Genomic DNA, 112768 nt, shown 5'->3' with positions numbered 1-112768 from the left:
GAAGGTGAGGTCGAGTCGCACCCACCCGAGCACGGCCGCGAAGAGGATGCCGAGGGCGACGAGCACCGGCGGCACGAGCCAGGCCGCGACCAGCAGGCCGACGACGCGCTTCGCGGGCCGCAGGGGCCACATCCCGAGGAAGCGCGCGCGGACGCCCTTCTCCGGCACGCCCGTGGTGAGCATGACGACGAGCACCGCGGCCGCCGGGGTGAACATCATCACGGGAAGGATCGCCCCCGCGAAGGGCTCGGCGAGGCCGTCGCCGAGCCAGAGGGGCAGGCAGACGAGAGCGGCGAGCCCGCAGGCCGTGAGGGTGAAGATGAGGACGGCGCGCCACGGGACGCGCGTCGGTGTCGTGGTGGTCATCGCTCCGTCCTCTCCGTCTCCCCGGAGACTGCAGGCCCCGCAGACCGGTCCACGTACGTCTGCAGGAGCGCTGCCGCCTCCTCCGCGCCGTCGATCGTGATGACGAAGGGACCGTGGTCGCGGCGATGCACCTCGATCGCCGGCCCCTGCCGCATCACGATCCCGCTGCGGCCGTCCGGGGCGAGACGCCAGCCCCAGCCGCCGAACTCCCCGAAGGGCGAGATGCGCACGGCCCGGACCGAGACGATCTCCGCCACCGGGATGGTCCTGCGAGGCCACCCGATCACGGCGCGGGCGTCGATGCCGTCCGGCGTGACACGCACCCGGAACGACGTGGTCGCCGCCAGCGCGAATCCGACGACGAGCGCCACCAGGGCCGAGACCCAGGCCATCGGGGTTCGGGTGACGACCATGATCACGGCGAGCGCCACGAGCCCGAGCAGCACGAGCAGCAGGAAGACGAGAGCACCGGTGGGCATGGTCGTCGTCCCCACCCACACGACGCGCTCCCCCTCGCCGACCCGCACGTCGTGTCGCGGCGTGAGGGCGGCGCCGGGGATCGCACGGACGCGCGGCTGCACGAACCACGCCATCGCGCCCACGCCGAGCAGGGCCGCGAAGGCCAGCCCCATCACCCCCGCGATGCCAGGGACGTCACCGGCGGGCGGCAGGTCGCGCTGGATCGCGAGGGAACCCAGGCAGATCACGGCCGCGAACGCCGACATGCCGGCTGCGGTCGCCCCGAGCAGCCGGGCGGTGGCGCCCCAGTGCGCCCCGACGGCGACGAGCGTCGTGATGGTCAGGAGCACCGGGATGCCGAGACCGACCCCGAGGAGCACCCAGAGGTAGGTGGTTGCCGGGCCGAACCCGTCCGCCCCGTCGGCGCCCCAGTGGATCGCGACGTCGGCGGGGAATGACGGGAGCCAGGTCATCAGCACGAGAGCGGAGATCGCGACGATGAGCACGGGGAGGACCGACGCCACGAGGACGAAGGCCCGTCGCGCGCGGCGCAGGGTGGCCGGAGGGGTGCGAGTGGGGTCAGGCGTCGTCATCGGGGGCCTCCTGGGGAGTCGCGGCGGGAGTGGGCGGTTCGGCTTCTGCGCGGTGCGTGCGGACGATTCCGGCGAGAGTGTCGGCGGAGACCCCCAGGGCGGCGGCCCGTCGGATCAGCCCGTCGATCTCGTGCGAGAGCTCCGCGAGGGGCGCGGCGGAGGCGGCGATCACGGCGCCCCTGCCCCGCCGGAGGTCGACCAGGCCCTCGTCGCGCAGGCGCTGGTAGGCGTGCAGGACGGTGTGCTGGTTGATGTCGAGCGCAGCCGCCACGTCGCGGGCGGCCGGCAGACGGTCGCCGGGCGCGAGGGCTCCGGAGAGGATGTCGGCGCGCACCGAGGCGGCGACCTGGTCGTAGAGCGCGTGCGGGCTGTCGACATCGACGCGGATGAGCATGGCGCCTCCCTTCCCTAGTTATTCTATGTGAACTAGAACAACTGTGCCAACCCTCCAGTCGTCTTCGTCGCAGCCGCGCGCATCCTCCACACTGACCTCATGCGCATCACGCCCCGCCGCCTCGCCCTCGGCATGAGCCTCTGGATCCCCAACCTGTGCAGCGGCATCCGTGTCCGCCGGTTCAGCGACGACTGGACGCGCGCGACCGTGGAGCTGCACGTGAACCTCCTCACCCGCAACTATGTGAAGACCGCGTTCGGCGGGTCGATGTCGGCGATGACCGACCCCTACTTCTTCATGCTCGTCATGCACCAGCTCGGGCGGGACTACGTCGTATGGGACACGCGCGGCGAGATCGAGTTCCTCAAGCCGGGGCGTGGGGTGCTGACCGCGGAGTTCGAGGTGACGCGGGAGAAGGCCGAGGAGTTGCGACAGCGTGCCCACGGCGGGGCCAAGGTGCTCGAGTGGTTCGAGACCGTCATCACCGATCGCCACGGGGACGTCGTGGCGAAGGTGCGCCGCGAGGTCTACATCCGCGAGAAGAAGCGCGTCACCGCCGCGCGGGGATGACCCGTCACCCGCCGTTCACCCCGGCGTGGGACGATGACCGGATGCCCCTCGCCCGCCGCCTGACGCTGCCGGACGCCGTAGCGATCGGCCTCGGATCGATGATCGGCGCCGGCGTGTTCGCGGTCTGGGGTCCGGCCGTCGACGTCGCCGGAAACGCGACGCTCGTCGCCCTCGCGATCGCCGCCGCGGTCGCCTACGCGAACGCCACCGCCTCCGCGCAGCTCGCCGCTGTGCACCCGGTCGCCGGCGGCACGTACGCGTATGCGCGGGCGGAGATCGGACCGTGGTGGGGCTTCGTCGCCGGATGGAGCTTCGTGATCGGCAAGATCGCGAGCTGCGCCGCCATGGCCATGACCTTCGCCGCCTACGCCGCGCCGGCGGGATGGCAGACCCCCGTCGCCGTGATCGCCGTCGCCGCCCTCGCGGTCGTGAACTGCCTGGGCGTGACCCGGACGGCGCTGGCGACCCGCATCCTCGTGGCGTGCTCCCTCCTCGGGCTCGCGGTCGTGGTGGCGGTCGGCTTCGGCGCCGCCCCGACCGCCTCGCCCGCACCGCTGCCTGACGCGACCGTCTACGGGGTGCTGCAGGGCGCCGGGCTGCTCTTCTTCGCCTTCGCGGGCTACGCCCGGATCGCCACGATGGGCGAGGAGGTGGTGGACCCCGCGCGGACGATCCCGCGCGCGATCGTGCTCGCTCTCGGCGGCGCCGTCGTCGTCTACGCGCTCGTGGGCCTCGTGGTGCTCCTCGTCCTCGGCGGCGACGCGCGGGGAGCGGCCGCGCCCCTGGCCGACGTCCTGACCGCGGCCGGCTGGTCGGCGTTCGCCCCCGTGGTGCGGATCGCCGCGGCGGCCGCTTCCCTCGGCGCGCTGCTCGCCCTGCTCACCGGCATCGGCCGCACGACGCTCGCCATGGCGCGGGAAGGCGATCTCCCTCGGGTCCTCGCCCGTATCGACGACCGGCACCAGGTGCCGCGCCGTGCCGAGATCACCCTCGCCGTCATCGTGATCGGGCTGGTGCTCGTGGGAGACCTCCGGGAGGTGATCGGGTTCTCGTCCTTCGGCGTGCTGCTGTACTACCTCATCGCGAACGCCGCCGCGTTCCGCCAGCAGGGGGCCGCCCGACGCTACCCGCGGATGCTGCAGGTGGGAGGAGCGCTCGGCTGTCTCGTGCTGGTGAGCACGCTCCCCGTCCTCGCCTCGCTCCTCGGCACAGGCGTTGTGCTGCTCGGCATCGCCGGACGGGCCCTGCGGATGCGGTGGCCGCAGCGCGGGCGGCCCTGATCGGTCTCAGCCGGAGACACCCGCGCGATAGTCGCGGGGTGGCAGACCGAGGACGGCCGCGAAGTCGCGCGTGAGATGGGCGTGGTCGGCGTACCCCAGCGCGGCGGCGAGCGACGTCAGATCCGTCTCCGGCTCCTCGCGGAGACGCTGTGCCGCCTCCTGCAACCGGCGGCGGCGGATGATCGCGCCCGGCGAGAGCCCGACGGTGCGGTGCGTGAGCCGCTGCAGCGTGCGCACCGAGACCGCGAGTCGGGTCGCCGCCTCCTCCGGAGTCAGCGCCGCCCCCTCCCCCAGCAGCACGTCGAGCATCGCGTTGGCCTGCCGCCCCACCGCGCCGACCGGGCCGACGCGCTGAGACAGCCACGCGGAGAAGACCGCGACGGCGCGCTCCCGTCGCCCGGGCTGTGACCGCATCGCCGCCGTCACCCCCTCGTGCAGATCGGGGGCGTCGAAGGACCGCTCCGCGTCGACCAGACCCGGCGCGTCGTCGGTGAGGGCCACGACGGCCGCCGGGCGCAGGAGAGCGCCGACAGCCCACCCCGACCCCCGCAGCTCCCTGGTCGACGCCCGTGTCGTGGCGCCCGAGATCGACACGCCCTCGGGGGCGACGACGAGGTTGACGGCCGGATACGAGACGATCTCCTGCCGGGATACCTCGCCCTCCGGGAGGCTCCACTCCGGGATCCAGAACCAGGCGACGAGCGCGGCGGCGTCTTCGGGCGGGGGCAGCCGATGGAACGCGGGCAACCGCGCGGGGTAGAGCACTCCGCGCGTCCGGTCCACCATGGCCCCCAGCGTAGAGCGCGCCACCGACGTGTCGTCGAGGACGTGTCGCGGATCTTCAAGCGGCTGTCGCCCTCCCCGTCCTACCGTGGCGACATGACGGATCAGACACCTCCGGCCGGCGTGACCGGCGCGCACACGACCGACGGCCGCCCCCACAGCGCGACCTCGCTGACCCCCTTCCTCGCGATTCCCGACGCCGCTCGCGCCGTGGAGTTCTACCGGGACGTCTTCGGCGCCCGCGTGGTCGACGTCACGGAGTTCGGCGGCACCGTCGCGCACGCCGACCTCGACTTCGGACTCGGTCGGCTCCAGCTCGGCGAGCCCAGTCCCGAATATCACCTCGTGCCCGCTCCCTCCGGCGACGACGACTGCTATTCGATGGGCCTCTACGTCCCGGATGTGGACGCCGTGGTCGCGCGCGCCGTCGAGGCGGGGGCGACCGTCCGCGAGGCGCCGTCCCTGTTCGTCTCCGGCGACCGCTACGCGAGCATCCGCGACCCGTTCGGCGTGCGGTGGTCGATCATGACGCGCGTGGAGGATCTGTCCGACGAGGAGAGCGCCCGACGGGTGGCCGCGTGGGCTGCCTCCTTCACTGCGGCACCGCAGGGCGCCGAGAGCTGAAAGCGGCCACGGCGGCGCGCTCGACCGCGGGCAGCAGCGCCTCCGCGGTGCGGCGGTAGCCGAGGGCGCTCGGATGGAAGCGGTCGAGGCTGAACATCTCCTCGGGCTCGTCGAAGAACATCGGCCCCACGGCGCGCCGCAGGTCGACCGTCTCCGCGCCCTCTCGGCCTGCCGCCTCCGCCTGCACCTCGGCCAGCCGCCGGGACAGACCGGAGGCGATGCGGCGCAGCGGCTGGGGCACGGCACGCAGGGCGCCGAGGTCGGGGCAGGTGCCGACGACGACGCGGGCGCCGAGCGCGTGCAGGCGGACGATGGCCTCGCGCAGATGCCGTGCCGACTCCGCGGGCGGGAGGCGGTGGGTGACGTCGTTTCCGCCGACCACGATCACGGCGACGTCGGGGCGATAGTCCGTGGGGAGCCGGGAGATCTGCCCGGCGAGATCCCGCGACTCCGCGCCCACGACCGCGGCGGTGCGCAGCCGCACCGGACGCCCGAGTCGGCGTGCCGTCGCCTTCGCGAGCCGCGCCCCGAGGGTCTCCTTCCGCCGTGCCGCTCCCAGGCCGGCGGCGAGGGAGTCGCCCAGCAGCAGGAGGTCGAGCGGCTCGCCCTCGAGCCCTGGGCGCCAGACACGGTCGGCGTCGAGCGACTGCTCCCCCAGCGGCTTCCCGATGCGCCGGCGCGCGACGGCGGCCTGCCGGTCGAGGACCGTGCGGGCGCCCACGAGCAGGGCCGCGGCGAGCGCGATGACGGTGAGGAGAGGCAGGCGGCGCACGGCCCGATTCGAGCCGACCGCCGTGAACGTCCGGTGAACGCGTCTTCCGACGGGGGCGACTCAGGCCAGCGTCTTGATCTCGAGCTCGTCGTCTCCCGGTCGCACGCTCGCGAAGTGCGTGTACCCGTCCGCTGCCGACCGTTCCAGCAGCGCCTTGAAATTCTTCGTCCGCTGCTCGAGTCGCACCCGCGCGCCCTTGGCGACGAGAGCCGTCTTGTGCGCCACGAGCTCCGCCACGGGGACGGCGGCGTCGTGGACGAGCACGATGGCCTGCGCGGCGGTCGCCGGATCCGTCGAGACGAGGTCGACCAGGCGCTCGAAGCCGAGGGAGAAGCCCACCGCGGGGACCTCCTGCTGCAGGAACCGGCCGATCATGCCGTCGTACCGTCCACCGCCGCCGAGCGAGTACGTCACGGAGGGGTGCGCGAGCTCGAAGATGGTCCCCGTGTAATAGCCCATGCCCCGCACGAGGAAGGGGTCGAACACGAGAGGGATGTCGTCCTGCCCGCGCCCCGCCGCGACCGCCTCGCCGATGCCGACGAGGTGGGCGACGAGCTCGTCCGGCGCGCCGTCCGGGAGCGCCTTGCGGATCTGGCGGTCGCCGAACGGGTGGTACTCGAGCGTCTGCGGGCGACCGAGGAAGGCCTGGAACGCGTCGACCGCCGTGGCCGTCGCCCCCCGCTCGCGGAGCTCGGCGGCCACGCCCTCCGGTCCGATCTTGTCGAGCTTGTCGATCGTGATCAGCACCTGCGGGCGCTCGTCCTCGGTGAAGCCGAAGTGCTCGAGCATCCACTCCAGGACGCGGCGGTCGTTGATCCGCACGCTCGCGCCCTCCAGACCCAGCGCGTCGACGGTGTCGAGCGAGGCCGCCAGCAGCTCGGCCTCCGCGCGCGCCGACGCGTCGCCGATGATGTCGATGTCGCACTGGACGAACTGGCGGTAGCGCCCCTTCTGCGGGCGCTCGGCCCGCCACACGGGCCCGATCTGGATGGACCGGAAGACACCGGGGAGCTGCCCGCGGTTGCTCGCGTAGAAGCGGGCGAGCGGCACCGTCAGGTCGTAGCGCAGGCCGAGATCGGAGAGCTCGGCGGGGTCATCGGCAGCGGCGCGGATGGCCTCCGCATCCAGGCCGCGGCGCAGGATGTTGAACGACAGCTTCTCGTTGTCGCCGCCGATGCCGGCATGCAGCCGGTCGTACTCCTCGACCACGGGGGTCTCGATCTCATCGAATCCGTGCGCGCGATAGCGGTCGCGGATGACGGAGAGCACCCGCTCACGGCGGGCCTTGTCGGCGGGGAGGAAGTCGCGCATGCCGCGCGGCGCGTTCACGGTAGCCACCCGTCCATCTTCCCAGGTCGGCGGCGGTGTCCGCGTCGCGTCAGCCGGCCTCGGCGGCGCGGACCTCGTCCTCCAGGCGCGTCAGCCGTTCCCGGAGCGCGCGCTCCGCGTCCCAGCCCTCGGCCCTGGCGGTGTCCACGAGGGCGAGGAGGGCATCGCCGAGTTCCTCCTCCGAAGACGGGCGCAGGGCGGACGGATGCGTGGGCGCCACGCCGGCACCGGCGGCACGGCCCGACATCTTCTGGGCGCGGGCGAGGGCCGGCATCGCGCGCGGGATCCCGTCGAGCACGCTGCGGCGGGTGCGCTTCTCCGCCGCCTTCGCCGCGTTCCAGTGCACGAGCACCTCCTCCGGCGTCTCCGCGACCTCGTCGCCGAACACGTGCGGGTGCCGCCGCACCATCTTCTCGGTGAGCGTGCGGGCCACATCGTCGATGTCGAAGGGGTCGTCCGGATCCTGCGCCGCGATGGCGGCGTGGAAGAGCACCTGCCACAGCAGATCGCCGAGTTCCTCGCGGAGGTCGGCGCGAGACCCGTCCTCGACCGCGTCGATCACCTCGTGGGACTCCTCGATGAGGTACGGCACGAGATCGCGATGTGTGATGCGCTGCGACCACACGCACCGCGCCCGCACCGTGCGCATAGTCTCCGCGGCCGCACGCAGCGGATCATCGATGCCGTCGGGGCCTCGCTGCTCGCTGGTCATGCTTCCTCCGGACTCCGGCTCACGCGGGGATGGGCGCAGCGCGACGGTACCACCGGGCGCGCAGGGTGACGACGATGCCGGACAGGATCAGCGCGAGCAGCGAGCCCACGAGGACGCCGAGGATCGCCTGGTCCCGGATGACCGCATCGCCCTCGAACGCGAGGTTCGCGAGCAGGAGCGAGACGGTGAACCCGATACCGCCCAGGGCGCCAGCGGCGACGATGTCCGCGAAGGGCAGCGCCGGGTCGGCGTCCTTCGGCCGGATGCGCATGGCGAGCCAGCCGAACAGGGAGATGCCGATGATCTTCCCGACCGGCAGCGCCACGACGATCGCCCAGAACGCCGGGGACAAGGCCGTCGGCGAGACCGCCGGGATCACGACGAACGCCGCCACGAACGCGAACAGCGGCAGGATCGCCCCGTTCACGGTCGGCTCCAGCGCATGCCGGGTGCGTCCGGCGGGTACCGGCGCCATGACGAGGCCGAGCATCACGCCGGCGATGGTCGCGTGGATGCCGGACGAGGCGACGAGGCCCCACGTGACGACGCCGACGACGGCCATCGCGACCGCGACGAGTGTGTGGCCGGTCGCATGCAGCAGGCGGCTCAGCAACCAGAACACGGCCACCCCGACGATCGCGAGACCGAAGAGGAGCCACTGCACGTCGTGCGCGAAGAGCACCGCGATGAAGATGATGCCGATGATGTCGTCGAGGATCGCAAGGGCCAGCAGGAACACCCGCACCCGGGAGGGCAGTCCGCGACCGAACATCGCCAGCACGCCGAGTGCGAAGGCGATGTCGGTGGCGGTCGGGATCGGCCAGCCCGACGCCGTCTCCGGCCCGCCCGCGATCAGCAGGTACACGAGGATCGGCACGAGCACGCCGCCGGTCGCCGCGATGGCCGGCTGCACAGCCTTCCGCGGGGAGTCGAGCTCGCCGTGGGTGAGCTCGTGCCGCAGCTCGATCGCCACGACGAGGAAGAAGATCGCGAGCAGGCCGTCCGACACCCAGTGCGCGATCGAGAGGTCCAGCGCCGTCCCTGGGACCGCGAGATGCGTGTCCAGCAGTCCGGCGATCGCGTCGTGCGTGGGCAGGTTCGCGAAGAGGAGGCCGAGGCCGGCGGCCACGAGCAGGAGGACGGCGGGGAACTGCTGCCCGCGGAGGGGGTTCGCTGTGATGCGCATCCCGTCCATCGTAGGCCGGGATGTCACACGGTCGTCATGCGTGCGGGACACCCCGATCCACCCGGCTACTCTCGGAGGGTGACCCCCGATTCCCCCGCTTTCTCCGAGCCGACGCCCACCGAGGCCATCCGCGTGATCGGTCGTTTCGAAGCCGGTCGCGGCATCCCCGATGCCATGCGCTCCGACGTGCGGATGCTGGGCCAGCTCCTCGGCCAGGTGCTCCGCGAAGCCGGCGGCGACGACCTCTTCGAGGACGTCGAGCGCCTGCGCCTCGCGACGATCCAGGCCTACGAGGACCACAGCTCCGACGCGTTCGACCGCGCCGCGGCGATCGCCGACTCCTTCACGATCGCCCGCGCCGACGAGGTCGCCAGGGCGTTCACCTGCTACTTCCACCTCGTGAACCTCGCCGAGGAGCACCAGCGCGTGCGCGTGCTCCGGGAGCGGGCGGGACAGCCGAGCCCTTCGACAGGCTCAGGCCCTTCGACAGGCTCAGGGACCCAGGGGGGCACGGGCCCTTCGACAGGCTCAGGGACCCAGGGGGGCACGGGCCCTTCGACAGGCTCAGGGACCCAGGGGGGCACGGGCCCTTCGACAGGCTCGGGCCCTTCGACAGGCTCAGGGACCCAGGCGACGGACACGGTCGCGGGGGCGTACGCGCGGTTGCGCGAGGAGGTCGGCGACGACGAGGCCCGCCGGCGTCTGGACGGCCTGCGCTTCCACCCGGTCTTCACGGCGCACCCGACCGAGGCCCGTCGACGCGCCGTATCGTCGAGCATCCGCCGCCTCTCCGAGCTGCTCACCCAGCACGACGCGGCGAGCGTCGGCGGCTCCGAGGAGCACCGGGCCCGCCGCCGGATGCTCGAGGAGATCGACACCCTCTGGCGGACGGCGCCGCTGCGGGCACAGAAGCCCTCCCCGACCGACGAGGTGCGCACCGTCATGGGCGTCTTCGACGAGACGCTGTTCACCACGGTCCCGCATGTCTACCGCCGCATCGACGACGCCCTCCGCGGTGAGGAGTCCGGCGCCAGCGCTCCGGTCGTCCCCGCGTTCGTGCGTATCGGCTCCTGGGTCGGCGGCGACCGCGACGGCAACCCGTTCGTCACGGCCGCCGTGACCCGTGAGGCGTCGCAGATCGCCTCCGACCACGTGCTCCGTGGGCTCGAGCGGGCACTCGACCGGATCGGCCGCACCCTCACGCTCGCCGCCGACGACACCCCGCCCAGCACCGACGTCATCGCGCTCTGGGAGCGTTTCGCGGCCGCAGAGCCGGCGGTCGCCGACGAACTCGCAGCCCGCTCGCCCGACGAGCCGCACCGCCGCGTCGTCCTCGTCATGGCCCGCCGCGTGGCGGCCACCCGCCGCGGAGACGACGAGGGCTACACCGGTCCGGAAGAGCTGCTCGCGGAGCTGAGCGCCGTGCAGTCCTCCCTCGTCGCCGCCGGAGCCCGCCGCCACGCCTTCGGGGGCGTGCAGCACCTGATCTGGCAGGTCGAGACCTACGGCTTCCACCTCACGGAGCTCGAGGTGCGCCAGCACTCCCAGGTGCACGCGAAGGCTCTGGCCGAGTTGGAGGCCGGCGGGGCGATCAGCACGCAGACGGAGGAGGTGCTGGAGGTGTTCCGCGCGATCGCGGACATCCAGCGCGACCGGGGGCTTCGCGCCGCGGGCCGCTACGTCGTCTCCTTCACACAGGCGGCCTCCGACCTCGCGAACGTGCACCGCCTCGCCCGCCACGCGCTCGGCGACGACGCCCCGGTGCTCGACGTCGTGCCCCTGTTCGAGACCTTCGCCGACCTCCAGGCCGCCCCGGAGATCCTCGCCGAGGCCGTCACCTTCCCCGAGTTCCGCGAGCGGATGGCCGCAACAGGGAACCGGCTGGAGGTCATGCTCGGCTACTCCGACTCCTCCAAGGACGTCGGGCCCGTCGCCGCGAACCTGGCGCTGTACACGGCGCAGGAGAAGATCGCCCGCTGGGCGCAGGAGTCCGGCATCGAACTGACCCTCTTCCACGGCCGCGGCGGTGCGCTCGGCCGCGGCGGCGGTCCCGCGAACTCGGCGATCCTCGCGCAGCCCCCGCACTCGGTCGACGGCCGGTTCAAGCTCACCGAGCAGGGCGAGGTCATCTTCGCCCGCTACGGCGAGCCCGCGATCGCGATGCGGCACATCGACCAGGTCGCCGCGGCGACGCTGCTCGCCTCGTCCCCCACGGTCGAGGAACGCACCAGCAGCGCAGCAGCCCGCTACGCCGATGTCGCCGCGACCATGGACGCCGCCTCGCGCGAGCGGTTCTTCGCGCTCGTCAAGGCCGAGGGCTTCGCCCCGTGGTTCGCCACCGTGACCCCGATGGAGGAGATCGGCCTGCTCGCGCTCGGCTCGCGACCCGCCCGCCGCGGCCTCTCGGTCGAGTCGCTGGAGGACCTCCGGGCCATCCCCTGGGTGTTCGCGTGGACGCAGGCCCGCATCAACCTCGCGGGCTGGTTCGGGCTCGGCACCGCGCTCGAGGCCGTCGGCGACGAGGAGCTGCTGGCGGAGGCCTACCGCGAGTGGCCGCTGCTGCGCACGATGGTCGACAACGTCGCGATGAGCCTCGCCAAGACCGACGAGCGCATCGCCCGGCAGTACCTCGCCCTCGGCGACCGCGACGACCTCGCCGCCCTGGTGCTCGACGAGCTCGCGCTCACCCGCCGCTGGGTCATCCGCCTCACCGGTGGCGAGGGCCTGCTGGAGAACAAGCCCGTGCTGCAGCGGGCCGTGCAGCTGCGCAGCCCGTACGTCGACGCCCTCTCGCTCCTGCAGCTGCGGGCGCTCCGCGCTCTCCGGTCGGCGCCGGAGCAGCCGGAGGGATCGGGGGCCGACGCCGAACAGCAGCGCCTGCTCCTCCTGTCCGTCAGCGGGGTCGCCGCCGGCCTGCAGAACACCGGGTGACCCGAGCCCTCCCGCCGCGTGCGCGGAGGCCCTCGTCGCCGACGCTAGAGTGAAACCTCCGCCTCACCCGGCTCTGCTTTCGCGCGCGACACGATCGCCCGCACCCCATCCCCCATCAGAAAGCCCTCCCGCGTGACCGTCACCACCCCCACCGACTTCCACCCGCTCGCCGACTCCGTGCAGCCCGTCTTCGACACGGTGCTGGCACGCAGCCCGCACGAGCCGGAGTTCCACCAGGCCGTCCACGAGGTGCTGCACTCCATCGCCCCGGTGCTGGAGCGCCACCCGGAATACGTGGACGGCGGGATCCTGGAGCGCCTGGTCGAGCCGGAGCGGCAGATCATGTTCCGCGTGCCGTGGGTCGACGATGCCGGAAAGCTGCAGGTCAACCGCGGGTACCGCATCCAGTTCTCCTCCGTGCTCGGCCCGTACAAGGGCGGCCTGCGGTTCCACCCGTCGGTCAACCTCTCGATCATCAAGTTCCTCGGCTTCGAGCAGATCTTCAAGAACGCGCTCACCGGTCAGGGCATCGGCGGCGGCAAGGGCGGCTCCGACTTCGACCCGCACGGGAAGTCCGACGCCGAGGTCATGCGGTTCTGCCAGTCCTTCATGAACGAGCTCTACCGGCACCTCGGCGAGCACACCGACGTCCCCGCGGGTGACATCGGCGTCGGCGGCCGCGAGATCGGCTACCTCTTCGGCCAGTACCGCAAGGTCACCAACCGCCACGAGTCCGGCATGTTCACGGGCAAGGGCACCGGCTGGGGCGGCGCCGAGGTGCGGACGGAGGCCACGGGCTACGGCGCGGTGTTCTTCGCGCAGGAGATGCTCGGCGTGCACGGCGACTCCCTCGACGGCAAGCGGGTCGGCATCTCGGGCTCCGGCAACGTGGCGATCTACGCGATCCAGAAGGCCGCCCAGCTCGGCGCGACCGCGGTCACGGCGTCCGACTCCTCCGGCTACGTCGTCGACGACGCGGGCATCGATCTCGACCTGCTGCGTCAGCTCAAGGAGGTCGAGCGCGCCCGCATCGTCGAGTACGCCAACCGCCGCCCCAGCGCCCGCTTCGTGGAGAGCGGCAGCGTGTGGGAGGTGCCCGTGGACATCGCGGTGCCCTCCGCCACGCAGAACGAGGTCAGCCTCGCCGACGCGGAGGCCCTCATCGCGAACGGCGTGCGTGCCGTGTCCGAGGGCGCCAACATGCCGTGCGTCCCCGAGGCGGTCGAGGCCTTCCAGAAGGCGGGCGTGCTGTTCGCCCCGGGCAAGGCAGCGAACGCGGGCGGTGTCGCGACCTCCGCGCTGGAGATGAGCCAGAACGCCTCGCGGCAGCGCTGGAGCTTCGGCGACAGTGAGAACAAGCTCCGCGAGATCATGGGCGACATCCACCGTGCCGCCTTCGAGGCCGCCGAGCGTCACGGAGTCCCCGGCGACTACGTGGCCGGCGCCAACATCGCCGGCTTCGAGCGCGTCGCTGCGGCGATGCTCGCCCAGGGCGTCATCTGACCCGGTTCGAATCGCCTGATTGGTCGTGAATCCGGCCGGAATGCGACCAATCGGACGATTCGAAGGGTGTGCGGTCAGACCTGGCGGTCGTCGGCGTGCCGCGCGAGGGAGCTGCCGTAGCGCTCCGTGAGCTGGACCATGAGGTCGGGAGTGTCCCGGTCGACGCCGAAGACGTGTCCGGGGAAGTCGAGCTCGGGCTGTGCCGCCGCGATCTCCGCGTCCCTGTCGGGCGAGAGCAGCTGCACGGGATCCCCCACCGCGACCCAGCCGATCGGCACCACCGTCCCCGACGGCAGCACGGCCCGGCGATGCACGATGGCGTTGACCCGCACCTCGCAGCGGTCCCCGACGAGCGCCCCGTTGAAGACCCGGGCCCCGGACGCGAAGAACACCTCCTCGCCCACGGTGGCCCCCGCGATGCTCGCCAGCGTGCCGACGAGGGTGTGCGCCCCGATGTGGACGGCGTTGGCCGCGGTCGCCCTGATCAGCGCGTTCTCCATGACGATGACGTGCGCCCCGAGGGTGATGGGGCCGCCCTCCGCGGTGATGACGGCGCCGTGCAGCACCTGGCAGCCGGGCCCGAGCTCCACGTCGCCGGAGATGACGGCGGTGGGAGCGACGACGGCGGTGTCGTGGATGCGGGGGCGAGCCCCGAGGTGCTCGTACAACATGCGGCCAGACTAGCCCCCGGCGTCTGCGGCGTGCACGACTTCGGAGATCACCACCGACACGCCGGACCCGAGCCGCCGGCGACGGCGTGTCGTCCGCGGGCTCCGCAGTCGTGCACGGCGGAGGCGGCCGCGACCGCCGGCCGGGTCACTCGGGCTTGGCGGGCTCGGGGAAGATGGCGGTGAACAGCTGGTCGACCCAGGCGAGCAGCTCCGCGTCGGGCAGCGGCTCCACGCCCACGCCGACCGCGGCGGGCACCGTGGGCATCGGCACGACGAGAGCCTCCCCGCCGGAGACGAGCTTCGCCTTCGGATAGAGCCGCTGCAGCCGGACCTTGATCGAGTCCTCGAGGCGGGCGGGCGCGAGGCGCAGGTTCGAGCCCATGGCCACGACATCGGTGAGCCCGGCCCTGGCCGCCCGGCGCCGCAGTCGCGCGATCGACACGAGTCCGGTGACCTCGTCCGGCGGCGTGCCGTACCGGTCGACGAGCTCCTCCACCACGAGGTCGATGGCGTCGTCCTTCGCGGTCGCGGCCGAGGCGGCGGAGAGCTTCTGGTACGCCTCGAGCCGGAGGCGTTCGCTGTCGATGTAGTCCTCCGGGATGCGGGCGTCGAGCGGCAGCTCGAGTCGGAGCTCCTGCCCGGTCTCGACCTCCTCGCCCCGGAAGGTCGCGACGGCCTCGCCGATCATGCGCAGGTAGAGGTCGAAGCCGACCCCCGCGATGTGTCCGGCCTGCTCGGCGCCGAGGAGGTTGCCCGCACCGCGCAGCTCGAGGTCCTTGAGGGCGACCTGCATACCGGAGCCGAGGTCGTTGTTGACCGCGATGGTCTGCAGCCGGTCGGCCGCGGTCTCGCTCAGCGGCTTCATGTCGTCGTAGAGGAAGTACGCGTAGGCGCGCTCCCGTCCGCGACCCACGCGTCCGCGGAGCTGGTGGAGCTGGCTCAGACCGTACTTGTCGGCGCGGTCGATGATGATCGTGTTCGCGTTGGAGATGTCGAGGCCGGTCTCGATGATCGTGGTCGACACCAGGACGTCGAACTTGCGCTCCCAGAAGTCGTCGACGACCTGCTCCAGCGCGTGCTCGCCCATCTGGCCGTGCGCGACGGCGATCCGCGCCTCGGGGACCAGCTCGGCGAGCTCCGCGGCGACGCGCTGGATCGACTGCACGCGGTTGTGCACGAAGAAGACCTGGCCTTCGCGAAGGATCTCGCGGCGGATGGCGGCGGCGATCTGCTTGTCGCTGCGGGGGCCGACGAACGAGAGGATCGGGTGCCGATCCTCCGGCGGCGTGGCGAGGGTCGACATCTCGCGGATGCCGGTGACCGCCATCTCCAGGGTGCGCGGGATCGGGGTGGCGCTCATGGCGAGGATGTCGACGTTGGTCTTCATCTTCTTCAGCGCGTCCTTATGCTCGACGCCGAACCGCTGCTCCTCGTCGATGATCATGAGGCCGAGGTCCTTGAACAGCACCTGGTCCGTGAGGATGCGGTGCGTGCCGATCACCATGTCCACGGAGCCGTCGAGCAGGCCCTGCAGGGTGAGCCGCGCCTCCTTGTCGGTCTGGAACCGCGACAGCGGCCGCACCTTGACCGGGAACCCGGCGAAGCGCTCCGTGAACGTCTCGAGGTGCTGCTTCACGAGCAGGGTCGTCGGGACGAGCATGGCCACCTGCTTGCCGTCCTGGATGGCCTTGAACGCCGCCCGGACCGCGACCTCGGTCTTGCCGAAGCCGACGTCGCCCGAGAGCAGCCGGTCCATCGGGATCGGCCGCTCCATGTCGGCCTTGATCTCGTCGATGGTCTGCAGCTGGTCGTGGGTCTCCGCGAACGGGAACGCCTCCTCCAGCTCGCGCTGCCAGGGGGTGTCAGGGCCGAAGGCGTACCCCTTGGCGCTCATCCTGGCGGAGTAGAGCTTGACGAGCTCGACGGCGATGTCGCGGACCGCCTTGCGCGCCTTGCCCTTGGCCTGCGCCCAGTCGCTGCCGCCCATCTTCGACAGCGTCGGGGCCTCGCCGCCGACGTACTTCGACAGGAGGTCGAGCTGGTCGGTGGGCACGTACAGCTTGTCGCCGGGGTAGCCGCGCTTGGACGGCGCGTACTCCAGCACGAGGTAGTCGCGGATCGACTTCGCGGCGTTGCGGCCGCCGGTGGAGACCTCGCGCTGGGTCATCTCGACGAACCGGCCGATGCCGTGCGTGGCGTGCACCACGAAGTCGCCCTGCTTGAGCTGCAGCGGGTCGACGACGTTCTTCCGACGGGACGCGAGCTTCTTGACGACGCGCTGGTCGCCGCCGATCGTGCGGCCGTAGAACTCGTTGTCGGTGAGGACGGCGAGCTTCGCCTCGGGCACCTGGAAGCCGGCCTCGACCCCGCCCACCGTGAGGGTCGCGACCCCCGGGTCCGGTGCGTCCGCGATGGTCTCGACGACCCGGGCCGCGATGCCGCGGTCGGAGAGCACGTCGCGGGCGCGGTCGACGAGGCCGTGACCGGTCGCGAGGACGACCACCCGCCAGCCGTCGGCGACCTTCGCCTCCACGAAGGCGATCGCGCCGTCGACGTTGCCGTGGAAGGAGGGGATGACGGTGGCCGCCTCGACGCTCTCCGCGGTCGCGTCGCCGATCCCGAAAGGGCTCAGGCGCCACCACACGCCGCCGCGGTCGCGGACGACCTCGCGCAGATCGGCGATGGTGAGGAAGTCGCCGGCGCCGAGGTCGATGGGGGCCGAGGCTCCCGAGGTCGCCGCGCTCCAGGCGGCGTCGAGGAACTCGCGGTTCGTCTCGCCGAGGGTGAGGGCGCGGGCGGTCGAGCGCTCCGGGTCGATGACGGCGGTCACCGTGCCGTCGGGCAGGTACTCGACGAGCGACTTGAGGGGGCCGGCGACCGCGGGCAGCAGCGACTCCATGCCCTCGACCGGGATACCCTCGGCCATCTTCTCGAGCATGCCGCTGATGGCGGGGAAGCCCCCGATGAGCGCCCTGGCCCGCTCCCGCACCTCGGCGGTGAGCAGGAGCTCGCGGCTGGGCGGGAGGTCGACGCCTGGCACGTCGCCGGGCAGCGAGCGCTGGTCCGCCACGGAGAACGCGCGGATCTGATCGATCTCGTCGCCGAAGAACTCCACGCGGTACGGGTGTTCGGACGTGGGAGGGAAGACGTCGAGGATGCCGCCGCGGACGGCGAACTCGCCCCGTCGCGACACCATGTCGACGCGGGAGTAGGCCCGTTCCACGAGCTGTTCGGCGACGTGGTCGAGCTCGTTGCCGCGGCTGCCCACCGTCAGCTCCAGCGGCACGATGTCGCCGAGGTTCCCGGCGATGGGCTGGAGCGCGGCGCGCACGGAGGCGACGACCACGAGAGGGCGCTCGCCTCTCCATTCGGCGACGCGGCGCAGGGTCTGCAGTCGCAGGCCGACCGTGTCCGGGCTGGGGCTGAGGCGCTCGTGCGGCAGCGTCTCCCAGGCCGGGAAGGTGAGCACCTCGGCATCCGGGACGTAGGTCTCCAGGGCCTGCGCGACCGATTCCGCGCGGCGCCCCGTGGGCACCACGGCCAGCAGCGCCGCCGGGTGGCCGGCCGCCGCACGCTTGGCGAGCAGACCGGCGAGAACGGGCGCGTCGAGCCCGTCGACCAGGCCGAGGTCGGCGTCGGTGTGCGCCCAGGCGAGAGCGTCACGATACAGAGACGCCTCTTCCAAGGCGCGCAGAATCCCCGGAACAGTCACCGGACAAGCCTAATCGCGCCCACGGACACTGCGGTCGACTCTCCCTGTCCCACCCCTTTCCGTGCCTCCCACCCCGTTACGGACGCGCGGAAGGGGCCGGGGCGGACCGAAGGGGCCGGGTCGGGCGTCTTAGGCTGGAGGGATGCCTCCGGTCACCCTCACCACCGCACGACTCGTCCTCCACGCTCCGACGGAGGCCGACGTCGACGCGATCACCGAGGCCTGCCAGGACCCCGAGATCGGGCGGTGGACGACGGTGCCCTCCCCCTACTTCCGCCAGGACGCGGAGGACTTCGTCGCCCTCGTGGAGCAGTGGTGGGAGGACGGCTCGCAGACCGTCTGGGGTGTCTACGCCGACGACGTCCTCGTGGGCATGGTCGGCCTCCACCACATCGGGGAGCATCCGGCCGGCGGTCATGCCGAGCTCGGCTACTGGGTCGTCGCCGACGCACGCGGCCGCGGCTACCTCGTCGAGGCCGCGCGCGCGGTGCTCGACTGGGGTTTCGCGGAGTTCGGCCTCGCCCGAATCCGCTGGCAGGCCGTCGTGGGCAACGTCCCCTCCGCCCGCGCCGCCCGCGCCCTCGGCTTCCGCTTCGAGGGCACCATGCGTCAGGGCCTCACCAGCCAGCGCGGTCGGGACGACGGCTGGCTCGCGGGGCTGCTGCGCGACGACGACCGGACGCCGGTGGAGTGGCCGGTGCTCTGAGCGCACGCCACGCGTGACAGCGTCGGACCCCGGTGACAGGATGGCTGCATGCCTGAGATGCCGGAGGTCGAAGGACTCGTCGCGTTCCTCAGCGAGCGCACCACCGGACGCACGATCACCCGTGCCTCCGTGGCCGCGATCGCCGCGCTGAAGACCTACGACCCGCCGATCTCGGCGCTGGAAGGCGCGTCGATCACCGGGGCGGAGCGCCGCGGCAAGTTCGTCGTGCTGTCCTGCGGGCCCGAGCTGCACCTCGTCTTCCACCTGGCGAAGGCGGGATGGCTGCGCTGGTACGACACCCTGCCCACCACGCTCCTCAAGCCGGGCAAGTCGCCCATCGCGCTGCGGATCGCCCTCGACGACGGCAGCGGCTTCGACCTGACCGAGGCCGGGACGAAGAAGTCGCTCGCCGTGTACGTCGTCCGCGACCCCGCCGAGGTGCCGGGTATCGCCCGCCTCGGCCCCGATCCGCTCGACCCGTCCTTCACCCGCGACGCCTTCGCCGCGCTGCTCGACGACCGCCGGATGCAGATCAAGGGGCTGCTCCGCGACCAGGGCGTCATCGCGGGTATCGGCAACGCCTACTCCGACGAGATCCTGCATGCAGCCCGCATGTCGCCGTATGCCATCGCCGGCACGCTGGACGACGCCGAGATCGACCGGCTGTTCGCGGCGATGCAGGAGACCCTCGCCGAGGCCGTCGCTGCTGCCGCGGGCAAACCTCCGGCCGACCTCAAGGACGCCAAGCGCCGCGGCATGCGGGTGCACGCCCGCCGGGGCGAGGCGTGTCCGGTCTGCGGCGACGAGGTGCGCAGCGTCTTCTTCGCCGACCGCTCGCTGGAGTACTGCCCCACCTGTCAGACCGGCGGCAAGATCCTCGCCGACCGGCGGCTGTCCCGCCTGCTCAAGTGAGGGCCGGGCACGGCCCCTGCCACGGAATGAAACGGGCGCAGACGCGTTGAGTACACTCAGAGCAGCAACGTGCTCCGGGGTCGGTGGGAATCCGAACCGGCGGTGACAGTCCGCGAGCGTTCCGAGTGATCGGGATGCCGATCCGGTGGAATTCCGGAACCGACGGTGATGCGAGGGACACCTCGCTAGTCCGGAAGGGAGGCAGCACGAGGCGCACGCGCGTGCGTCCGTTCCGCCAGCCTGCAGCGACCCCGAGCCGCAGAGAGGACGACGACGGATGGCAGTGACCGCGACAGAGCGCCGTGCGATGGATCGTGCGCTCGCCCTCGCGACCCGCGGCCCGCGCGGGGTCAACCCGCAGGTGGGCGCCGTGATCCTCTCCCCCGACGGCGAGGTGCTGGCCGAGGGCTGGCATCGGGGCTCCGGCACCCCGCACGCCGAGGTCGACGCCCTCTCGAAGCTCGCGCCGGGCGCTGCACGGGGCGCGACGGCGATCGTGACGCTGGAACCCTGCAATCACACCGGTCGCACCGGCCCCTGCGCGCTCGCGCTCATCGAGGCCGGCGTGACGCGGGTCGTCTACGCGCTCGACGACCCCGGTGAGGTCTCCGGCGGCGGCGCGGAGCGGCTGCGCGCCGCGGGCGTGAGCGTGGAGTCCGGCGAGCGCGCCACCGAGGCCCGCGCCGTGATCGGCGACTGGCTCACCGCGTCGCGCCTCGGCCGTCCGCACGTGACCGTCAAGTGGGCGCAGAGCCTCGACGGCAGGGCTGCGGCGGACGACGGTTCCAGTCAGTGGATCACCGGCCCGGAGGCCCGCGCCGACGTGCACCGGCGACGCGCCCAGGCCGACGCGATCGCGGTGGGTACCGGCACCGTGCTCGCCGACGACCCCGCGCTCACCGCCCGCGCCGGCGACGACCTCCTGCCGCACCAGCCCGTCCCGGTCGTGATCGGCACCAGCGCCACCCCTGCGGATGCGGCGGTGCATCGTCATCCGCACACGCCGCTGTTCTTCGACACGCACGACCTGTCGGCGGTCCTCGCCGAGCTGCACGCGCGCGGCATCCAGACGCTGTTCGTGGAGGGCGGCCCGACGCTCGCCAGCGCGTTCCTCTCCGCCGGGCTCGCGGACCGCGTGCTCGCATACGTCGCCCCCGTCCTGCTCGGCGGGAGCCGCCTGGCCGTGACCGACATCGGTGTCCGCTCGATCGACCAGGCACATCGCCTCGTCGTGGACGAGTGGCTGCCGTTGGGTGCAGACCTGCTCGCGATCGCGCATCCTGCGGACGACCCGGACCGCACCGGCCCGGAGAAGGAGGGAACCCTCTGATGTTCACCGGAATCATCGAGGAGATCGGCGAGATCACCGCCATCGCGGAGTCGGGCGAGGGCTGGCGCCTCACGGTGCGCGCCCCGATGGCCGCTGCCGACGCCGTGCACGGCGAGTCGATCGCGGTCTCCGGCGTCTGCCTGACCGTCGTCGGCTCCACCGCCGAGACCTTCGACGCCGACGTCATGAAGCAGACGCTCGACGTCGCGGCCCTCGGCGCGGCGACCGTCGGCACCAGGGTCAACATCGAGAAGGCGATGCCCGTGGGGGCGCGGCTCGGCGGGCACATCGTGCAGGGCCACGTCGACGGCACCGGCACCGTGCTCGAGGTGCGCCCCGGCGCGCAGTGGAGCGTCCTGCGCATCAGCCTTCCCGACGACCTCGCGCCGCTCGTCGTCGACAAGGGCTCCATCTCCGTCGACGGCACGTCGCTGACGGTGAGCGCAGTGAGCCCTCCGACCCCTTCGACAGGCTCAGGGACCCAGGAGGGCTCAGGAACCCGGGAGGGCTCAGGGACCCAGGAGGGCTCGGGCACCGGGGGCGGGCACTGGTTCGAGGTGTCGCTCATCCCGGAGACCCTGGCGGCGACCACCCTCGGCACCCGCGCGGTCGGCGACCGCGTGAACCTCGAGACCGACATCCTCGCGCGGCACGTCGAGCGACTGCTCGCATTCCGCGCCGCACCGGAAGGGGGCTCGCGATGAGCCTGGCAACCATCCCCGAAGCCCTGGAGGCGCTGCGCGCAGGACGCCCCGTGCTCGTGGCCGACGACGAGAATCGGGAGAACGAGGGCGACGTCGTCCTCTCCGCCGAACTCGCCACACCCGAGTGGGTCGCCTGGACCGTGCGCTGGTCCTCCGGGTTCATCTGCGCGCCGATGCCCACCGACCTCGCGGACAGCCTCAACCTCCCGCCGATGGTCGCGGCCAGCGAAGACGCGCGCTCCACCGCATACACCGTCAGCGTCGACGCCGCGGAAGGGGTGACGACCGGGATCAGCGCCAGCGACCGCGCCCGCACCCTCAACGTGCTGGCGAACCCCGACTCGACGGCGACGAGCATCATCCGCCCCGGCCATGTGCTCCCGCTCCGGGCCGTGGACGGCGGCGTGCGCGAGCGCAGCGGTCACACCGAGGCCGCGGTCGAGCTCATGAAGCTCGCCGGCCTCCGGCCCGTCGGCGCGATCGCGGAGGTCGTCGCCGAGGACGGCAGCATGATGCGGCTTCCCGGGCTCCTCGAACTCGGCGCCCGCGACGGCGTGCCGGTCATCACGATCGAGCAGCTCATCGCACACCTCAACGAGATCGACCCGGAGGGGGCGACCCCGGCCGCCCAGCGCGGTCGCCGGGTGAGCCTCCGTGCTGACGCCACCGTGCCCACCGACCACGGCACGTTCCGCTTCCTGGCCTACAAGGACCGCGTCACCGGCACCGACCACATCGCGGTCGTATCGGGCGAGCCGACCGAGACCGCCCTCGTGCGCGTGCACTCGGAGTGCCTGACCGGCGAGGCGTTCGGGTCCCAGAAGTGCGAGTGCGGCCCGCAGCTGGATGCCGCGCTGGACGCCATCGACCGCGAAGGCGGCATCGTCATCTACATGCGGGGACACGAGGGCCGGGGCATCGGTCTCATCAACAAGCTGCGCGCCTACAGCCTGCAGGAGGACGGCCTGGACACCGTCGATGCGAACCTGGCACTGGGCCTCCCGGCGGACGCCCGCGACTACGCGGCAGCGGCCGGGATCCTCACCGATCTGGGGGTCTCGAAGGTCCGTTTGCTCACCAACAACACCGACAAGGTGAACAAGCTGCGTGAGCTCGGCCTCGACGTCGTCGAGCAGGTGCCGCTGATCGTGGGCGTGGGTCCGAACAACCACCAGTACCTGGAGACCAAGCGCGACCGCATGGGCCACATCATCGGCGAAGCAGAGCTCGCCGAGGCCCTCGCGGCAGGAAAGGACGAGGAATGAGCGGCGCCGGAGCACCCAAGACGGGGAACATCGACGGGCGAGGGCTGGAGGTCGTCGTGATCGCCGGCACCTGGCACGAGGTGATCTCGAACGGCCTGATCGCCGGCGCCCAGCGGGTGCTCGACGAGGCCGGAGCGACGCATCGCCTGGTGCGGGTGCCCGGCTCGTTCGAGCTCGCCGTGGCCGCGCAGGCCGCCTTCGCGGGCGGTGCGGACGCGGTGGTCGCCCTCGGGGTCATCATCCGCGGCGGCACGCCGCACTTCGAGTACGTCTCGGCCGCGGCGACCGACGGCCTCACCCGTGTCTCCCTCGATGCCGGCAAGCCGGTCGGGTTCGGGCTGCTCACGCTCGACGACGAGAAGCAGGGACTGGACCGCGCAGGCCTGGAGGGCTCGAAGGAGGACAAGGGCGCGGAGGCCGCGGACGCGGCGCTGCGCACCGCCCTCGTGATCCGCGAGCTCCGCGGCTGATTCCCTCCGCCTCGCGCCCGATCGCGGGCGCGAGGTCAGGCGTGCCTTGGTGGCGCGGAATGCCGCGCTCTCGTACGGTGAGGGCATGGAGACCCTGCGCCACATCGTGCTCTTCGTCCACCTCATCGGCTTCGCCCTGCTCTTCGGGGCCTGGGCGGCGCAGGCGTTCGGCGGCAAGCGGGTGTTCACGCGTCTGATGACCATCGGCATGACGATCGCCGCGGTCGCCGGCCTCGCCCTCTCCGCCCCGTGGGGCCTCCCGGAGGGCGTCGAGATGAACTACGCCAAGATCGGCACGAAGCTCGTCATCCTCCTCGTGATCGGCGCCCTGCTCGGCATCGGCACGGCGCGCCAGAAGCGCGACCAGGTCGTGCCGCCCGCGATCTTCTGGCTCGTGGGCATCCTCACGGCCGTGAACGCCGCCATCGCCGCGATCTGGCGCTGACGCGCGGATCAGCGCCGGCTGCGCTCCCAGAGCGCGGATGACTGCTCCCCGGCCCCATCCGTACGGATGCGCTGGCCGTTGCGTCCCCCGCGGGCGAACGTGGCGGTGACGCCCGGCGGGACGTCGGAAGCCGCCACCGGGCTCGACGACCAGGTGCAGGCGCGCACGTGCACGAGGTCTGCCGCCACCGCGGCCGGATCGTCGTCGTAGCGCCACGGTCCCGTCAGCCGCCCGAGCCAGAAGAGTCCGTCGACGTCCCTGGTCCAGACGAGGGTTCCCGTCGGAAGCGCCGCGAAGCGCTCCAGCCGCCGCGCGGCCCGCTCTCCATGGCGGGCGTCGACGGCGGCGAGCGCCGCAGTCAGAGAGCCGGGCGTGCTGTCGAGCCGCCCACCCATGCCGCAGACGCCCTCGGCGAGCGCACGCTCGACCGCGACTCCCGGCGCGACGGCATCGTCGCGAGAGCGCATCGGTGCGCGGTAGGCGAGCGGTTCGCCGGGGCCATCGTCCGTCATGGGAGCGGCACGAGGGTCGCCTCGACATCGCGCCCGTCGACCACGACGCGCATCATCGTGTGCACGGGCTGTCGACGCCGGTCGGTCGGAGAGCCCGGGTTGAGCAGCCGCAGACCGTTCGGCGTGACGGTGTCCCAGGGGATGTGCGAGTGTCCGAAGATCAGCACGTCGACATCGGGGAAGGCGAGATCCATCCGCTTCTCCCGCCCGGTCGCGGCGCCCGTCTCGTGGATGACGGCGACGGCGGTGTCCTCCACGGTGAACCGCGCGATCTCCGGCAGCACCCGGCGGATCTCGGGGCCGTCGTTGTTGCCGTGCACACCGTGGAGCACGCGCGCGCGGGACTGGAGCAGCTCGACGGTGGGGAGATCGACCCAGTCCCCCGCGTGCACGACGACGTCGGCCTCGTCGATGGCCTGCAGCACCGCGTCCGGCAGCCGCTTCGCCCGCTTCGGGACGTGCGTATCGGCGAGGAGCAGCATCCGTGTCGTCATGATCCCCCTCCGGCCGGTCTCCCCCGACTCTACGCGCGGGCACCGACGCCCTCGACCCGGTCCGTCATCAACGTCCAGGGAACTCCCAGGAAGGCGTAGACTCGCCCGAGTCCGTCGGTATACCGGCGGAGGATCGGAGACCCCTTGAGCACCGCCACCACCCCCGCGAACCCCCGCTCGCGCGTCATCACCGCGAGCCTCGTCGGCACCACCATCGAGTTCTACGACTTCTACGTCTATGCGACGGCAGCCGTGCTCGTCTTCCCCACACTCTTCTTCCCGAGCACGAACGACACCGCGTCGCTGCTGTCGTCGTTCGCCGTCTTCGGCGCGGCCATGGTCGCCCGCCCGATCGGCGCCGTCGTCTTCGGGCACTTCGGCGACAAGTTCGGGCGCAAGGCGACCCTCGTCGCCTCGCTCCTCACCATGGGCATCGCGACGTTCGTGATCGGCCTCCTGCCCACGTTCCAGCAGATCGGCTGGGTCGCCCCGCTGCTCCTGCTGATCCTCCGTCTCGCCCAGGGCTTCGCGCTGGGCGGCGAGTGGTCGGGCGCGGCGCTCGTGGCCACCGAGAACGCCCCGAAGGGCAAGCGCGCCTGGTACGGCTCGTTCCCGCAGCTCGGCGCACCGCTCGGCTTCATCATCGCGAACGGCATCTTCCTCGCTATCAACTTCGCCCTCCCGCACCCGGAGGACTCGGCGCTGAAGTCGGAGGCCTTCCTCTCCTGGGGCTGGCGCGTGCCGTTCCTGTTCTCCGCCGTCATGGTCATCATCGGTCTGTGGGTGCGGCTCCGCCTCGTCGAGTCGGACACGTTCAAGAAGGCGGAGAAGACCGGCGCGATCCGCAAGCTCCCGCTCGCGACCGTGTTCCGGCACCACTGGAAGCAGCTCATCCTCGGCACGTTCATCATGCTGGCGACGTACGTGCTGTTCTACCTGATGACGAACTTCACGCTCACCTACGGCACGAAGGCCGCCGACCTCGAGACCGCGTCGGCCGCCGCCCGCGCTGCGGCCGAGGCGACCGGCAAGGACTTCGACCCGAGTGTGTTCGCGGCGCAGTTCTACCCGGGCCTCGGCTTCGGCTACACCGACTTCGTACTCATGCAGATCATCGGCGTCGTGTTCTTCGGCATCTTCACATTGCTGTCCGGACCGATCGCCGACGCCATCGGGCGCCGCAAGCTGCTGCTGTGGGTCACCGGACTCATCGTCGTCTTCGGTCTGTCGTTCAACCTCTTCCTGCTGCCGCAGGCCGACCCGAAGTTCACCGGGGCCCTCACCCAGGCTTTCCTCGTGTTCGGCTTCATGCTCATGGGCACGACGTTCGGGCCGATGGGGGCGCTCCTGCCGGAGCTGTTCCCGACGAACGTGCGTTACTCCGGTTCGGCGATCGCGTACAACGTGTCGTCGATCCTCGGTGCGGCCGTGGCGCCGTTCATCGCGGTGGCCCTGTGGGCGGCGGTCGGCGGCGAGCCCTGGCTCGTGGGACTGTACCTGTCGTCGATGGCGGTGCTGACCTTCATCGCGCTCATCTTCACTCCCGAGACGAAGGACCACGACTACGAGGACGACCTCGGTCTCGCCTCCGCCGTCGAGCTCTAGAACCGACCGAGCGGAACGGCTGCACTCCCTCGGGGGTGCAGCCGTTCTCGTCTTCCTGGTCAGACGCTCACAGCACCACGACATCGCAGTACCGGGTCGCCGTCTTCGCCAGCCGGCGATCGGCCGTGAGCAGTGGGACGTCGAGGGCCTCCGCGAGCGCGACATAACCGGCGTCGTACGCGGAGACGTCCTCGCGCAGCGACCAGATCCGCGGGATGAGCCGACGCAGCGGATGGCGGGTGATCTGCAGCGCCGCGAACGCCTCGAGGGCCTCACGAGCAGCATGCGCCGGCACCGAATTCCGCATCGTGAGGCGTCGGAGCACGGAGAGGACCTCGATGTCGAGGCCCGCGTGCGCATGGAACCCCTCGCCGTGCGTCCAGACCTCCTCGCCGAGCAGTGCCTCGATCGCCGCCGAGGCATCGAGCACGACCGCCTCGGACGTCCCGCTCACTCCCGCTCGTCCCGTTCACGATCACGGGCGGCGAGGATGCTCTCGCGCGTCAGAGAGACGCCGGCCGCGCGCGCTCGTGCTCGCGACGCCTCGAGGATCTCGGCATTGCTGCGGTAGCGGACGAGGTCTTCCAACTCGCGCGCTACGTAGTCCGACAGGCTCATGCGCTCCGCCGCGGCACGCTCCTTGAGCCGGGCATGCACGTCATCGGGCAGGTTCCTCACTTGCAGCATGCGAGCCATCCTGTCAGCATCGCATGCGCCACACATGCGGACAAGGGCGCCCCTGTGGACAACGCGCACGTCAACACTTCTTGACACCGGCCCAAGCGTCAACGAACATTGACGCGAAGGAGGTCTCCATGTCTCACCCCACCACCATCGCCGCGGCCGAGGGCGGCGAACCCCTCGCCGAGCTCCACCGCCTGGCGGCGCTGCGCAAGGAACTCGCGCGCGCCGAAGAGGCCCAGGTCCGTCGCGCTCGCACGAGCGGCTACTCGTGGCAGGCGATCGCGAGTGCGCTCGGTGTCACCAAGCAGGCGGCACATCGCCGTTTCGGTCGCACCTGAGCCCATACAGCCACCCCATAGGAAATGACCGCGCCCCGAGTACGGTCGAAGTACCATCTCCAGATCGAGGTCCCCCATGTCCCGCACGGCGACAGCACGCCGACGCGGACGGGGCGCACCGGCCGACGGGCCGCGCGCCACCTTCCGCCAGCTCCTCCCCTTCCTCTTCGAGCACAAGCGCACGCTCGTCGTCGTCGCCGTCCTCAGCGTGTTCGGCGCCGCGACCTCGCTCGTGCAGCCCCTCCTCGTAGGACAGGTCATCGAGGCCGTGCAAGCCGACGGCACGATCGGCGTCCTCGTGTGGCTGCTCGTCGGTTTCGTGATCGTGTCGTCGATCATCTCCGGGTTCCAGCACTATCTGCTGCAGCGCACCGGCACCGCGGTCGTCTACTCGAGCCGCCGCAAGCTCATCGCCCGCATCCTGCACCTGCCGACGTCCGAGTTCGACGCACGGCGCACCGGCGATCTCGTCTCCCGCGTCGGCACCGACACCACGCTCCTCTACGCCGTCCTCACGCAGGGGCTCGCCGACGCCGTCGGCAACGTCGTGCTCTTCGCGGGCGCGCTCATCGCGATGCTGCTCATCGACCCCGTTCTGCTCCTGCTCATCGTCCTGGTCATCGGCGTCTCCGTCGTGGTCGTCGTCGCCCTCAGCGGCCGGATCCGGACGGCGTCCACGGCCCAGCAGGAGAAGGTCGGCGAGCTGGCCTCGGGCGTGGAGCGGGCCGTCGGCTCCATCCGCACCATCCGCGCCTCCGGTGCGACCGAACGCGAGACCGCGGCGGTGACGGAGCGGGCCTCCGAGGCGTACGGCATCGGCGTGCGGATCGCGAAGATCTCCTCGCTCGTGGTGCCGGTCGCCGGCATCGCCCTCCAGCTCTCCCTCCTCGTCGTGCTCGGCGTGGGCGGCTTCCGCGTCGCGGCCGGAGCCATCTCGATCGCGGCCCTCATCTCGTTCGTGATGTTCCTCTTCCTGCTGGTGATGCCGCTCGCCTCGACGTTCGGCGCGATCACCTCCGTCAACCAGGCCCTCGGCGCGCTCGGCCGCATCCAGGAGGTGCTCGACCTGCCCACCGAGACCCGGGACGACGCGGCCACCGCCGCGGCCCTGCCCCGTGACGAGGAACCGGCTCCGGACGCCCCCGCTCTGGAGTTCCGCGACGTGCGCTTCCGCTACCCGGAGAACGTCGTCGCCGCCCGCCGTGCCGCCGCGAGGGAGGCGCAGACCCTGCTCGCCGATGCGCACCTGGAGCAGGCCGAGGCCGCACCCGACCCCCAGGACCACGAGGTGCTCCGCGGGGTGTCGTTCGCGGTCCCTCGTGGGGCACGCGTGGCGCTGGTCGGTCCGAGCGGAGCGGGGAAGAGCACGATCCTCTCCCTCATCGAGCGCTTCTACGACCCGACGGGCGGATCCATCCGGTTGAAGGGGCACGACACCCGCACCTATCCGCGGGACGAGCTCCGCGCCCACTTCGGCTACGTCGAGCAGGACGCTCCGACGCTGGCCGGCACCCTCGCCGAGAACCTGCGGCTCGCCTCCCCCGACGCCACGGACGCGGACTGCGAGCGCGTGCTCCGCGCCGTGAACCTCGGCGACGTGCTGGAACGGAACCCGCTCGGCGTCGACGCTCCCGTCGGCGAGGACGGCGTGATGCTCTCCGGCGGCGAGCGGCAGCGGCTCGCGATCGCCCGGGCGCTCCTCACCGACGCCCCGATCCTGCTGCTGGACGAGTCGACCTCCTCGCTCGACGGCGTGAACGAGCAGCGCATGCGCGAGGCCATCGATGCGGTCGCCACAGACCGCACGCTCGTCGTGATCGCCCATCGTCTGTCCACCGTCGTCGACAGCGACCTCATCGTGGTGCTGCAGGACGGCGTGGTCGTGGGACAGGGCACCCACGCCGAGCTCGTGGAGTCGACCCCGCTCTACCGCGACCTCGCCCGCCACCAGCTCCTCGCCTGACCCTCCCTGTACACCGCCGAGACCCCGGCTTTCTGCCGAGACCCCGCCTTCCGCACGTATGCGGGGCGGGGTCTCGACGCGAAACCGGGGTCTCGGCGGGAGTGGGCACACGAAGGCGGGGCGTCGGAGACCACTCAGCCATGGGTTCGTCTCTGATGCCCCGCCTTCGCGGGTAGGGCTCGGCCTGAGGCCGAGGGTGCCGGCTCCCCCGAACCGGCACCGGTCTGGGGGCTACGCCTTCGCGAGGCGGTAGCGCAGCGACGCGAGCTCCGTGCGGAGGGCCGCGGGCACCCGGTCGCCGAAGGTGTCGTAGAACTCCTCCGTGAGGTCGGCCTCGGCCTTCCACGCCTCGGGGTCGACGGAGAAGAGCTCGTCGAGGTCTTCCGCGGGGATGTCGAGCCCGTCGAGGTTGAGGTCCTCCACGCGCGGCAGGCGTCCGATCGGGCTGTCCACCGCCGGCACGTCACCGGCCACGCGGCGGATGATCCAGTCGACGACGCGGGAGTTGTCGCCGAACCCGGGCCAGAGGAACCGGCCGTCCGCTCCGCGACGGAACCAGTTCACCTGGAAGATGCGCGGCGCGCGGTCGAAGCGCAGGCCCCGGCCGACCTTGAGCCAGTGACCGAAGTAGTCGGCCATGTTGTAGCCGCAGAACGGCAGCATCGCGAAGGGGTCGCGGCGCAGCTCGCCGACCGTGCCCTCGGCCGCCGCCGTGCGCTCGGAGGAGATGTTCGAGCCGAGGAAGACGCCGTGCGTCCAGTCGGTGGCCTCGACCACGAGCGGCACGTTGCTCGCGCGGCGTCCGCCGAAGAGGATGATGTCGAGCGGCACAGCCTCCTCCCAGTCCTCGGAGATCTGCGGGCACTGAGCCGCCGACACGGTGAAGCGCGAGTTGGGGTGCGCCGCGGGACGACCGGAGTCGGGCGTCCAGTCGTTGCCCTCCCAGTCGATGAGGTTCGCGGGCGCCTCGTCGGTCAGGCCCTCCCACCACACGTCGCCGTCCGGGCGGAGCGCCACGTTCGTGAAGATGGTGTTGCCCCAGAGCGTCTCGACCGCGGTGACGTTGGTCGACTCACCCGTGCCGGGCGCGACGCCGAAGAAGCCGGCCTCGGGGTTGATCGCCCAGAGGCGTCCGTCCTCGCCGGGGCGGATCCAGGCGATGTCGTCGCCGAGGGTCTCGACCTTCCAGCCCGGGATCGTCGGGCGGAGCATCGCGAGGTTGGTCTTGCCGCAGGCCGATGGGAACGCGGCAGCCACATGGTACGCCGTGCCCTGCGGGTCGATCACGCGGATGAGGAGCATGTGCTCGGCGAGCCAGCCCTCATCACGCGCGATCACGGAGGCGATGCGCAGCGCGAAGCACTTCTTCGCCAGGATGGCGTTGCCACCGTAGCCCGAGCCGTACGAGTAGACCTCGAGCGTCTCCGGGAAGTGCACGATGTACTTGTCGTCGTTGCAGGGCCACTCGACGTCCGGTTCGCCGGCCTCCAGCGGAGCACCGACGGAGTGCACCGTCTTGACCCACGGCGCGCCCTCGGCGATCTGGCGGGTGACCTCGTCGCCCACGCGGGTCATGATGCCGATCGACGCGACGGCGTAGGCGCTGTCGGTGATCTGCACGCCGATGTGCGACAGGGGGCCGCCGACGCGACCCATCGAGAACGGCACGACGTACATCGTGCGGCCGCGCATCGAGCCCTCGAAGATCTCGTCCATCTTCGCGTGCATCTCTTCCGGGTCGCCCCAGTTGTTGGTGGGCCCGGCGTCGTCCTCGCGCTCCGAGGCGATGAAGGTGCGGGCTTCGGTGCGGGCGACGTCGCTGGGGTGCGAGCGCGCCAGGTACGAGCCGGGGCGCCACTCGGGGTTCAGCTTGATGAGCTTGCCCTCGTCGACGAGTCCGCGCAGCAGCCAGTCGTTCTCGGCGCGCGAGCCGTCCACCCAGTGCACGGCGTCCGGCTGCGTGAGCACGCGGATCTCTTCCACCCAGGCGGCGAGCTCGGCCATTGCGGGGGTGTCGTAGGAGGGGGCGGTGCCGAACGTGCGCGTCGGGGTGACAGGGGACGTGCGAGGGGTGAGGACTTCGGCCATGGCCATGACTGCTCCTTCGAAGTGTGGGGCGTTGCTTCCATCTTCTTCGCCCTTGACGCGGACTTTCGGCCAAATCGAACGATAAGAATCACGGTTCTTTCGCTAGACTCAAACAATGGCGTCCTCCGGCATCCACCTCACGACCCTCGGCCACCGCATCCGGCACCGCCGCCTGGAGAAGGGGTACACGCTCGACGAGCTCGGCGCCCTCGTCGGCGTCGCCGGCTCCCAGCTCAGCCTCATCGAGAACGGCAAGCGCGAGCCCAAGCTCTCCCTCCTCCAGGCGATCGCGCAGGCCACCGGCACCGAGGTGACCGACCTCATCTCCGGCGAGCCGCCGAACCGGCGCGCGGCCCTGGAGATCGAGCTGGAGCGGGCCCAGGAGAGCCCGGTGTTCCGTCAGCTCGGGGTCTCCCCGGTCCGCGTCACGAAGGGCATGAGCGACGAGACCATCGAGTCCATCCTCGGGCTGCACCGCGAGCTGCAGCGCCGCGAGCGCGAGGCCATCGCGACACCGGAGGAGGCCCGTCGCGCCAACACGGAGCTGCGCCTGCGGATGCGCGCGCAGAGCAACTACCTCCCCGACATCGAGAAGCTCGCGGAGAAGCAGCTCAAGGCGGCGGGCCATTCGCAGGGTGCCCTGACCCACCGCACCGTGAGCATCATGGCCGAGAAGCTCGGCTTCGAGCTCATCTACGTCAACGATCTGCCGCACTCGACGCGCTCGGTCACCGATCTCGAGAACGGCCGCATCTACCTGCCCCCCGCCTCGATCCCCGGTGGACACGGCCTGCGGTCGATGGCACTGCAGGCCATGGCGCATCGACTGCTCGGGCACACGCCGCCGACGGACTACGCCGACTTCCTGCAGCAGCGGTTGGAGATCAACTACTTCGCCGCGTGCTGCCTGATGCCGGAGACCGCCGCGGTGGCCTTCCTGCAGCAGGCGAAGAAGGACCGCAACCTCGCGGTGGAGGACTTCCGCGACGGGTTCGGCGTGACGCACGAAGCGGCCGGCATGCGCATGACGAACCTGCTCACGCAGCACCTCGGCATGTCGCTGCACTTCCTGCGCGTCGACTCGACCGGAGCCATCACGCGCGTCTACGAGAACGACGACCTGCCCCTGCCGATGGACGTGACGGGAGCGGTGGAGGGGCAGCGCGTGTGCCGGAAGTTCCAGGCCCGCTCCGCCTTCACGGAGCAGAACCGCACCGTCGAGCACCACCAGTACACGGACACCCCGTCCGGCACGTTCTGGTGCTCCACGCAGACCGGGTCGTCGAGCGAGGGCGAGTTCTCCGTCACGGTCGGCGTGCCGTTCGACGACGCCCGGTGGTGGCGGGGACGCGAGACGAACGACAGGGCGGTGTCGACCTGCCCCGACGAGGCGTGCTGCCGCCGCCCGTCGGCCGAGCTCACGGAGCGCTGGAAGGGACGGGCGTGGCCGAGCGCCCGCGTGCACACCCACATGTTCTCGCCGCTCCCCCGCGGCATGTTCCCCGGCGTGGACGACAACGAGGTCTACAACTTCCTCGGCCGCCACGCCAGTGAGTGACCCGCCGACCCACCCCCTTGCGTGCGCCCCGGCCCGCTACGCGCGGGCGTAGGGGGCCGGGAGGCACGGAAAGGGGTGGGTCGACGAGGGGCTCAGGCGATGAAGGCCGCGAAGCGGGCGAGTGCGGCGGTGACGGCGGCGGGGTCTTCGGGGGGCTCGAAGAGAGTGGGAGGAGTGGTGTGGGCGGCGGCGGCGTGGGTCCAGCAGCCGATCACGCGGCCGTGCTCCACCACGGTCGCCCGGACCATCCCGTTCTTCCCCGGTCCCACGGCGGCGAGGTGTTCCGGAGCGCACACGACGGTGCGGTCGGCATAGGAGATGTAGAACTCGTCGAAGGCACCGAGGGCGAAGACGGACGGCCGGCCCGCCGCACGTCGAGGCGTGGTACTCCCGACGAAGACCCCCTCCTCGACCTCGGTCACCCGGGTCGCCGCGCGCTCCGCCGCCTCCCGGGACCGCCCGAGCGTCAGGCCCGACCACCACGCGAAGTCCGCGACCCCGGCGGGCCCGTGTCCTTCGACGTAGCGGACGAACAGCTCGGCCAGCGGGTCGTCCGGGCGGGCGTGGTCGCGGATGTGGTCCGCTGCGAGCACGAACCGCTGCTCCCGCGTGATGCCCTCCCGCGGCACGACCGGCCCCTGCACGAGCACGCCGGAGACCGTCATCGCGAACAGCAGGTGGATGCCGCGCTGCCCCGAGGGGTCGATGCCGATGCCCTCGAGCACCGCGAAGATCTCGCTCCGGGTGAGGCCGCCGTCACGGAGCCGCGGCGTGAGCTCCCGGACGACCGCGTCGATCATGGCGTCGTCGATGCCGAGCTGCCGCTGTCGGGAGGCCGCCTGCTGCTGCTGTCGTGCGGCCGTGACCTCCAGCACCCACCCGAGATCGCGCGCGGGGATCGTGTGGAGCGTCCCCCGCATGGTCCAGGCCCGGACGAGGTCCCCGCGGTCGAACGCGGCATCGACGTCGCGGAGGCGTACGTCGCCCTTCGTCCGCACAGCCAGCGCCCACCGTCCGGCGGTGAGATCCTGGCTCTGCACCGCGAGCAGCCGTCCCGCTGCCCCCGCCACGTCCGCCTCCGGCGCGGTCAGCCCCTGCCACCGCAGCCGCTCCTCCCGCCACTGTGAGGTCTTCATGCCCCTCATCATGCCGCGACCCACCCCCTTTCGCGTGCCCCGGCCCCGTGCGTGCGGACGCAGGGGGCCGGGTCGAGCGGAAGGGGGTGGGTCGACGGGAGAGGTCAGAGGGTGACTTCGCGGCGGGTGGGGAGGACGACGGGATGCGAGCCCGCCATGGTCTCCAGCACCCGGATGACCTGGCAGGAGTATCCGAACTCGTTGTCGTACCAGACGTAGAGGATGAGGGTGTCCTCGTCGGCGATCGTGGCCAGACCGTCGACGATGCCGGCGCGGTGCGAGCCGACGAAGTCCGTCGAGACCACCTCGGGGCTCTCCACGTAGTCGATCTGCTGCCGGAGCTTCGAGTGCAGCGACACCCGGCGCAGGTAGTCGTTGACCTGGTCCTTGGTGGCGGGGCGCTCCAGCGTGAGGTGCAGCACCGCGAGCGAGACGTCCGGCGTGGGGACGCGGATCGCACTGCCCGTGAGCTTGCCCTCCAGCTGCGGGAGGGCCTTGGCCACGGCCTTCGCCGCCCCGGTCTCGGTGATCACCATGTTCAGCACGGCGGAGCGGCCGCGGCGGTCGCCCTTGTGGAAGTTGTCGATGAGGTTCTGGTCGTTCGTGAACGAGTGCACGGTCTCGACGTGGCCCTTCACGACGCCGTAGGCCTCGTCGATCGCGGCGAGCACCGGGGTGATGGCGTTGGTCGTGCACGACGCCGCGGAGACGATGCGGTCTTCCTCGGTGATCGTGTCGTCATTGATGCCCTGCACGATGTTCTTCAGCGGGCCCTTACCGGGGGCGGTCAGCAGCACGCGGGCGACGCCCTTCGCACGGAGGTGCTGGGAGAGTCCGGCCTCGTCGCGCCAGCGGCCCGTGTTGTCGACGACGATCGCGTCATCGATGCCGTAGGCGGTGTAGTCGACCGCCGCCGGGTCGTCGGAGTAGATGACCTGGATGCGCGTGCCGTTCGCGATGATCTGCTCGGCCTCTTCATCCACCGTGACCGAGCCCGCGAAGCGGCCGTGCACCGAGTCCCGCAGCAGCAGCGACGCGCGCTTGACGAGGTCGTTCTCGGAGCCGCGGCGCACGACGATGGCGCGGAGCCGGAGTCCGCTCCCGCCGCCGGTGTGCGCGATGAGGATGCGGGCCAGCAGCCGGCCGATGCGCCCGAAGCCGTAGAGCACCACGTCGGTCGGCGGCGCCGGGACCGCGCCGACGGCCGGGGCCAGGGTCTCGGCCAGGTACTCCTCGAGCGGGCGGCCGCTCTCCGCGTGCCCCTCCACGAGGCGGGCCACGTCGATCGACGAGGCGCCGGGGGCGAGAGCGTGGATGCCTTCGAGCACCGCCAGGCTGTCCTCGACCTCGAGGCGCTCGTGGCCGAGCTGGGCCACGCGCTCGTGCACCTCGACGAGGCCGGTGGCCGAGAGGCCGAGCAGGCGGTGGCCGTGCAGCGAGGTGACCACGTCGCGCTCGCGCTTGAGAGCCCCGATGAGCGGGATCATCCGCTCCGCCAGCTCTTCGCTCGCCGTCCATTCGTCGCGGTGTGCCGCGGAATCGTTCATCTGCGTCCTTGCATGTGTGAGCGCGCGCCGAGGTCGCCGGCGCGCGCGAGGTTGCCGGGGTGTTCGGGGGATGACTCCAGGGTACAAGCCGCGGAACCGCGCGCCGAATCGGTCGGCGCGGGACATCCCGAGTGCGCGGGTTTTACGTCTACACTGGTGGAATAATGAGCAGCGCACTCCTCGGCGACGACGCCGACCTCCTCCTCCGCGGTGGCCGCATCCACACCGTCGACGCCACCGATTCCGTCGCCACCGCGATCGCCGTCCGCGACGGTATGATCGTCGCCACCGATGCCGCGGCCGAAGCCCTCCGAGCCCGCGAGATCGTGCAGCTCGACGGCCGCACCGCGATCCCCGGCCTCAACGACGCGCACCTCCACGCCGCGTGGCTGGGCGCACGCTGGCCGCACCTCTTCTTCTCCGACACCCCACCCGAGGAGCAGCCGACCGACCGTCTCGTGACCACAGCCGGTGAGCGACGCAGCGCCCTGCGCCGCGCCTGGGTTCTGCTCGCGGAACTCGGCATCACGAGCTACACGGAGCCGGGTATCGGCCCCGGGGAGGACGACGGGGAGACCGGCTGCTTCGGCACCGACATGCTCGAGTCCTATGTGGAGCTGCACCGCGAGGGAGCCCAGACCTCGCGCGTCACGCTGCTGCGCCTGTTCGGGACGATCGACGGGGAGAGCTCCCTGGAGGACTTCGCCGCCGGTCTCCCGGTGCCGCCGCCGACGACCGACCCGCGCTGGCTCGCGATCCCCGGCGTGAAGATCTTCGCAGACGGCATCCCGCCGATGGCCACCGCATGGACGTCCGACCCGTACCCCGACGGGACGACCGGGCACCTGCTCACCCGCGGCGACGCCGATCCGCTCAGCGCCTTCCAGCAGATGATCGCCCTGGCCGCCGGTCGCGGACTCCAGATCGCCGTGCACGCCACCGGCGATCGCTCGATCGAAGAGTTCCTCACCGCACTGGAACGCGCCGGCGAGACTCCCCCGCCGCCGGCACCCCACCACGTCGTGCACGGCGACCTCGCGACGCCGGCGCAGATCCGCCGCGCGGAGCGTCTCGGCGTCGGGTTCGCCGTGCAGCCCCTCATCGCCGCGCACACGCACTCCTGGGCGGCCGTGCAGCTCGGAGAAGCCCGCGTCGCCGCCGCCTGGCCGCTGGCCGAGATGCTCTCCTCGGGGGCGCTGACCACGCTGACCAGCGACGCGCCGATCGCCACGCCGGACTGGCGCCCCAGCCTCGACGCCTCCCTCGCCCTCCTCGCCGCCGACGGTCGGGCGGACGACGCCGCGACTCGGCGCCGGCTGCTGCGCACCATGACGGCGGACGCCGCGATCCAGGACGGTGCCGCGACCTGGAAGGGAACCCTCGAACTCGGCAGGGTCGCGGACATCACGGTGCTCGACGAGGATCCGTGCACCCCGGGGCGCCCGTTCGCCGCCCTCCAGGTCGAGCGCACGATCGTCGACGGCCGCACGGTGTTCGCGCGCGGCTGACCACCCGCCCCACGAAAACGGCGGGCGGCATGTTCACGCATGCCGCCCGCCTCTGATCCCCCTCGGACCAGTCTCGGACCGCGGTCGTCAGACCGCGGTGGCCAGGAGCACGCGCGGGCTCCCCGGCAGGGCGACGGTGTCGCGCACCGCCCACCCGGCATCCGACAGCCAACCGCGAACCTCGGACTCGGGGTACACCACGGTGCCGTCGATCACGAGGTACTCCCCCGCGTGCAGGGCATCCAGGGCGCGCTGCTCGTCGTCGTCATCGAGGAAGAAGTCGAGCACCGTCAGCGTCGCCCCGTCGGCCGCCGCCGCACGGAGTCGGCGGAAGATCTGCGCGTTCTCCTCCGCGGAGAACCGGTGGATGACGTGGTTGGCGAACACCGCGTCGTACGCGCCCTCGGGAGCCGTGGTCGCCGTGTCCCCGACCTCGACGGCGGCCCGGTCGGCGACGCCCGCCGCTGCGACCGCCTCGGCCACGCCGTCCTCGAATCCCGGGGCGTAGACGAACGTCGTGTGCAGCTCGGGGTTGCGCGCCATGACGGCGAGGGCGAACTCGGCGGACAGACCACCGAAGTCGAGGGCCCTCGTCGCGCCGGCGAGGTCGACGAGCTGGCCGAACTCCTGCGCGTGCAGGCGGTTGTACGTCATGACGCCGGCCATGAACGTCCCCCACCGCGCGTCGTCCATCTGCAGGTCGCCCGGTTGGGTGGTGTCGACCGTGTGGGCGAACTGCAGCCAGTGCGGGTAGCTGATCTCGTCGAGGAACGTGAGGAAGGGGGCGAGGTCGATCACCGCGTCCTCCCCCGTGAGGTAGGCGGACGCGTCGGGGCCCAGCGCGTAGCGCCCCTCGGTGCGGAGGAGGAGACCCTTCGCGGCGAGGGCGTCGGCGAGCAGCCGGGCGATCCGCTCGCTCACCCCGCAGCGCTCGGCGATCGCCACGGCCGTGTCGGCGCCGGCGGCGACGGCGGCGAACAGACCGATGCGGCTGGCCTGGAAGAGCTGCTTCGCGGCCATGTAGCCGGTGGCGATGTCGAGGATGCGGGCGGCGTCGGGAGTGGGGGTGTCGGTCATGGCGGATGCCTTTCGATATGTCTACGAACGTTGGAAATAAAGGACAGGAGGGGGCCGGGCGTCGATCGGGCGGGTCAGTCCGCGAGGAACCCGCGCACAGCGTCGCGGAACGCGGCGGTGTGCAGCGCCGCGAGATGATCCCCGGGGACGCGTCGCACCCGGACGTCGGGCAGCCGCGCGGCGAGCTCGTCGATGCCCGCGGCCATCGGGTCATCGGTACCGCCCAGGAGCAGCACGGGCATCGCCGGGGCAGCAGCCTCGGGCGAGAACGGCTCGGTCGCGAGCCCCTCGATGAGGTCGAGCAGATCGTCCGGGCGGTTGCCGGGCAGGCTCACCATGTGCACGATCATTCCGGTCAGCGGATCGACGGGAGCCGGTCCGCCGGCGATCGCGGCCCGAGCGGCGGAGAGGTCGACGAGCGCGAAGGGCTCCCCCGCACTGAGGCCGCCGAGCACGAGACGCCGCACCGCGACACCCGGGTGCCGGGCGAGGTCCCACGCGAGCCGGGCACCGAGCGAGTACCCGACGAGGTCGATCTCGTCCGGGCCGATCGCTGCGGCGAGCGCGTCGAGCACCGCGGAGGTCGGCACGGCTCCGAGCCCGGGGGCGTCGCCGTGCGCCGGCAGGTCGAGGACGCGGCGCGGTCGGTCGCCGAGCACCGCCGCCCACTCGCTCTCCGGCCAGTCCTGCGTGCCGCGCGAGGCGGGGCCGTGCAAGAACACCACGGGTCGTTCAGGGGGAAGGGTCATGACGGGCCGTCCTCTCGGGACCGGCCCCTCGCCCTCAGCGCAGCCGCGCGAGGAACCGGTCGATGTAGTTCTCGTAGTCGGCGATGCGGTCGCCGTCCGGGTACATGAGGTTGATGACCGTCGCCCCGACCGCCGCGGAGATGTACTCGTCGGCGAGCGGGCCGTAGTCCTGATCGCGGATCGATCCCTCGTCGCGGGCCGCCTCCATGCGCGCGATGAGCGAGGATCGCCACGAACCCAGGTGTCCGCGGTAGAGCTCGGCCAGCGACTCGTTCGCCATCGCGTACTCCCAGAGCGCCAGGAGCACCCGGCCCGCGGCGATCTGCTCCGGGTCGCGCGGCACGGTGGCCTGCAGGAAGCCCCGCAGCGCGTCGTCCGCCGCCACCGGTTCCTGCCCCGCGGCCTCCACGCCCTCGGACATCTGCTGCAGGATCGTCTCGAACGTCGCCGCGACGATGCTCTCCTTCCCGGGGAAGTAGTGCTTCAGCGCGCCGTTCGCGAAGCCCGCCTCCGCGGCGATGCTGCGCATGGTCGCCGCCTCGAACCCACCCTTCAGGATGATGCTCTTGGCCACCTCGACGATGTCCCGTCGCCGCTGGTCGTGGTCGATGATCTTCGGCATGGCGTCCTTCCGGCCGAGTCCGGGGTGTGGCGTGTTCCGGCCTGGAGCTACCGTACCGCCGCATCGGGCACCTCCCGCAGAGCGAGCCATTGCGCCCGGCGTTCCCGCTGCGCCACCGGGTCGGCGACGGGTGAGGCCAGCCGCAGGCGCTCGGCGTACGGGTGACGCGGCGCGCGGGTGACCTGCTCGCCGTCCCCGATCTCCACGATCTCCCCCCGGTACATCACGGCGACCCGGTGACAGACCCGCCGGACGACGCCGAGGTCGTGCGAGACGAAGAGGTAGGCCACGCCGGTGTCGCGCTGCAACTCGATGAAGAGGTCGAGGATGGTCGCCTGCGTGGTGAGGTCGAGTGCACTGACCGGCTCGTCGCACACGATCAGCCGGGGTCCGCGGACCAGGGCGCGGGCGATCGCGATGCGCTGCCGCTGCCCGCCGGAGAACTCGCTCGGATACCGGTCCATGCTCGTGGAAGGCAGGCGCACGCGGTCGAGCATGGCGCGCACGCGCGTGTCGGCCGCCTTCGCTCCGATGCCGGTCGTCAGCAGCGGCTCGGCGAGGATGTCGCCGATGGTCAGTGCCGGGTTGAGGGAGCCGTACGGGTCCTGGAACACGACCTGCACGTCGTCAGCGAGCGCCCGTCGAGCCTTGCCGCCGAGGCCGCCGATGTCCCGGCCGTCGAAGCGGATGCGGCCCGCGGTCACCGGGGCGAGGCCGAGGATGGCCTTGCCGAGGGTCGACTTCCCGGATCCGGACTCGCCGACGAGGCCCAGGCATTCACCGGGGGCGATGTCGAGGGAGACGCCGTGCAGCGCGCGGAAGGCGTGTCTTCCGCGGCCGTACTCGACCACGAGGTCGTCGACCTGCAGCAGGGGGTTCACCGGAACGGCGTTCATGCGGGGACCTCCGTCCGGCGGCTGTCGAGCGCGGCGCGCCCTTCGGCTTCGTCGAGCGACGCGGCGATGAGCTCGCGCGTGTACTCCTGGGTGGGCGCGGCGAAGAGGTCGTCCACGGGCCCCGACTCCACGATGTCGCCGCCGCGCATGACGATCACGCGGTCGCAGATGTCGGCGACGACGCCGAAGTTGTGCGTCACGATGAGCAGCGCCATGCCGTACTCCGCCTGCAACTCCCGCAGCAGCTCGAGCACCTCCGCCTGCACGGTGACGTCGAGGGCGGTGGTGGGCTCGTCCGCCACGAGGAGCGACGGTCGACCGGCGATCGCGCCGGCGATGAGCACGCGCTGGGCCATGCCGCCGGACACCTGATGCGGGTAGCTGCGCATCACCCGATCGGGATCGGTCAGCCCGACCCGCAGGAGCACCTCCCGCGCGCGCTGCCGGGCGGCGGCCTTCGCGAGCCCGTGCGTCCGGCGCAGCGGCTCGATGAGCTGATGCCCGATCGTGTACGAGGGGTCGAGGTTGCTCATCGGCTCCTGCGGCACGTACCCGATCGTGCGTCCGAGCAGGGCCTGGCGCTCCTTCGGCGTCGCGTGGGTGACCTCCGCGCCGCCGACCCAGATCGCGTCGGCGGTCGCCCGGCCGGTCGCGGGGAGCAGGTCGAGCACCGAGAACACTGTCTGCGACTTGCCCGACCCGGACTCGCCGACGATCCCGACGACCTCGCCTGGCGCGACATCGAGGGTCACGCCATGCACGACCTCGGTCTCCCCCGTCGGCGTCGCGTGGACGACGTGCAGGTTCTCGACGCGGAGGGCCGACGCCGGGGCCTCGTGGCGGACGCTGCCCGTGGCGGGAGCCGCGGCGACCTCGTCGCCGGTCTCGAGCACACCGCGCCGCCGCCGTCGGGCCGCCCGCGGCGTGCGCACCTGCACGAGCTCGGCGAGCGTGGAGCCCATGATCGCGAGGACGGCGATCGTGAGACCGAGCGCGGCGGAGGGCCACAGGAGCATGAGGGGGTAGGTGAGCATGAGCCGGAAGCCCTCGAGCATCATCGCGCCCCAGCTCGGCACGTTCGAGTCGCCGATGCCGAGGAACTGGAGCCCCGCCTGCATGCCCATCGCGATGCCGGCCGTGAGCGCGGTCTGGATGATGACGGGCGGGTAGACGGCCGTGATGACGTGCCGGAAGATGATTCGCGCGTCCGACAGGCCCGACACGCGGGCGGCGTCGATGTACGCCTCGCCGCGGACGGCGAGCGTCTGCGACCGCGCGATGCGGAAGTACCCCGGCACCATGAAGACGCCGACGGTGACCATCAGCAGCTCGAAGTTGTTGCGGCTGCCGGCGGCGACCACGAGGAGGATGATCATCCCGGGGATCGACTGGAGGGCGTCGCTGATCCAGGTCGCGACCCGGTCGAAGACGCCGCCGAAGTACCCGGCTGCGACGCCCGACGGGACCCCGACGACGAGCGCCGTGACGATCGTGATGAGCGCACCCCACAGTGTCGTCCTCGTCCCGTAGATGAGGCGGCTGAGGATGTCGCGGCCGGTGGAGTCGCCGCCGAGCAGGTGCTCCGGCGAGGGCGGGGCCTTGGCCGCCGCGAGGTCGACGAGGTTCGGGTCCATCGGCGCCAGCAACGGCGCGAACACCCCGACGAGCACGATGAGCACGAAGATCGCGAGCGGGATGTAGCCGCCGGGGTGACGGAGGAAGCGTCGGAACAGGCTCGACCGGCGCTTCTGGGCGGCGCGGTCGAAGGCGACGCGGATGTCTGTCGTGGTCATGCGACGCGCACCTTCGGGTTGATCCAGCCGAGCACGAGGTCGAGCAGGAGGTTGATGAGGACGACGAAGACGATGGAGACCACCGTGATCCCGAGCAGCATCGGGATGTCGCCGTTCTGCGACGACTGGTTCGTGAGCTGCCCCAGACCGGGGAGGCTGAAGATCTGCTCCACCACGATCGCGCCGGAGAGCAGGCCCACGAACATCAGGGCGATCACCGTGAGCGCGGCGGGCGAGGCGTTGCGGAGGATGTGCAGGTTCACCCGGGCGGCGGACAGGCCGCGGCTGCGGAGCGTGCGCACCCAGTCCTGGCGGCTCTGGGGGATCACGGCATTGCGCAGCTGCTCCGACACGGCGACGATGCCGCCCAGGGCGAGGGAGATCGCCGGCAGCGTGATCGAGCGCAGCCAGCCTTCGACGGACTGCGTCGGCGGGACGTAGCCCACGGCGGGGAACCACTTGAGTTGCACCGCCAGCCACATCACCAGGACCAGGCTCACCCAGAACCCGGGAAGTGCGAAGAGGAGGACGGAGATCCCCTTGATGATGCGGTCGAACCAGGTGCCGGGGCGGAGTCCGGTGATCATGCCGAAGGCGACGCCGATGACCGCGGTGATGAGGGTCGCGAGGGTCACGACGGAGAGAGTGACGGGGACCTTCACCGCGAGCTGCGCGCCGACCGGCTGGAAGTTGCGCCACGAGACGCCGAAGTCGAGCAGGACCGCGTGGGAAAACCAGTCCCAGAACTGGACGATCAGGGGGCGGTCGAGTCCGATCTTCGCCGCCAGCGCCTCTTGCTGCGCGGGACTCGCCGTGGTCCCGAGGAGCGAGGCGGTCGGGTCGCTGATCGCGAGGTGGGCGAGGAAGAACGTGCCGATCGAGACCGCGACGAGCAGGAGGATGCCGGACAGCACCCGCTTCGCCGTGAAGAGGAGCATGGGGGCCTCTCGAGGGTGAGGAGGAGGGGAAGGGGTGCCGGGGCGGCCACGTGGCGACCGCCCCGACGGGCGTTCAGCCCTGCGTGATGTACCGCAGCGTCGGGAACATCATCCCCACGACGGGCTGCAGCTGGATGCCGGGCGCCGTGTAGTAGATGTTGTTCGCCTGGTACCAGACCGACCACCAGGCCTGGTCGACGAGGGCCTCGTTGAGCTCCTTGATGGCGGCGGTCTGCGCGTCGCCGCGCTCCGTCTGCACCTTCTCGACGAGCGGGGCGATGACCTCGTTCTTCGCGTAGTCGGGCTCCGGGTTGAACCACTGCACGCTCGTCAGCTGCCGGGAGACGGTGGCCACGTCGTTGCCGTCCATCGCGAGGAAGGAGATGAACATCGGGTAGTTCGGGGCGTTGAGCTGATAGTCCGGCATCTGCATGTTGTCCCAGGTGACGGTGATGCCGAGCTCGTTGAGGGCCTGCTCGGCCGACGGCTTCCACATCTCGAAGATCGGGGACATCGGCATCGAGATGTCGAAGCCGTCCGGGTAGCCGGCGTCGGCCAGGAGCTCCTTCGCCTTATCCATGTTGAACGCGTAGGCATCGTTGAGCTCGGGGTCGTTGATGTCGCCGCCGTCCGGGAAGACCTGGTTGGTGGCCACGCCCGCACCGCTGCCGACCGCCGCGAGGACGGCCGCACCGTCGAACGCGTAGTTCAGCGCCTGGCGGACCTCGAGCGTGCCGAGGGGCTCGCTCTTCGCGCCAGTGTGGTCGGTGATGACGAGGCCCGCCCACCCGGAGACGCGCTGGGCGGTGTTCCAGCCCTGCTGCTCGGCCTGGTCGAGGTTGGCCACGTCGCCGTACTGCACGTTGATCTGTCCGCTGAGCATCGCGTTGTGCCGGGCGGTCGCGTCGGTGATCGGGTAGATCGCGAGTTCGGCGAACGGGTACGTCTTCGCGTCCCAGTGGTCCTCGGTCTTGGTGAAGTGGTACTCGGCGCCCGCGACGCTGGTGTCGCTGTCGAGCACGTACGGGCCGGAGCCGATCGGGTCGCTGCCGAGCGTGCCCGCCTCGATGGACGCCGGGGGCATGACGTAGCTGCGGCCGAGGCCCATCAGGTAGAGGATCGTGTCGTCACGCTGCGTGAGGGCGATGCGGACGGTGTCGTCATCGACCTTCTCGAAGCCCTTCGCGTTGACGTAGGCCTCACCGGACCGGGCGCCGGCCTTGAGGTACTCGAGGCTCGCGACGACGGCGTCGGCGTCGACCGGGGTGCCGTCGCTGAACACGGCGTCGGTGCGGATGTCGAGGTCGATGCTGAGGTCGTCGTCGGCCACGGTCCACTTCGTCGCGAGCGACGGGATCGGGGTGCCGTCGGCGTCGAGGGCGATCAGGGCGTCGTACACCGCGGACAGGTAGGGGCCGTCGAAGCCGATGTCGGCGAGGGACGGGTCCCACGAGGTGACGTCCAGGAAGTTGCCGATGTTGAGGGCGTCGGGGCCTTCGGCGCCGCCGCCCTCGGACGGCGAGGGCGTTCCGCCGCCGCTGCAGCCGGCGAGTGCGAGGGTCGCGGCGACGGCGGCGACGACCGCGAGGGGCATTCGTTTCATGGTTCCTTCTCTCGGGTGCAGGGGGTGGTGAAGAAGGTTCGAAGAGCCGCTGACCGGAGACCGGGACCGACGCCACTTCGATGTGTCGTGCTGGTTAGTCTACATACGTGGAAAAAGAGCGCAAGCGGGTTTCTTCCTCTGGCCGCGCGGACCGATGCCTCAGCGCGCACCCGCCTTGCTCCCCCGCGCACACCCCACCCCGTCCCGTACCCCGCCCGCCCGCACCCCGCGGGTGCAGGTGCGGGTACCGGGATCACTAACGCACCCCTGCCCTCCCCGCGCGGCCCACTTCTGATCCCGCCACTGCACCCACCCCTCCGACCTGATCAGAAACACCCCTCGGCGACGCCTTTTCGGCACCCTTTTCATCCCGCACCGGGGTGGACGACGGCGCGAACGGGCCACACTGCCGCTCCCGAGGGCCCCGCACCCCTTCCCGGGATCAAGAACGCACCTCCCACCCGGGCCCCAGGAGCACTTCTGATCCGGAGCGTGCGCGGGGCACTTCCGATCCAGCACGGAGGCGAGGAGCGCTTACGATCTGCTGCGAACACGAGGAGCACTTCTGATCCGGGGCTCCGGAGAGCGGTCCGGTCGCGCACGAGCGGCGGGCCCGGCGACCGCCACCAGAAGCGGGATCAGAATCGGCCGCACGCCCTCCCTACTCGGCGCGTTTTCGAATCGGCACGCAGAACGTCACGCCCTGCGGGATCAGAAACGTGCCCGTGGGGCGCGCGCGAGGTGCGGAACTGATCCCGCGCCCGGAGTGGGACGCGGGGGCGGAGTGGGACGGGGGCCAAGCGAGTGCGGGATCAGGAACGTGCTTGCGGGGCGCGCGCGAGGTGCGGAACTGATCCCGCACGCGGAGTGGGACGCGCGGGCGGAGTGGGACGGGGCCGAGCGAAGCGGGATCAGGAACGTGCTTGCGGGGTGCGCGCGAGGTGCGGAATTGATCCCGCACGCGGAGTGGGACGCGCGGGCCGAGTGGGACGCGGGGGCGAGCGAGTGCGGGATCAGGAACGTGCTTGCGGGGTGCGCGCGAGGTGCGGAATTGATCCCGCACGCGGAGTGGGACGCGCGGGCGGAGCGAGGCGGGATCAGAAACGGGCCTGCGGGACGCGCGGGAGGTGCGGAAGTGATCCTGGACGCCGGGGAAGCGGGCGGGGGAAGCGGGGGGAGGTGCGGGTGGGAGGCACGGGGGTCACCAGGTGCCGTCGGGGCGGACGGCGTGGTCGACGCGGCAGTCGGCGAGGGCGGCGCGGACCTCGGCGCCGTGGTCTCGGACGAGGGCGAGGGCGGCGTGGTTGTCCTCGAGCTGCGCGACGCGAGAGGCACCGAAGAGTACGTTGGCCGTCGCGGGGTTCGCCAGACAGAAGGCGATGCCGAGGGCAGCCGGCGTCACCCCGAACTCCCCCGCGACCCGCGCGACCTGGGGGTACACGGCGAGGATCCGCTCGCGGATACCCCCGACATCGGCACCGATCTTGCGCTGGGGCATCCGTCCCGTGGCGAGGATTCCGCCCTCGAACACGTCGGAGGCCTGCAGCGTGAGGGTTCCGTCGGCGAACAGGGGCCCGTAGGCGTCGCCCTCCGCCATGGCCCGGCGCGCGATGCCGTACTTGAGCTGCGCGAACGCGGGGCCGACCACCCCCTGAGCGGTTGCCTCGGCGAGCGCCGCCCTGGTGTCCGCGATCCGCCAGTTGTTGATCCCCCACGAGTCGACCAGGTCGTCGGCGATGAGGGCGTTCACGTCGGCGACGAGTCGCGGCATGTCCGGGGCGTCGAGGTAGTCCCCCACCACGAGGGTGTCGAAGCGGTCGAGGCCGGCCCGCTCGAGCGACTCCTCGATCTGCCCGCGGAAGCCCTGGTGCGGCCAGTCCCACAGCCAGAGCTTGCCGCAGAGCACGACGTCGACACGGTCCACCCCGCTCGCCCGGAACGCCTCTCCGAAGAGGATGTCGGTCCGGGAGTTCTCGGCATGCGGCCCCATGTTGTAGTACGCGATGTCGAAGAATCCGGCATCGAGGTCGACCGCCCGCTGGATGAGCTGCACGGCATCGTCGAAGCCCATGCGGTCCCAGGTGTTCCACGATCCGAGGGCGAGCGGCGGCACCGTCGCACCCCGAGGAGACAGCGGCTTGCGGGGGTATGTCACATCGGGCATGAGGGCTCCTTCGCCGTCTCGGGGCACGGGGTTGTGTTTTTCTATGTTTGTAGAATATAACGGAGGAATCCCATCGGAACACCGTCAGTGAGGACGACCATGACCGCTTCCCCGCGCCGCATCCTCGTCACCGGAGGAGCCTCCGGGCTCGGCCGCGGCATCGCCAGCGCCTTCCGCGCCGCCGGGCACGAGGTGTTCCTCGGCGATGTGAACCTCGAGGCCGCCCGGGCCGTCGCCGCCGAGATCGGCGCCACCGCCCTCCCCCTCGACATCGCCGACGAGGGCGCGGTCACCACCGCCGCCGCGCAGCTCGCGGAGGCCGGCGGGCTCGACGTCCTCGTCAACAACGCCGGCGTCGTCGCCGGTGGGGGCACACTCCAGGAGGTCGCGGTCGACGCGGTCGACGCGGCCCTGCGCGTCAACGTCCGCGGCACGTTCCTCATGCTGCGGGTCTTCGGCGGCCTGCTCGCGGCCGCCGGCCACGGGGCCATCGTCAACATCTCCTCCATCGGCGCCCGGCAGCCCACCCCGGGCCTCGGACACTACGAGGCCACGAAGGCCGCGGTCGACGCGCTCACCCGGACGGCCGCCATCGAGCTCGCCGGCTCCGGGGTGCGCGTCAACGCCGTCGCCCCCGGTCCCGTGCTCACGCCCCTGACCGCCGACTTCGCCTCGAACCCCGATGCCCGCGCCGCCTGGGAATCGCGCATCCCGCTCGGCACCATCGCCGAGGTCGACCAGGTCACCCCGCTCGTGCTCTTCCTCGCGAGCGAGGCCGCCAGCCACATCACCGGGGTCTCGGTCCCCGTCGACGGCGGCCAGCTCCTGGTCTGACCCCCGTCCCCCTCCGTGCGGGATCGATCCCGCCCCTCCCTGGCACCGCGGAGGACCGTTTTCGATCCCGCCACCCGCCCCGCGACTGGAGAACCCATGACCCTCCCCACCACCACCCGCGCCGCGGTGCTCACCGCGCACGGCGAGCCGCTCACCCTGCAAGAGCTCCCGCTGCCCGCCGAGATCGAACCCGGCGCCGCCCTCGTCCGCATCGCCTGCACGACGCTGTGCGGCACGGACATCGAGATCTGGGAAGGGAAGATGTCGTTCCCCGGCATGCTGCCCATGGTCCTCGGTCACGAGATGGTCGGCGAGATCGTGGCCACCGGACCGGACACCCGCGACGCGCTCGGCCGCCCGCTCTCCCCCGGCGACCGGATCGGTTGGTCGGAGTCCACCTGCGGCGAGTGCCACGGCTGCGTCGTGCTGCGCGAGCCGGTCGCGTGCTCCCGCCGCGGCTACGGCTTCCTCCAGCGCGCCGACGTTCCGCCGTTCGCGACGGCCGGGCTCTCCGAGTACGCGTACGTGACCCCGGGTGCCGCCACGCTCCTGCTCCCGGCGACCGTCAAAGACACCTGGGCCTCCATGGCGGGCTGCGCCGCGAAGACCGTCCTCCGCGCGTTCGAGCGGGCCGGCCGCATCCGCCCCGGCTCCCGCGTGGTGGTGCAGGGCTCCGGCGCCCTCGGCATCTTCGCCACGGCAGTCGCGAGGATCGCGGGTGCCGGGCAGGTCATCACCGTCGGTGCTCCCGCGGCCCGCCTGGAACTCGCCGCCCGCTTCGGCGCCGACGCCGTCGTCGACTTCCGCGACGGGCCCGTCGTCGACCAGGTCCTGGCGCTCACCGGAGGCCAGGGAGCGGACCACGTGTTCGACTTCGCGGGCGCCCCGAGCGTCGGACCGGACGCCGTCGGCATGGCCGCCCAGCGCGGCACCGTCGCGATCGTCGGCTCGACCGGCCCCGCCGGAGACGGCTTCGCCCTCAGCACGATCATGGGCAAGGAGCTCACGGTGGTCGGCTCGCTCAACGGCGACATCTCCGACTACGCCCGCGCGATCGACTTCTTCACGGCGTTCGCCGACCGCTTCCCCTGGGACGACCTGTTCAGCGCCCCGGTCGGCCTCGCCGACGCCTCCGCGAAGATCGCCCACATGCACCACCTCGATGAGGTCAAGGCCGTCATCGACCCGAGCCTCTGAGGAGCACCATGACCACCCCTCCCCCACCGAGAGATCGGCCACAGCGGTCTGCACGCCTCCCTGTTCTCCCTCGGCTCCTGGCACACTTACGACCGCATGGACTTCGCCGACGCGGTGGCGCTCCTCCGCGAGGCCACCGACCGCGGCGTGAACCTCTTCGACGTGGGCGTGTACTCCGCACCCGGCGCCCCGCCCGTCTTCACCGACGTGATCTTCTCGGCGATGGTGCACGCGGCCGGGCTGCGCCGAGAGGAGTGGCTGCTGTCGTCGAAGCTCTGGCTCGAGGCCTTCGGCGCCGACGGCTTCCGTCCACAGCTCGAGAACGCGCTGATGCGGGTGGGAGTCGAGCACGCCGACCTCGTGATCCTCGGCGACCTGCGCCGCGACGACCTCGAGCTGCGCGACCTCGTGCTCGACCTCGCCGCCCTCGCCGACGCCGGCCTCATCCGCGCGTGGGGCGTGAACAACTGGTCGGCGGGGAGCATCCAGAACCTGATCGACCTCGCCGCCGCGGAAGGCGTGCCCGGCCCGCAGATCGCGCAGCTCAAGTACAGCGTCTCGCGGCGGTCGATCCCGGACGGCGAGCCCTTCGCGCGCCTCTGGGAGCAGGGCCTCACGCTGCAGGCCTCGGACTGCCTGGAGGGCGGGATCCTCGCCGGGAAGGTGAACGGCGACCGGCAGATCGGGCGCGACCCCGGCGGCATCCGCGAACGGATCATCGCCGACGTCCCCGCGTTCACGGCGGTCGCCGACGACCTCGACGTGACCCCCGCCCAGCTCGGCATCGCGTTCACCCTCACCCACCCCGCCCTGACGACGACGCTGTTCGGCGCCTCCCGCGTCGCGCAGCTGCGGGCGAACCTCGACGCGGCCGCCCTCGTCGACCGCGTCGGCGCCGCCGAGCTGCGCCGTCTCGTCGAGCCCTTCTGGGCCGACCGCGGGGTCGTCGACCCCGAAGGCCCCTGACGCCGTCCCACCCGAGGAGAACCATGACCATCCCCGTCCCCTTCGATCCCGACGTGCAGGCCGTGCTCGACGAGATCGCGAAGAACCCGCAGCCCGCCCTCACCCGCGAGACCCTGCCGCGCGACGGCGTCGACCGGATGTTCCCGGACAACGACGCCGTGATCGCCGGCCGGGACATCACCTGGGAGGACCGCGTCATCCCCGGCCCGCCCGGAGCACCGGACATCGAGGTCACGATCTTCCGCCCCGCCGGCTCGGAGACCTCGACGCTCCCCGGCTTCGTGAACATCCACGGCGGCGGCATGATCGTCGGCCACCGCTCCTGGGAGACGGCTCGAGTCGTCGACATCGTCGCGGAGCACGGCGTCGTGGCCGTGAACGTCGAGTACCGCCTCGCCCCGGAGGACCCGTACCCCGCGGGCGTGGAGGACTGCTACGCGGCCTTCGTGTGGACGCACACCCACGCCACGGAGCTCGGCATCGACCCCGCGCGCATCGTCGTGGGCGGCGGCAGCGCGGGCGGGGGCCTCACCGCGGCCGTCGCCCTGCTGGCGCGTGATCGGCGGGGCCCCGTCATGGCCGGGCAGTTGCTGCTGTGTCCCATGATCGACAACACCAACACCACGGTGGCCAGTCGGCAGTACGACGGCATCGGCACCTGGCAGCGCGACATGAACCTCCTCGCCTGGTCGTGCGTCCTCGGCGAGGAGCTCGCCTTCAGCGTCGAGGCTCCCGCCTACGCCGCGCCGAGCCGGGCGACAGACGTCTCCGGCCTTCCGCCCGCCTACATCGAGGTCGGCGAGGCGGAGATGTTCCGCGACGAGGACACCGTGTACGCCCTCCGGATCTGGGAGACCGGCGGTCAGGCCGAGCTGCACGTGTGGGGCGGCGGCGCCCACGGCTTCGACATGTACATGCCGGACGCCGAGATCACCCGCGCCGCCCTCGCCGCACGTGCCTCCTGGCTGCGACGGATCTGGCGGACCGCCGCATGAGCACGCCCGAACCGGTGCCTTACGACCCGGAGCTCGTCGCCGGACTCGACGCCTTCGTCGACCTCGTCGAGGTCATCCCGCTGCGCGCGGACACCATCCACGCCAACCGCGATCACTTCGCCACGATCATCCCGCCGATGGCCGTGCAGGCGGAGGGTCGCGCCGTGACCTGGGAGGACCGGGTCATCCCCGGCCCCGTCGGGGCTCCGGACCTCGAGATCACCATCGTGCGCCCGGCGCAGGCGCCCGCAGACCCGGCACCGGCGGTGCTGTCGATCCACGGCGGCGGCATGGTGCTCGGCACGCGTTTCTTCGGCACCGCCGAGCTCATCGACCTCGCCGAGCGGCACGGTGTCGTCGGCGTCGCGGTCGAGTACCGTCTCGCCCCGGAGCACCCCGGACCGGCGCAGGCGGAGGACTGCTACGCGGCACTGGAGTGGATGGTCGCCCACGCCGACGAGCTCGGCATCGACACCTCCCGCGTCATCGCGTCCGGGCAGAGCGCCGGCGGCGGACTCTCGGCGGCGGTCGCGCTGCTCTCCCGCGACCGCGGCGGACCACGGCTGGCCGGGCAGCTCCTCGGCTGCCCGATGCTCGACGACCGCAACGAGACCCCGTCGAGCCGGCAGTACGACGGCTTCGGCGCCTGGGACCGGAACAACAACGACACCGCGTGGGACGCGATCGCCGGAGCCGACCGGTTCACCGACCGCGTGTCGCCGTACACGGCGCCGGCCCGGGCCACGGATCTGTCGGGACTCGCTCCGGCGTTCATCGAGGTGGGTGCCGCGGAGACCTTCCGCGATGAGGCCGTCGACTACGCGTCGCGGATCTGGGCCACGGGCGGCCAGGCCGAACTGCACGTCTGGGCGGGCGGCTACCACGGCTTCTCCGGGTTCTCCCCCGAGGCCGAGGTGTCGCAGGCCGCGGTGGCCGCACGGGAGAGCTGGCTGCGCCGCGTGCTGCGCCTGGGCGGATGAGTCTCCCGGCGCGCGGTGAGCCCGCGCGGATGGGCACGCTGCGGGCGATGCTGGTGCTCGGCATGCTGGAAGCCTTCGGTCCGCTGTCGATGGACCTCTACCTCCCTCAGCTCCCCCAGCTCGCGGCGTCGCTCGGCACGACCGAGGCCCTGGCGCAGGTGACCATGTCGGCGTGCATGATCGGCCTCGGCCTGGGGCAGCTCGTGGCCGGTCCCCTCAGCGACCGGCTGGGTAGACGTCTGCCGCTGCTGGTCGGCGTCGCGGCCTTCGCGGTGCTCTCCGCGGTATGCGCGGTCGCTCCGACCATCGAGCTGCTGCTCGTCGCCCGCTTCCTGCAGGGGCTGGCGGGATCGGCAGGCATCGTGATCTGCTTGGCGATCGCCCGCGACCAGTTCGAGGGCATCGAGCTCTCCCGCATGCTCTCGCTGCTGTTCCTCGTCTCGGGCACCGCACCGATCATCGCCCCGGTGGTGGGCGGTCAGCTCGCCCGCATCATGGACTGGCGCGGCATCTTCGGGGTGCTGTCCGGGATCGGCGTCATCCTGCTGCTCGTGGTCGTCTTCCTCCTGCCGGAGACGCTGCGACCGGAGGCGCGCCACGGCGGAGGCCTCCGCGTGCTGCGGGCGCATGCCGGCGCCGTGCTGGGCGACCGGCTCTTCGCCGCGGTCCTGTGCGCCTCCGCCGGTGCGGGCGTGGCGTTCTTCACCTATCTCTCGATGTCGTCCTTCGTCCTGCAGGACGAGTTCGGCCTCAGCCCGCAGAGCTTCAGTCTCGCCTTCGCCGCCGGCGCCCTCGCGAGCATCGTCGGCAGCCAGTCGAGCCGCCTGGTCGTGCGCCGCTTCGGCCCCCTCCGCGTCTACCTCGGCGGGGTCACGGCGACGCTCGTCGCGACCACGACCTTCCTCGTCCTGGCACTGAGCGGGACGGGGGTGGCGGGCGTGGTGGCGGCACTCGTCGGGTTCATGCTGTGCGCGGGCCTCGGCGGCCCGAACGGCCAGACACTCGCCCTCGCGCATCACGGCGCCAGGGCGGGGACGGCGTCCGCGCTGCTCGGCATGTCGTCGTTCCTGTTCGGCCCGGTGCTCGCCCCGGTCGCCGCCGGGATCGGGGGCACGAACGCCGTCACGATGGCGGTCACCATGACCCTGGCCGCCGCCGTCGCGGCGATCGCGGCCTGGGCCTTCGTCCGCCCCGCGGCGCGGGAGTGAGACCCTCGCACCGGACGGTCAGCCCGCGATGCTCATCGCGACGACCCCGATCGCCATCGCCCAGGATTCCACCGCGAGCAGCCGGGCGGCGCGGCCCCGATGCGCCGTCGTCCGCCACCCTGCGGCGATCGTCCAGGCGACGACGCTGAGAGTGCCGAGGAGGACGAGCGCGCCGAGCGCGCCGCCGAGTCCATGACCCCCGTGCCCCGCGGACGTCACCACGCCTTGACCGACCGATCCCGCCGCGCCGTGGAAGGCGCAGATCGCCATCACGAGCGATCCGAGAGCGCGGTGACAGCAAGGGGCCGCGGACGTCGCCCCGCGAACGCCCATCGTGCCGATCATGCCGGACACGAGCAGCAGGGCACCGATCAGCAGGGCACCCAGCGGCCCGGTCCCGCCCGTCGCCATCAGCAGCATCCCCGCCGCCATCACCACCGCGGCCTGGCGTCCCTGCCACGGCACAGCGCGCCGCGCAGCGAGGCAGGCGCCGGCCGACACGAGCGCCGCCGCCGCCATCAGCAACGATGCTGCCGGGAGCAGGAGGTCCACAGCCGAAGTATATTGATCGTTCGCTCAAAAAAGCGAGGCCGCACTTCATGCGACACAATGAGCACGTGCCCCGCATCGTCGACCATGATGAGCGTCGCCGTCAGATCGCCGACGCGCTGCTCGTCGTCGCCGCCAGAGACGGTCATGAGAGCGTGTCCTCACGGGCGGTCGCCAAGGAGCTCGGCGTCGCGACCGGTTCGCTCTGGCACTACTTCGACGGCTTCGACGACGTCGTCCGGGCCGCCGCGGCCGAGGTCACCCGTCGCACCGACGAGCGCATCGCCGCGGCGACGGACGGACTCCGCGGCCTGGCGCGCCTGCGGGCCCTGATGGGCGAGGTGCTCCCCGTCGACGAGCGCACTCGCACCGAGGCGCACGTCGTCGTCGGCTTCTGGGGGCGCCTGGCCACCCTCGCCCCGACTCCTGACGCCGGAGCGCCGACCCTCGCGACGTGGCAGGGCAGCATCCGCGAGGCACTGGAGGAGGCGGTGAGCGACCGAGAGCTGCGCCCGGACACCCCCACCGGCGACCTCCTCGCCCTCCTGCGCTCGATCACGTACGGCCAGCAGGTCGTCGAGGTCACCGAACCGCAGACGGCGGCGGCGCACTTCGCGGTCCTCGACAGCATCCTCGCCCCCTGGCGTCGCTGACCTCGACATCGCCCACACGCCACGGTTGTGCGCCCGTGCACGCCGTCGTATCATCGTGCCAACCCGTTTCTTGAGCACTTGCTCGAAAATAGTGAGGTCAACGATGTCCCCGCACTCCCCCCAGCCCGTCTCCCTCGAGCCGATCGCCGTCCCGCACCCGCTCGACCCGCTCACCGGTGCCGAGATCGCCGCCGCCCGCGCCGTGCTCGACGCAGCCGGCCTGCTGACGGCGACCACCCGCGTGCCGATGCTGCTCCCCGACGAAGCCACGAAGGAGGAGCTCGCGGCCTGGCGTCCCGGCTCTCCCATCGACCGCCGTGTCGACGTGACGCTGCTCGACACCGCCACCGGCGTCGCGACCGAGCTGATCGTCTCGATCACCCGTGGCGAGGTCGTGCGGCAGGAGCGAGTGCCGAACGACGCCCCGCCGTACGGCCAGCCGCAGTACCTGTTCGAGGAGTACGAGCGGGCAGAGGCCATCGCCAAGGCATCCCCGGACTGGCAGGCGGCCATGCGGCGGCGGGGCCTGGCGGACCACATGGCCCTCGCCTTCTGCTCCCCCCTGGCCCCGGGCTACACCGGCCGGGCCGACGAGGTGGGCCGCCGCGTGATCCGGTCCCTCACCTTCCTCCGATACGACGAGCAGGATTCCCCGTGGGCCCACCCCGTCGAGGGGCTGATCGTGCACATCGACCTCACCACGGACAGCGTGATCCGCGTCGAGGACGAGGGCGACGTGCCGGTGCCCGCCGGGCACGGCAACTACTACCCGGAGGTGCAGGGCGCGGCACGGACGACGCTGCGGCCCATCGAGATCACCCAGCCGGACGGGCCGAGCTTCGCCGTGTCCGGATCGCTCGTCGAGTGGGAGGGCTGGTCCATGCGCGTGGGCTTCAACGCCCGCGAAGGCCTCGTCCTGCACGACGTGTCGTTCCAGGGGCGCTCCGTGCTGCACCGGGCGAGCGTGCCGGAGATGGTCGTGCCGTACGGTGACACCGCCCCCGGGCGCTTCTGGATCAGCTACTTCGACGCGGGCGAGTACCTCCTCGGCAAGAACGCCAACCACCTGGAGCTCGGCTGCGACTGCCTCGGCGTGATCCGGTATCTCGACGGCTACGTCGCCGACGACCACGGTCACCCGGTGCGCATCCCGAATGTGATCTGCATGCACGAGGAGGACTTCGGCATCCTCTGGAAGCACACCGACCTCTCGGGACGGTCCGACGTGCGGCGCTCACGGCGCTTCGTGGTCTCGTACTTCTCCACGATCGGCAACTACGACTACGGCTTCTACTGGAACTTCGGACTGGACGGCTCCATCGAGGTCGTCGCCAAGGCCACGGGCATCGTGTTCGCCGGCGCCGGGGAGCCGGGCGTCCGTCAGAAGCACGCCACCGAGCTCGCCCCCGGCGTCTTCGCCCCGGTCCACCAGCATCTGTTCTGCGCGCGGCTCGACGTGGCTATCGACGGCCAGGACAACCGCCTCGTGGAGGTCGACGCGCAGCGGGTGCCGATGGGGCCGGACAACCCGTTCGGCAACGCGTTCACCTGGTCGGAGACGGTGCTCGAGACCGAGCACGCCGCCCAGCGTGAGGCCGACTCCTCCGCCGCCCGGGTGTGGGAGGTGCAGAGCGCCTCGCGGACCAACCACGTCGGCCGCCCGACCGCCTACCACCTCGTCCCGGAGTCGACCGCCCTGCTGATGGCCGACCCCGCCTCCTCCGTCGCCGCGCGCGCGGCCTTCGCCACGAAGCACCTCTGGGCGACCCGGTACGAGCACGGGCAGATCTGGCCGGCCGGGCGCTACCCCAACGCGCACCAGGGCGGCGCCGGCCTCCCGGAGTACACGGCCGACGACCGCCGGATCGACGGCGAGGACATGGTGCTGTGGCACACCTTCGGGCTCACGCACTTCCCCCGCCCGGAGGACTGGCCGATCATGCCCGTGGATTACGCGGGATTCTGGTTCAAGCCCTACGGCTTCCTCGACCAGAACCCCGCCATGGACGTGCCGGAGTCCTCCCAGGCGCACGGCGGCGCGACGGCGACGGACTCCTGCTGCGGCGGCGACTCCTGCGCCTGCGGCCACTGAGCGCACCCGGGGACGCTCCGCCGCGCGATCAGTAGCGGGCGGAGAAGGCCCCGTCGGCGTGGAGGAGCTGACCGGAGATCCAGCGTCCCTCATCCGAGACGAGGAACGAGACGACCGCGGCGATGTCGCCCGGCGTGCCGAGGCGACCGAGCGGTGTCATCCCGGCGAGGCCGACGCGCGTCTCGTCGTCCATCCATCCGGTGTCGATGGGGCCGGGGTTCAGGACGTTGGCGGAGATGCCGCGCGGACCGAGCTCGCGCGCGGCGGAGATGACGAGCCGGTCGAGCGCGCCCTTGGAGGCCCCGTAGGGCAGGTTCCCGGTCACGTGATCGCTCGTGAGCGCCACGATCGCGCCACCCGTATCGGCCTGCCGGGCGAAGGCCGCGATGAGGAGCAGGCTCGCCCGCGCGTTCACGGCGACGTGCCGGTCGAAGCTCTCCGCCGTCGTGTCCAGCACGCCGGACTCGACGTCGTGCGCGTGGCTGAGGACGAGCGCGGAGATCGGGCCGTGCGCCTCCGCGACCTCGGCGATCAGGCGCTCCGGCCCGTCGGCGGTGGAGAGGTCGGCGGGGTGATCGGCGTCGTCGAGGTCGCTGGTGACGACGGTCCAGCCGTCGGCACGGAGCCGCGGGACGATACCCGCGGCGATGCTGTTCGCGCGCGCGGCGCCGGTGACGAGAGCGAGGGGCATGCCCTCACGCTAGCGGGCAGCCCGTCGCGGGTGCGAAAAGGTGCCCCGATCGCTCCCGTCAGGCGCGATTCTCATCCCTGCCGAGGGGAGAGCGGGTCAGGCGAGGGCGGCGATCGCGTCGCGGAGGATGCCGTCGGCCGCGGCCAGCGCCTCAGCGGCGGTCTCGGCGGAGGCGCCCGTCGCGAGCAGGAGCAGCGCGAGCTTGACGGAACCGTCCGCGGCCTGCAGCGCGGCGGACGCGGCGTCGACGTCCACATCCGCGAGCTGCGACACCGTGCGGATCGAGCGCGCGTGCAGCTTCTCGTTCGTGGCCAGCAGGTCGACCATGACCCCGCGGTACGTCTTGCCGAGCTTGATCATCGAGAGCGTCGTCAGCATGTTCACGACGAGCTTCTGCGCCGTGCCGGACTTCAGCCGCGTGGAGCCCGAGATGAACTCCGGCCCCGTGACGACCTCGATCGCGATGTCGGCCTCCGCGCCGATCGCCGACCCCGCGTTCGAGGCGATCGCCACCGTGAGGGCGCCGAGGCCCCGGGCGTACCGCAGCCCGCCGATGACGTAGGGCGTACGGCCGGATGCCGAGATGCCCACCACCGTGTCCCGCTCGGTGAGGTCGAGGTCGCGCAGGGCGAGGGCCGCGGCCTCATCATCGTCCTCCGCGTTCTCCACCGCCGAGCGGATGGCCGTCTCCCCGCCGGCGATGAGTCCGACCACCATCGACGGGTCGGTGCCGAAGGTGGGCGGGCACTCGCTCGCGTCGAGCACGCCGATGCGACCTGCCGTGCCCGCACCGATGTAGATGAGGCGACCGCCGCGTCGGAAGCGCTCCGTGATGCCGTCCACCGCCGCCGCGATCTCCGGCGTGCGACCGGCCACGGCCTCGGGCACGCGACGGTCCTCGGCGTTCATGCGCTCGACGAGCTCAGTGGTGCTCAGCAGGTCGAGATCGCCCCGCTCGGTGGACGAGGCCTCGGTGTCCAGGCCCGCGAGCTCGGCGAGAAGGGTGGTCAGACGGGGGTCATTCGGCACGGTGCACGAACCTTTCATGGGGGAGGTCGAGGCGACGGGTCAGCAGCAGGGCCCCGTCCATGGCGCCGCCTCGCGCGGGGACGACCCGACGGCCGCTCCCTTCGAGCGCGCGTGCGAGGGCGGCGCGGAATCCGTCGTGGTCGGTGAGGCCGCCGTGCAGTGCGACGTCCGCGGTCGGCCCGGCGGCCGCAGCGGTCGTCGCAGCGAGGAGCCGGACGGCCTCCTCGACGATCCCGCGGGCGACGGGGTCGTCGTCTGCGGCGGCGGCGAGCACGAGGGGCGCGAGGGTCGCGAGGCGGCGGGCGAGAGCTCCGTCGGCGGCGAGCCAGGCCTGCACGGCCGAGGGCGGGCCGACGGGGGCGGCGAGCGCCGTGGTGAGAGCGGTGGGCGCGGCCAGCCCGTCGTGGGCACGGAGCACGGCGCGCAACGCCTCGCGGCCGAGCCAGGATCCGCTGCCGAAGTCGCCCAGCTCGGGACCCCAGCCGTCGACCAGACGCGCACCGGAAGGGTCGACGCCCAGCGCCACGGCTCCGGTGCCGGCGATGAGCAGCACGCCGGCCGCGCCGTCGAGAGCGCCCGCATGGGCGGTGACCACGTCCGACGCCACGGCCACGCGCGCTCCGGTCCGTGCGGCGAGCGCGGCGGCGAGTTCCGCGGCCGCCTCCGGGGCGAACCAGGCGCCGGCCGCCCCCACGCCGAGCGTGTCGATGCGCTCGACACCGTCGAGCAGCGGGAGAATCGCGGTGAGCGCCGCCTCCACTCCGCCCGCCGCGGCGAGGCCCGGCGCTCCGATCCCGGAGCGCTCCCCGGCCGTCGCGCCGTGCACGACGAGGCGGCAGCGGGACTTGCCGAGGTCGACGGTGGCGGTCGTCTCGCTCATCGGCACTCCTCGGATCCGGCGGAAAGAAAGAAAAGCGACTACACAACACGTAGACTCGCTGAAAAGAATTTACCATCCCGTTCCGCCGTTCCGGAGGATACCGTGAGCATCCAGTCCACGATCGAAGCCGCCGCTGCAACCCTGCCCCCGTCGCTGGCGCGCGTCGCGGCCGCCGTGCGGGAGAACCCGACCCTCGTGATCGACAAGACGATCAGCGAGCTCGCCGAGGAGTGCCGCACCTCGGTCGCCTCCGTCGTGCGGTTCTGCCGCGCGATCGGCTTCACCGGATACGCGCCGCTGCGGATGGCCCTGGCCACCGAGCTCGGCAAGGAGGCCGCGCAGTTCTCCGCCCGCGGCGCCTACGGCTCGGAGATCTCCGACGAGGACTCTCTGGAGGAGGCGGTCTCCAAGCTCGCGGCCCTGGAGCTCCTCGCCATCGAGGAGACCGTCGGCCAGCTCGACTTCGCTGTGCTGGCGGCGGCTGTCGCGGCCATCGACGGCGCCGACCGGATCCTGCTCTACGGCATCGGCGCCAGTCAGTTCGTCGCGGAGGACCTCGCGCACAAGCTCCTCCGCGTCGGCCGCAACGCCCACGTCCTCGCCGACCCCCACGAGGCGATCGCCGCCGCGGTCCTGCCCGTCAGGACCACCGTCGCCATCGGGTTCTCGCACGCGGGGTCGACGATCGAGACGGTGCGGTTCCTCGAAGCCGCCGTCGCCAACGGTGCGACGACCGTCGCCGTCACCTCCGTGAAGGACTCCCCTCTCGCCCAGGTCGCCGACCACGCCCTGTTCACCGAGGTGCGCGAGTCGACCTTCCGTGCCGGGGCGATGGTGAGCCGGATCGCGCAGCTCGCCCTCGTGGACTGCCTGTTCATCGGCGTCGCCAAGCGGCGGTACGCCGAGACCGTCGACGCCCTGCAGCGCACGCGTCAGGCGACGCGCCTCCTCCGCGACTGACGTCGCCGCCGAGCGCCGGTGCGTCAGCGGACCGCGGCATCGGGAGCGGTCAGGGCGTCGGCCCGCGGCGCGTGACCGCCCATCGTCCCCGCCGTGCGCAGGAACACGATGATCCAGCTGAAGATCAGCACGGCCGCGATGAGCTCGACCGCCGTGAGGTTGTAGTAGCCGACAGCGAAGAACGCCCCGAGCAGCACGATGACCAGCACGTACGTCCAGCCGAGGCCGACGAAGACGCGCGGGATGCTGCGCACGAACCACGGCAGACCGACGACGACCACCGCGAACACCACCACCATGCCCGTCGCGACGGTGTTGTGCAGACCGAAGAACTCGTCGACGGGGAAGATCCCGACGCACGCGAGGAAGATGCCCATCAGGATGAGCCCGCCGCGCACGATGGTCCGGCCACGGCGGTCGACCGGGTCGTCGACAGGCAGCCCCGCCGTCGCATAGCGCGAGATGGTCGTCACCATGATCCCCGCGATGACGAGGGTCACGTTGAAGGCCACCGAGGCGCTGTTGCTGCTCATGCCCAGCGCCGACAGATTGTCGCGCCACCAGTGCACGTCACTGGAGGCCAGCATCGCCGCGAACGCCCCGACGACGAGGAACACCGCCAGGACCAGCGACAGCACGGTCGGCGTCAGAGCGACGGCGCTGAGGAAGGCGACGTAGCCCGTGAGCGCGAACGCCACGGCGACCAGGATCGCTCCGGGGAACGCGAAGACGGGGGCGTCCACGAAGCTCTGCTCCAGCAGCTGCGCGATCCCCAACCAGCCGAGGTAGGCGATCGCGGCGTGCGCGAAGGCGATGGCGGCGAGGTCGTACCAGCGCAGGCGGTCGCCGGGTACCGCGAATCCGTCCCTGGCGCGGGTGGGGTCGGGCTCCGGAACCCGCACAGCGAGCCGCCCCAGGGCGAAGGCGAGCGCCGCCGCGATCGCGCCGCCGTAGGCCGCGAACATACCGATCGAGCCGGTGCCGCTGATCGAGAGCTGCCGCCCCCAGAACACCGGCAACGCCCCGAGGAACCCGACGAGGAGGAACGCCGCACCGACGATCAGCGCCGTCGCCTCGAACACCGCGTCGGAGGTGGCGGGTCCGCGCACCTGGCGGAGCACGTGCCGGATCCGCTGCGTCACCGTCGACATCATCCCGCCGTTCACGGACCACATCCTAGACGGCACCCCCGCAGGATCGTCGCCGGTGGTAGCATCACGGAACGGATCGTATACAACGTCGTCGTTCCCACCAGCCCGAGGTGATCAGTCATGAACGGTGCCCTCACCACCCCCGCCGAATCGGTGTCCACGCTCGTCGCGCGCAACATCAGCGAGTTCCGCGCCGCCGTCTCCGAGTCGTTCGTCCCGCTGCAGGTGTCCACCGCGGGCGCCGACCAGTTCCGCGGCGTGATCCGCGGCGCCGCCGTCGACGAGGTGCACGTCAACGACATCCGCGCGACCTCGCACGTCGTCGAGCGCACCACCGAGCTCATCGCCCGCGGGGACCGCTCGTACTTCAAGGTGAGCCTGATGCTCGCCGGGACGGGCCTGCTCATCCAGGACGACCGCGAGGCCGTGCTGCAGCCCGGCGACCTCGCCGTCTACGACACCGATCGGCCGTACTCCCTCGTCTTCGACCAGGACTTCCGCACCATGGTCGTCATGTTCCCGAAGCACCTGATCAGCCTCCCGCCGGACATGATCGGGCAGCTCACGGCCGTCCGCATCTCGGGTCAGGAAGGGCTCGGCGGCATGGTCGTGCCGTACCTGACGCAGCTCGCCGGCAACCTCGATGAACTCGCCGGCACGACGGGAGCCCGGCTCGCGCACAGCGCCCTCGACCTCGTGACCACCGTCTTCACGCGGGAGCTCGGTCTCGACCAGGTCTCCGCCGACCCGCACCGTGCCCTCATGCAGCGGATCCGCTCGCACATCGACCGCAACCTCGCCTCCACGGACCTCGGACCGGCCTCCATCGCCGCCGCGCACTTCATCTCCACCCGCCACCTGCACGGACTGTTCCAGGAGCAGGGGGCGACCGTGTCGACGTGGATCCGCACCCGCCGCCTGGAGCAGTGCCGTCGCGACCTCCTCGACCCGATGCTCGCCGACCGCCCCGTCGCCGCCATCGCCGCCCGCTGGGGCTTCGTCGACGCGGCGCATTTCAGCCGCGCCTTCAAGACCGCCTTCGGCGTCTCCCCCAGCGAGTACCGCGCCACCCACTGACCCTGTTGTTCCCATTCTCCCCGTCGCGCGCGGGATTAAAACCGCCCCGCCAGCGCTCGCCTCGCGCACGTTCCTGATCCCGCACCATCCCCCGCCCCGCGTGCGGGATCAAGAACGCACCCCACTCCCGTCGGGCAGGGGCCCTTTCGATCCCGCACCGACGAGCGGCACTCCGTGCGCGGGAGGGCGGCTCCCGCCCCAAAGGGCACGACTCCCGCACCCCAGAGGACACGACTCCCGCGCCCCAGAGGGCACCGCGCCCGCGTGCGGGATCAGGAACGCACCCCACACGCGTCCGGCAGGGGCGGTTTCCGTCCCGCGCCGGGGCGGCCGCAGGCGGGACGCCCGTGCGGGATCAGGAAGGCACCCCACTCGCGTCCGGCAGGGGCGGTTTTGATCCCGCACGGGGGCCAGGGGCGGATCCAGGGACGGAACCGCGGGGACGGAGCTGCGCGGGGACGGGGCTTGCCCGGGAGGGCACGCCGGTTGACTCTCGGTGCGGGATGGACTCCGCGCGCTTGAGGGCTCCCCCGGGCCGGCCGGAGCATGAGGCAAGCGCATCGCGACGACGCGGTGCCCGGGGCGACGAGGCCCCGCCGTGTGCGACGTCAGGACCCTCATGACCGACATCTCCGCCGACCCCGCTCTGGACGAATGGCGCACGTACGACGAGTTCGCCGCGGGCATCGACACGTTCCGCCTGCCGAACACGATGCTCGCCGGAACCGCGCTCACGCTCACCCTGGACGACGACACCGCGCTCGCGCTCCGCTTCGACGAGGACTCCGTGGCCTGGGAGGGCCTGGGCTCCTCCGGTCGCGACCCGTACGACGCCGTCCGCGTCCGTGACGACGTCGTCTTCGTGAACATCCCCTTCGAGACCCGCGAGCGCGAAGCCCTCACCGTCGTGTTCTCCACCACGACCCACCGCGCCACCGTCATCCGCTCCCGCATCGCCGCCGAGGCCGTCGAGGGCACCCCGCAGGTGGGGCAGGACTTCTGGGCCGCGACCACTGACGCCGGACCCGCGACCGGCGAGGTCCCCGGTCCGAGCCGTGACCTCATCGGCAAGCGGAACATCTACCGCTACAGCCCCCACCACCTGTACGAGCACGTCTACGTCTCCAGCCAGCGCTACGCGTGGCAGTGCCTGGAGGGCGTCCAGCGCGGTCACGGCGACATGGACCTCTCCACGGTGTGGAAGTTCGCGGACGGCCTCTACCTGTTCTGCTTCCGCGAGTTCCGGATCGCGGTGGCGAGCGTCTGGCTCCACGACCTCGGCTACCAGCTCATGACGACGGGGATCTTCCTCGGACTCAACGGCGACGGCGAGTCGGAGCACTCCCGCGCCGGCGGACACATCTACCCGCTGGGCGCCGTCGCCTACCCCGACGCACAGCCCGCCTGACCCTTCGACCCTTCGACCCTTCGACCCTTCGACAGGCTCAGGGACCCAGACGGGCTCAGGGCCCTTCGACAGGCTCAGGGATCCAGACGGGCTCAGGGCCCTTCGACAGGCTCAGGGACCCAGACGGGCGCAGCGACCCACCACGGAAAGAGAGCACATGAGCAACGCAGACCTGATCCGCGACCACTACGCCGCCAACGACCGCGGCGACCTGGACGGCATGCTCGCGCCCTTCGCGGCCGACATCGAATGGACCGAGTCCGCCGGATTCCCCTACGCCGGAACGTACATCGGCCCGGACGCGGTCGCCGAGAACGTCTTCGGCCGCATCCAGGAGGAGTGGGACGACTACACCGTCGCGATCGACGAGGTCGTCGACGGCGGCGACGTCGTGGTCGGCATCGGCACCTACTCCGGCACCTACAAGCGCACCGGTCGGTTCTTCGCCGCCCGGGTGGCCCACGTCTGGCGCGTGGCGGGCGGCGAGATCGTCGCCTTCGAGCAGTTCACCGACACGGAGCTCGTGAACCGCGCCCTGCGCGCGCCGTCGACGAGCACCGAGACCCAGCCTTCGAGCTGACAGCACGACCCGAACAGGAGAGGCAGGAAGCACATGAACAGACGAGCATCCGGCGCCGCGGCGATCATCGCCGTGGCCGCCCTCGCTCTCGCCGGCTGCGCCGGCGGCGACGGAGCCGGGGGCGACGGTGCCCCCATCGTCGTCGGCTCCGTGAACACGATCAGCGGCCCGGCGACGTTCCCGGAGGCCTCGCAGGCGGCTGCCGCCGTCTTCGACGCGTTCAACGAGGACGGCGGCCTGGACGGCCGCATGATCGAGTACAAGATGCTCGACGACAAGGGCGACCCCGCCACGGCCACCGCCTCGGCGCGGGAGATCGTGGGCAGCGACGAAGCCGTCGCGCTCGTGGGCTCCGCGAGCCTCATCGAGTGCGAGATCAACGCGAAGTACTACGAGCAGGAGGGCATCCTCTCGGTGCCCGGCATCGGCGTCGACACGGGCTGCTTCGACAGCGAGAACATCTCGCCGGCGAACGTCGGCCCGTTCAACGACATGACCCTCACGCTGCAGTACGGCTCCGAGGTGCTCGGACTCGACGACATCTGCATCCTGCTGGAGATCGCCGGTTCCACCCGTCCGACCTATCAGGCCGCGATCGACAAGTGGACCGAGATCACGGGCAAGGAGCCGAAGTACGTCGACGACACCGTGCCGTACGGCGCCTCCGACTACACGCCCTACATCGTCAAGGCGCGGGACCAGGGCTGCAAGGCCCTCGCGATCAACCCGGTCGAGCCCGACGCGATCGGACAGGTCAAGGCCGCGAACGCGCAGGGCTGGGACGACGTGACCTGGCTCTACCTCACGAGCGTCTACAGCGAGAACTTCGCCGACGCGATCGACGACGCGGGCGCCGGCATCTACGTCCCCGCCGAGTTCTACCCGTTCACGGACGACAGCGACATCAACGCGGACTGGCGGACGCTGATGGAGGAGAACGACATCCCCCTCACCTCGTTCAGCCAGGGTGGCTACCTCGCGGCGACGTACTTCATCGAGGTGCTGAAGAGCATCGACGGCGACATCACCCGGGAGAGCGTCTCCGAGGCGCTGAAGGGCATGGACCCGATCGAGAACCCGATGGTGGGCACGCCCTACGCCTTCGGCACGCAGAACACCGCGGGCTGGCCGATCATCCTGAAGTCGGGCACGAACGCCTGGGAGAAGGTCGCCGACGACTGGCTGCGGATCGGCGAATAGTCCCCGCGCTTCGACAGGCTCAGCGACCCACGCCGGGTCCCCGCGCTTCGACAGGCTCAGCGACCCACGCCGGGTCCCTGAGCCTGTCGAAGGGCCCTCACCAGAAAGGACGCCTGATGCTCCAAGGCGCCATCGCCGGACTCGCCGCCGGCGGCCTCTACGCCGTCCTCGGCGTCTGCCTCACCCTCATGTCACGCCTCGTGCGCGTCGTGAACTTCGCCCAGGCCGCGACCGGCATGTTCGGCGCGTTCACCGCCGTGTGGTTCGTGCGCGAGATCGGACTGCCCATCTGGCTCGGCTCGATCCTCGGCGTCCTCGTCGCGGGCCTGCTCGCCGCGGCCATCGGCTTCATCGCCGCGACCTGGCTGTCGGAGGCCTCGACGACGACCCGCTCCGCCATGACGGTCGGCCCGCTCCTGCTTCTCATCTCGCTGTCGTTCATCCTGTTCGGCAACAAGCCGCAGCCGTTCACCCCGATCATCGCCGGGCCCGCGTTCTCCTTCGGCGGCGTGGTCATCAGCCAGGTCACCGTCGCGACGGTGGCGATGGCCGTCGTCACCGCCGTCGCCGTCCGCATCGTGCTGCGCCGTACCCGGGTAGGCACCCAGCTGCGCGCGCTGTCGGAGCGGCCGACCACGGCGGAGCTGCTCGGCATCCGCTCCCGGCCGCTGTCGATCGCCGTCTGGTTCGTCACCGGGATCATCAGCGCCATCGCGATCATCATCGTCGCGCCCTCCCAGTCGAACGACGCCACGAGCCTGTCCATGCTCATCGTCCCCGCTGCGGCGGCCGCGCTCCTGGGCGGCTTCCGCCGGCTCGACCTCGCCGTCGTCGGCGGGCTGCTCCTCGGCGTCCTCGGCGGACTCGTCGCGCAGATCGACGAAGTGGCGCTCGTGCGCAACTTCCTGCCGTTCCTGTTCATCGTCGTCCTGCTGCTCTGGACGCAACGCAAGGAGGTGTGGGATGCCGCTCGCTGACCGCCCCTGGTTCCGGATCACCTGGCCGTTCGCCGTCGCCGTCGTCGGCATCGGCGCGGGCGCGCTCCTCAGCGCCGCCCTTCCCGGCTACTTCGTCTTCCTCGCGATCAGCGCCGTCACGGCCGCGATCGCGATCCTCGGCCTGGGCATCGTCACCGGCTCGGCCGGGATGATCGCCCTGTGCCAGCTCACCTTCGCCGCGGTCGGGGCGTGGATCGTCTCCCTGCTGAACGTGATGCAGGCGCCCGGCGGCTTCCTCGTCTGGCTCGCGCTCGGCGGTGTCGCGGCCGGTCTCGTCGGCATCCTCGTCGGCCTCCCCGCCCTGCGGCTGCGTGGCGTGAACCTCGCCGTCGTGACGCTCGGATTCGCGGCCGCGGCGGACGTCACACTCGTGCAGATCCAGTTCCCCGGCTCCGCGGACGGCATCGCGATCGAGCGGCCCGCGCTGTTCGGCAGTGACCGGGAGTTCTTCTTCCTCTCCATCGTCGTGCTGGCCGTCTGCGGCCTGGCGGTGTTCTTCCTGCAGCGCGGACGCTGGGGCGCCAGCTGGAAGGCCGTCGCATTCTCCGAGCGGGGCACGGCCGCGGCCGGGCAGAGCGTGCGCACCGCGAAGCTCACCGCCTTCGCGGTGTCGGCGGCCCTCGGCGGCATCTCCGGCGGGCTGCTCGCCGGACAGGTGCAGCTCCCCTTCGCCTCGAGCTTCACACCACTGCAGTCCCTCGCCCTGTACGTGCTGGCGATCATGTCCGGCGCGCACCTCATCGACATGGCCATCTTCGGCGGACTGCTCTGGGTGCTCGTGCCGGAGCTGCTCAAGCGCTGGGGCGTGCCGCAGGACTGGGGCTTCGTGGTGTTCGGCGTGCTGGGCGTCCAGGCCCTCACGAGCGGCACGAACCTCGGCCAGGGCATCCGCAACCTCCTGTACCGGCGGGCCGACCGGCGCACGGCCACCGCGGAGCTCACGGCGCTCCCGCCGGACGCGGGAACCGATGCGACGGCGATCACCACGACCACGACGGCCACCGTCGACGAGGCCGCCCTCGACGGCGCCCCGGTGCTCACGGTCGACGGGCTGACCGTGCAGTTCGGGGCGCTCAAGGCCCTCGACGACGTCTCGTTCACCGTGCCCGCCGCCTCGATCATGGGGCTCATCGGTCCGAACGGTGCCGGGAAGTCGACCTTCGTCGACGCCATCAGCGGGTTCCTCCCCCAGCACGAGGGCCGCGTGCTCCTCGGCGACCGCGACCTCGCAGGGCTCTCCCCCACCCGGCGCGCCCGCCTCGGACTGCGACGGACCTTCCAGCAGGACCGCGTCCCGCCGGCGCTCACGGTGGGCGGCTATGTGCGCTTCGTGGCCCGGCGGCACCTCGCCGCGGCGGACATCGACGAGGTCCTCGCGTTCTTCGGGTGCCCGCCGGCCCGGGCGCGCCTCTCGAGCGTCGACGTCGGCACCCGGCGGCTCGTGGAGGTCGCGGCGAACGTCGCCGCCCGCCCGCGCCTGCTCATCCTCGACGAACCCGCCGCCGGCCTCTCGCACGAGGAGCATCTGGCGCTCGCGGCTCGCCTCCGCGAGCTCCCCGGGCGCTACGGTGTGGCCCTCATCATCATCGAGCACGATCTGGACCTCGTCCGCTCGGTGTGCCCGACCCTCACGGTCCTCGACTTCGGCCGCGTCCTGGCGAGCGGCCCGCAGGCCGAGGTCCTCGCGAACCCCGACGTCGTCAAGGCGTACATGGGAGAGACGGAGCTGCTGAAATGAGCGCACTGGTGCTCGACGGGGTGACGGTGAGCCGCGGCGCCGGGCCGGTCATCTCGGACGTCTCGCTGCGGGTGACAGGCGGCGAGGTCCTGGCGCTGGTCGGCCCGAACGGCGCCGGCAAGACGAGTCTGATCGAGGCGGTGTCCGGCGTGACACCGCACTCGGCCGGGTCGATCATGCTGGACGGGGATCCGATCGACCGGCTCTCCCGCGTGGCGCGAGCCCGACGCGGCATCGTGCACATCGAGCAGGGGCGCGCCGTGTTCCCCTCGCTGACCGTGCGCGAGAACCTCTCCCTCACGGCGCGTACCGCCGGCGAGATCGAGGCCGTGCTGGCGCAGTTCCCGGAGCTCGAGAAGCGCATCGACTCCCCCACGGCGCTGCTGTCGGGTGGGGAGCAGCAGATGGTGGTGCTGGCACGGGCGTTCGCGGCGAAGCCCCGGGTGCTGCTCATCGACGAGATGTCCCTGGGCCTCGCGCCGGTGGTGTTCTTGCGCCTGATGCCGATCGTGTCGTCGATCGCGGAGTCGGGGGTGGCGGTGCTGCTGGTGGAGCAGTTCACGCAGCTCGCGCTCGGTCTCGCGCAGGAGGCGGTGGTCGTCGCCGGCGGCCGCGTGTCGTTCCAGGGCGCGCCGCAGGCCCTCCAAGACGACCCCGCCCTCCTCCACCGCGCCTACCTCGGGGGCTGAGTCTCCCGTCGACCCACCCCGTTGCGTTCCTCCCGGCCCCGTGCGTACGTGCGCAGGGGGCTGGGGCGCGCGAAAGGGGGTGGGTCGGCGGCGTGGGGGTTAGCCTGAGGGAGTGACCGAGATCCTCCACGCCCGCGCCGCCCTCCTCGACATGGACGGGACCCTCGTCGACTCGACCGCCGTCGTGGAGCGCCTCTGGCTCGCCTGGGCGGAGCCGCACGGGATCGATCCGGAGACCGTGCTCCGCACTGTCCACGGGCGGCAGGGACATCAGAGCATGGCGATCCTGCTCCCCGAGCGCGACCACGCGATCAACCTCCGCGAGAACGAGGTCATGCTCGCGACCGAGGCCTCCGACGTGGACGGTGTGATCGGCATCCCGGGTGCCGAGGACCTGCTCGCCGCGCTGCAGCCGTTCCCGCACGCCGTGGTCACCTCGGCCAACGTCGCCCTCATGACCGCGCGGATGGGCCAGGCCGGGCTCACGGTCCCCGAGCTCGCCGTCACGGCGGAGAACGTCTCCGCCTCGAAGCCCGATCCGGAGGGCTTCCTCCTCGCCGCCCGCACGCTCGGCATCGACCCCGCGGACTGCGTCGTGTTCGAGGACTCCGGCGCCGGGATCCAGGCCGCCCACGCCGCGGGCATGCGCGTGATCGGCATCGGCCCGCACGCCGCAGCCCACGCCCCGACCGCGCACGTCGACGACCTCACGCACGTCGCCGTGGTCGCGACCGAGGACGGCTTCGAGCTCCGCATCGACTGAGGCGCGACAGCCGCCGCTCGACCCTGACCCGCGCTACATCCCGGCGTGGTCGAAGGCGATGGTCGGCACGTCGACCACGTGCGACCCGCCGTCCGCCACGATCACGGCGCCGGTGATGTACGACGACTCCCCCGACCCGAGGAAGCGGACGACCGAGGCGATCTCGGCGGGACGCGCGGGGCGGCGCAGCGGCACATCGGCGGTGACCGTCGCGTACCCCTCCTCGCGGGAGCCGAGGCCGGCATGCGCGGCGAACTCGTCCATCTCCTCGTCGGCCATCGGCGTCTGCACCCACCCGGGGCAGATCGCGTTGACGCGGACGCCGTGGCGCCCGTAGTCGCGCGCGAGCGTCCGCGTGAGGCCGATGAGCGCGTGCTTGCCGACCGTGTATCCGGCCACCGACGGCCCCGCGAAGAGTCCGGCCAGCGACGAGACGATCACCACCTGCCCCTTGGCCTCGATCAGCGCCGGCAGCGCCTCGCGTGCCATCACGAACGCGGTGGTGAGGTTGGCGCGGATCGCCGCGTCCCAGCTCGCGTCGTCGGTCTCGGCGACCGGCGAGAAACCGTGTCCCCCGGCGTTCGCGACGAGGACGTCGATCCGGCCGAACCGCGCGAGGATCTCGGCGATCGCGGCCTGCGCCGACGCGGTGTCCGCCGCATCGGCGACGACGGGCAGGGCTCCGACCGCGCGCTCGACCTCGTGCAGCGGCTCCGGCCGGCGGCCCACCACGACGACGTGCGCCCCCTCGGCCGCGAACCGCTCCGCGACCGCTGCGCCGATGCCCGTGCCGCCTCCGGTGATGACGACGACGCGTCCGGAGACGCTTGATCCGACCACGGTTGCCATGTGTGCTCCTGTGTGTTCTGCGCGCGTGCGCTGTGGGGCCGGACGCGGTCGCGTCAGGCGGGGAATCCCGACCGGGAGGTGTACCCGAAGTCGCTGAGGAGGGTGGTGCCGTTCACGGCCCGGCTCCGCGGGGAGAGGAGGTACGTCACGTGCCCGGCGACCTCGTCGGCGCTCTGCACGGGGAAGGCGGGGTCGGCGAAGGCCTCCGAACCGAGATCCCCGCGGCTCATCGGAGTGTCGACGATGGACGGTGCCACCGCGTTCACCCGCACCCCGGTGCCGGCGAGGTCGACCGAGAGCGCCCGCCCGAACTGCACGAGCGCCGCCTTCGATGCGGCGTAGGGAGCCATGCCCGGCGAGGCCACGACGGCCGAGTCGCTCGCGAGCAGCACGACGGACCCCGCGGCGGACTCCCGGAGCGCCGGGATCGCGTGCTTGAGCACGAGGAACGCGCCAGTGACGTTGACGGCGAGGACGCGGTTCCACTCCTCCAGTGCGGTCTCCTCGATCGGCGTCCCGACCGGGCCCGAGATCCCGGCGCAGCAGACCACCGCATCGAGACCGCCCAGCGCGCGGATACCGGCGTCGACCGCGGCGGCCACCTGCTGTTCGTCCGTGACATCGGCGGCGAGCAGCACCGGATCGGCGCCGGCGACCGCGGCGGCGTCCCGGAGCGCAGCCGCGTCCCGGTCGAGCAGCGCGACCCGCACCCCTTCGCCGGCGAGCGCCCGGACGACGGCACGGCCGATGCCGCTGGCGGCCCCCGTGACGAGGGCCGTCGTGCCGTCGAGCTGCAGATCCATCGCGTCCTCCGACCGCGGCCCGGCGCCGCGCGGCGCCGACGAGACAGCGGTGTCGTCCCGGTCATCCTGCTCCGCGGGGCGGAGGGGCCGCACGCCCACCGGCGGGGTGTGCGCGGTGGCACCATCGTCCTTCGCTCACGGTCAAGCGCCGGATCGAGGCGGCGAGCAGACTCGCTCTATCGACGATTCCCCTCGTCGTCGATGCCGTGTCCGCACGGCCGTCACCCGAGCAAAGGAGCCGACGTGGCAGAGCAGACCTCCGCACCCACGACGCCGCACCACACCTCCCTCCGCCCCGGCGCCCTCGGCGTCGCCGGCATCGTCTTCCTCGTCCTGGCCGCCGTCGCGCCACTGACCGGGATCGTCGTCGTCGCCTCCCTCGCCATCGCCCTGGGCAACGGCGGCGGCACCCCGATGTCGTTCTTCCTCGTCGCGGCCATCCTGCTGCTGTTCGCGATCGGCTACGCCCAGATGTCGAAGCAGCTCGTGAACGCGGGAGGCTTCTACGCCTTCGTCGTGAAGGGCCTCGGCCGCACCGGCGGACTCGTCGCGGGCCTCATCGCGACGCTCGGCTACAACTTCTTTGTCGTCGGCACGATCGGCACCAGCGGCTTCTTCATGCAGACGATCATCCGCGACCTCACCGGTCTCGACGTGCACTGGCTCGTCTGGGGCCTGCTGTCGATCGTCGTGTGCTTCGTCCTCGCGCGGATCGGCGTCGACTTCAGCTCGAAGATCCTCGGCGTGTGCCTCGTGCTCGAGGTGCTCATGCTCGTCGTGTTCGACGTCTCCGTCCTCGTGCAGACGGGGTACGACGTCGCCGCGTTCAGCCCGGAGGCCGTGTTCTCCGGCTCGCTGCCCATCGGCCTGCTGCTGGCGGCGACCGGCTTCCTCGGGTTCGAGGCCACTGCGCTCTTCAGCGAGGAGGCCAAGCAGCCGCTGCGCACGATCCCGCGGGCGACCTACACCTCGATCATCGCGATCGGCGTGATCCTCGGCGTCACGACCTGGGCCGTGGTGAGCGCGACCGGCGTCGCGCAGGCGCAGGCCACGGCGCTGGAGCACCTGCCCACGGGCGACCTCATCTTCTCGCTCTCGCAGCAGTACCTGGGCGGTCCGCTCACGACCGTGATGATGGTGCTGCTCCTGGTGAGCCTGTTCGCGGCGATGCTCGCGTTCCACAACTCGGCCACCCGCTACCTGTACTCGCTGGGTCGCGCGAAGATCCTCCCCCAGGCCCTCGCCCGCACCCGCCCGAACGGTGCCCCGCAGCTCGCGGGCATCGTGCAGGCCGGCTTCGCGGCGATCGTGGCGATCCTGTTCGCCCTCGCCGGCGCCGACCCCATCGTCACGCTCGTGCCCGCGATGCTCGGCTTCGGCACCCTCAGCGTGCTGATCCTGCAGGGGCTCGCGGCGATCTCGATCGTCGTGTACTTCCGGCGCCGGAACGACCCGCGGTGGTGGAGCACGTTCATCGCGCCGGGCATCGGCTTCCTCGGCATCGCGGCCATCTCGATCCTGGCGATCGTGAACTTCAACATCGTGGCCGGCTCCGAGGAGCTCGCGATCCGCCTGATGCCGCTCCTGCTCGTGCTCGCGCTGATCGGCGGCATCGTCTACGCCGCCTACCTCCGCCGCGCCAAGCCCGCCGTCTACGACGGCCTCGCCACCGACCTGGAGCGGTTCAGCGACCGCTGACGCCCGCGCCGACCCCGTTCCCCGAAGGAAGGAATCCCCATGACGACCCTCAACCCCGCCGACACCTCCACCTGGCTGCCACTGGAAGGCCTCGCGCCCGGTTTCGACGCCAACAAGGCCCCGCACAGCACCGCGCTCAGCGGTCGCGAGATCGCTGTCGTCGACGCCCGCGGCACCCGCATCGTCCACCGCTTCGACGACTCGACGGTCGCCTGGGAGTACCAGCCCGGCGCCGAGGACCCCACGGAGGCCGCGTCCGACACCGACGACTACGAGGCGTTCGAGGTCGACGACGAGCTCTACTTCGTGCAGTTCCACCACCGCTACCTCCCGAACGAGGCGGTCTCGCTCGTGCTCGATCTGCGGCACGGACGCTCCCTCGCGGTGATCTCCGAGATCCTCCCCGCCCCGGAGCAGGGGCGCACCCGGGTGCAGCACCACTTCGCCCCCGGCACCATCGAGGGCGCCGCGGTCACCGGTGCCGAGGCCGCACCCACGACCACGCTCATCGGCCGCCGCGTCGAGTGGGTCTACAGCGAGGAGCACGCCTACGAGCACGTCTACCTCTCCCCGCGCTGGTACTCGTGGCAGTGCCTGGCCGGTCCGGAGCGCGGGCTCGCCGACACCGACGAGAACAGCGTGTGGGAGGTGCGCCCCGGGATCTACATCTTCGCGTGGCGCGAGAAGGTGATCCCGTGCGCCTCGGTGACGATCGCCGACCACCGCGACGTGAACGCGATCCGCTCCCACGGCGTGCTGTTCGGACTGGACGAGAGCGGTGAGGTGCCGACGCACTTCACGTTCGGCGCACACGGCCGCCTGCTGTCGACCACCCACCACACGCCGTCGCTCGAGCCCGCGACCTTCGGAGATGCCTGACATGACCGACGTCGCCGACCTCATCGTCACCGGTTCCGTGATCCGCACGTCGGACCGCGCCCGTCCGCGTGCCGAGGCCTTCGCCGTACGAGACGGACGGATCCTCGCCGTCGGCGACCGCGCCGACGTGGAGGCGTTCCGCGGCCGTCGCACGCGGCTGGTCGAGGTCGGCGACGCGGCGGTCTATCCCGGGTTCGTCGACGTGCACAACCACCACGCGCTCGCCGGACGGACCGAGCTGTTCGAGCTGTCGCTCGCCCCCTCGCTCACGCTCGACGAGATCCTGGACCGGGTGCGGGAGAAGGCACAGACCCTGCCCGAGGACGCCTGGATCGTCGGCGGCGCCGTGGCCACGACCCTGCTTCCCACCCTCGCCAACACCGCCACGCGGTTGCGTCTCGACGAGGCAGCGGGCGGACGGCCGGTGGCGCTCATGGAGGACTCCCGCCACAACCGGTGGGCCAGCACCCGGGCGCTGGAGCTGGCCGGCATCACGGCGGACAGCATCCCGACCTCCGGGGTGACGCTGCTCGACCCCGACGACGGCACCCCCACCGGCGTACTCCTGGAAGCCGCCGGCATCCCGGTGCAGGAGGCGTACGACCGCAGCGGCGGACTCACCGCGGAGCAGCACGCGGCCGCCTCCCGTCGCGGGATCGAGCTGCTGAACTCGTTCGGGATCACGGCGTTCCAGGACGCGGGGGTCTCCGTCGACATCCTCGCCGCGCTCGCCGGACTCGACCGCGCCGACGAGCTGCACGCCTGGGTGGTCTCCTCGCTCCTCATCAACGACGAGATCTTCGGGTTCGACCCCATCGGCGCTCCCCTGCTCGACCGCGGCGAGGAGTTCCGCACGCCGCACCACCGTCCCGACTTCGTGAAGATCTTCCTCGACGGCGTCCCGCCCGCCCGCACCGCCTCGTTCCTCGACCCGTATCCGGCGGATCCGGTGCACGGGGCGCACTTCCACGGCGAGACGACCATGACCCTCGACGAGCTCACCGACTGGCTGCGGGCCGTCGCCGCCCGCGGTCTCGGGGCCAAGGTGCACTGCACCGGCGACGGGTCGGCACGCCTCGTCCTGGACGCCGCCGAGCGCCTGCGCGCGGAGGGCTTCACGACGCCGGTGCAGATCGCGCACGGGCAGTTCCTCGCGGAGAGCGACAACCCCCGACTCGCGGCGCTGGACGTCTCCGCCGACATCTCCCCGTTCATCTGGTACCCGGGCGTCATCCCCCAGGCGCTGGCGGACGTGCTGGGAGAGCGTGCCGAGCACTCGCAGCCCAACCGCGCACTCCTCGACGCCGGGGCCCTCGTGGCCGGCGGCTCGGACTGGCCGGTGAGCGAGTCGCCGAACACGCTCGAGGGCCTGCAGGGGCTCGTGACACGGGCCGATCCGCTCGGTCGGGCCGCGGGCACGCTCTGGCCGGAGCAGGCGATCTCGGCCGAGGAAGCGCTGGAGGTCTTCACGATCAACGCCGCGACGGCGATGGGGCTCGGCGCCGAGACCGGGTCCCTGACCCCCGGCAAATCGGCCGACTTCGTGATCCTGGAACGGGATGCGATCGGCGGACCGGCGGAGGAGATCGTGCACACCGAGGTCGTCTCGACGTGGTTCGCCGGGCGCCCGGTGCACGAGCGCTGACCGCGCCGCGCCGTACGATGGGCGCATGCGCCGCTTCCCCGCCTCCGTCTATCGGGTCGGGGACGAGCCCGACCCCCGGTTCTCCCTCGCCAACGAACGCACGTTCCTGGCCTGGACCCGGACCGGCCTGGCGCTGATCGCGGGCGGCGTCGCTCTCGAGGTCCTCGGCCTCGACCTGCACCCCGGGTTCCGGCTGGCGGCCTCGCTGCTGCTGATGATCGCCGGCACGGCCGTGGCGCCGCTCGCGTGGTTCGAGTGGATGCGGGCGGAGCGCGCCCTCCGGCAGGGACGACCGCTGCCCGGCGCGCTGTCGGCGGTGGTGCTCGCGGTGGTCGTGGTGACGACGGGGCTGCTCGTCCTCGCCGGGGTGCTGTGGCGCTGAGCGAGGCCTGCCGATGACCGCCCCCGATACTCCGGTGCCCGCCACCCCTGCCCCCGATCTGTACGACCCCGGGCTGCAGCCGGAGCGGACGGAGCTGGCCTGGCGGCGCACGGCCCTCGCGATCGCGGTCGGCTCGCTGCTGTCGCTGCGGGTCTTCCCTCTCGTGCTGCCGAGCGGCGCCGAGGGGTGGGGCCTCGTGCCTGGCGTGCTGGGCGTCGGCACGGCGGCACTGCTCTGGATCGCCGCGCGCCGTCGGCAGCGTCGGACGACCGCGGTGCTCACCGCGCGGGCGCGCGGCCCGCTGCCGGGCGGCGGTCTCCCGCTCGCGCTGACGGTGTTCGCGACCGGGTTCGGGATCGTCGCCCTCGCGCTCGTGGCCGTGACGCTGCTCACGCGCTGACGCGCAGGAGCGCGAGGCGATCGCGACAGATGCCGTGATCGCCCCGCGTCCCCTCGCCGCCCTCCCTCAGTCCGCGAGGATGAATCGCGCGCCGCGTTCGCCGATCATGGCCGCGGGCGCGTTGGTGTTGCCGGTGGGCACGGTCGGCATGACCGAGGCGTCGATCACCCGGAGCCCCCCGATCCCGCGCACCCGGAGCTGCGGGTCGACCACGGACTCCGGGTCGGAGCCCATGCGGCAGGTGCCGACCTGGTGGTGATAGGTGATGGCCGTGCGGCGCACCCACTCCTCCACGTCGTCGTCCGCCACGTCCAGGCCGGGGTAGACCTCGACCGCTCCCCACTCCTCGGCGAGCGCAGGCTGCGTGCCGATGCGGCGGCACTGGCGCACGGAGGCCGCGAGGGCGTCGGCGTCGCGCTGATCCTCCAGCGCCGCCAGGTCGATGTGCGGCAGGTCGTCGACGCCGGGGCCGGTGAGGCGCAGTTCGCCGCGGCTGTGCGGCGTCACCAGGCCCGCCATGAGCGTGAACCCGTCGGTGCCGCGCGGCTCCAGCTCGCCCCACATGGGCACGGAGAAGTGGATGGGCTGCGTGTCCGGCTGCGCGAGGCCGTCGCGGCTGCGCCAGAACAGGTGGCTCTGCGTGACGGACACTCCCGGCTGCGGCGGGCCGACGGGCTTCTTCTCGGTCGCGAAGATCACGGGTGACAGGAGGTGGTCGTGCAGATTCTTGCCGACAGCGGGGGCGTCGAGCACGACGGGGATGCCGAGGGCACTCAGCTCGGCAGCGGGACCGATGCCCGAACGGAGCAGGATGACGGGCGTGCCGAGTGCTCCCGCGGAGAGGATGACCTCGTCCGCGAACACCTCCTCGGTGTCATCGCCCTCCCCGAGCCGGATGCCGACCGCGCGCCCGTCGCGCACGATCACGGAGTGGACGGCGCGTCCGGTGAGGATCGTCATCCGGTCGGCGACGGGCTGCGCATAGGCGGTCCAGGTGTTGACGCGGCGGCCGTCCCTGATCGTGACCTGCTCCTGCGACACCCCGTCGAGCGTGCCGCCGTTGTAGTTCGGGTTGCGCGGCAGCCCCTCCTCCACCGCGGCGTCGATGATCGAGGCCTGGATGGGCGAGAGCGCGTAGTCGTCGGTCACGGGCAGCAGGTCGTTCTCGATCGCGTCGTAGATCGGCTCGACCTCGGCCCACCCCCATCCGGTCGCCCCTGCCGCCTCCCACGCGTCGTAGTCGGAGGCCGCGCCGCGCACCCAGATCATGGCGTTCAGCGCGTGCGAACCGCCGGTGACCTTCCCGCGAGGCAGATGCAGACGACGACCGGCCGCGTGCGGCTGCGGCACGGTGAAGAAGTCCCAGTCCTCAGCGGAGTGCCAGAGCTCGCCCGCCCGCGAGGGGTCGTGGATGGCCGGGTTCGTGTCGTAACCACCCGCCTCGACGAGCGTCACCGCGACACCGGCGTCGGTGAGACGCCGCGCGACGATGGCGCCCGACGTACCGGCTCCGACGACGATCGCGGAGCGCACCGCGCCGCTGTTCGTCGCGGCCACGCTCAGGCCTTCCGGCCGGGTCCGGAGACGACCTGGGTGACCGCGACGGACTTGAGCCCCTCGACGCCGAACTCGAGCCCGTAACCCGAGCTCTTCACCCCGCCGAACGGCACCATCGGGTGCAGCCCGCCGTGCGAGTTGATCCACACCGTGCCGGACTGCATACGCGCGGCGACGGCGCGGGCCTCCTCCGGGTCGCTCGCCCACACCGAGGCTCCGAGGCCCACGTCGAGGGCGTTCGCCAGCGCGAAGGCCTCGTCGACGTCGCTGTACCGGATGACGGGGAGGGCGGGGCCGAACTGCTCCTCCTGGACGAGCGCCGCATCGTTGTCGATGTCGGCGACGATGGTCGGCCGGTAGAACAGCTCGCCGAGGTCGGATGCCGGCTCGCCGCCCGCGACGATCCGGGCGCCGCGGCTCTTCGCGTCGTCGACGAGGCGGCTGACGATGTCGAACTGCGGGCGGTTCTGCAGCGGTCCGAGCACGTTGCCCTCGTCGAGGCCGTTGCCCATCGGCACCTGCTCGGCAATCGCGGCGAGAGCGTCCACGACCTCGTCGTACACGGAGTCGTGCACGTAGAGGCGCTTCATGGCGGCGCAGGTCTGTCCGGTGTTGATGAACGCACCCCAGAAGAGGTCTTCCGCGATGGCCGACGGATCCGTGCCGGGGAGCACGATGCCCGCGTCGTTGCCGCCCAGCTCCAGCGTGAGGCGGGCGAGGTTGCCCGCGGAGCTCTCGATGATGCGACGCCCGGTCGCGGTGGAGCCGGTGAACATGATCTTGGCGATGTCGGGGTGCGAGGCGAGGCGGGCACCCACCTCACGGTCTCCGGAGACCCCGATGAGGACGTCGGCGGGCAGCACGTCGTTCATGACGGCGAGCATCGCCAGGACGCTCAGCGGCGTGTACTCGCTGGGCTTCGCGACGACCGTGTTGCCCATGCGCAGCGACGGGCCGATCTGCCAGATCGTGATCATGAGCGGCCAGTTCCACGGCCCGATGGCCCCGACCACGCCGGCGGCCTTGTAGACGAGTTCGGCGTGCAGCGTCTCGTCGTCGACGAGCAGCTGCGGCTCGAGGACCGTGGTGGCGTTGGTGCGCAGCCAGGCCGAGCAGGCCCCGAGCTCGAAGCGCGCGTTGGGGCCGTTCAGCGGCTTCCCCTGCTCCCGCGACAGGAGGTAGGCGAGCCCTTCGGCGTTCGCGTCGATGGCGTCGGCCGCGGCCAGGAGGAGTGCGCTCCGCCTCTCGTGTCCCAGCGCCTCCCACGCGGGCTGCGCGGCCTTGGCGCGGGCGATGGCGTCGTCGAGGTCCGCGACCGTGGCCACGGGCGCGCGTCCGATGACCTCCCGCGTCGCGGCATCGGGGATCTCGCGACCCTCGCCGCGCGGGGGCTGGATACGGTCGAGCAGCGCCGCGGCGGCGGACGCCGCAGAATCGGTGGATCCGGAGTCGACGGCTACGGGAACGGCGGAATCGGACATCGGTGTCTCTCCTTCGAGCGGGTCACGGCGCGGACGCCGGTCTTCTTCTCATTCTCGGTCGGCCCTTCCCGCCGCACTTGTCGCGGAGCGCGCCGGAGATGTCCCCGCGCGAAGGATGCGTCCGCGGACCGGTCCCGCGTGAGCGAATCGGGCCCCCGTCCGGTCCGGAGAGCCGGGAAGAGCCGGGCGCGGCGTGCGCCATCGTCGTCTCGGATCCCACCAGGCCGGCCCTCGCACCTGCGGCACTCCCCCTCGCATGCGGATCTGCCAGCCCGAGGTGTCCAACGTGCGGTGATGGTGCCAGCACAGCGCGACGCCGTTGTCGGTGTGGGTCGGACCCCCGCGAGCGTGCTCCGTGACGTGGTGGATCTCGCACCAGGCGGCCGGGACGTGACAGCCGGGGATCAGACACTCGCCGTCCCGCACGCCGATCGCCCGGCGCTGTGCGGGGGTGAAGATCCGGTCGCTCGACCCGAGCCCGACGATCCTTCCACCGGCACCGAGCACGACGCGCTGGACCGTCCCTCCGCACGCCGTGTGCGCGGCCACCCGCGTCGACACCGGCGTCTCGACGCCCTCGACCCGCGCCCAGCCGTGCCCCGTGGCATAGTCCTCGGCGGCGACCGTGACCACGAGCGTCGGCGCGGCACCGCCCAGCCGCGGCATGTCGTCATGACGGGCCGCGATCCCCAGGGCCGCCGCGAGCGCGTCGTGCTGCTTCTGCGCGCGTGTGCGCCCATCCACCATCCCGCCGACGTCGCCGGCCGGGAGCACATCGTCATCCGGGGAGACCGGTGCCTGCTGCTCCCCAGCAGCGTCGTCACGCACTTCCGACGGCACGAAGTGGACGCCGGGAAGCGGCGGACCGTCGACCTTCGGGTTCAGATACGCGTCCCAGATCCGCTGCAGCTGCCCCGCGACCTCGGGCAGCAGCGCGCCCCTGACCGGGATCACGCCGTCCTTGGCGCGGCCCAGCACGACGCCCCGGGCCCGCAGCGCGATGTCTTCCGCAGGCTCCGCGCCGTCCGGATCGAGGTACTGCACGATCATCTGCGCCCGCACCCTCAGGTCCTCGGGCGTCGGTGCCGGCCCGGTCTCGTTCTCGTCATCATCACTGTTCTCGGCGCCCTCGCAACTCTCCTCGCCCCGCGCGACCTCCGCCAGATACGCGTCGGCCTCCCAGCGGTCGGCGAGGCGCACGCGAGGGCCGGCCTGCTCGATCGGCCCGGTCGCGGCCAGCAACCCGGTCACGCCGATCGCCCCGTCGAGGAGGGCCTCACGCAGCGCCGGCCACCGCGCCGGCAGCCACTCCCCGGAGGAGAGGTCGACCTCGCGCCGCACCAACCGCGCGCTCTTCACGAGGCGCGCGGCGGACGCGCCGTCAGTGCGGAGCACACGCTGTAGCAGCTCGTTCATCGAGCGGCAGCCGAACCGTCCGCAGAACGCCGGTTCCCCGGACCCCGCCGGACGCGGATCGGCGCTCGCCACCGCGTCCACGATCACAGCCTCCACGCGTCGCTGGATCTCGCCCGCGACCCGCAACAGGTCCATCATCTCCCGCGCGTCGAGAGCGCCCACCGTGCCGGATCGCAGCACGGCGTCGAGAGCGACGAGCGTGTCGTCGAGAATCGCTGCCGGGGTGCTTTCCATACGACGATTCAACAGAGGGCCACCGACATTGCGAGGCCCGATAATCCCCGTTCAGCGCAATATTCCGATACGCGCGAGGGACTCTTCCTGCATCCACAGAGACCCGCGATCGACATTCCCCAGCACCGCAGCATCCACACCGCCCGCCGCCGCCGAAACCCCCGCACCTCACCGGCGCCCGCCGCACCCCAGCGAGAAGCCCGTACCCTCGACCGCGGGAGAGAACGTCACGCCCGGTCGGAGTCCTCGAAGATCAGGATCGTCCGCGTCGAGCGGATCGACGGGATCGCCTGGATGTCCTCCAGCACGATGCGGCGCAGGTCGCGGGCGTCGTTCGCGCGCACGAGCAGCAGCACGTCGAAGTCGCCGCCGACGAGCGCCATGTGCTCGATCTCCGGGATCGCCCGGAGCCGCGCGCTCACCTCCTGCCAGGTGGCCTGCTCGATCGCGAGCGTGACATAGGCACTCGCGTGATGCCCCAGCAGCACGGGGTCGGTGCGCACCGTGTACCCGGTGATCACCCCGGCGTCGGTGAGGCGCTTGATCCGCGCATGCGCCCCCGCCCGCGAGATGTGCACCGCCTCGGCGATTGCGGTCATGGACGCCCGCGCATCCCGCCGCAGCTCCGCGAGGATCGCGCGATCCGTCTCGTCCAGCGCCGCCATGACACCCCTCTCCCGTCCGGGAATCTTGACACTTCGGACGCCATTCTGACATGTGGAGCGCAATCGTCCACGATCACCCGACGGATCTTGGATGAGTGTCGCATGCGCGGCATGCTGTCCTCATCGAGTTCGGCAAGGAAGGCGGACGGATGCACCCCCACGACATGCTCCCGCGCGACACCGCGGTACGACTGATCGCCGAGGACGGGACCACCCTCCCCGACGAGACCTACGCGCTCCCCGCCGTCGACGCCCTGCTGGCGGCCTACCGCGGCCTCGTCGAAGGCCGTCGTATCAACGATCAGGCCGGCGCGCTCGTGCGCCAGGGCCGCCTCGCGGTCTACCCGTCGTCGCACGGCCAGGAGGCCTGCCAGGTGGCGGCGGCGATGGTGCTCGGCGACACCGACTGGCTCTTCCCCACCTACCGCGACTCGGTCGCCGTGATCGCCCGCGGCGTCGCGCCTGCGGAGGCGATGGTGCTCCTCAAGGGCGACTGGCACTCGGGCTACGACGTCCGCGCGCACCGCGTCGCCCCGCAGGCGACCCCGCTCGCGACCCAGCTCCTGCACGCGGTCGGCTTCGCGCAGGCGGCGAAGCACCGCGGCGAGGACACCGTGGTGCTCGCGCTCTGCGGCGACGGCGCGACGAGCGAGGGCGACTTCCACGAGGCGATGAACTTCGCCGCCGTCTTCCACGTCCCGGTCGTGTTCTTCGTGCAGAACAACGAGTTCGCGATCTCGGTCCCTCTCTCCCGGCAGACCGCCGCCCCCTCCCTCGCCCACAAGGCGGTCGGCTACGGCATGCCGGGGCAGCGCGTCGACGGCAACGACGTGGCCGCGGTCCTCGCGGTGCTCACGGAGGCCGTCGACCGCGCCCGCGCCGGCGGCGGCCCCTCCCTCATCGAGGCCCACACGTACCGCATGCAGGCGCACACCAACGCCGACGACGACACCCGCTACCGCGAACGCGAGGAGGTGCAGGCCTGGCTCGCCCGCGATCCGCTGGTCCGCCTGCGCGCGCACCTCACCGCGACGGGGACGCTGGACGACGAGGCCGAGACGCGCTTCGCCGCGGGCGCGGAGGAGATCGCCGCCGCCATGCGCACCGCCCTGAACACCGATGCGGAGCTCGACCCGGAAGACCTCTTCCGCTTCGTGACAGCGACCCGCTCGCCCCAGCGGGAGGAGCAGTGGCAGCTCCTCCGCGACGAGATCGCCCGCTCCCACCCCGCCGAGACGATGACGACCGGAGGCGCCCGATGACCATCGCCGAGCACGAGACGCCGGTCGCGACGACCGTCGGCACCACCACGACCATGACCATGGCCGCCGCCCTCAACCGCGCCCTCGCGGACGCCCTCGCCGCCGACCCCGACGTGGTCGTGTTCGGAGAGGACGTGGGAGCCCTGGGCGGCGTGTTCCGCATCACCGACGGGCTCACCGCCCGCTTCGGTGAGGACCGCTGCTTCGACACCCCGCTCGCGGAGTCCGGCATCATCGGCACCGCCGTCGGCATGGCGATGAACGGGATGCGCCCTGTGGTCGAGATGCAGTTCGACGCCTTCGCCCTCCCCGCGTTCGAGCAGATCGTCAGCCACGTCGCGAAGCTCGGCAACCGCACCCGCGGCGGGATGCGCATGCCGCTCGTGATCCGCATCCCCTTCGGCGGCGGCATCGGGGGCGTCGAGCACCACTGCGACTCGTCCGAGGCGTACTACGCGCACACGCCCGGCCTCACGGTCGTGAGCCCGTCCACCCCGCAGGACGCCTACTCGCTGCTCCGCGCGGCCATCGCCTCGCCGGACCCCGTGGTCTTCCTGGAACCGAAGAAGCTCTACTGGTCGAAGGGCGAGGTCGACACCGCGGTGACCGCGGAGATCGGCTCGGCGCGCATCGCCAGGGACGGCACCGACGTGACCCTCCTCGCGTACGGGGCCTCCGTGCCGCTCGCGCTGGAGGCGGCGGAGGTCGCCGCGGGCGAAGGACGCAGCGTGCAGGTGGTCGACGTGCGCTCCCTCTCCCCCTTCGACGACGAGACGGTCACCGCGGCGGTACGGTCCACGGGACGCGCGGTCGTGATCGCCGAGGCCCCGGGCTTCGTCAGCGTCGCCTCCGAGATCCAGGCCCGGGTGTTCGAGCGCTGCTTCGAGTACCTGGAGGCCCCCGTGCGGCGGGTGACCGGGTTCGACACCCCCTACGCGCCCCCCAAGTTCGAGCACTGGTACCTGCCCGACGTCGACCGCGTGCTCGACGCGATCGACTCGTTGCACTGGGAGGACGACGCATGAGCACGCCTGTGAAGACCGCCGCCCGCGTGTTCCGCCTGCCCGACCTCGGCGAGGGACTGACCGAGGCCGGCCTCGTGCAGTGGCTGGTGGCCGTCGGCGACACGATCACGACCGACCAGGCGATCGCCGAGGTCGAGACCGCGAAGAGCGTCGTCGAACTGCCCTCGCCGTTCGCCGGAGTCGTGACCGCCCTGCACGGCACCCCCGGCGACACCATCGACGTCGGGGCCCCGGTGCTGGAAGTCGCCGACCCCGGCAGCGAGGAGACCGCGTCCGCGCCGCAGCCCCCCGCCACGCAGCCCGAGCACGAGGCGTACCGGCAGGAGGAGCGTGCGGGGTCGGGCAACGTCCTCATCGGGTACGGCACCTCCGCGTCCGCCTCGACGGGTCGGCGACGGCGCCCCGCGCCGCCACGCCCCACGCCGGCGCCGGCCTCGACAGCGCCCGCACCCGCAGCACCCGCCTCGACCGCTCCGGAGTCAGCCGCACCGGTCGCCCGCGACGCCGCACGACCCGCTCCGGTCGCCGTGCGATCGCCGCTCGTGCGGCGCCTCGCCCGCGATCTGGGCCTCGACGTGCACGCGATCTCCCCCACCGGAGCGGACGGGGCGATCACCCGCGCCGACGTGCTGCGCGCCGCCGTGGACCACGCCGTGGACGGCGTCGCCGCGGCCCCGACGCCGACCTCCGCGACCGCTCCCACCGGCGAGATCGACGGCCTCCCGGTCCGCAGCAGGGAGCGCCTCTCCCCGCTGCGTCGCACCGTGAGCGCCCGGCTCGCCCGCAGCCGGTCCGAGATCCCCGAGGCCACCGTGTGGGTCGACGTCGACGCCACCGATCTCTGGAATCTCCGCGCTCAGATGGCTCCCGACGGCGGGAAGGCCCCGTCGATCACGGCGCTGCTCGCGCGGTTCGTGCTCCTCGCGCTCGAGGACTACCCCGTGCTCGCCTCGCGGCTCAGCGACGACGGCTCCGAGCTGATCTCGTTCGACGGCGTGAACCTCGGCGTCGCCGCCGACACCGAACGCGGCCTCCTCGTCCCGGTCGTCCCGCACGCGCACCGGCTCACTGTCACCGACCTCGACGCCGCCCTGCGCGAGCTCGCGGCCACCGCGCGCGCCGGCACCCTGCCGCCCGAGCGGCTCCGCGGATCCACCTTCACCCTCAACAACTACGGCGGGCTCGGGGTCGACGGCTCGGCGGCGATCATCAACCACCCCGACGTCGCGATCCTCGGCATCGGCCGGATCATCGAGCGCCCCTGGGTCGTGGACGGGGCGATCGTGCCGCGTCGCATCGTCCAGCTCTCCCTCGTGTTCGATCACCGGGTCTGCGACGGCGGGTACGCGGCGGGATTCCTCCGCCGCGTGGTGGAGCTCATCGAGCATCCGCTCCGCGCCTTCGGGAGGGTCTGAGGTCGATCCGGCCGGCGAACCCTCGTGGGCGGAGCGCCGATACGCTACGCTCGGCGATTACTGACCGATCATTCGGTAAGTCATCACCGACGTACCCGCGTCGGTGCTCCCCCCTCGCAGAACAACGGAGTTCGCATGACCTCAGCCACCGCAGCCGCCTCGTCGACCGGAAGGATGCCCGCAGAGGAGCGGCGCGTCCTCGCCGGCACCCTCGTGGGGACGTCGATCGAATGGTACGACTTCTTCATCTACGCCCAGGCGGCGGGCCTCGTGCTCGCCCCGCTCTTCCTCGCTCCCATCGCAGAGTCGAGCCCCGGGCTCGCCCAGGTGCTCTCGTTCGCGACCATCGGCATCTCGTTCCTCTTCCGCCCGCTCGGTGCGATCGTCGCCGGGCACCTCGGCGACAAGCTCGGCCGGAAGAAGATGCTCGTCTTCACCCTCGTGATGATGGGACTGTCCACGTCCCTCATCGGGCTGCTGCCGACGTACGCCGCCATCGGCGTCGCCGCCCCGATCCTCCTGATCCTCCTGCGCATCCTGCAGGGCTTCTCGGCCGGCGGCGAATGGGGCGGCGCAGCCCTGATGGCCGTCGAGCACGCCCCGTCGGCGCGACGCGGCCTGTTCGGCGCGTTCCCGCAGATCGGCGTGCCGGTCGGCATGATCCTCGCCACCTTCACCCTGTGGGCGCTCACGAGTTCGACGTCCCCCGAGGCCTTCCTCGAGTGGGGCTGGCGTATCCCGTTCCTGCTCTCCATCGTGCTCATCGCGGTCGGCTACGTCATCCGCCGCGCCGTCGACGAGAGCCCCGTGTTCGAAGACCTCCGCCGCCGCCGCAAGGAGGCCTCGGCCCCGCTCGGACAGCTCTTCCGCGCGCACACGAAGAAGGTCGTGCTCACGGCCGTCATCTTCATCGCGAACAACGCCGCGGGTTACCTGCTGATCGCCTTCTTCGCGACGTACGCGGTCACGGGCCTCGGCATGGAGCGCCCGCCGGTGCTGCTGGCGACGACGCTGGCCTCGTTCGGGTGGCTGATCTTCACCCTCTGGGGCGGGGCGCTCTCCGACCGTCTCGGCCGGATCCGCACGTTCCAGATCGGGTACGTCGCCCTTGCGGTGTGGGCGATCCCGATGTGGTTCCTCATCGACACGGCGAACATCGTCTGGTACTTCGTGGCCCTGTTCGTCATGACGTTCGCACTCGGACTCTCGTACGGCCCGCAGGCGGCGCTGTACGCCGAGATGTTCCCTGCGAACGTGCGGTACTCGGGCGTCTCGATCGGCTACGCCCTCGGGGCCATCCTCGGCGGCGCGTTCGCACCGATGATCGCGGAGGCGCTGCTGAACCAGTTCCACGCCGCGTGGACGATCGGCGTGTACATCGCGGTCGCGTCGATCATCTCGCTCATCGGCGTCTCGCTGGTGAAGGAGACGAAGGGCGTGGATCTCAGCGTCTGACGCCCGGTCCGGGATCGCGGCCGGCCGTGCGCCTGTGCCATAATTACCTTACGATCGGTCAGTAATTCTCGACCGGCCGCTCCCGGACCACACCAGGACGACGAAGTCAGGAGATCCGCATGCCAGAGGCCTACCTCGTCGGAGGGGTCCGCACCCCGGTCGGCCGTTACGGCGGCACCCTCTCCGCCGTCCGTCCCGACGACCTCGCGGCGCTCGTGGTCGGCGAGGCCGTGCGCCGCGCCGGGCTCGACCCGGCGCGTACCGAGCTGGACGAGGTCATCCTCGGCGCTGCCAACCAGGCCGGAGAGGACAACCGGAACGTCGCCCGGATGGCCGTGCTCCTCGCCGGTCTCCCCGACACCGTGCCGGGCATCACGGTCAACCGCCTGTGCGCCTCCGGGATGTCCGCCGTGACCATGGCCGCGCAGGCGATCCGCGCGGGCGACGCCGATCTCCTCGTCGCCGGAGGCGTCGAGTCCATGACCCGCGCCCCCTGGGTGCAGGCCAAGCCGGAGAAGGCGTGGGCGAAGCCCGGAGCCGCCTTCGACACCTCCATCGGCTGGCGCTTCCCGAACCCGCGGCTCGCCGCGCGGGACAAGGCCACCTTCACCATGCCGGAGACGGCGGAGGAGGTGGCCCGCGTCGACGGCATCACGCGCGCCGAGGCCGACGCCTTCGCCGTCCGCTCCCAGCAGCGCGCCGCCGCCGCGATCGCCGCGGGCCGCTTCGCCCCGGAGATCGTCGGCGTGCCGGTCCGCGACGGCGAGGTGCTCGTCGACGAGGGCCCGCGTCCCGACACGACCCTCGAGGTGCTCGCGCGCCTCCGCCCCGTCGTGGCGGGCGGAGAGGTCGTCACGGCCGGCAATTCCAGCGCCCTCAACGACGGCGCCTCGGCCGTGCTCGTGGCGAGCGCCGAAGCCGTCGAGCGCCACGGACTGACGCCCCGCGCGCGGATCGTCGTCGGCACCTCCGCCGCCCTGGCTCCGGAGATCATGGGACTCGGACCGGTCCCCGCGACGGAGAAGGCGTTGCGCCGTTCGGGGCTCTCCCTCGACGACATCGGCGCCGTGGAGCTCAACGAGGCGTTCGCCTCGCAGTCGCTCGCCTGCATCCAGCGGCTCGGCCTCGACGAGGACCGCGTGAACGCCGACGGCGGAGCCATCGCCCTCGGCCACCCGCTCGGCTCGTCCGGCTCACGCCTGCTCGTGACGCTGATGGGACGCATGGAACGCGAGGACTCCCGTTACGGCCTCGCCACGATGTGCGTCGGCGTCGGCCAGGGCGCGGCCGTGATCCTGGAGAAGGTGTGAGGGGCGCGGACGAGCCGCTGCTCGTCACCCGCACCGCGGACCGCGTCGTCGCGACCCTGAACCGTCCGCACAAGCGCAACGCGATCGACCAGGCCACGATCGACGCCCTGCACGCGCTGTGCGCCGAGCTGGAGGAGACGCCGCGCACGCTCATCCTCACCGGCGCCGACGGGGTGTTCGCGGCGGGCGCCGACATCGCGGAGCTCCGGGACCGTCGCGCCGACGACGCCCGTCGCGGCATCAACGCCCACGCGTTCGTCCGCGTCGCGGAGCTGCCGATGCCGGTGATCGCCGCGATCGACGGCTACGCGCTCGGCGGTGGCGCGGAACTCGCGTATGCCGCCGACATCCGCCTCGCGACGCCGACCCTGAAGATCGGCAACCCGGAGACCGGCCTGGGCATCCTCGCCGCCGCCGGAGCGAGCTGGCGGCTCAAGGAGATCGTGGGCGACGCCCGTGCCATCGAACTGCTGCTCACGGGACGCACCGTGCACGCCGAGGAGGCCTTCCGCATCGGGCTCGTCTCCTCGCTGCACGAACCCGCCGATCTCCTCGCCGCCGCCCACGCGGTCGCCGACCGCATCGCCCGCAACGACCCCGCGGCGACCATCGCGACCAAGCGGGTCTTCCGGGCGCCGCGCGACCAGCACCCCGCAGCCGACCTCGAGGAGCAGGCCGCGCTGTTCGAGAGCCCGGAGAAGCACCGTCGCATGACCGCCTTCCTGGAACGGAGAGACCGATGAGCACGCCCTCCTCCCCCGAGGCCGCAGTCCCGGCCCGCGTCGGCGTGCTGGGTGGCGGACGCATGGGCGCCGGTATCGCCCACGCCTTCCTCCTCGCCGGATCCCCCGTGACCGTCGTCGAGCGGGACGACGACGCCGCCGCGGCCGCCGCCGCCCGCGTGCACGGGTCGATCGACGCCTCGCTCTCCCGCGGCACGGCCGTCGAGACCGCCGAGGCGTATCGCGCCCGCTTCGCGACCGGAACCGACGCCGCACTGCTCGCGGACTGCACCCTCGTCGTCGAGGCCGTCCCGGAGGAGCTGTCGCTCAAGATCGAGGCGCTCACCCGCGTCGAGCAGCACCTCGCGGACGATGCGGCGCTCGCGTCCAACACCTCGTCCATCTCGATCGACGAGCTCGCAGCCGTGCTCGACCGCCCCACCCGGTTCCTCGGGATGCACTTCTTCAACCCCGTGCCCGCCTCCACGCTCGTGGAGGTCGTGCGCGGCGCCGCGACCGCGCCGGACCTCGTCGCGGACGCGGCTTCCTGGGTCCGCGCGCTGGGCAAGACGCCCATCGTCGTCGCCGACGCCCCCGGTTTCGCGTCCTCGCGCCTCGGCGTCGCCCTCGGCCTCGAGGCGATCCGGATGCTCGAGGACGGCGTCGCCGACGCCGCCGACATCGACGCCGCCATGACCCTCGGCTACAAGCACCCGGTCGGGCCGCTCCGACTCACCGACATCGTCGGGCTGGACGTCCGGCTCGGCATCGCCGAGTACCTCGCGGCGCACCTCGGCCCGCGCTTCGAACCCCCGGCCCTGCTGCGCCGCCTCGTCGCCGAGGGACACCTCGGCCGCAAGAGCGGACGCGGCTTCTACGAATGGGACGACTGATGAAGGGAACCCCGATGACCGAGATCCTCCCCAGCTACGTGCAGGGCTCCTGGTGGACGCCCGCCTCCGACGCGGACGCCACCGAGGTGCGCGACGCCTCGACCGGAGAGACGGTCGCCCGCGTCTCCACGGCCGGCCTCGACCTCGGCGCCGCGCTCGACTACGCCCGCACCACCGGTCAGGCCTCCCTCGGGGAGCTCACGTTCCACCAGCGCGCCGTGCTGCTCAAGCAGCTCGCGCTCGCGTTGACCGCCCGCAAAGAGGAGCTGTACGCGCTCTCCAGCCGCACCGGCGCCACCGCGCAGGACTCCTGGGTCGACATCGACGGCGGCATCGGCGTGCTCTTCGCGTACTCCAGCAAGGGCCGCCGGGAGCTGCCGAACGCGAAGGTCTACGTCGACGGCGCCGTGGAGAACCTGTCGCGCGACGGCTCCTTCCTCGGTCGGCACATCTACACCCGGCTGCCCGGGGTGGCGGTGCAGATCAACGCCTTCAACTTCCCCGTCTGGGGCTCGCTGGAGAAGTTCGCGCCGGCCTTCCTCGCCGGTGTCCCCACGGTCGTGAAGCCCGCCACCCCCACCGGCTACCTCACCGAGGCCATGGTGCGGGTGATGGTCGAGTCCGGTCTGCTGCCCGAGGGGTCGCTGCAGCTCGTGTCCGGCAGCGTGCCCGACCTCTTCGACCACCTCCGCCTGGGCGACCTCGTCGCGTTCACCGGTTCCGCGTCGACGGCCGAGCGGCTGCGGGCGCACGACGCGGTGCAGACCGGCGGGGTCCGCTTCACCAGCGAGACCGACTCGATCAACGCCTCGGTCCTCGGCACGGACGCCGCCTCCGGCACCCCGGAGTTCGACGCCTACGTGAAGCAGCTCGTCGCGGAGATGACGTCGAAGGCCGGGCAGAAGTGCACCGCGATCCGGCGGGCGATCGTGCCGGAGGACGCGGTGGACGACGTGATCGCCGCCGTGCGCGACCGGCTCGCGGCGCGGATCGTCGTGGGCGACCCGCGCGCCGAGGGCGTGACGATGGGACCGCTCGCCTCGACGGCCCAGCGCGACGAGGTGCTCCGGCAGGTGGCGCGACTCCGCGAGGGCGGCGGCGAGCTCGTGATCGGCTCCCCCGAGGCCCCGACGGTCCGCCGTGCGGACGGCAGCGAGGGCCCGGCGGAGGACGGCGCGTTCGTGGCGCCGATGCTCCTGCGCTTCACCGATGCGACGAGCCCCGCCGTGAACGAGATCGAGGCGTTCGGCCCCGTCTCCAGCATCCTCGGCTACCGCACGCTGGACGAGGCGGCGGCGCTCGTGGCCCGGGGCGGCGGCTCGCTCGTGACGAGCGTCGCGACGCACGACCCGGAGGTCGCGACGACGCTGGCCGCGGGGATCGCGGCGTACAACGGCCGCGTGCTCTTCCTCGACCGCGACGACGCCCGCAGCTCGACCGGACACGGCTCCCCGCTCCCGAACCTCGTGCACGGCGGCCCCGGCCGCGCCGGCGGCGGCGAGGAGCTCGGTGGCATCCGGGCGGTGCTGCACCACATGCAGCGCACGGCGGTGCAGGGCTCCCCGGAGATGATGACCGCGCTCACCGGGGTGTGGCACCAGGGGGCCTCGGCCCGTCCGTTCGACGCCGGCGACGGCGTGCACCCCTTCCGCAAGTCGCTGGCGGAGCTGCGCATCGGGGACCAGGTCGTCAGTCCCTCACGCACCGTCAGCCTCGACGACATCGAGACGTTCGCGGCGTTCACGGGCGACACGTTCTACGCGCACATGGACGAGGCGTCGGCGGCGGCGAACCCGTTCTTCCCCGGACGCGTGGCCCACGGCTACTTGCTCGTGTCGTGGGCGGCGGGGCTCTTCGTCGACCCGGCTCCCGGGCCCGTGCTCGCGAACTCCGGGCTGGAGAACCTGCGCTTCGTGACCCCGGTCTCCCCCGGCGACGAGATCCGCGTCGAGCTCACCGCCAAGCAGATCACGCCGCGGGAGACCGACGAGTACGGCGAGGTGCGCTGGGACGCGGTCCTGAAGAACCAGGACGACGAGCTCGTCGCGACCTACGATGTCCTGACCCTCGTCGCGAAGGAGCTCACCCCCGCCGCATAGTCCCCCGAGACCCCGGGCACTCGTCGAGGCCCCGCCCTTCCCACGCGGAGAGGGCGGGGCCTCGGCGCGAAGACGGGGTCTCGCGGGTCAGGGATGGCGGAGGCCGTCGAGGGCGATCGCGACGACGTCGTCCGCGAGACGATCGGCGCCCTCGCGACCGCCGGGGCGGTACCACTCGACGATCGAGTTGATCATGCCGAACGTCAGGCGGGCGACGACGGCCGCATCGATGTCCGAGCGCAGGGAGCCCTCGGCCTGCGCCTCCGCGACGAGGGCCGTGATGCGGCGGTCGAACGCCCGCCGCCGGGTGAGGGCACGGCGCTCCACCTCGGTGTTCCCGCGCACGCGCAGCAGCAGCGTCACGGCGGGGAGCTGGTCCACGAGCACATGGACGGCCCCGCGGAGCACGTGCTCCAGGCGGGCGACCGCATCGGCGGCTCCCCCGCTGTCCGGGAGAGGCGCGTCGACCACGGCCTCCAGCCCGCCGAGGGCGCTGTCGAGGGCGCGGTCGAGCATCTCGTCCTTCGACCCGAAGTGATGGTAGATCGCCGACTTCGACAACCCGAGGCGCTCCGCGAGCATCCCGATCGAGGTCGCGTCGTAGCCGTGCTCGTTGAAGGCGGCCACCGCGACGGCGAGGATCCCCTGCTGGTCGTACCCGGGGCGGCCGCGCCGCGTGGTCTGCATCTCGGACATCCCCCTCAGTCTCGCACCGCCCGCCGCGCTCATCGCGGAGGTCGCCGCCGAGACCCCCGCGTGTCAACGCAGGTCATACACGCGCTTGTACTTGCCCTCGCTACGCGGCAGTGCCCCCGGCTCCTCCAGCCGCACGGCGACCGACGAGCCGATGAACACCTTGATGCGCTGCACCAGCACCTGTGCCGCCGCCTCGCACGTCTCCACGGAGAGGTCGGGATGGCGCTCGATGCGCACGGTGAGGGCGTCCATCCGGCCCTCCTTCGTCAGCTCCAGGATGAAGTGCGGGGTGAGCTGCTCGATGCCGAGGACCAGCTCCTCGATCTGCGTCGGGAAGAGGTTGACGCCGCGCAGGATGATCATGTCGTCGTTGCGTCCGGTGACCTTCTCCATGCGCCGCATCCCCGGCCGCGCCGTGCCAGGGAGCAGGCGGGTGATGTCGCGCGTGCGGTACCGGATGACGGGGAACGCCTCCTTGGTGAGCGAGGTGAAGACGAGCTCCCCCCGCTCGCCGTCCGGAAGCGCCTGCAGCGTGTCGCCGTCGATCACCTCCGGCAGGAAGTGGTCCTCCCACAGGTGCGGGCCGTCCTTGGTCTCGAGGCATTCGTTTCCGACGCCCGGCCCCATGACCTCGCTGAGCCCGAAGATGTCGAGGGCGTCGATACCGAGCCGCTGCTCCAGCTCATGCCGCATCTCGTTGGTCCAGGGCTCCGCGCCGAGCACCGCGACCTTGAGCGAGGTGGACCGCGGGTCGATGCCCTGCGCGGCCATCGCGTCGGCGATCGTGAGCAGGTAGCTCGGCGTGCACAGGATCGCGTCCGGCTCGAAGTCGTGGATGAGCTGCACCTGGCGCGCGGTCTGCCCGCCCGACATGGGGATCACGGTCGCTCCCAGCGCCTCGATCCCGGCATGCGCCCCGAGCCCGCCCGTGAAGAGACCGTAGCCGTAGGCGTTGTGCACCTTCATGCCGCGCCGGATCCCGCTGGCCCGGAGCGAGCGGGCCACGAGCGACCCCCATCGGTCGAGGTCGCCACGCGTGTAGCCGACGACGGTCGGGCGCCCCGTGGTGCCGCTGGACGCGTGGATGCGGGCGACGTCTGCCATCGGCACCGCGAACATCCCGAACGGGTACGTCTCGCGCAGGTCGTCCTTGGTGGTGAACGGCAGCCGGTGCACGTCGTCGAGCGTGCGGATGTCGTCGGGGTGCACGCCCGCCTCATCGAACTTCCGCGTGTAGAGCGGGACGTTGCGGTAGGCGTGCTGCACGGTCCACCGCAGGCGCTCGAGCTGGAGCTGCTCGATCTCGGCGCGGCTCATCCGCTCCTCGGGGTCGAGCTCATCGGCCGTGGGCGGGCGGAGGGCGGAGGCGGGGGCGGTCATCGTCGACACGGGGACTCCTCGGGACGGGGGCGGGGTCAGAAGGTGCGGGAAGTCGTGCGGGAGCGGCCGCGGAACTCGGCGACCGCGTCGCCGTGCTCGTCCACGACCGTCACGTCGTAGAGGCCGGAGCGACCGCTACGGGTGCGGCGGACGGCGGTCGCGGTGAGGGTCTGCCCCGCGACGGTGGGCTTGAGGAACGAGATGTCGGCACCGGCGGCCACCGTCACCCGATCGTCCTCGTTGCACGCGATCGCGAAGGCGGTGTCGGCGAGCGCGAACACGAGCCCGCCGTGGGTGATCTGGAAGCCGTTGGTCATGTCCTCGCGGACGCGCATCGACACGACCGCGTGCCCCGGGTCGTCGCGTTCGATCACGAGCCCGAGCATCGCGGAGGCTCGGTCACGTTCCATCATGGCCCGGTTCGGCCGCACGGCCTCCGCCGTATCCGTCGCCTCCGTCATCGCCGACCTCCTCGTCGCGCTGGGACGGGACCGCGTCCCGTCCGCCCATACTAACTGAACGATCGGTCAGTAACGCAAGGAGCTGGACGCAGGAGCCGTGCGGCTCAGCCGGCGCCGCCTCCGCCGAGCACGAGAGCTGCTGCCTGCCGCGCCTCCGCAGCGGTCGCCGCGCGGCTCGCCCCCTCCGCCGCCCGTCGGCACTCGTCCGGGCCCACCGCGTCGAGCGCGGCCGCCACCCGCCCGAGCGCGCGAGGCGTCATCGACAGCGAGGTCGCGCCGAGCCCGACGAGTACCGGAGCGAGCGCGGGATCACCGGCCGCCTCCCCGCAGATCCCGACCGGCTTGCCCGCCGCTCGCCCCGCCGCCCCGACCGTCCCGATCAGCCGCAGCACCGCCGGCTGCCAGGGGTCGTTGAGATCGGCGAGCGCGCTGGACAGCCGGTCGGCGGCCAGAGTGTACTGCGCGAGATCGTTGGTTCCCAGGCTCACGAAGTCCACGACCTCGAACAGCTCGGCAGCCAGCAGCGCCGCCGCCGGGGTCTCGATCATGATCCCCGCTCTGTCCAGCCCCGCGGCACGACACCGCGCGGCGAAGTCCGCCGCCTCGTCGACCGTGGCGACCATCGGCGCCATGACCTCCACGTCCGCGGATTCCGCGTCGGCAGCCCTGGCGAGCGCGCGGAGCTGGTCGTCGAGCAGCGCTGGGCGGCGACGGGAGAGACGCAGGCCCCGGACGCCGAGCGCCGGGTTGTCCTCGTCGTCGTCGTTCGCGAACGGCAGGGGCTTGTCGCTCCCCGCATCCAGCGTGCGCACGACCACCTTGCGTCCGGGGAACGCGCGAAGGACCCCGCGGTACGCCTCCACCTGCTCCTCGATGCTCGGCGCTTCGGTCCGGTCGAGGAAGCAGAACTCGGTGCGGAACAGTCCGACCCCCTCGGCGTGCGCCGCCGCGGCGCTCCCGGCATCCGATGCCCCTCCGACGTTGGCCAGGAGCGGCACGCGGGTCCCGTCGGCGAGACGGCCCCGTCCATCGAAGGTGACGACGACCGCCGCGGCCCGTGCCTCGGCGATCTCCGCCTCGTCCGGGTCGACGTGGATGGTGCCGTGGTCGCCGTCGACGAGGACCATGGCGCCCTCGGGGATCCCCGTCGCTCCGGCCACCCCGACCACGGCGGGCAGTCCCAGCGCGCGCGCGATGATCGCCGTGTGCGAGGTCGGCCCGCCGTCCGCTGTCACGAGGGCGACGCAGTTCCCGCCCTCCAGCGCTGCCGTGTCGGCGGGGGCGAGGTCGGTCGCGACGAGCACGAACGGCTCGTCACGCTCGGGGACCCCTGGCATGTCCACCCGGAGGATCTCGGCGATCATGCGGTCGCGGACGTCACGGATGTCGGCGGCGCGTTCCGCCATCCTCCCGCCGAGAGCCGTGAGTGCCGCTTCGTGCGCCGCGGACGTCTCCCAGACCGCCCGCGCGGCCGACCGTCCCTGCGAACGCACGAGGGCGGTGGCTTCGGCCACGAGCTCCGGATCCGAGGCCAGGAGTCGGGAGGCGTCCAGGATCGCCCGCGCCTCTCCGCGCGCCCGCTCGGCGCGCGATCGCAGCTGATCGGCGACGGCGACCGCCGCCCATTCGATCGTGGAGACCTCGGCCTCCCGGCCCTCCGGCGGGACGACAGCAGCGGCATCGGGTTCCGGGAGTGCCGGTGCGAGGGACACCGCCCTCGCGGCCACACGTCCGGGACTGACCCCACGGCCCTGCAGCACGGTCCCGGAGACGATCTCCGGCGGCGGCGCGGACGCGTGGTCGGCCCCGGTTCGCGTCTGATCGTCCCCGGCCGTGCCGGGCGCGGGCGCGGGTGCGGTTCCGGAGCTGCCGGCGGCGTCCTCGTCCGCCTCGACGCCCTCGCCGAACCCTCCCTGGAAGAGCGAGACCAGGCGGTCGATCGCCGCCTCGGCGTCCGCTCCCCGACCGGTGAGTTCGATCTCGGTCCCCTGACGCGCCCCGAGCGCGAGCAGCCGGGTCAGGCTTCCGGCCGCGGCTTCCTGGCCGTCCGGCAGCCGCCGCAGACGCACGTCCGCCCCCGCCGCCGACTCCGCGATCAGCGCGGCGGGGCGGGCATGGATGCCGAGAGGGTTGCGCACGCGCACACGATGCGTCACGGTTTCCCCGGCCACGTCGGGCGAGGCGGAGGCGTCCCCCGCCGACACCGGCGCGGAGTCCGCTGCCGCCGTGCCTTCCGCGTCCGGCGGGAGGAGCTGGCCGGTCTTCGCCGCGAGGGCGGACGAGGCTTCGTCGGCGATCGCGTCGAGGTCGCCGCCTGCCGCCGCAGCCACGACCGCCGCGAGGAGCCCCTCGACGAACGGTGCCGGAGCCAGCCGCACCGGCACGTCGCTGCTGCGCAGTTCGAGCGCGAGTTCGGCGCTCAGCACGGCCGACCCGAGATCCATCAGCACGAGCACGCCGTCGACGTCGGGGGCGAGCTCGTCGATCGCCGCCGACACCGCGACGGCGTCCGTCCCGAGGATCGGCGCACCCTCCGCGTCCACACCCGCACCGGCCGCCACACGGACCTGCACGCCGCCGCCCGGCACCATTTGCAGGGCGAGTTCGAGCGCCGCCTCCCCGAGCCGGGCGCTGTGGGAGACGGCGACGATCCCGATCATTCGGCGTCCGCGAGGGCCGCGGCGAGCGTCTCGAATAGGAGCGCCGTCGAGGCGGCTCCCGGGTCGAGATGTCCGGCGCTGCGTTCACCGAGGTAGCTCGCTCTGCCCTTCCGGGCGACGAGGGGCACCGTGGCGTCACGACCGGCGGTCGCGGCGTCCGCGGCCGCCCCGGCCGCCGCCGCGGTATCCGCTCCGCCGGCGAGGGCGGCATCGAAAGCGTCGACCGCGGGGGCCATCGCATCGAACATCGTCTTGTCGCCGGCCTCGGGCTTGCCCCGCGCGACGATGCCCTCGAGCCCCGCCCGCAGTGCCGCGGCGAGCGCCGGTCCGTCCAATGTCGTCACCGCACCGGCCGACATCCCCATGCGCAGGAAGAAGGTGCCGTAGAGGGGGCCACTCGCACCGCCCACCGAGCTCACCAGGGTCATGCCGACGGACTTGAGGAGTTCGTCGATCGTCGCGGGCGTCGTCGCCGCGAGCTTCTCCCCGACCGCCGTGAAGCCCCGCGCCATGTTCGCGCCGTGGTCGGCGTCCCCGATCGCGGAGTCCAGTTCCGTGAGCCAGTCGCGCTGCGCGGTGACGGCCTCGCGGTAGCGGGAGATCCAGTCGACGAGGACGTCGGTGCCGACGGCCGCCATCACGCGCCCCACCGCAGGCCGGGGGTGTTCACCGGGGCGTCCCACAGCCGTAGCAGCTCGTCGTCGGCCTTCAGCACCGTGACGGAGCACCCGGCCATGTCGAGGGAGGTGATGTAGTTGCCCACCAGGTTCCGCGCGATCTGCACGCCGGACTTCTCCAGGATCGCGGCGACCTCGCCGTACATGAGGTAGAGCTCGATCAGGGGCGTGGCGCCCATGCCGTTGAGCATCACGATCGCGGGTCCGGTGGCGTCGAGGTCGCCGAGGATCGGCTCGACGAGCTGCCGAGCGATCTCCGACGCCGGCGCGAGCGGCTCACGATGCCGTCCCGGCTCGCCGTGGATGCCGATGCCGATCTCCATCTGATCGTCAGGGAGGTCGAAGGTGGGCTTCCCGGCGGCGGGCACCGTGCAGCTCGTGAGGGCCATGCCCATCGAGCGCCCCTGCCCGTTGATGCGCTTCGCGAGGTCGACGACCGCCGCGAGGTCGCGGCCCTCCTCCGCCGCGGCTCCCACGAGCTTCTCCAGCAGGACGGTGAGGCCGACGCCGCGACGGCCGGCGGTGTAGAGCGAGTCCTGCACGGCCACGTCGTCGTCCACGACGACCGTGCCGACCTCGATCCCCTCCATCGCCGCGAGCTCGGCGGCCATCTCGAAGTTGAGCACGTCGCCCGTGTAGTTCTTGACGATGTGCAGCACGCCGGCGCCGCGGTCGACCGCTTGAGTCGCCACCTGCACGCGGTCGGGGGTGGGCGAGGTGAAGACCTCGCCGGCGACGGCCGCGTCGAGCATGCCGGTGCCGACGTAGCCGCCGTGCAGCGGCTCGTGGCCGGATCCGCCGCCCGAGACGACGGCCACCTTGCCCTGTTCCTTCGGTGTCGCCCGGGTGATGACGTGGTTCTCCAGGTCGACCGAGAGTTCAGGGTGCGCGGCGGCGACGCCCTTCAGGGACTCGACGAGGACGTCCTCCGGGGCGTTGATGAGCTTCTTCATCCTGCGATCTCCTTTGATGCGGCGTGAGTCTCGAGCAAAAATCCGAAAAGGATTCGTCAATGTCGAATATGCTCGGAGCCTGCCGGGTTGTCAAGATCGATCCGGCGACCGGAAACCCGGCTCGACGACGACCGGAAGGAGGACGCGCATGATCCAGGCGATCGACCGCGCGGCGAAGATCCTCGACCTGCTCCAGGGCGCCCGCCACCTCGGTATCACCGATCTCGCTGCGGCCCTGAGCCTTCCGCCGTCGACCGTGCACGGGCTGGTGAAGTCGCTGCGCGCGCACGGCCTCGTCGCGAAGGAGCGCGGCGGACAGCGCTACATGCTCGGCCCTACCCTCCTGCGGCTGAGCAACGTGTACCTCGACACACTGGATGTGCGGGCGCGGGCGATGCGCTGGACGCAGGAACTGGCCCGGCGCACCGAGCTGTCCGTGCGCCTCGGCGCGCCGCACCTCACGGACGTCCTCGTGATCCACCACAACCTCCGGCCCGACGACAGCCCGCAGATGCTGGAGACGGGAATGGCCGTCCCCGCGCACGCCTCCGCCATGGGGAAGGTGCTCCTCGCCTACGACCAGGGCTTCCAGCAGAGCGTGTTCGCGGAGCCCCTGCGCAGCCTCACCGGCGACACCATCACTGACGTCGCCCGACTGACCCTCGAGCTGCCGGGGATCGCGGAGCGCGGGACGGCGGCCGAGACGGATGAAGCCGTGCTCGGCGAATCCTCCCTCGCCGCCCCGATCGCCGACGCCTCGAACACGATCGTCGCCGCCGTCGCCGTCGTACTGCCGACGTCGGAGGCACCCGCATCCGACGCGACCATGCACGCGCTGCGGGACACGGCACGGAACATCTCCCGCGAACTCGGCGCGACGACCTGGCCGCCACCCGTAGCCCCCGCCGAGGACTGACGGCGTCGGTTCGGGGACCGGTGCTCAGCCGCGCAGGCCGAGCGCGAACGGCAGCACGGCCGTGGCTCCGGCCTGCCGCACCGCGCGCGCCGCGACCGTCAGGGTCCAGCGACTGTCGATGAGGTCGTCGACGAGCAGCACCGGACCGGCGGGGACCTCGAGATGCGCCGCGTCGAACCGATCCCACACCCCCGCGAGCCGGAACACGCTGTTCCCGCCCGCCTGCCCCGAGGGACCCCCGTTCCGCCACTCCAGCGCGCCGAGGTACGGCAGCCGCCCGATCTCCGAGAGCCCGCGGGCGAGGGAGTCGACGAGCTGCGGATGCGAGCGCGACGGCATCGCGACCACAGCCATCGGCCGCTCCGCCCAGTCCCACCCGGCCAGCACGCGCACGCAGGCCTGCAGCAGCGCCGGGCTGATCGGCGCGTCCGCGGCACCCGCGGCGAAGATCTCGCGCAGCGCGCCGCCCCAGCCGAGGTCGGTGAGCCGGGCGAGGGCGCGTCCCTCGTCGGCCTGCTCCCCCGCGGGGATGCGACCGCGCACCGGCACGCCCAGACGGTCGGCGCCGGTCGGCCACGCGCGGCGAGGCTCGACCGGCACACCGACCCGGTCCAGGGACTCCGTCGCCTGTGCACTCGCCGTCTGCGCGATCTCCGCCGGGAACCACACGCCCGCGCAGTTGTCGCACCGACCGCAGGGAGCCGCGGTGTCGTCGTCGAGCGCCCGCTGCAGGAAGGCCATGCGACAGCCGTCCGTGCGCTCGTACTCCAGCATGTGCTCCTGCTCTGCGACCCGTTCGGCGGCGATGCGCTCGTAGCGCTCGGCGTCGTACGTCCACGGCTGTCCCGTCGCGACCCAGCCGCCCTGCACGCGGCGCACGGCACCGTCCACGTCGAGCACCTTCAGCAGCAGCTCGAGGGGCGTACGACGGATGTCGACGACGGCCTCCAGCGCCGGCGTGGAGATCGGGCTGTCGCCGAGCGCCGCGATGACCCGTTCCGCGCGCTCCCGATCGGGCATCGACGCGGTCGCGAAGTAGTGCCAGATCTCACGGTCCTCGACACCGGGGAGCAGGAGCACGTCCGCGCTCTCGCTGGCACGCCCGGCTCGTCCGACCTGCTGGTAGTACGCGACGGGCGAGGACGGGGCACCGAGATGCACGACGAACCCGAGGTCCGGCTTGTCGAACCCCATGCCGAGGGCGCTGGTCGCGACGAGCGCCTTCACCTCGTTCCGCTTGAGCATGCCCTCCGACTCGGCGCGCTCCTCGGGATCGGTCTGGCCGGTGTAGGCGCGCACGTCGTGGCCGTGGTCGCGCAGGAATCGGGCGGTGTCGACCGCCGCCGCCACAGTCAGCGTGTAGATGATCCCGCTGCCGGGGAGGTCGTCGAGGTGACTGAGCAGCCAGGCCAGGCGGCTCGCCGAGTCCCTGAGGCGGAGCACGCCGAGCCGCAGCGAGGTGCGGGCGAGCGGCCCCCGGATCGTGAGCACGGGTACCGCCTCCGCTCCGCTCGCGCCACCCGGCAGCGCCCCGAGCTGCTCCGCGACGTCGGCCACCACGCGACTGTTGGCCGTCGCGGTCGTCGCCAGCACCGGCACGTCGGCGGGCATCTGCGCGATGAGATCGCGGAGCCGGCGGTAGTCCGGGCGGAAATCGTGCCCCCAGTCGCTGATGCAGTGCGCCTCGTCGACGACGAGCATGCCGAGCCGCGCCACCAGCGTCGGCAGCTGCTCCTCGCGGAAGGCCGGGTTGTTCAGCCGCTCCGGGGAGACGAGCAGCACGTCGACCTCGTCCCGAGCGAGGCTGTCCTGCACCTCCGCCCATTCGTGCGCGTTCGTCGAGTTGATGGCGACCGCGCGCACCCCCGCGCGCTCGGCCGCGGCGATCTGGTCGCGCATGAGCGCCAGGAGCGGGGAGACGAGCACGGTGGGGCCGGTGCCCTGCCGGCGGCGCAGGAGGGTCGCGACGAAGTACACCGCCGACTTCCCCCACCCGGTGCGCTGCACGACCAGCGCGCGGCGACGCCCCTCCACCAGCGCCTCGATCGCCTCGAACTGGCCGTCGTGGAAGTCGACGTCGGGGCGGCCGACGAGTTCGCCGAGGGCGGCGCGGGCAGCCTCGCGGAGGGGCACGGCAGTCGTGGAGGTCATGCCTCCACTCTGCCGCAGGCCTCTGACAGGACTCTGCCCGTCGCCCACGCTCGGTGGACGACCGGCGCGGAACCCGTAGCGTGGAGGAATGATCACCCGCGAACTCGCCGTCGCGCTCCGCGATGCCGGCCTGACCTGGAAGCCCGCGGAGGGTGACCGGTTCCAGCTCGACCTCCCGGACGAGGTGGAGCTGGAGGCGGAGGCCGACGTCTTCACGGTCAGCGCGATGACCATCGAGGCGCGGCAGACGCCGGCCGGCACGGATCTCGCCTTCAACGGCACGACGGAGTGGGCGCTCGACGCCGTGACCCTCGCCGATGCGGTGTGGCTGCCGCGCGAGGACCAGCTGCGGGACCTGCTCCGCGGGACGTTCCGTGCCCTCATCCGCCTCCCCGACACGTTCCGCGTCGAGATCGAGCTCGCCGGGACTCCCCTGCTGTTCGAGCACCCGGACCCGGCGGAGGCCTACGGCCGCGCCCTGCTGGCGCTGATCTCGCGCTCCCGCTGACACGTCCTGTTGAATCGGGCCGTCGCGTGTGTCAGAATTACCTAACGATCGGTCAGTAAAGAAGGACCGGACCCCGAGGAGTCGATGATGACCAGTCCCGCAGACCTGTCCCTCGTGGACGGCGAGACCTCCGACGAGGAACGCCTGTTCGACGAGCTGATCGCGAACGAGCAGCGCATCGAGCCCCGCGACTGGATGCCCGAGGCCTATCGCAAGACCCTCATCCGGCAGATCTCCCAGCACGCCCATTCCGAGATCATCGGCATGCAGCCCGAGGGCAACTGGATCACGCGCGCCCCGAGCCTCAAGCGCAAGGCGATCCTCATGGCGAAGGTGCAGGACGAGGCCGGTCACGGGCTCTACCTCTACTCCGCCGCGCAGACCCTCGGCATCACCCGTGACGAGATGATGGACCAGCTCATCTCCGGAAAGGCGAAGTACTCGTCGATCTTCAACTACCCCACCCCGACCTGGGCCGACATGGGCGCGATCGGCTGGCTCGTCGACGGCGCCGCGATCTGCAACCAGGTGCCGCTGTGCCGCGCCTCCTACGGCCCCTACGGCCGCGCGATGGTGCGCATCTGCAAGGAGGAGTCGTTCCACCAGCGCCAGGGGTTCGAGATCCTGCTCTCGCTCATGCGGGGTACGGACGAGCAACGGCAGATGGCGCAGGACGCGGTCGACCGCTGGTACTGGCCGAGCCTGGCGATGTTCGGGCCGCCCGACGACCAGTCCCCCAACTCCGCCCAGTCGATGGCGTGGAAGATCAAGCGCTTCTCGAACGACGAGCTGCGTCAGCGGTTCGTGAGCATGCTCGTGCCCCAGGCCGAGATCCTCGGCGTCACCCTCCCCGATCCCGACCTGCGGTTCGACGAGGAGACCGGTCGCTACGAGATGGGTGAGATCGACTGGGACGAGTTCTTCCAGGTGCTGCGCGGCAACGGCCCGTGCAACGCCGAGCGTCTGGAGCGCCGCCGCACGGCGCACGACGAGGGCGCGTGGGTGCGGGAGGCCGCCGCGGAGTACGCCCGCAAGCAGCGTTCCCGCCTGACCCCTGAAGGGGCGGTGGCGTGATGGCGACCCCCGGGGCCGACCCTTCGACGAGCTCAGGGACCCAGGGACGGGAGGTCTGGCCGCTGTGGGAGATCTTCGTGCGGGCGAACCGCGGGCTGAGCCACGTGCACGTCGGCTCGCTGCACGCGCCCGATGCTGACATGGCCATCCGCAACGCCCGCGACCTCTACACCCGCCGGGGCGAGGGCGTGTCGATCTGGGCGGTCCCCGCCGAGGCGATCACCACGAGCGACCCCGACGCCAAGGGCGCGTACTTCGAGAGTCCCGCGGGTAAGAACTACCGGCATGCGGTGTACTACACCGCGTCCGAGGGGGTGCCGCACCTGTGACCCTTCGACACGCTCAGGGACCCAGCTCTGCTCAGGGACCCCGCTCCGCTCAGGACCCCAGCTCCGCTCAGCAAGCCGGCGACGTCCACGGGGATGCGCACGGGGACGTCTCCGTCGACGAGTTGCGGCTCAGCGAGGAGCTCGCGGGCGCCGGCACGACCGCGGCGAGCGCCGACATCGCCGAGTACGCCCTGTGGCTCGGCGACGACGCCCTCATCCTGTCGCAGCAACTCGGCGCCTGGATCTCCCGGGCCCCCGAGCTGGAGGAGGACGTCGCGCTCGGGAACATCGCGCTCGACCTGCTCGGCCACGCCCGCTCCTTCCTGCACTTCGCGGGGACGTGGGACGGCCGTTCCGAGGACGACCTCGCCTACTTCCGCGACGAGCCGGAGTTCCGCAGCGCCTGGATCATGGAGCAGCCGAACGGCGACTTCGCGCAGACCATCGCCCGCCAGCTCGTCGCGTCCGTCTACCTCGTCGAGCTGTACGCCGCGCTCCGTGCGAGCTCCGAGCCCACCTTCGCCGCGATCGCGGAGAAGGCGCTGAAGGAGGTCGACTACCACCGCGACCACGCCGTGCAGTGGGTGCTGCGCCTGGCGGGCGGGACGGAGGAGTCGCGGCGCCGCATGATCCGTGCCCTCGCGGATGTGTGGCCGTACGTCGACGAGCTGTTCCGCGATGAACCGCTGATCGACCGGCTGGGCGACGCCGCCGTGCGACCGTCGACGCTCCGCGCGCCGTTCGACGCGGTCATCGCCACCGTGTTCGCCGAGGCCGAGCTCGCGGTGCCGCCGGTGGCGGCGTCGTCCGCGGGCGGCCGGAACGGCGCCCACGCGACCCCCTTCGGTCACCTCCTCGCCGAGATGCAGGTGCTGGCGCGACGGCATCCGGGGGCGTCATGGTGACCCGGACCACCGCCGATGTCGAGGCTCAGGCCTGGCGGATCGCCGCCGCCGTGCCGGACCCGGAGGTGCCGGTGCTCACGATCGAGGACCTCGGCGTGCTGCGGGCGGTCGAGCTCCGCGGCGAGCGCGTGGTCGTCGACATCACGCCGACCTACAGCGGGTGCCCGGCCATGGACACGATCCGCGACGACGTCGTGCTCGCGCTCACGGCGGCAGGATTCGGCGACGTCGAGGTGCGGCTCGTGCTCTCCCCCGCGTGGACGACGGATTGGATGAGCGACGCCGGGAAGCAGAAGCTCCGCGCGTACGGGATCGCGCCGCCCAGCGGCCGCGCGGCGATGCCCGCCGGTCCGATCCGGCTCGCCCTCAGCGTGCGCTGCCCCCGGTGCGGCTCGCTCGACACCCGGGAGGTCTCCCGCTTCGGGTCGACCTCGTGCAAGGCACTGTACGAGTGCCGGGCCTGCCTGGAACCCTTCGATCACTTCAAGGTGCACTGATGTCGCTGTTCTCCCCGGCCCCGGCGACGACGCCGTCGGCCGCTCCCGCCACTCCGAACCGCACACGGAGCCGTGCCCGGTTCCACACGCTCGAGGTCGAGGACGTCCGGCCGCTCACCGAGGACTCCGTCGAGGTGACCTTCACGGTGCCCGCGGAGCTCGCCGACGACTACGACCATCTCCCCGGGCAATACGTGGCGCTGCGCACGACGCTGGACGGCGTGGAGGTGCGGCGTTCGTACTCGCTGTGCCGGGCGCCCGAGCATCGCACCGACGGGGCACCCACCCGCCTGAGCGTCGCCGTGAAGCGCGACGAGGGCGGGACGTTCTCCACCTGGGCCCAGACCGGCCTGCACCCGGGCTTCCGCATCGACGTCATGAGCCCCCAGGGCACCTTCACCTCCGGCCTCGACGATCTGGACGAGAAGCACGTCGTCGGGATCGCGGCCGGCTCCGGGATCACGCCGCTGATGGCCCTCGCGCACACCGTGCTCTCCCGCTCGCAGACCTCGCGGTTCACGCTCCTGTACACGAACCGCTCGACGCTGGACGTGATGTTCCTGGAGGACCTCGCCGACCTCAAGGACCGCTACCCGACACGGCTCACGCTGCACCACGTGCTGTCCCGCGAGCAGCGGACCGCGCCGGTGCTGTCCGGCCGCATCGACGAGCCCAAGCTGCGGACGATCCTCGACGCGCTGATCGATCCGGCCGACGTGGACGAGTGGTTCCTGTGCGGACCGCTCGCACTCGTCGACCTGTGCCGGGAGGTGCTGGCCGACGTGGGCGTGCCCCGCGAGCACGTGCGCTTCGAGCTGTTCACGACCGGCGACGAGCCGGTGCGGGCCGCCCGGCCGGTCACGGTGCGCTCGGGCGAGAAGACCGTGCGGATCGAGGTGAACCTCGACGGCGTCTCGTCGACGGTGGAAAGCCCCGTCGCAGCGCGCGAGTCGGTGCTGAACGCCGCACTGCGGGTGCGGCCGGACGCCCCGTTCGCGTGCGCGGGTGGCGTCTGCGGCACCTGTCGGGCGCGCGTGCTGGAGGGCAGCGTCACGATGACCGAGAACTATGCCCTGGAGCCCGACGAGCTGGAGCGCGGCTACGTGCTCACCTGCCAGTCCCACCCGACCAGCGACCGCGTGGTCGTGGACTACGACGTCTGACCCGGAGACCCCATGATCGATCTCGCCATCGCCGACGACGTCGCCACCGTGGTGCTCGACGCCCCCGCGAAGCTCAACGCCCTGGACGAGGCCGCCCTCGCGGAGCTCGACGCCGCGTACCGGGAGGCCGAGGCCGCCGGGGTGCGGGCGCTGCTGCTCCGTGGTGAAGGGCGGGCGTTCTGCGCCGGGCGGGACATCTCCGCCGTCGATCCGCGCGACGACGATGTGCTCGACTACCTCGGCGGGCGGGTGACACCGCTGCTGCAGCGCATGTCCCGCTTCCCGGCGCCGACCTTCGCCGTCGCCCACGGCGCCTGCCTCGGCGTGGGACTCGGGCTGCTCATCGCGACGGACGTCGTGTACGTCGCGGAATCCGCGAAGATCGGCTCCCCGTTCGCGGCGCTCGGCGCGACCCTCGACTCCGGCGGGCACGCGCTGTTCCTCGACCGGCTCGGCCCGCACAAGACGCTCGACCTCATCTACACCGGCCGGCTCATGAGCGGCGCCGAGGCGGTACGCTCCGGCCTCTTCTCGCAGGTCTTCCCCGACGACGAGGTGCTCGCGGCCGCGACGGCCGCCGCGGCGAAGACCGCGCGTGGCGCCACGGCCGCCTTCCGGGCGAGCAAGGAGCTCGTCTCTCGCATTCGCGACGAACGGCTCACCCTGTGGGAATCCATCGACGTCGAGAACGCGGCCCAGGCCGCCCTGTGCGACACCGAGGACTACCGGCAGGGCTTCGCCGCGTTCCAGGAGAAGCGGACGCCGGAGTTCCGCGGACGCTGACGCCACGCCCCGGTGGTCGCTGTCAACCGTCTCGTGCGGTGTCCGACCCCGGTGGGAGGATGCCCGCATGCTGCTCTCGGAGCTCGTCACCACCACCGACCAGGTCGCCGCGACCTCGTCCCGCCTGGCCAAGATCGAGGCGATAGCGGCGCTGCTCCGCCGGGCCGACGCCGACGACATCGCGCCTCTCGTGGGGCTGCTCCTGGCCGCGCCCCGCCAGGGTCGCCTCGGCGTGGGGTGGCGGGGGCTGACGGCCCTCGCCATCGAGCACACCACGACGCCGACGCTGACCATCGCGGAGGTCGACCACGCCTTCGACACCCTCGCGCACACCTCGGGCTCCGGTTCGGCGGGCGTGCGCAGCGAGCTGCTGCACGACCTCGCCGCCCGAGCCACCGCTCCCGAATGGGACTTCCTGACCAGGGCGATGCTCGGGGAGCTCCGCACCGGAGCGCTGAGCGGCGTGCTCCTCGACGCGATCGCCCGCGCCGCCGAGGCCCCGCCTGCCACGGTGCGACGAGCCGCCATGCTCTCCGGCGACCTCGGCGAGACGGCGCTGCTCGCGCTCACCGGCGCCGAGGGCGCACTCGACGAGGTCGGGCTCCGGGTGGGTCGCCCCGTGCTCCCGATGCTCGCGGCCACGGCGCCGACGCCCACGGCCGCTCTGGAGATCACCGGGCGCGCCTCGGTCGAGTACAAGCTCGACGGCGCGCGCATCCAGGTGCACCGCCGCGGCGACGAGGTCGGCATCTACACGCGGAGCCTCGCCGACGTCACCCACCGGCTGCCCGAGATCGTCGAGGTCGTCCGCGGTCTTCCCGCGCAGGAGGTCATCCTCGACGGCGAGACGCTGGCGCTCGACGAGGACGGCGGTCCCCGGCCGTTCCAGGAGACGATGTCGCGGTTCGGTGCGGATGCCGCGCGGGAACTCGCCCTGCGCCCCTGGTTCTTCGACGTCCTGCACGTGGACGGCCGTGATCTGCTCGACGAGCCGCTGTCGGTGCGTCAGGAGGTCCTGGCCGCGGTCGCCGGTGAGTGGCGCATGCCCGGCATCGTCACCGACAGTGCGGAGGAAGCCGAGCGTCTGTCCCGGGAAGCGCTGGCGGCCGGCCACGAGGGTGTGCTCGTGAAAGCCGTGGATGCGCCGTACGCCGCCGGTCGACGCGGCAAGTCCTGGGTGAAGGTGAAACCCGTCCTCACGTTCGACCTCGTCGTGCTCGGCGCCGAGTGGGGGTCGGGGCGCCGGCGTGGATGGCTGTCGAACCTGCACCTCGGCGCGCGGGACCCGGACGGCGACTTCGGCGACCCGGGCGGTTTCGTGATGGTCGGCAAGACGTTCAAGGGCCTCACCGACGCGCTGCTGCAGTGGCAGACCGACGAGTTCCCGGCGCACGAGACCCATCGCTCCGCGTCGACGGTGTTCCTCCGGCCGGAGCTCGTGGTCGAGATCGCGATCGACGGCGTGCAGCGGTCCCCGCGCTACCCCGGCGGCCTCGCCCTCCGGTTCGCCCGGGTCAAGGGCTACCGTCCGGACAAGACCGCTGCGGAGGCCGACACGATCCAGACGCTCCTCGCCCTGCGGCGGGGCGCGACGGACGACGCCTGATCAGGCCGTGGGCGGGAGGCCTTCGTCCTCCTGACGCACGGTGCCGCGGAACGACCAGGGGAAGTCGATCCAGAGGTCGGTGTCCTTCCACGCGAAGTCCGGCTGGATGATCGTCGAGGGCTTCGTGTAGATCGTGACGGACCGCACGTCGGCGCCCTTCTCCTGCAGCAGCTGCACCGCGAGCGCCAGCGTGCGACCGGAGTCGGCGACATCGTCCACGAGCAGCACGCGGCGGCCGTCGAGATAGGCCATGTCGAGCTCCGGCGGCAGCACCTCCGGGGCGTCCAGCACGGTGCCGATGCCGGTGTAGAACTCGACGTTGATCGCGCCGCAGTTCTTCACGCCGAGCCCGTACGCGATGGCCCCGGCCGGGAGCAGGCCGCCGCGTGCGATCGCCACCACGACCTCCGGCTCGAAGCCCGTCGCCGAGATGTTCCGCGCCAGATCGCGCGTCGCCACGCCGAAGCCGTCCCAGGTGAGCGTCTCGCGCTCGATCGATGCATCCGTCATCGGTCCATTCTCGCGCATCCGCTCCGCCCGAGCCGCCGCTAGACTGAGCAGGTCCGGCCCCGCCGGTGCCTGAAAAAGAGGCACGAAGCACCTCGCATCGCCGCGAGGGCGAGACACATACGGATCCCCCTTCTCCGTCCCTGTCTCGAAAGGCTTCTCCATGCCCTCCGTCTCCGCGCACGTCGCCCTCACCCTCGCCCAGCACGTCGATGCCGTCTTCGGCGTGATGGGCAACGGCAACGCCTACTTCCTCGACGCCCTCGAGACGCAGACCGACGCCACGTTCACCGCCGTCCGCCACGAGCAGGGCGCGGTCGTCGCCGCCGACGCCCACTTCCGCGCCTCCGGCCGCATCGCCGCGGGCACCTCCACCTACGGCGCCGGCTTCACGAACACGATCACGGCGCTGGCCGAGGCCGTGCAGGCGCACGTGCCGCTCGTCCTCGTGGTGGGCGACGAGCCGACCTCGGGGCCGCGGCCGTGGGACGTGGACCAGATCGCGCTAGCCTCGGCGGTGGGCGCCCGCACCTACACCGTCGGGCGGACCGATGCCGCCGCGACCACCGTCATCGCCGTCGAGCACGCCCTCACCTATCGCGTGCCCGTGGTGCTCGCGATCCCCTACGACGTCGCCGCCCTCGAGGCGGGCGCGGTGCCGGCGGCCCCGGCTCCTCGACTCCCCACGCCGCTCGCACCGCGCGGGGACTTCGCCGAGAGCATGCTGGATGAGATCGCCGCCGCCCTGCGCGATGCCGAGCGTCCGTTCCTCCTCGCCGGCCGGGGCGCCTGGCTGGCCGGCGCCGGCGAGGCTCTGGGCGCCCTCGCCGCGCAGACCGGGGCACTGACCGCCTCCTCCGCCCTCGGCCGCGGTATCTTCCCGGACACCCGGTACGACCTCGGGGTCACCGGCGGCTTCGGCGCCGAGGGGGCGATGGAGCTCGTGCGGACCGCCGATGTCTCCGTGGTCTTCGGCGCCAGCCTGAATCAGTTCACGATGCGCTTCGGCGACCTCTTCGCCCCGGGCACCCGGGTGTTCCAGATCGACACCGCTCCGGCCGCCACGCATGCCCATGTCGGCGGCTTCGTGCGCGCCGATGCCCGTCTCGCCGCCGAGGCCCTCGTCACCCGCCTCTCCTCCGGGCACGACTTCGGAGATGCCGCAGGACTCGCCGGGGCCACCCCCGACTCCGGCGGCGAGTCGGGCACCGGCTCCGCAGTTGTGTCCGCCCGACCCTGGCGGGAGACGGTCGATGTCGCCGCGGCCCGCGCGTACGAGCCCGGGGACGACCTCGCACCCGACGGACGCCTCGACCCGCGTTCCGCCGCGCGCCGGATCGCCGAGCTCCTCCCCGAGGACCGCGTCGTGGTGTCGGACGGCGGACACTTCATCGGCTGGGCGAACATGTACTGGCCGGTCGCCGCACCGGACCGGATGATGATGATCGGCACCGCGTTCCAGTCGATCGGACAGGGCTGGCCCAGCGTGGTGGGCGCGGCCCTCGCCCGTCGTGACGCGACCATCGTGCTCACCTCGGGCGACGGCGGCGGGCTCATGGCGATTGCCGACCTCGAATCGGCCGTGCGGGCGGCGGGCGGACGCGGCATGGCCGTTGTCTGGAACGACGCGGCGTACGGTGCCGAGGTCAACCTCTACGGACTTAAGGGCCTGGCCGAGGGACCGATGCGCATTCCCGAGGTCGACTTCGCCGCGTTCGGAGCCGCGGTCGGCGCGGAGGGTGTCGTCGTGCGGACGCTCGATGACCTGGAGCGTCTGGCCACCTGGGCCGAGGAGGACCCGGCGACCCGGCGCTTCCTCGTCCTCGACCTCCGGATCTCCGGCGACGTGATCGCGCCGTACCAGCAGGAGATCATCCGCGTGAACTCCTGACCCGCGCGGGCCGATAGGCTCCCGGGATGACGGATGCTCCCGAGGTCCTGCGCTACAGCGCCTTCGCCGCGACCCCGGACGGCGGCAACCCGGCCGGGGTCGTGCTCGCCGCGGACGGGCTCGATGAGGCGGACATGCAGCGGATCGCGGCCGAGGTCGGCTACTCGGAGACCGCGTTCGTGCAGGATACCGCGGCGGACGGCTCCCGCTTCCGGGTGCGGTACTGGTCGCCTGCCGCGGAGGTGCCGTTCTGCGGTCATGCGACGGTCGCGACGGCGGTCGCCCTCGCGGAACGGCAGGGTCCCGGGGCGGTCGTGTTCGAGACCGCGGCCGGAGACGTGTCGATGGAGTCCTTCGCGGACGCGGACGGCCGGGTCACGGTGTCGTTCACGAGCGTCGAGCCGGAGGTGCGCGACCTCGACCCCGTCGTGCGTGACCGCCTCCTCGCGCTGCTGGGGATGGAGCCGGTCGATGTCGACCCGCGCTTCCCGGTCCGCGAGGCGTTCGCGGGCAACTGGCATCCGATCGTCTTCGTTGCCGACCGGGAGCTCTTCCACCAGTTCCGTTTCTCCCCCGCCGAGGTCGCCACTCTCATGCGCGCGCGGGGCTGGCACGGCACGGTGACGGTGCTGCACGCCGAGGATCCTGCCGAGATCCAGGCCCGCAACCTCTTCCCCGTGGGGCGCATCACGGAGGATCCGGCGACAGGGTCCGCGGCCGCTTCGGTCGGCGCCTACCTCCGCGCCCAGGGCTATCCGGGCGACACCGTCCGCATCCATCAGGGGGCCCACGTCGGTCGCCCGAGCGAACTCCGCGTCGCGATACCGGCCTCCGGCGGCCTCGTCGTCTCGGGCGGAGCCACCCGCCTCCCCTGACCCCGGCCGCGGACTCCTCGGACTCGAGAGACCGAGCACGAGGCACGCGCGGTCACCCGCACGACGCGGTTCCGTCTGCGCGACCACAGCCCTCGCCCGGCCGTGCATCCGTCCCCGGATCGTGCATTCGTCACAGCACCCGGTACCTCGCTCCTACGGCACGGTCTCACCGGCACGACCCGGCTCCGTCTGCACGAACCGGCTCCGTCTGCACGGCCGAAACCCTCCCCGGGTCGTGCACCCGTCATCCGACTCGAGCCCCGCCTCCCCGGGCATCGGAACGTCTGCACGAGCCGGTTCCGCCTGCACGACCAACCTCAGCCCCTGGTCGTGCACCCGCCCCGCCATCGTGCATCCGGAACCCGAACCGAACCTCGGAACCCGAATCGGACCCGGAACCCCGAACCAGACCCCGGAACCGGAACCGGAACCAGACCCCGGAACCCGAACCAGACCCCGGAACCCGAACCCGGAACCCGAACCGGAGCCCGAACCAGTCCCCGAATCGTCACCCCTGGGCGCTGTAGTCCGGGAGCTCCTGCAGGGTCCAGGTGTTGCCATCGGGGTCGTCGAAGCGCACGAAGCGCCCCCAGTCCTGCTCGTCCACGCCCTCCGCCTCCACGCCGAGGCCGCGCAGGTGCGCGAGAGCCTCGTCGGCGTCGGGGACGACCACCTGGATGGTGTTCTGCTGCCCCGGCTCCAAGCCGGTGGTCAGCCCCGTGCCGAAGGCGATCGAGCAGGCCGATCCCGGCGGCGTCATCTGCACGAAGCGCAGCCCCTCGTACGGCACATGGTCGTGGTCGGCGTTGAAACCGATCTTCACGTAGAAGTCCTTCGCCCGGTCGACATCGCTGACCGGGACGAAGATGAGTTCGATCTTCCAGTCCATCACGCACTCCTCCTGCCGGGCTCCGTC

At 72.0% G+C, this 112768-nt stretch carries 103 protein-coding genes and 1 riboswitch (1 of these 104 cut by a window edge); of the genes, 58 read left to right on the top strand and 45 right to left on the bottom strand.

Annotated elements, in window-relative coordinates; genetic code table 11:
• The 3 genes in view from AB0310_RS01605 to AB0310_RS01595 are tightly spaced (each overlapping or abutting the next) and all read right to left on the bottom strand, a layout consistent with a single transcriptional unit that may run on beyond the window.
• Positions 1-366: the start of a CPBP family intramembrane glutamic endopeptidase gene (locus AB0310_RS01605; RefSeq protein ID WP_366236448.1), read on the bottom strand. It extends 603 nt beyond the left edge of the window; only the first 366 of its 969 coding nucleotides appear in the window; it begins with the start codon at positions 364-366; its stop codon lies beyond the left edge, outside the window.
• Positions 363-1418: an SdpI family protein gene (locus tag AB0310_RS01600; RefSeq protein WP_366236447.1), complete on the bottom strand. Its 1056-nt coding sequence runs from the start codon at positions 1416-1418 to the stop codon at positions 363-365. Before AB0310_RS01600 ends, AB0310_RS01605 begins: the two co-directional genes overlap by 4 nt.
• Positions 1405-1812 carry a GntR family transcriptional regulator gene (locus tag AB0310_RS01595; RefSeq protein WP_187663574.1) on the bottom strand — a complete coding sequence of 136 codons (408 nt, stop codon included), beginning with the start codon at positions 1810-1812 and terminating at the stop codon, positions 1405-1407. Before AB0310_RS01595 ends, AB0310_RS01600 begins: the two co-directional genes overlap by 14 nt.
• Positions 1813-1911: 99 nt before the next feature.
• Here AB0310_RS01595 and AB0310_RS01590 point away from each other — a divergent pair, with 99 nt between their 5' ends.
• Both AB0310_RS01590 and AB0310_RS01585 read left to right on the top strand, forming a co-directional pair.
• Positions 1912-2382: a PaaI family thioesterase gene (locus AB0310_RS01590; protein ID WP_187663573.1), complete on the top strand. Its 471-nt coding sequence runs from the start codon at positions 1912-1914 to the stop codon at positions 2380-2382.
• 41 nt (positions 2383-2423) lie between these two features.
• The gene (locus AB0310_RS01585) at positions 2424-3662 is read left to right on the top strand and encodes an APC family permease (protein ID WP_315637508.1); all 1239 of its coding nucleotides are present in this window, start codon (positions 2424-2426) and stop codon (positions 3660-3662) included.
• Positions 3663-3668: 6 nt separating this feature from the next.
• On the opposite strand, the gene AB0310_RS01580 is transcribed toward AB0310_RS01585, so the two are convergent.
• Positions 3669-4448: an AraC family transcriptional regulator gene (locus AB0310_RS01580; RefSeq protein WP_366236446.1), complete on the bottom strand. Its 780-nt coding sequence runs from the start codon at positions 4446-4448 to the stop codon at positions 3669-3671.
• Positions 4449-4541: 93 nt separating this feature from the next.
• On the opposite strand from AB0310_RS01580, the gene AB0310_RS01575 reads away from it, so the two are divergent.
• The gene (locus tag AB0310_RS01575; RefSeq protein ID WP_187663570.1) at positions 4542-5069 is read left to right on the top strand and encodes a VOC family protein; all 528 of its coding nucleotides are present in this window, start codon (positions 4542-4544) and stop codon (positions 5067-5069) included.
• Here AB0310_RS01575 and AB0310_RS01570 read toward each other — a convergent pair.
• From AB0310_RS01570 to nhaA, 4 genes are all read right to left on the bottom strand, one after another.
• The gene (locus tag AB0310_RS01570) at positions 5038-5841 is read right to left on the bottom strand and encodes an SGNH/GDSL hydrolase family protein (RefSeq protein WP_366236445.1); all 804 of its coding nucleotides are present in this window, start codon (positions 5839-5841) and stop codon (positions 5038-5040) included. The two genes, AB0310_RS01575 and AB0310_RS01570, sit on opposite strands and share 32 nt — an antisense overlap.
• 60 nt (positions 5842-5901) lie before the next feature.
• On the bottom strand, positions 5902-7152 hold the full coding sequence (gene hisS / locus AB0310_RS01565) for a histidine--tRNA ligase (protein WP_366236912.1): 1251 nt from the start codon (positions 7150-7152) through the stop codon (positions 5902-5904).
• 67 nt (positions 7153-7219) lie between these two features.
• Entirely contained in the window at positions 7220-7882 is a 663-nt protein-coding gene (locus tag AB0310_RS01560; RefSeq protein ID WP_366236444.1) for a nucleoside triphosphate pyrophosphohydrolase, read from the bottom strand.
• Positions 7883-7901: 19 nt separating this feature from the next.
• A complete protein-coding gene (gene nhaA, locus AB0310_RS01555; protein WP_366236443.1) occupies positions 7902-9068 on the bottom strand; it encodes a Na+/H+ antiporter NhaA in 1167 nt (388 codons plus the stop codon).
• Positions 9069-9242: 174 nt separating this feature from the next.
• Here nhaA and AB0310_RS01550 point away from each other — a divergent pair, with 174 nt between their 5' ends.
• Together AB0310_RS01550 and gdhA are read left to right on the top strand one after the other, a co-directional pair.
• Positions 9243-11999 (top strand): phosphoenolpyruvate carboxylase, encoded by a 2757-nt coding sequence (locus AB0310_RS01550; protein WP_522727331.1) that lies wholly within the window; start codon positions 9243-9245, stop codon positions 11997-11999.
• Between the two features lie 132 nt (positions 12000-12131).
• Positions 12132-13502, top strand: coding sequence for an NADP-specific glutamate dehydrogenase (gene gdhA / locus AB0310_RS01545; protein WP_071328131.1), 1371 nt, complete (start codon positions 12132-12134; stop codon positions 13500-13502).
• 74 nt (positions 13503-13576) lie between these two features.
• Here the strand turns inward: gdhA and AB0310_RS01540 are convergent, their stop codons facing one another.
• The gene (locus AB0310_RS01540; RefSeq protein ID WP_025103909.1) at positions 13577-14173 is read right to left on the bottom strand and encodes a gamma carbonic anhydrase family protein; all 597 of its coding nucleotides are present in this window, start codon (positions 14171-14173) and stop codon (positions 13577-13579) included.
• A 145-nt stretch (positions 14174-14318) separates the two neighbouring features.
• The gene (gene mfd / locus AB0310_RS01535) at positions 14319-17885 is read right to left on the bottom strand and encodes a transcription-repair coupling factor (protein WP_366236441.1); all 3567 of its coding nucleotides are present in this window, start codon (positions 17883-17885) and stop codon (positions 14319-14321) included.
• Positions 17886-18027: 142 nt separating this feature from the next.
• Between mfd and AB0310_RS01530 the strand changes: the two genes are divergently transcribed.
• The 7 genes from AB0310_RS01530 to AB0310_RS01500 all read left to right on the top strand — a co-directional run bounded on the left by AB0310_RS01530 (position 18028) and on the right by AB0310_RS01500 (position 23717).
• Positions 18028-18591, top strand: coding sequence for a GNAT family N-acetyltransferase (locus AB0310_RS01530; RefSeq protein WP_366236440.1), 564 nt, complete (start codon positions 18028-18030; stop codon positions 18589-18591).
• A 48-nt stretch (positions 18592-18639) separates the two neighbouring features.
• A complete protein-coding gene (locus AB0310_RS01525; protein WP_366236439.1) occupies positions 18640-19503 on the top strand; it encodes an Fpg/Nei family DNA glycosylase in 864 nt (287 codons plus the stop codon).
• Between the two features lie 66 nt (positions 19504-19569).
• A riboswitch (FMN riboswitch) is annotated at positions 19570-19714 on the top strand.
• Between the two features lie 66 nt (positions 19715-19780).
• The gene (gene ribD / locus AB0310_RS01520) at positions 19781-20833 is read left to right on the top strand and encodes a bifunctional diaminohydroxyphosphoribosylaminopyrimidine deaminase/5-amino-6-(5-phosphoribosylamino)uracil reductase RibD (RefSeq protein ID WP_366236438.1); all 1053 of its coding nucleotides are present in this window, start codon (positions 19781-19783) and stop codon (positions 20831-20833) included.
• Complete coding sequence (locus tag AB0310_RS01515; protein WP_366236437.1) at positions 20833-21537, top strand: riboflavin synthase; 705 nt, start codon at positions 20833-20835, stop codon at positions 21535-21537. The genes ribD and AB0310_RS01515 overlap by 1 nt, the downstream gene beginning before the upstream one ends.
• Positions 21534-22802: a GTP cyclohydrolase II gene (gene ribA, locus AB0310_RS01510; protein ID WP_187663560.1), complete on the top strand. Its 1269-nt coding sequence runs from the start codon at positions 21534-21536 to the stop codon at positions 22800-22802. Before AB0310_RS01515 ends, ribA begins: the two co-directional genes overlap by 4 nt.
• Positions 22799-23272 (top strand): 6,7-dimethyl-8-ribityllumazine synthase, encoded by a 474-nt coding sequence (ribH, locus tag AB0310_RS01505; RefSeq protein WP_025103903.1) that lies wholly within the window; start codon positions 22799-22801, stop codon positions 23270-23272. The genes ribA and ribH overlap by 4 nt, the downstream gene beginning before the upstream one ends.
• Positions 23273-23357: 85 nt before the next feature.
• Positions 23358-23717: a Fe-S protein gene (locus AB0310_RS01500; protein ID WP_366236436.1), complete on the top strand. Its 360-nt coding sequence runs from the start codon at positions 23358-23360 to the stop codon at positions 23715-23717.
• An 8-nt stretch (positions 23718-23725) separates the two neighbouring features.
• Here the strand turns inward: AB0310_RS01500 and AB0310_RS01495 are convergent, their stop codons facing one another.
• Both AB0310_RS01495 and AB0310_RS01490 read right to left on the bottom strand, forming a co-directional pair.
• Entirely contained in the window at positions 23726-24229 is a 504-nt protein-coding gene (locus tag AB0310_RS01495) for a GAF domain-containing protein (protein ID WP_280615272.1), read from the bottom strand.
• Positions 24226-24723 (bottom strand): metallophosphoesterase family protein, encoded by a 498-nt coding sequence (locus AB0310_RS01490; protein WP_259952106.1) that lies wholly within the window; start codon positions 24721-24723, stop codon positions 24226-24228. Before AB0310_RS01490 ends, AB0310_RS01495 begins: the two co-directional genes overlap by 4 nt.
• A 144-nt stretch (positions 24724-24867) precedes the next feature.
• On the opposite strand from AB0310_RS01490, the gene AB0310_RS01485 reads away from it, so the two are divergent.
• Positions 24868-26328, top strand: a complete 1461-nt coding sequence (locus AB0310_RS01485) for an MFS transporter (RefSeq protein WP_187663556.1) — start codon at positions 24868-24870, stop codon at positions 26326-26328.
• A gap of 67 nt (positions 26329-26395) precedes the next feature.
• Here AB0310_RS01485 and AB0310_RS01480 read toward each other — a convergent pair whose 3' ends face one another.
• Together AB0310_RS01480 and AB0310_RS01475 are read right to left on the bottom strand one after the other, a co-directional pair.
• On the bottom strand, positions 26396-26782 hold the full coding sequence (locus AB0310_RS01480) for a type II toxin-antitoxin system VapC family toxin (RefSeq protein ID WP_259952103.1): 387 nt from the start codon (positions 26780-26782) through the stop codon (positions 26396-26398).
• Complete coding sequence (locus AB0310_RS01475) at positions 26779-27024, bottom strand: FitA-like ribbon-helix-helix domain-containing protein (protein ID WP_259952102.1); 246 nt, start codon at positions 27022-27024, stop codon at positions 26779-26781. The genes AB0310_RS01480 and AB0310_RS01475 overlap by 4 nt, the downstream gene beginning before the upstream one ends.
• A 119-nt stretch (positions 27025-27143) precedes the next feature.
• Between AB0310_RS01475 and AB0310_RS01470 the strand changes: the two genes are divergently transcribed.
• Both AB0310_RS01470 and AB0310_RS01465 read left to right on the top strand, forming a co-directional pair.
• Entirely contained in the window at positions 27144-27350 is a 207-nt protein-coding gene (locus AB0310_RS01470) for an AsnC family protein (protein ID WP_187663555.1), read from the top strand.
• A 76-nt stretch (positions 27351-27426) separates the two neighbouring features.
• Positions 27427-29313: an ABC transporter ATP-binding protein gene (locus AB0310_RS01465; RefSeq protein ID WP_259952100.1), complete on the top strand. Its 1887-nt coding sequence runs from the start codon at positions 27427-27429 to the stop codon at positions 29311-29313.
• 231 nt (positions 29314-29544) lie between these two features.
• On the opposite strand, the gene AB0310_RS01460 is transcribed toward AB0310_RS01465, so the two are convergent.
• On the bottom strand, positions 29545-31407 hold the full coding sequence (locus AB0310_RS01460; RefSeq protein ID WP_366236435.1) for a phosphoenolpyruvate carboxykinase (GTP): 1863 nt from the start codon (positions 31405-31407) through the stop codon (positions 29545-29547).
• Positions 31408-31516: 109 nt separating this feature from the next.
• On the opposite strand from AB0310_RS01460, the gene AB0310_RS01455 reads away from it, so the two are divergent.
• A complete protein-coding gene (locus AB0310_RS01455; protein WP_259952096.1) occupies positions 31517-32959 on the top strand; it encodes an XRE family transcriptional regulator in 1443 nt (480 codons plus the stop codon).
• Between the two features lie 92 nt (positions 32960-33051).
• Here AB0310_RS01455 and AB0310_RS01450 read toward each other — a convergent pair whose 3' ends face one another.
• Positions 33052-34095, bottom strand: a complete 1044-nt coding sequence (locus tag AB0310_RS01450) for a winged helix DNA-binding domain-containing protein (RefSeq protein WP_366236434.1) — start codon at positions 34093-34095, stop codon at positions 33052-33054.
• Positions 34096-34199: 104 nt separating this feature from the next.
• Entirely contained in the window at positions 34200-35642 is a 1443-nt protein-coding gene (locus AB0310_RS01445) for a glyceraldehyde-3-phosphate dehydrogenase (RefSeq protein ID WP_259952092.1), read from the bottom strand.
• 164 nt (positions 35643-35806) lie between these two features.
• On the opposite strand from AB0310_RS01445, the gene AB0310_RS01440 reads away from it, so the two are divergent.
• Entirely contained in the window at positions 35807-37150 is a 1344-nt protein-coding gene (locus AB0310_RS01440) for an amidohydrolase family protein (RefSeq protein WP_366236433.1), read from the top strand.
• An 87-nt stretch (positions 37151-37237) separates the two neighbouring features.
• Here AB0310_RS01440 and AB0310_RS01435 read toward each other — a convergent pair whose 3' ends face one another.
• From AB0310_RS01435 to AB0310_RS01400, 8 genes are all read right to left on the bottom strand, one after another.
• On the bottom strand, positions 37238-38227 hold the full coding sequence (locus AB0310_RS01435) for a methyltransferase family protein (protein WP_366236432.1): 990 nt from the start codon (positions 38225-38227) through the stop codon (positions 37238-37240).
• Between the two features lie 74 nt (positions 38228-38301).
• Positions 38302-38976: an alpha/beta fold hydrolase gene (locus AB0310_RS01430; protein ID WP_366236431.1), complete on the bottom strand. Its 675-nt coding sequence runs from the start codon at positions 38974-38976 to the stop codon at positions 38302-38304.
• A gap of 34 nt (positions 38977-39010) precedes the next feature.
• On the bottom strand, positions 39011-39598 hold the full coding sequence (locus tag AB0310_RS01425; protein ID WP_101846902.1) for a TetR/AcrR family transcriptional regulator: 588 nt from the start codon (positions 39596-39598) through the stop codon (positions 39011-39013).
• A 47-nt stretch (positions 39599-39645) separates the two neighbouring features.
• Positions 39646-40494, bottom strand: coding sequence for an ATP-binding cassette domain-containing protein (locus AB0310_RS01420; RefSeq protein WP_366236430.1), 849 nt, complete (start codon positions 40492-40494; stop codon positions 39646-39648).
• A complete protein-coding gene (locus AB0310_RS01415) occupies positions 40491-42287 on the bottom strand; it encodes a dipeptide/oligopeptide/nickel ABC transporter permease/ATP-binding protein (protein WP_366236429.1) in 1797 nt (598 codons plus the stop codon). The genes AB0310_RS01420 and AB0310_RS01415 overlap by 4 nt, the downstream gene beginning before the upstream one ends.
• On the bottom strand, positions 42284-43225 hold the full coding sequence (locus AB0310_RS01410) for an ABC transporter permease (protein ID WP_366236428.1): 942 nt from the start codon (positions 43223-43225) through the stop codon (positions 42284-42286). Before AB0310_RS01410 ends, AB0310_RS01415 begins: the two co-directional genes overlap by 4 nt.
• Before the next feature lie 73 nt (positions 43226-43298).
• The gene (locus AB0310_RS01405) at positions 43299-44828 is read right to left on the bottom strand and encodes an ABC transporter substrate-binding protein (protein ID WP_366236427.1); all 1530 of its coding nucleotides are present in this window, start codon (positions 44826-44828) and stop codon (positions 43299-43301) included.
• A 1201-nt stretch (positions 44829-46029) separates the two neighbouring features.
• Complete coding sequence (locus AB0310_RS01400) at positions 46030-46992, bottom strand: aldo/keto reductase (protein WP_366236426.1); 963 nt, start codon at positions 46990-46992, stop codon at positions 46030-46032.
• Between the two features lie 99 nt (positions 46993-47091).
• Here AB0310_RS01400 and AB0310_RS01395 point away from each other — a divergent pair, with 99 nt between their 5' ends.
• The 6 genes from AB0310_RS01395 to AB0310_RS01370 all read left to right on the top strand — a co-directional run bounded on the left by AB0310_RS01395 (position 47092) and on the right by AB0310_RS01370 (position 53172).
• Positions 47092-47826 carry an SDR family NAD(P)-dependent oxidoreductase gene (locus AB0310_RS01395; RefSeq protein ID WP_366236425.1) on the top strand — a complete coding sequence of 245 codons (735 nt, stop codon included), beginning with the start codon at positions 47092-47094 and terminating at the stop codon, positions 47824-47826.
• Positions 47827-47922: 96 nt separating this feature from the next.
• Entirely contained in the window at positions 47923-49023 is a 1101-nt protein-coding gene (locus AB0310_RS01390; RefSeq protein ID WP_366236424.1) for a zinc-binding dehydrogenase, read from the top strand.
• Between the two features lie 33 nt (positions 49024-49056).
• Positions 49057-49989 (top strand): aldo/keto reductase, encoded by a 933-nt coding sequence (locus AB0310_RS01385; protein ID WP_366236911.1) that lies wholly within the window; start codon positions 49057-49059, stop codon positions 49987-49989.
• Between the two features lie 23 nt (positions 49990-50012).
• Positions 50013-50984, top strand: coding sequence for an alpha/beta hydrolase (locus tag AB0310_RS01380; protein ID WP_187663540.1), 972 nt, complete (start codon positions 50013-50015; stop codon positions 50982-50984).
• A complete protein-coding gene (locus AB0310_RS01375; protein WP_268777114.1) occupies positions 50981-51964 on the top strand; it encodes an alpha/beta hydrolase in 984 nt (327 codons plus the stop codon). Before AB0310_RS01380 ends, AB0310_RS01375 begins: the two co-directional genes overlap by 4 nt.
• Positions 51961-53172, top strand: a complete 1212-nt coding sequence (locus AB0310_RS01370) for a multidrug effflux MFS transporter (protein WP_232089195.1) — start codon at positions 51961-51963, stop codon at positions 53170-53172. Before AB0310_RS01375 ends, AB0310_RS01370 begins: the two co-directional genes overlap by 4 nt.
• Positions 53173-53190: 18 nt before the next feature.
• Here the strand turns inward: AB0310_RS01370 and AB0310_RS01365 are convergent, their stop codons facing one another.
• On the bottom strand, positions 53191-53724 hold the full coding sequence (locus AB0310_RS01365; RefSeq protein ID WP_268777116.1) for a hypothetical protein: 534 nt from the start codon (positions 53722-53724) through the stop codon (positions 53191-53193).
• 65 nt (positions 53725-53789) lie between these two features.
• Here AB0310_RS01365 and AB0310_RS01360 point away from each other — a divergent pair, with 65 nt between their 5' ends.
• Positions 53790-54374: a TetR/AcrR family transcriptional regulator gene (locus tag AB0310_RS01360; RefSeq protein WP_259952075.1), complete on the top strand. Its 585-nt coding sequence runs from the start codon at positions 53790-53792 to the stop codon at positions 54372-54374.
• A 103-nt stretch (positions 54375-54477) separates the two neighbouring features.
• Positions 54478-56466, top strand: coding sequence for a primary-amine oxidase (locus AB0310_RS01355; protein WP_366236423.1), 1989 nt, complete (start codon positions 54478-54480; stop codon positions 56464-56466).
• A 28-nt stretch (positions 56467-56494) separates the two neighbouring features.
• Here AB0310_RS01355 and AB0310_RS01350 read toward each other — a convergent pair whose 3' ends face one another.
• The 3 genes from AB0310_RS01350 to AB0310_RS01340 form a co-directional block, all read right to left on the bottom strand.
• Positions 56495-57157 (bottom strand): SDR family oxidoreductase, encoded by a 663-nt coding sequence (locus AB0310_RS01350; protein WP_292793911.1) that lies wholly within the window; start codon positions 57155-57157, stop codon positions 56495-56497.
• Between the two features lie 96 nt (positions 57158-57253).
• Positions 57254-58186, bottom strand: coding sequence for an N-acetylmuramic acid 6-phosphate etherase (gene murQ, locus AB0310_RS01345; protein ID WP_366236422.1), 933 nt, complete (start codon positions 58184-58186; stop codon positions 57254-57256).
• On the bottom strand, positions 58176-59066 hold the full coding sequence (locus AB0310_RS01340; RefSeq protein WP_366236421.1) for an N-acetylglucosamine kinase: 891 nt from the start codon (positions 59064-59066) through the stop codon (positions 58176-58178). Before AB0310_RS01340 ends, murQ begins: the two co-directional genes overlap by 11 nt.
• Positions 59067-59168: 102 nt before the next feature.
• Between AB0310_RS01340 and AB0310_RS01335 the strand changes: the two genes are divergently transcribed.
• On the top strand, positions 59169-60026 hold the full coding sequence (locus AB0310_RS01335) for a MurR/RpiR family transcriptional regulator (protein ID WP_280566649.1): 858 nt from the start codon (positions 59169-59171) through the stop codon (positions 60024-60026).
• Between the two features lie 23 nt (positions 60027-60049).
• Here the strand turns inward: AB0310_RS01335 and AB0310_RS01330 are convergent, their stop codons facing one another.
• Complete coding sequence (locus AB0310_RS01330) at positions 60050-61192, bottom strand: DUF998 domain-containing protein (protein ID WP_366236420.1); 1143 nt, start codon at positions 61190-61192, stop codon at positions 60050-60052.
• Between the two features lie 105 nt (positions 61193-61297).
• Between AB0310_RS01330 and AB0310_RS01325 the strand changes: the two genes are divergently transcribed.
• The 8 genes from AB0310_RS01325 to AB0310_RS01290 all read left to right on the top strand — a co-directional run bounded on the left by AB0310_RS01325 (position 61298) and on the right by AB0310_RS01290 (position 69630).
• On the top strand, positions 61298-62254 hold the full coding sequence (locus tag AB0310_RS01325) for an AraC-like ligand-binding domain-containing protein (RefSeq protein WP_366236419.1): 957 nt from the start codon (positions 61298-61300) through the stop codon (positions 62252-62254).
• Between the two features lie 619 nt (positions 62255-62873).
• Positions 62874-63662: a MoaF C-terminal domain-containing protein gene (locus tag AB0310_RS01320; protein WP_259952061.1), complete on the top strand. Its 789-nt coding sequence runs from the start codon at positions 62874-62876 to the stop codon at positions 63660-63662.
• Positions 63663-63819: 157 nt separating this feature from the next.
• Entirely contained in the window at positions 63820-64242 is a 423-nt protein-coding gene (locus AB0310_RS01315; protein ID WP_071327380.1) for a nuclear transport factor 2 family protein, read from the top strand.
• A 33-nt stretch (positions 64243-64275) separates the two neighbouring features.
• Positions 64276-65442 carry an ABC transporter substrate-binding protein gene (locus AB0310_RS01310; RefSeq protein ID WP_366236418.1) on the top strand — a complete coding sequence of 389 codons (1167 nt, stop codon included), beginning with the start codon at positions 64276-64278 and terminating at the stop codon, positions 65440-65442.
• A gap of 116 nt (positions 65443-65558) precedes the next feature.
• The gene (locus AB0310_RS01305; protein ID WP_101846949.1) at positions 65559-66419 is read left to right on the top strand and encodes an ABC transporter permease subunit; all 861 of its coding nucleotides are present in this window, start codon (positions 65559-65561) and stop codon (positions 66417-66419) included.
• Complete coding sequence (locus tag AB0310_RS01300; RefSeq protein ID WP_280566658.1) at positions 66406-68178, top strand: branched-chain amino acid ABC transporter ATP-binding protein/permease; 1773 nt, start codon at positions 66406-66408, stop codon at positions 68176-68178. Before AB0310_RS01305 ends, AB0310_RS01300 begins: the two co-directional genes overlap by 14 nt.
• A complete protein-coding gene (locus AB0310_RS01295) occupies positions 68175-68867 on the top strand; it encodes an ABC transporter ATP-binding protein (RefSeq protein ID WP_366236417.1) in 693 nt (230 codons plus the stop codon). The genes AB0310_RS01300 and AB0310_RS01295 overlap by 4 nt, the downstream gene beginning before the upstream one ends.
• A 112-nt stretch (positions 68868-68979) precedes the next feature.
• Positions 68980-69630, top strand: coding sequence for an HAD-IA family hydrolase (locus AB0310_RS01290; RefSeq protein ID WP_187663524.1), 651 nt, complete (start codon positions 68980-68982; stop codon positions 69628-69630).
• Between the two features lie 33 nt (positions 69631-69663).
• On the opposite strand, the gene AB0310_RS01285 is transcribed toward AB0310_RS01290, so the two are convergent.
• Together AB0310_RS01285 and AB0310_RS01280 are read right to left on the bottom strand one after the other, a co-directional pair.
• Positions 69664-70479, bottom strand: a complete 816-nt coding sequence (locus AB0310_RS01285) for an SDR family NAD(P)-dependent oxidoreductase (protein ID WP_259952053.1) — start codon at positions 70477-70479, stop codon at positions 69664-69666.
• 53 nt (positions 70480-70532) lie between these two features.
• A complete protein-coding gene (locus AB0310_RS01280; RefSeq protein ID WP_366236416.1) occupies positions 70533-71282 on the bottom strand; it encodes an SDR family NAD(P)-dependent oxidoreductase in 750 nt (249 codons plus the stop codon).
• 243 nt (positions 71283-71525) lie between these two features.
• Here AB0310_RS01280 and AB0310_RS01275 point away from each other — a divergent pair, with 243 nt between their 5' ends.
• From AB0310_RS01275 to AB0310_RS01255, 5 genes are read left to right on the top strand one after another with little or no spacing between them, the layout of a single operon-like run.
• Positions 71526-72980 (top strand): APC family permease, encoded by a 1455-nt coding sequence (locus AB0310_RS01275; protein WP_280566665.1) that lies wholly within the window; start codon positions 71526-71528, stop codon positions 72978-72980.
• Between the two features lie 39 nt (positions 72981-73019).
• On the top strand, positions 73020-73859 hold the full coding sequence (locus tag AB0310_RS01270; protein WP_366236415.1) for a molybdenum cofactor biosynthesis F family protein: 840 nt from the start codon (positions 73020-73022) through the stop codon (positions 73857-73859).
• A gap of 1 nt (position 73860) precedes the next feature.
• Positions 73861-75504 (top strand): amidohydrolase, encoded by a 1644-nt coding sequence (locus AB0310_RS01265; protein WP_366236414.1) that lies wholly within the window; start codon positions 73861-73863, stop codon positions 75502-75504.
• A 25-nt stretch (positions 75505-75529) separates the two neighbouring features.
• Complete coding sequence (locus AB0310_RS01260; protein WP_025103854.1) at positions 75530-75886, top strand: YidH family protein; 357 nt, start codon at positions 75530-75532, stop codon at positions 75884-75886.
• Positions 75887-75899: 13 nt separating this feature from the next.
• Positions 75900-76286 carry a DUF202 domain-containing protein gene (locus AB0310_RS01255; protein ID WP_232089193.1) on the top strand — a complete coding sequence of 129 codons (387 nt, stop codon included), beginning with the start codon at positions 75900-75902 and terminating at the stop codon, positions 76284-76286.
• 66 nt (positions 76287-76352) lie between these two features.
• On the opposite strand, the gene AB0310_RS01250 is transcribed toward AB0310_RS01255, so the two are convergent.
• The 4 genes from AB0310_RS01250 to AB0310_RS01235 all read right to left on the bottom strand — a co-directional run bounded on the left by AB0310_RS01250 (position 76353) and on the right by AB0310_RS01235 (position 81639).
• On the bottom strand, positions 76353-77819 hold the full coding sequence (locus AB0310_RS01250; RefSeq protein WP_522722879.1) for a GMC family oxidoreductase: 1467 nt from the start codon (positions 77817-77819) through the stop codon (positions 76353-76355).
• A gap of 26 nt (positions 77820-77845) precedes the next feature.
• On the bottom strand, positions 77846-79324 hold the full coding sequence (locus AB0310_RS01245) for an aldehyde dehydrogenase family protein (protein WP_268777132.1): 1479 nt from the start codon (positions 79322-79324) through the stop codon (positions 77846-77848).
• A 48-nt stretch (positions 79325-79372) separates the two neighbouring features.
• The gene (locus tag AB0310_RS01240) at positions 79373-80974 is read right to left on the bottom strand and encodes an HNH endonuclease signature motif containing protein (RefSeq protein WP_366236413.1); all 1602 of its coding nucleotides are present in this window, start codon (positions 80972-80974) and stop codon (positions 79373-79375) included.
• Between the two features lie 227 nt (positions 80975-81201).
• Positions 81202-81639: an Lrp/AsnC family transcriptional regulator gene (locus tag AB0310_RS01235; protein ID WP_187663516.1), complete on the bottom strand. Its 438-nt coding sequence runs from the start codon at positions 81637-81639 to the stop codon at positions 81202-81204.
• Between the two features lie 149 nt (positions 81640-81788).
• On the opposite strand from AB0310_RS01235, the gene AB0310_RS01230 reads away from it, so the two are divergent.
• From AB0310_RS01230 to paaZ, 8 genes are all read left to right on the top strand, one after another.
• Positions 81789-82901 (top strand): thiamine pyrophosphate-dependent enzyme, encoded by a 1113-nt coding sequence (locus AB0310_RS01230; RefSeq protein WP_366236412.1) that lies wholly within the window; start codon positions 81789-81791, stop codon positions 82899-82901.
• Positions 82898-83926: an alpha-ketoacid dehydrogenase subunit beta gene (locus tag AB0310_RS01225; protein ID WP_259952038.1), complete on the top strand. Its 1029-nt coding sequence runs from the start codon at positions 82898-82900 to the stop codon at positions 83924-83926. The genes AB0310_RS01230 and AB0310_RS01225 overlap by 4 nt, the downstream gene beginning before the upstream one ends.
• Entirely contained in the window at positions 83923-85341 is a 1419-nt protein-coding gene (locus tag AB0310_RS01220; RefSeq protein ID WP_366236411.1) for a dihydrolipoamide acetyltransferase family protein, read from the top strand. Before AB0310_RS01225 ends, AB0310_RS01220 begins: the two co-directional genes overlap by 4 nt.
• Before the next feature lie 135 nt (positions 85342-85476).
• Entirely contained in the window at positions 85477-86796 is a 1320-nt protein-coding gene (locus AB0310_RS01215) for an MFS transporter (protein WP_366236410.1), read from the top strand.
• Positions 86797-86915: 119 nt separating this feature from the next.
• Positions 86916-88106, top strand: coding sequence for a thiolase family protein (locus AB0310_RS01210; RefSeq protein WP_268777137.1), 1191 nt, complete (start codon positions 86916-86918; stop codon positions 88104-88106).
• Complete coding sequence (locus tag AB0310_RS01205; RefSeq protein WP_268777138.1) at positions 88103-88849, top strand: enoyl-CoA hydratase/isomerase family protein; 747 nt, start codon at positions 88103-88105, stop codon at positions 88847-88849. The genes AB0310_RS01210 and AB0310_RS01205 overlap by 4 nt, the downstream gene beginning before the upstream one ends.
• Positions 88846-89721: a 3-hydroxyacyl-CoA dehydrogenase family protein gene (locus AB0310_RS01200; protein WP_366236409.1), complete on the top strand. Its 876-nt coding sequence runs from the start codon at positions 88846-88848 to the stop codon at positions 89719-89721. The genes AB0310_RS01205 and AB0310_RS01200 overlap by 4 nt, the downstream gene beginning before the upstream one ends.
• Positions 89722-89735: 14 nt before the next feature.
• Complete coding sequence (paaZ, locus tag AB0310_RS01195) at positions 89736-91820, top strand: phenylacetic acid degradation bifunctional protein PaaZ (protein ID WP_366236408.1); 2085 nt, start codon at positions 89736-89738, stop codon at positions 91818-91820.
• Between the two features lie 87 nt (positions 91821-91907).
• Here the strand turns inward: paaZ and AB0310_RS01190 are convergent, their stop codons facing one another.
• The 6 genes from AB0310_RS01190 to dhaK all read right to left on the bottom strand — a co-directional run bounded on the left by AB0310_RS01190 (position 91908) and on the right by dhaK (position 98647).
• Complete coding sequence (locus AB0310_RS01190) at positions 91908-92516, bottom strand: TetR/AcrR family transcriptional regulator (RefSeq protein ID WP_363587589.1); 609 nt, start codon at positions 92514-92516, stop codon at positions 91908-91910.
• Between the two features lie 63 nt (positions 92517-92579).
• Complete coding sequence (gene paaK / locus AB0310_RS01185) at positions 92580-93896, bottom strand: phenylacetate--CoA ligase PaaK (protein ID WP_268777276.1); 1317 nt, start codon at positions 93894-93896, stop codon at positions 92580-92582.
• A 35-nt stretch (positions 93897-93931) separates the two neighbouring features.
• Complete coding sequence (paaI, locus tag AB0310_RS01180; RefSeq protein WP_366236407.1) at positions 93932-94357, bottom strand: hydroxyphenylacetyl-CoA thioesterase PaaI; 426 nt, start codon at positions 94355-94357, stop codon at positions 93932-93934.
• Between the two features lie 104 nt (positions 94358-94461).
• Positions 94462-97017, bottom strand: coding sequence for a phosphoenolpyruvate--protein phosphotransferase (gene ptsP, locus AB0310_RS01175; protein ID WP_366236406.1), 2556 nt, complete (start codon positions 97015-97017; stop codon positions 94462-94464).
• Positions 97014-97655: a dihydroxyacetone kinase subunit DhaL gene (gene dhaL / locus AB0310_RS01170; protein WP_366236405.1), complete on the bottom strand. Its 642-nt coding sequence runs from the start codon at positions 97653-97655 to the stop codon at positions 97014-97016. The genes ptsP and dhaL overlap by 4 nt, the downstream gene beginning before the upstream one ends.
• A complete protein-coding gene (dhaK, locus tag AB0310_RS01165) occupies positions 97655-98647 on the bottom strand; it encodes a dihydroxyacetone kinase subunit DhaK (protein WP_259952011.1) in 993 nt (330 codons plus the stop codon). The genes dhaL and dhaK overlap by 1 nt, the downstream gene beginning before the upstream one ends.
• Positions 98648-98795: 148 nt before the next feature.
• On the opposite strand from dhaK, the gene AB0310_RS01160 reads away from it, so the two are divergent.
• Positions 98796-99563 (top strand): IclR family transcriptional regulator, encoded by a 768-nt coding sequence (locus AB0310_RS01160; protein WP_268777145.1) that lies wholly within the window; start codon positions 98796-98798, stop codon positions 99561-99563.
• Positions 99564-99587: 24 nt separating this feature from the next.
• Here AB0310_RS01160 and AB0310_RS01155 read toward each other — a convergent pair whose 3' ends face one another.
• Complete coding sequence (locus AB0310_RS01155) at positions 99588-101714, bottom strand: RecQ family ATP-dependent DNA helicase (protein WP_187663502.1); 2127 nt, start codon at positions 101712-101714, stop codon at positions 99588-99590.
• Positions 101715-101802: 88 nt separating this feature from the next.
• Here AB0310_RS01155 and AB0310_RS01150 point away from each other — a divergent pair, with 88 nt between their 5' ends.
• The 8 genes from AB0310_RS01150 (at position 101803) to AB0310_RS01115 (ending at position 108579) form a co-directional block, all read left to right on the top strand.
• A complete protein-coding gene (locus AB0310_RS01150; protein ID WP_187663501.1) occupies positions 101803-102222 on the top strand; it encodes a pilus assembly protein CpaE in 420 nt (139 codons plus the stop codon).
• 84 nt (positions 102223-102306) lie between these two features.
• Positions 102307-103296 (top strand): 1,2-phenylacetyl-CoA epoxidase subunit PaaA, encoded by a 990-nt coding sequence (gene paaA / locus AB0310_RS01145; RefSeq protein ID WP_396654799.1) that lies wholly within the window; start codon positions 102307-102309, stop codon positions 103294-103296.
• Positions 103296-103625, top strand: a complete 330-nt coding sequence (gene paaB, locus AB0310_RS01140; protein WP_025103829.1) for a 1,2-phenylacetyl-CoA epoxidase subunit PaaB — start codon at positions 103296-103298, stop codon at positions 103623-103625. The genes paaA and paaB overlap by 1 nt, the downstream gene beginning before the upstream one ends.
• Positions 103622-104530 (top strand): 1,2-phenylacetyl-CoA epoxidase subunit PaaC, encoded by a 909-nt coding sequence (paaC, locus tag AB0310_RS01135; RefSeq protein ID WP_187663499.1) that lies wholly within the window; start codon positions 103622-103624, stop codon positions 104528-104530. Before paaB ends, paaC begins: the two co-directional genes overlap by 4 nt.
• The gene (gene paaD / locus AB0310_RS01130; RefSeq protein WP_187663498.1) at positions 104524-105027 is read left to right on the top strand and encodes a 1,2-phenylacetyl-CoA epoxidase subunit PaaD; all 504 of its coding nucleotides are present in this window, start codon (positions 104524-104526) and stop codon (positions 105025-105027) included. The genes paaC and paaD overlap by 7 nt, the downstream gene beginning before the upstream one ends.
• The gene (gene paaE, locus AB0310_RS01125; protein ID WP_366236404.1) at positions 105027-106190 is read left to right on the top strand and encodes a 1,2-phenylacetyl-CoA epoxidase subunit PaaE; all 1164 of its coding nucleotides are present in this window, start codon (positions 105027-105029) and stop codon (positions 106188-106190) included. The genes paaD and paaE overlap by 1 nt, the downstream gene beginning before the upstream one ends.
• A gap of 12 nt (positions 106191-106202) precedes the next feature.
• Complete coding sequence (locus tag AB0310_RS01120) at positions 106203-106973, top strand: enoyl-CoA hydratase/isomerase family protein (protein WP_366236403.1); 771 nt, start codon at positions 106203-106205, stop codon at positions 106971-106973.
• Positions 106974-107040: 67 nt separating this feature from the next.
• The gene (locus tag AB0310_RS01115; RefSeq protein ID WP_366236402.1) at positions 107041-108579 is read left to right on the top strand and encodes an ATP-dependent DNA ligase; all 1539 of its coding nucleotides are present in this window, start codon (positions 107041-107043) and stop codon (positions 108577-108579) included.
• Here the strand turns inward: AB0310_RS01115 and AB0310_RS01110 are convergent, their stop codons facing one another.
• Positions 108580-109089, bottom strand: a complete 510-nt coding sequence (locus AB0310_RS01110; protein WP_187663494.1) for a phosphoribosyltransferase — start codon at positions 109087-109089, stop codon at positions 108580-108582.
• 160 nt (positions 109090-109249) lie between these two features.
• Between AB0310_RS01110 and AB0310_RS01105 the strand changes: the two genes are divergently transcribed.
• Both AB0310_RS01105 and AB0310_RS01100 read left to right on the top strand, forming a co-directional pair.
• On the top strand, positions 109250-110977 hold the full coding sequence (locus AB0310_RS01105; RefSeq protein WP_366236401.1) for a thiamine pyrophosphate-binding protein: 1728 nt from the start codon (positions 109250-109252) through the stop codon (positions 110975-110977).
• A gap of 26 nt (positions 110978-111003) precedes the next feature.
• On the top strand, positions 111004-111852 hold the full coding sequence (locus AB0310_RS01100) for a PhzF family protein (RefSeq protein WP_366236400.1): 849 nt from the start codon (positions 111004-111006) through the stop codon (positions 111850-111852).
• Positions 111853-112360: 508 nt separating this feature from the next.
• On the opposite strand, the gene AB0310_RS01095 is transcribed toward AB0310_RS01100, so the two are convergent.
• The gene (locus AB0310_RS01095; protein WP_187663491.1) at positions 112361-112741 is read right to left on the bottom strand and encodes a VOC family protein; all 381 of its coding nucleotides are present in this window, start codon (positions 112739-112741) and stop codon (positions 112361-112363) included.
• Positions 112742-112768 lie beyond the last annotated feature (27 nt).

It is taken from the genome of Microbacterium meiriae, assembly GCF_040702565.1.
Classification (GTDB): Bacteria; Actinomycetota; Actinomycetes; order Actinomycetales; family Microbacteriaceae; genus Microbacterium; species Microbacterium meiriae.
The sequence above is the reverse complement of the archived record's forward strand: the minus strand, read 5'-3'. Positions and strand labels throughout refer to the sequence as shown.

What these genes read in the sequence shown, in the direction of transcription:
- AB0310_RS01600 (WP_366236447.1), bottom strand. Translation starts at nt 1,418, where the DNA reads ATGACGACGCCTGACCCCACTCGCACCCCTCCGGCCACCCTGCGCCGC.
- AB0310_RS01595 (WP_187663574.1), bottom strand. Translation starts at nt 1,812, where the DNA reads ATGCTCATCCGCGTCGATGTCGACAGCCCGCACGCGCTCTACGACCAG.
- AB0310_RS01590 (WP_187663573.1), top strand. Translation starts at nt 1,912, where the DNA reads ATGCGCATCACGCCCCGCCGCCTCGCCCTCGGCATGAGCCTCTGGATC.
- AB0310_RS01585 (WP_315637508.1), top strand. Translation starts at nt 2,424, where the DNA reads ATGCCCCTCGCCCGCCGCCTGACGCTGCCGGACGCCGTAGCGATCGGC.
- AB0310_RS01580 (WP_366236446.1), bottom strand. Translation starts at nt 4,448, where the DNA reads ATGGTGGACCGGACGCGCGGAGTGCTCTACCCCGCGCGGTTGCCCGCG.
- AB0310_RS01575 (WP_187663570.1), top strand. Translation starts at nt 4,542, where the DNA reads ATGACGGATCAGACACCTCCGGCCGGCGTGACCGGCGCGCACACGACC.
- hisS (WP_366236912.1), bottom strand. Translation starts at nt 7,152, where the DNA reads ATGCGCGACTTCCTCCCCGCCGACAAGGCCCGCCGTGAGCGGGTGCTC.
- AB0310_RS01560 (WP_366236444.1), bottom strand. Translation starts at nt 7,882, where the DNA reads ATGACCAGCGAGCAGCGAGGCCCCGACGGCATCGATGATCCGCTGCGT.
- nhaA (WP_366236443.1), bottom strand. Translation starts at nt 9,068, where the DNA reads ATGCGCATCACAGCGAACCCCCTCCGCGGGCAGCAGTTCCCCGCCGTC.
- AB0310_RS01550 (WP_522727331.1), top strand. Translation starts at nt 9,243, where the DNA reads ATGCGCTCCGACGTGCGGATGCTGGGCCAGCTCCTCGGCCAGGTGCTC.
- AB0310_RS01540 (WP_025103909.1), bottom strand. Translation starts at nt 14,173, where the DNA reads ATGTTGTACGAGCACCTCGGGGCTCGCCCCCGCATCCACGACACCGCC.
- AB0310_RS01530 (WP_366236440.1), top strand. Translation starts at nt 18,028, where the DNA reads ATGCCTCCGGTCACCCTCACCACCGCACGACTCGTCCTCCACGCTCCG.
- AB0310_RS01525 (WP_366236439.1), top strand. Translation starts at nt 18,640, where the DNA reads ATGCCTGAGATGCCGGAGGTCGAAGGACTCGTCGCGTTCCTCAGCGAG.
- ribD (WP_366236438.1), top strand. Translation starts at nt 19,781, where the DNA reads ATGGCAGTGACCGCGACAGAGCGCCGTGCGATGGATCGTGCGCTCGCC.
- AB0310_RS01515 (WP_366236437.1), top strand. Translation starts at nt 20,833, where the DNA reads ATGTTCACCGGAATCATCGAGGAGATCGGCGAGATCACCGCCATCGCG.
- ribA (WP_187663560.1), top strand. Translation starts at nt 21,534, where the DNA reads ATGAGCCTGGCAACCATCCCCGAAGCCCTGGAGGCGCTGCGCGCAGGA.
- ribH (WP_025103903.1), top strand. Translation starts at nt 22,799, where the DNA reads ATGAGCGGCGCCGGAGCACCCAAGACGGGGAACATCGACGGGCGAGGG.
- AB0310_RS01500 (WP_366236436.1), top strand. Translation starts at nt 23,358, where the DNA reads ATGGAGACCCTGCGCCACATCGTGCTCTTCGTCCACCTCATCGGCTTC.
- AB0310_RS01495 (WP_280615272.1), bottom strand. Translation starts at nt 24,229, where the DNA reads ATGACGGACGATGGCCCCGGCGAACCGCTCGCCTACCGCGCACCGATG.
- AB0310_RS01490 (WP_259952106.1), bottom strand. Translation starts at nt 24,723, where the DNA reads ATGACGACACGGATGCTGCTCCTCGCCGATACGCACGTCCCGAAGCGG.
- AB0310_RS01475 (WP_259952102.1), bottom strand. Translation starts at nt 27,024, where the DNA reads ATGGCTCGCATGCTGCAAGTGAGGAACCTGCCCGATGACGTGCATGCC.
- AB0310_RS01470 (WP_187663555.1), top strand. Translation starts at nt 27,144, where the DNA reads ATGTCTCACCCCACCACCATCGCCGCGGCCGAGGGCGGCGAACCCCTC.
- AB0310_RS01465 (WP_259952100.1), top strand. Translation starts at nt 27,427, where the DNA reads ATGTCCCGCACGGCGACAGCACGCCGACGCGGACGGGGCGCACCGGCC.
- AB0310_RS01460 (WP_366236435.1), bottom strand. Translation starts at nt 31,407, where the DNA reads ATGGCCATGGCCGAAGTCCTCACCCCTCGCACGTCCCCTGTCACCCCG.
- AB0310_RS01455 (WP_259952096.1), top strand. Translation starts at nt 31,517, where the DNA reads ATGGCGTCCTCCGGCATCCACCTCACGACCCTCGGCCACCGCATCCGG.
- AB0310_RS01450 (WP_366236434.1), bottom strand. Translation starts at nt 34,095, where the DNA reads ATGAAGACCTCACAGTGGCGGGAGGAGCGGCTGCGGTGGCAGGGGCTG.
- AB0310_RS01445 (WP_259952092.1), bottom strand. Translation starts at nt 35,642, where the DNA reads ATGAACGATTCCGCGGCACACCGCGACGAATGGACGGCGAGCGAAGAG.
- AB0310_RS01440 (WP_366236433.1), top strand. Translation starts at nt 35,807, where the DNA reads ATGAGCAGCGCACTCCTCGGCGACGACGCCGACCTCCTCCTCCGCGGT.
- AB0310_RS01435 (WP_366236432.1), bottom strand. Translation starts at nt 38,227, where the DNA reads ATGACCGACACCCCCACTCCCGACGCCGCCCGCATCCTCGACATCGCC.
- AB0310_RS01430 (WP_366236431.1), bottom strand. Translation starts at nt 38,976, where the DNA reads ATGACCCTTCCCCCTGAACGACCCGTGGTGTTCTTGCACGGCCCCGCC.
- AB0310_RS01425 (WP_101846902.1), bottom strand. Translation starts at nt 39,598, where the DNA reads ATGCCGAAGATCATCGACCACGACCAGCGGCGACGGGACATCGTCGAG.
- AB0310_RS01420 (WP_366236430.1), bottom strand. Translation starts at nt 40,494, where the DNA reads ATGAACGCCGTTCCGGTGAACCCCCTGCTGCAGGTCGACGACCTCGTG.
- AB0310_RS01415 (WP_366236429.1), bottom strand. Translation starts at nt 42,287, where the DNA reads ATGACCACGACAGACATCCGCGTCGCCTTCGACCGCGCCGCCCAGAAG.
- AB0310_RS01410 (WP_366236428.1), bottom strand. Translation starts at nt 43,225, where the DNA reads ATGCTCCTCTTCACGGCGAAGCGGGTGCTGTCCGGCATCCTCCTGCTC.
- AB0310_RS01405 (WP_366236427.1), bottom strand. Translation starts at nt 44,828, where the DNA reads ATGAAACGAATGCCCCTCGCGGTCGTCGCCGCCGTCGCCGCGACCCTC.
- AB0310_RS01400 (WP_366236426.1), bottom strand. Translation starts at nt 46,992, where the DNA reads ATGCCCGATGTGACATACCCCCGCAAGCCGCTGTCTCCTCGGGGTGCG.
- AB0310_RS01395 (WP_366236425.1), top strand. Translation starts at nt 47,092, where the DNA reads ATGACCGCTTCCCCGCGCCGCATCCTCGTCACCGGAGGAGCCTCCGGG.
- AB0310_RS01390 (WP_366236424.1), top strand. Translation starts at nt 47,923, where the DNA reads ATGACCCTCCCCACCACCACCCGCGCCGCGGTGCTCACCGCGCACGGC.
- AB0310_RS01380 (WP_187663540.1), top strand. Translation starts at nt 50,013, where the DNA reads ATGACCATCCCCGTCCCCTTCGATCCCGACGTGCAGGCCGTGCTCGAC.
- AB0310_RS01375 (WP_268777114.1), top strand. Translation starts at nt 50,981, where the DNA reads ATGAGCACGCCCGAACCGGTGCCTTACGACCCGGAGCTCGTCGCCGGA.
- AB0310_RS01370 (WP_232089195.1), top strand. Translation starts at nt 51,961, where the DNA reads ATGAGTCTCCCGGCGCGCGGTGAGCCCGCGCGGATGGGCACGCTGCGG.
- AB0310_RS01355 (WP_366236423.1), top strand. Translation starts at nt 54,478, where the DNA reads ATGTCCCCGCACTCCCCCCAGCCCGTCTCCCTCGAGCCGATCGCCGTC.
- AB0310_RS01350 (WP_292793911.1), bottom strand. Translation starts at nt 57,157, where the DNA reads ATGCCCCTCGCTCTCGTCACCGGCGCCGCGCGCGCGAACAGCATCGCC.
- AB0310_RS01340 (WP_366236421.1), bottom strand. Translation starts at nt 59,066, where the DNA reads ATGAGCGAGACGACCGCCACCGTCGACCTCGGCAAGTCCCGCTGCCGC.
- AB0310_RS01325 (WP_366236419.1), top strand. Translation starts at nt 61,298, where the DNA reads ATGAACGGTGCCCTCACCACCCCCGCCGAATCGGTGTCCACGCTCGTC.
- AB0310_RS01320 (WP_259952061.1), top strand. Translation starts at nt 62,874, where the DNA reads ATGACCGACATCTCCGCCGACCCCGCTCTGGACGAATGGCGCACGTAC.
- AB0310_RS01315 (WP_071327380.1), top strand. Translation starts at nt 63,820, where the DNA reads ATGAGCAACGCAGACCTGATCCGCGACCACTACGCCGCCAACGACCGC.
- AB0310_RS01310 (WP_366236418.1), top strand. Translation starts at nt 64,276, where the DNA reads ATGAACAGACGAGCATCCGGCGCCGCGGCGATCATCGCCGTGGCCGCC.
- AB0310_RS01305 (WP_101846949.1), top strand. Translation starts at nt 65,559, where the DNA reads ATGCTCCAAGGCGCCATCGCCGGACTCGCCGCCGGCGGCCTCTACGCC.
- AB0310_RS01300 (WP_280566658.1), top strand. Translation starts at nt 66,406, where the DNA reads ATGCCGCTCGCTGACCGCCCCTGGTTCCGGATCACCTGGCCGTTCGCC.
- AB0310_RS01295 (WP_366236417.1), top strand. Translation starts at nt 68,175, where the DNA reads ATGAGCGCACTGGTGCTCGACGGGGTGACGGTGAGCCGCGGCGCCGGG.
- AB0310_RS01285 (WP_259952053.1), bottom strand. Translation starts at nt 70,479, where the DNA reads ATGGCAACCGTGGTCGGATCAAGCGTCTCCGGACGCGTCGTCGTCATC.
- AB0310_RS01280 (WP_366236416.1), bottom strand. Translation starts at nt 71,282, where the DNA reads ATGGATCTGCAGCTCGACGGCACGACGGCCCTCGTCACGGGGGCCGCC.
- AB0310_RS01270 (WP_366236415.1), top strand. Translation starts at nt 73,020, where the DNA reads ATGACGACCCTCAACCCCGCCGACACCTCCACCTGGCTGCCACTGGAA.
- AB0310_RS01265 (WP_366236414.1), top strand. Translation starts at nt 73,861, where the DNA reads ATGACCGACGTCGCCGACCTCATCGTCACCGGTTCCGTGATCCGCACG.
- AB0310_RS01260 (WP_025103854.1), top strand. Translation starts at nt 75,530, where the DNA reads ATGCGCCGCTTCCCCGCCTCCGTCTATCGGGTCGGGGACGAGCCCGAC.
- AB0310_RS01255 (WP_232089193.1), top strand. Translation starts at nt 75,900, where the DNA reads ATGACCGCCCCCGATACTCCGGTGCCCGCCACCCCTGCCCCCGATCTG.
- AB0310_RS01245 (WP_268777132.1), bottom strand. Translation starts at nt 79,324, where the DNA reads ATGTCCGATTCCGCCGTTCCCGTAGCCGTCGACTCCGGATCCACCGAT.
- AB0310_RS01240 (WP_366236413.1), bottom strand. Translation starts at nt 80,974, where the DNA reads ATGGAAAGCACCCCGGCAGCGATTCTCGACGACACGCTCGTCGCTCTC.
- AB0310_RS01235 (WP_187663516.1), bottom strand. Translation starts at nt 81,639, where the DNA reads ATGGCGGCGCTGGACGAGACGGATCGCGCGATCCTCGCGGAGCTGCGG.
- AB0310_RS01230 (WP_366236412.1), top strand. Translation starts at nt 81,789, where the DNA reads ATGCACCCCCACGACATGCTCCCGCGCGACACCGCGGTACGACTGATC.
- AB0310_RS01225 (WP_259952038.1), top strand. Translation starts at nt 82,898, where the DNA reads ATGACCATCGCCGAGCACGAGACGCCGGTCGCGACGACCGTCGGCACC.
- AB0310_RS01220 (WP_366236411.1), top strand. Translation starts at nt 83,923, where the DNA reads ATGAGCACGCCTGTGAAGACCGCCGCCCGCGTGTTCCGCCTGCCCGAC.
- AB0310_RS01215 (WP_366236410.1), top strand. Translation starts at nt 85,477, where the DNA reads ATGACCTCAGCCACCGCAGCCGCCTCGTCGACCGGAAGGATGCCCGCA.
- AB0310_RS01210 (WP_268777137.1), top strand. Translation starts at nt 86,916, where the DNA reads ATGCCAGAGGCCTACCTCGTCGGAGGGGTCCGCACCCCGGTCGGCCGT.
- AB0310_RS01200 (WP_366236409.1), top strand. Translation starts at nt 88,846, where the DNA reads ATGAGCACGCCCTCCTCCCCCGAGGCCGCAGTCCCGGCCCGCGTCGGC.
- paaZ (WP_366236408.1), top strand. Translation starts at nt 89,736, where the DNA reads ATGACCGAGATCCTCCCCAGCTACGTGCAGGGCTCCTGGTGGACGCCC.
- AB0310_RS01190 (WP_363587589.1), bottom strand. Translation starts at nt 92,516, where the DNA reads ATGTCCGAGATGCAGACCACGCGGCGCGGCCGCCCCGGGTACGACCAG.
- paaK (WP_268777276.1), bottom strand. Translation starts at nt 93,896, where the DNA reads ATGACCGCCCCCGCCTCCGCCCTCCGCCCGCCCACGGCCGATGAGCTC.
- paaI (WP_366236407.1), bottom strand. Translation starts at nt 94,357, where the DNA reads ATGACGGAGGCGACGGATACGGCGGAGGCCGTGCGGCCGAACCGGGCC.
- ptsP (WP_366236406.1), bottom strand. Translation starts at nt 97,017, where the DNA reads ATGATCGGGATCGTCGCCGTCTCCCACAGCGCCCGGCTCGGGGAGGCG.
- dhaL (WP_366236405.1), bottom strand. Translation starts at nt 97,655, where the DNA reads ATGGCGGCCGTCGGCACCGACGTCCTCGTCGACTGGATCTCCCGCTAC.
- dhaK (WP_259952011.1), bottom strand. Translation starts at nt 98,647, where the DNA reads ATGAAGAAGCTCATCAACGCCCCGGAGGACGTCCTCGTCGAGTCCCTG.
- AB0310_RS01160 (WP_268777145.1), top strand. Translation starts at nt 98,796, where the DNA reads ATGATCCAGGCGATCGACCGCGCGGCGAAGATCCTCGACCTGCTCCAG.
- AB0310_RS01155 (WP_187663502.1), bottom strand. Translation starts at nt 101,714, where the DNA reads ATGACCTCCACGACTGCCGTGCCCCTCCGCGAGGCTGCCCGCGCCGCC.
- AB0310_RS01150 (WP_187663501.1), top strand. Translation starts at nt 101,803, where the DNA reads ATGATCACCCGCGAACTCGCCGTCGCGCTCCGCGATGCCGGCCTGACC.
- paaA (WP_396654799.1), top strand. Translation starts at nt 102,307, where the DNA reads ATGATGACCAGTCCCGCAGACCTGTCCCTCGTGGACGGCGAGACCTCC.
- paaB (WP_025103829.1), top strand. Translation starts at nt 103,296, where the DNA reads ATGGCGACCCCCGGGGCCGACCCTTCGACGAGCTCAGGGACCCAGGGA.
- paaD (WP_187663498.1), top strand. Translation starts at nt 104,524, where the DNA reads ATGGTGACCCGGACCACCGCCGATGTCGAGGCTCAGGCCTGGCGGATC.
- paaE (WP_366236404.1), top strand. Translation starts at nt 105,027, where the DNA reads ATGTCGCTGTTCTCCCCGGCCCCGGCGACGACGCCGTCGGCCGCTCCC.
- AB0310_RS01120 (WP_366236403.1), top strand. Translation starts at nt 106,203, where the DNA reads ATGATCGATCTCGCCATCGCCGACGACGTCGCCACCGTGGTGCTCGAC.
- AB0310_RS01115 (WP_366236402.1), top strand. Translation starts at nt 107,041, where the DNA reads ATGCTGCTCTCGGAGCTCGTCACCACCACCGACCAGGTCGCCGCGACC.
- AB0310_RS01110 (WP_187663494.1), bottom strand. Translation starts at nt 109,089, where the DNA reads ATGACGGATGCATCGATCGAGCGCGAGACGCTCACCTGGGACGGCTTC.
- AB0310_RS01105 (WP_366236401.1), top strand. Translation starts at nt 109,250, where the DNA reads ATGCCCTCCGTCTCCGCGCACGTCGCCCTCACCCTCGCCCAGCACGTC.
- AB0310_RS01100 (WP_366236400.1), top strand. Translation starts at nt 111,004, where the DNA reads ATGACGGATGCTCCCGAGGTCCTGCGCTACAGCGCCTTCGCCGCGACC.
- AB0310_RS01095 (WP_187663491.1), bottom strand. Translation starts at nt 112,741, where the DNA reads ATGGACTGGAAGATCGAACTCATCTTCGTCCCGGTCAGCGATGTCGAC.